99 protein-coding genes, 1 tRNA gene, 2 pseudogenes and 1 riboswitch (1 of these 103 cut by a window edge) are annotated in these 115343 nt (G+C 66.1%); of the genes and pseudogenes, 65 read left to right on the forward strand and 37 right to left on the reverse strand.

What is annotated here, in order from left to right; all coding sequences use genetic code 11:
• Window positions 1-164: 164 nt before the first annotated feature.
• From gltB to pyk, 8 genes are all read left to right on the forward strand, one after another.
• A complete protein-coding gene (gltB, locus tag MUK71_RS07745; RefSeq protein WP_227927911.1) occupies window positions 165-4754 on the forward strand; it encodes a glutamate synthase large subunit in 4590 nt (1529 codons plus the stop codon).
• Window positions 4747-6204 carry a glutamate synthase subunit beta gene (locus tag MUK71_RS07750; RefSeq protein WP_227927910.1) on the forward strand — a complete coding sequence of 486 codons (1458 nt, stop codon included), beginning with the start codon at window positions 4747-4749 and terminating at the stop codon, window positions 6202-6204. The genes gltB and MUK71_RS07750 overlap by 8 nt, the downstream gene beginning before the upstream one ends.
• Before the next feature lie 281 nt (window positions 6205-6485).
• Window positions 6486-6857 carry a PadR family transcriptional regulator gene (locus MUK71_RS07755; RefSeq protein ID WP_227927909.1) on the forward strand — a complete coding sequence of 124 codons (372 nt, stop codon included), beginning with the start codon at window positions 6486-6488 and terminating at the stop codon, window positions 6855-6857.
• Window positions 6838-7200 carry a DUF1048 domain-containing protein gene (locus MUK71_RS07760; protein ID WP_227927908.1) on the forward strand — a complete coding sequence of 121 codons (363 nt, stop codon included), beginning with the start codon at window positions 6838-6840 and terminating at the stop codon, window positions 7198-7200. The genes MUK71_RS07755 and MUK71_RS07760 overlap by 20 nt, the downstream gene beginning before the upstream one ends.
• Window positions 7201-7222: 22 nt before the next feature.
• On the forward strand, window positions 7223-8026 hold the full coding sequence (locus tag MUK71_RS07765) for an ABC transporter ATP-binding protein (RefSeq protein ID WP_227927907.1): 804 nt from the start codon (window positions 7223-7225) through the stop codon (window positions 8024-8026).
• Window positions 8023-8781, forward strand: coding sequence for an ABC transporter permease (locus MUK71_RS07770; protein ID WP_227927906.1), 759 nt, complete (start codon window positions 8023-8025; stop codon window positions 8779-8781). The genes MUK71_RS07765 and MUK71_RS07770 overlap by 4 nt, the downstream gene beginning before the upstream one ends.
• A gap of 85 nt (window positions 8782-8866) precedes the next feature.
• Entirely contained in the window at window positions 8867-9676 is an 810-nt protein-coding gene (locus MUK71_RS07775) for a hypothetical protein (protein ID WP_227927905.1), read from the forward strand.
• A gap of 218 nt (window positions 9677-9894) precedes the next feature.
• On the forward strand, window positions 9895-11406 hold the full coding sequence (gene pyk / locus MUK71_RS07780) for a pyruvate kinase (RefSeq protein ID WP_227902074.1): 1512 nt from the start codon (window positions 9895-9897) through the stop codon (window positions 11404-11406).
• 94 nt (window positions 11407-11500) lie between these two features.
• Here the strand turns inward: pyk and MUK71_RS07785 are convergent, their stop codons facing one another.
• Complete coding sequence (locus MUK71_RS07785) at window positions 11501-12094, reverse strand: ANTAR domain-containing response regulator (protein ID WP_227902269.1); 594 nt, start codon at window positions 12092-12094, stop codon at window positions 11501-11503.
• A 178-nt stretch (window positions 12095-12272) separates the two neighbouring features.
• Between MUK71_RS07785 and MUK71_RS07790 the strand changes: the two genes are divergently transcribed.
• Window positions 12273-12357 (forward strand) — tRNA-Leu (locus MUK71_RS07790).
• Window positions 12358-12431: 74 nt separating this feature from the next.
• Here the strand turns inward: MUK71_RS07790 and MUK71_RS07795 are convergent.
• Together MUK71_RS07795 and MUK71_RS07800 are read right to left on the reverse strand one after the other, a co-directional pair.
• The gene (locus tag MUK71_RS07795; RefSeq protein WP_227927904.1) at window positions 12432-13169 is read right to left on the reverse strand and encodes an aspartate/glutamate racemase family protein; all 738 of its coding nucleotides are present in this window, start codon (window positions 13167-13169) and stop codon (window positions 12432-12434) included.
• An 86-nt stretch (window positions 13170-13255) separates the two neighbouring features.
• Window positions 13256-14833, reverse strand: a complete 1578-nt coding sequence (locus MUK71_RS07800) for an NCS1 family nucleobase:cation symporter-1 (protein ID WP_227927903.1) — start codon at window positions 14831-14833, stop codon at window positions 13256-13258.
• Between the two features lie 134 nt (window positions 14834-14967).
• Here MUK71_RS07800 and MUK71_RS07805 point away from each other — a divergent pair, with 134 nt between their 5' ends.
• Both MUK71_RS07805 and MUK71_RS07810 read left to right on the forward strand, forming a co-directional pair.
• Window positions 14968-15429, forward strand: coding sequence for an NUDIX domain-containing protein (locus MUK71_RS07805; RefSeq protein WP_227927902.1), 462 nt, complete (start codon window positions 14968-14970; stop codon window positions 15427-15429).
• Window positions 15426-15896 (forward strand): NUDIX hydrolase, encoded by a 471-nt coding sequence (locus MUK71_RS07810; protein WP_227927901.1) that lies wholly within the window; start codon window positions 15426-15428, stop codon window positions 15894-15896. The genes MUK71_RS07805 and MUK71_RS07810 overlap by 4 nt, the downstream gene beginning before the upstream one ends.
• Window positions 15897-15911: 15 nt before the next feature.
• On the opposite strand, the gene MUK71_RS07815 is transcribed toward MUK71_RS07810, so the two are convergent.
• Window positions 15912-16679, reverse strand: coding sequence for a MerR family transcriptional regulator (locus tag MUK71_RS07815; protein ID WP_227902069.1), 768 nt, complete (start codon window positions 16677-16679; stop codon window positions 15912-15914).
• 121 nt (window positions 16680-16800) lie between these two features.
• On the opposite strand from MUK71_RS07815, the gene MUK71_RS07820 reads away from it, so the two are divergent.
• Together MUK71_RS07820 and MUK71_RS07825 are read left to right on the forward strand one after the other, a co-directional pair.
• Window positions 16801-17751 carry a zinc-binding dehydrogenase gene (locus tag MUK71_RS07820; RefSeq protein WP_227927899.1) on the forward strand — a complete coding sequence of 317 codons (951 nt, stop codon included), beginning with the start codon at window positions 16801-16803 and terminating at the stop codon, window positions 17749-17751.
• A 156-nt stretch (window positions 17752-17907) separates the two neighbouring features.
• A complete protein-coding gene (locus MUK71_RS07825; protein ID WP_227927898.1) occupies window positions 17908-19329 on the forward strand; it encodes a YhgE/Pip domain-containing protein in 1422 nt (473 codons plus the stop codon).
• A gap of 102 nt (window positions 19330-19431) precedes the next feature.
• Here MUK71_RS07825 and MUK71_RS07830 read toward each other — a convergent pair whose 3' ends face one another.
• On the reverse strand, window positions 19432-20094 hold the full coding sequence (locus tag MUK71_RS07830; protein ID WP_227927897.1) for a TetR/AcrR family transcriptional regulator: 663 nt from the start codon (window positions 20092-20094) through the stop codon (window positions 19432-19434).
• A gap of 153 nt (window positions 20095-20247) precedes the next feature.
• Here MUK71_RS07830 and MUK71_RS07835 point away from each other — a divergent pair, with 153 nt between their 5' ends.
• The 7 genes from MUK71_RS07835 (at window position 20248) to MUK71_RS07865 (ending at window position 27080) form a co-directional block, all read left to right on the forward strand.
• Window positions 20248-22416, forward strand: a complete 2169-nt coding sequence (locus MUK71_RS07835; RefSeq protein WP_227927896.1) for an ABC transporter permease — start codon at window positions 20248-20250, stop codon at window positions 22414-22416.
• Window positions 22417-22577: 161 nt separating this feature from the next.
• A complete protein-coding gene (locus tag MUK71_RS07840; RefSeq protein WP_244802841.1) occupies window positions 22578-23189 on the forward strand; it encodes a M15 family metallopeptidase in 612 nt (203 codons plus the stop codon).
• Between the two features lie 104 nt (window positions 23190-23293).
• On the forward strand, window positions 23294-24454 hold the full coding sequence (locus MUK71_RS07845) for an NAD(P)/FAD-dependent oxidoreductase (protein WP_227902063.1): 1161 nt from the start codon (window positions 23294-23296) through the stop codon (window positions 24452-24454).
• Window positions 24388-25359 (forward strand): RNA polymerase sigma factor SigJ, encoded by a 972-nt coding sequence (gene sigJ / locus MUK71_RS07850; RefSeq protein ID WP_227927895.1) that lies wholly within the window; start codon window positions 24388-24390, stop codon window positions 25357-25359. Before MUK71_RS07845 ends, sigJ begins: the two co-directional genes overlap by 67 nt.
• Window positions 25360-25386: 27 nt before the next feature.
• Window positions 25387-25848: a hypothetical protein gene (locus MUK71_RS07855; RefSeq protein ID WP_227902061.1), complete on the forward strand. Its 462-nt coding sequence runs from the start codon at window positions 25387-25389 to the stop codon at window positions 25846-25848.
• Window positions 25841-26140: a transcriptional regulator gene (locus MUK71_RS07860; RefSeq protein ID WP_227927894.1), complete on the forward strand. Its 300-nt coding sequence runs from the start codon at window positions 25841-25843 to the stop codon at window positions 26138-26140. Before MUK71_RS07855 ends, MUK71_RS07860 begins: the two co-directional genes overlap by 8 nt.
• 112 nt (window positions 26141-26252) lie before the next feature.
• Window positions 26253-27080: an SDR family NAD(P)-dependent oxidoreductase gene (locus MUK71_RS07865; RefSeq protein ID WP_227927893.1), complete on the forward strand. Its 828-nt coding sequence runs from the start codon at window positions 26253-26255 to the stop codon at window positions 27078-27080.
• Window positions 27081-27084: 4 nt separating this feature from the next.
• Here the strand turns inward: MUK71_RS07865 and MUK71_RS07870 are convergent, their stop codons facing one another.
• Together MUK71_RS07870 and MUK71_RS07875 are read right to left on the reverse strand one after the other, a co-directional pair.
• Window positions 27085-27630 carry a DUF4334 domain-containing protein gene (locus MUK71_RS07870; RefSeq protein WP_227902058.1) on the reverse strand — a complete coding sequence of 182 codons (546 nt, stop codon included), beginning with the start codon at window positions 27628-27630 and terminating at the stop codon, window positions 27085-27087.
• A gap of 35 nt (window positions 27631-27665) precedes the next feature.
• A complete protein-coding gene (locus MUK71_RS07875; protein WP_231709776.1) occupies window positions 27666-28574 on the reverse strand; it encodes a sugar-binding transcriptional regulator in 909 nt (302 codons plus the stop codon).
• Window positions 28575-28815: 241 nt separating this feature from the next.
• On the opposite strand from MUK71_RS07875, the gene MUK71_RS07880 reads away from it, so the two are divergent.
• Window positions 28816-30567 carry a glycerol-3-phosphate dehydrogenase/oxidase gene (locus MUK71_RS07880; RefSeq protein ID WP_423723414.1) on the forward strand — a complete coding sequence of 584 codons (1752 nt, stop codon included), beginning with the start codon at window positions 28816-28818 and terminating at the stop codon, window positions 30565-30567.
• A gap of 70 nt (window positions 30568-30637) precedes the next feature.
• Here MUK71_RS07880 and MUK71_RS07885 read toward each other — a convergent pair whose 3' ends face one another.
• Window positions 30638-32371 (reverse strand): CocE/NonD family hydrolase, encoded by a 1734-nt coding sequence (locus MUK71_RS07885; protein WP_227902056.1) that lies wholly within the window; start codon window positions 32369-32371, stop codon window positions 30638-30640.
• A 184-nt stretch (window positions 32372-32555) separates the two neighbouring features.
• Between MUK71_RS07885 and MUK71_RS07890 the strand changes: the two genes are divergently transcribed.
• Complete coding sequence (locus MUK71_RS07890) at window positions 32556-33494, forward strand: MBL fold metallo-hydrolase (RefSeq protein ID WP_227902055.1); 939 nt, start codon at window positions 32556-32558, stop codon at window positions 33492-33494.
• 110 nt (window positions 33495-33604) lie between these two features.
• On the opposite strand, the gene MUK71_RS07895 is transcribed toward MUK71_RS07890, so the two are convergent.
• From MUK71_RS07895 to MUK71_RS07915, 5 genes are all read right to left on the reverse strand, one after another.
• Window positions 33605-34963: an MFS transporter gene (locus tag MUK71_RS07895; RefSeq protein ID WP_227927892.1), complete on the reverse strand. Its 1359-nt coding sequence runs from the start codon at window positions 34961-34963 to the stop codon at window positions 33605-33607.
• The gene (locus tag MUK71_RS07900) at window positions 34960-35892 is read right to left on the reverse strand and encodes an alpha/beta hydrolase (RefSeq protein WP_227927891.1); all 933 of its coding nucleotides are present in this window, start codon (window positions 35890-35892) and stop codon (window positions 34960-34962) included. The genes MUK71_RS07895 and MUK71_RS07900 overlap by 4 nt, the downstream gene beginning before the upstream one ends.
• A gap of 41 nt (window positions 35893-35933) precedes the next feature.
• Window positions 35934-37052, reverse strand: coding sequence for an FAD-dependent oxidoreductase (locus tag MUK71_RS07905; RefSeq protein ID WP_227902052.1), 1119 nt, complete (start codon window positions 37050-37052; stop codon window positions 35934-35936).
• A 65-nt stretch (window positions 37053-37117) separates the two neighbouring features.
• Complete coding sequence (locus MUK71_RS07910; RefSeq protein ID WP_489884321.1) at window positions 37118-38080, reverse strand: phosphotriesterase family protein; 963 nt, start codon at window positions 38078-38080, stop codon at window positions 37118-37120.
• Window positions 38081-38108: 28 nt separating this feature from the next.
• The gene (locus MUK71_RS07915) at window positions 38109-39173 is read right to left on the reverse strand and encodes a phosphotriesterase family protein (protein WP_227902050.1); all 1065 of its coding nucleotides are present in this window, start codon (window positions 39171-39173) and stop codon (window positions 38109-38111) included.
• 226 nt (window positions 39174-39399) lie between these two features.
• On the opposite strand from MUK71_RS07915, the gene MUK71_RS07920 reads away from it, so the two are divergent.
• Genes MUK71_RS07920 through MUK71_RS07935 form a run of 4 tightly spaced genes read left to right on the forward strand, consistent with a single transcriptional unit; the run spans window position 39400 to window position 42601 of the window.
• Complete coding sequence (locus MUK71_RS07920; protein ID WP_227927890.1) at window positions 39400-40593, forward strand: cytochrome P450; 1194 nt, start codon at window positions 39400-39402, stop codon at window positions 40591-40593.
• On the forward strand, window positions 40590-40781 hold the full coding sequence (locus MUK71_RS07925) for a ferredoxin (protein ID WP_227902048.1): 192 nt from the start codon (window positions 40590-40592) through the stop codon (window positions 40779-40781). Before MUK71_RS07920 ends, MUK71_RS07925 begins: the two co-directional genes overlap by 4 nt.
• Window positions 40778-41965, forward strand: a complete 1188-nt coding sequence (locus tag MUK71_RS07930) for an NAD(P)/FAD-dependent oxidoreductase (protein ID WP_227927889.1) — start codon at window positions 40778-40780, stop codon at window positions 41963-41965. The genes MUK71_RS07925 and MUK71_RS07930 overlap by 4 nt, the downstream gene beginning before the upstream one ends.
• Window positions 41966-41986: 21 nt before the next feature.
• Window positions 41987-42601 carry a TetR/AcrR family transcriptional regulator gene (locus tag MUK71_RS07935; protein ID WP_227927888.1) on the forward strand — a complete coding sequence of 205 codons (615 nt, stop codon included), beginning with the start codon at window positions 41987-41989 and terminating at the stop codon, window positions 42599-42601.
• 90 nt (window positions 42602-42691) lie between these two features.
• Here the strand turns inward: MUK71_RS07935 and MUK71_RS07940 are convergent, their stop codons facing one another.
• From MUK71_RS07940 to MUK71_RS07950, 3 genes are all read right to left on the reverse strand, one after another.
• Window positions 42692-43309 (reverse strand): malonic semialdehyde reductase, encoded by a 618-nt coding sequence (locus tag MUK71_RS07940; protein ID WP_244802843.1) that lies wholly within the window; start codon window positions 43307-43309, stop codon window positions 42692-42694.
• A gap of 78 nt (window positions 43310-43387) precedes the next feature.
• On the reverse strand, window positions 43388-44131 hold the full coding sequence (locus MUK71_RS07945) for a GntR family transcriptional regulator (RefSeq protein ID WP_227902044.1): 744 nt from the start codon (window positions 44129-44131) through the stop codon (window positions 43388-43390).
• 100 nt (window positions 44132-44231) lie between these two features.
• Window positions 44232-44723, reverse strand: a complete 492-nt coding sequence (locus tag MUK71_RS07950; protein WP_227902043.1) for a CarD family transcriptional regulator — start codon at window positions 44721-44723, stop codon at window positions 44232-44234.
• 300 nt (window positions 44724-45023) lie between these two features.
• Here MUK71_RS07950 and hrpB point away from each other — a divergent pair, with 300 nt between their 5' ends.
• Window positions 45024-47648 carry an ATP-dependent helicase HrpB gene (gene hrpB, locus MUK71_RS07955; protein WP_227927886.1) on the forward strand — a complete coding sequence of 875 codons (2625 nt, stop codon included), beginning with the start codon at window positions 45024-45026 and terminating at the stop codon, window positions 47646-47648.
• Window positions 47649-47775: 127 nt separating this feature from the next.
• Window positions 47776-48807, forward strand: a complete 1032-nt coding sequence (locus tag MUK71_RS07960) for an FUSC family protein (protein WP_227927885.1) — start codon at window positions 47776-47778, stop codon at window positions 48805-48807.
• On the opposite strand, the gene MUK71_RS07965 is transcribed toward MUK71_RS07960, so the two are convergent.
• Complete coding sequence (locus MUK71_RS07965; protein WP_227927884.1) at window positions 48804-49916, reverse strand: cupin domain-containing protein; 1113 nt, start codon at window positions 49914-49916, stop codon at window positions 48804-48806. The two genes, MUK71_RS07960 and MUK71_RS07965, sit on opposite strands and share 4 nt — an antisense overlap.
• Window positions 49917-50237: 321 nt before the next feature.
• Between MUK71_RS07965 and MUK71_RS07970 the strand changes: the two genes are divergently transcribed.
• From MUK71_RS07970 to MUK71_RS07990, 5 genes are all read left to right on the forward strand, one after another.
• The gene (locus tag MUK71_RS07970) at window positions 50238-51818 is read left to right on the forward strand and encodes a cation:proton antiporter (RefSeq protein WP_227927883.1); all 1581 of its coding nucleotides are present in this window, start codon (window positions 50238-50240) and stop codon (window positions 51816-51818) included.
• A 27-nt stretch (window positions 51819-51845) separates the two neighbouring features.
• On the forward strand, window positions 51846-52175 hold the full coding sequence (locus MUK71_RS07975) for a hypothetical protein (RefSeq protein ID WP_227927882.1): 330 nt from the start codon (window positions 51846-51848) through the stop codon (window positions 52173-52175).
• 97 nt (window positions 52176-52272) lie between these two features.
• Window positions 52273-53781 carry an MDR family MFS transporter gene (locus MUK71_RS07980; RefSeq protein ID WP_423724592.1) on the forward strand — a complete coding sequence of 503 codons (1509 nt, stop codon included), beginning with the start codon at window positions 52273-52275 and terminating at the stop codon, window positions 53779-53781.
• 97 nt (window positions 53782-53878) lie between these two features.
• Window positions 53879-55150, forward strand: a complete 1272-nt coding sequence (locus MUK71_RS07985) for an ion channel protein (RefSeq protein WP_227927881.1) — start codon at window positions 53879-53881, stop codon at window positions 55148-55150.
• A 63-nt stretch (window positions 55151-55213) separates the two neighbouring features.
• Window positions 55214-56440, forward strand: a complete 1227-nt coding sequence (locus MUK71_RS07990) for an acyl-CoA dehydrogenase family protein (RefSeq protein ID WP_227927880.1) — start codon at window positions 55214-55216, stop codon at window positions 56438-56440.
• A 39-nt stretch (window positions 56441-56479) separates the two neighbouring features.
• On the opposite strand, the gene MUK71_RS07995 is transcribed toward MUK71_RS07990, so the two are convergent.
• The 3 genes from MUK71_RS07995 to MUK71_RS08005 all read right to left on the reverse strand — a co-directional run bounded on the left by MUK71_RS07995 (window position 56480) and on the right by MUK71_RS08005 (window position 58519).
• Complete coding sequence (locus MUK71_RS07995; RefSeq protein WP_227902035.1) at window positions 56480-57316, reverse strand: SMP-30/gluconolactonase/LRE family protein; 837 nt, start codon at window positions 57314-57316, stop codon at window positions 56480-56482.
• Between the two features lie 81 nt (window positions 57317-57397).
• Window positions 57398-57979: a TetR/AcrR family transcriptional regulator gene (locus tag MUK71_RS08000; RefSeq protein WP_227927879.1), complete on the reverse strand. Its 582-nt coding sequence runs from the start codon at window positions 57977-57979 to the stop codon at window positions 57398-57400.
• Between the two features lie 75 nt (window positions 57980-58054).
• Entirely contained in the window at window positions 58055-58519 is a 465-nt protein-coding gene (locus MUK71_RS08005) for a GatB/YqeY domain-containing protein (protein WP_227902033.1), read from the reverse strand.
• Between the two features lie 140 nt (window positions 58520-58659).
• Here MUK71_RS08005 and MUK71_RS08010 point away from each other — a divergent pair, with 140 nt between their 5' ends.
• The 4 genes and pseudogenes from MUK71_RS08010 (at window position 58660) to MUK71_RS16320 (ending at window position 62069) form a co-directional block, all read left to right on the forward strand.
• On the forward strand, window positions 58660-59109 hold the full coding sequence (locus tag MUK71_RS08010) for a Fur family transcriptional regulator (RefSeq protein WP_227902032.1): 450 nt from the start codon (window positions 58660-58662) through the stop codon (window positions 59107-59109).
• 165 nt (window positions 59110-59274) lie between these two features.
• Window positions 59275-59565 (forward strand): hypothetical protein, encoded by a 291-nt coding sequence (locus MUK71_RS08015; RefSeq protein ID WP_227927878.1) that lies wholly within the window; start codon window positions 59275-59277, stop codon window positions 59563-59565.
• Window positions 59566-59700: 135 nt separating this feature from the next.
• Entirely contained in the window at window positions 59701-61290 is a 1590-nt protein-coding gene (locus MUK71_RS08020; protein ID WP_227927877.1) for an ABC-F family ATP-binding cassette domain-containing protein, read from the forward strand.
• A gap of 156 nt (window positions 61291-61446) precedes the next feature.
• Window positions 61447-62069: pseudogene (locus MUK71_RS16320) on the forward strand (YqjF family protein).
• Here the strand turns inward: MUK71_RS16320 and MUK71_RS08030 are convergent.
• The 5 genes from MUK71_RS08030 to MUK71_RS08050 all read right to left on the reverse strand — a co-directional run bounded on the left by MUK71_RS08030 (window position 62018) and on the right by MUK71_RS08050 (window position 67755).
• Complete coding sequence (locus MUK71_RS08030; protein WP_227927876.1) at window positions 62018-62608, reverse strand: SRPBCC family protein; 591 nt, start codon at window positions 62606-62608, stop codon at window positions 62018-62020. The pseudogene MUK71_RS16320 and the gene MUK71_RS08030 overlap by 52 nt on opposite strands.
• A 62-nt stretch (window positions 62609-62670) precedes the next feature.
• A complete protein-coding gene (locus MUK71_RS08035; protein ID WP_227927875.1) occupies window positions 62671-64716 on the reverse strand; it encodes an alkaline phosphatase in 2046 nt (681 codons plus the stop codon).
• Between the two features lie 459 nt (window positions 64717-65175).
• Window positions 65176-65796 (reverse strand): L-threonylcarbamoyladenylate synthase, encoded by a 621-nt coding sequence (locus MUK71_RS08040; protein WP_227902026.1) that lies wholly within the window; start codon window positions 65794-65796, stop codon window positions 65176-65178.
• Window positions 65780-66724 carry an alpha/beta fold hydrolase gene (locus MUK71_RS08045; RefSeq protein WP_244802845.1) on the reverse strand — a complete coding sequence of 315 codons (945 nt, stop codon included), beginning with the start codon at window positions 66722-66724 and terminating at the stop codon, window positions 65780-65782. The genes MUK71_RS08040 and MUK71_RS08045 overlap by 17 nt, the downstream gene beginning before the upstream one ends.
• 44 nt (window positions 66725-66768) lie before the next feature.
• Window positions 66769-67755: a glycosyltransferase family 2 protein gene (locus MUK71_RS08050; protein WP_227927873.1), complete on the reverse strand. Its 987-nt coding sequence runs from the start codon at window positions 67753-67755 to the stop codon at window positions 66769-66771.
• 115 nt (window positions 67756-67870) lie between these two features.
• On the opposite strand from MUK71_RS08050, the gene MUK71_RS08055 reads away from it, so the two are divergent.
• The 5 genes and pseudogenes from MUK71_RS08055 to MUK71_RS08075 all read left to right on the forward strand — a co-directional run bounded on the left by MUK71_RS08055 (window position 67871) and on the right by MUK71_RS08075 (window position 73929).
• A complete protein-coding gene (locus MUK71_RS08055) occupies window positions 67871-68026 on the forward strand; it encodes a maltose acetyltransferase domain-containing protein (protein ID WP_231709770.1) in 156 nt (51 codons plus the stop codon).
• A pseudogene (locus tag MUK71_RS16325) lies at window positions 68017-68133 on the forward strand (sugar O-acetyltransferase); the annotation flags it as partial. The gene MUK71_RS08055 and the pseudogene MUK71_RS16325, both read left to right, overlap by 10 nt.
• Window positions 68134-68457: 324 nt before the next feature.
• Window positions 68458-70095, forward strand: coding sequence for a ribonuclease J (locus tag MUK71_RS08065; protein WP_227902022.1), 1638 nt, complete (start codon window positions 68458-68460; stop codon window positions 70093-70095).
• 282 nt (window positions 70096-70377) lie between these two features.
• Window positions 70378-72468 (forward strand): transglycosylase domain-containing protein, encoded by a 2091-nt coding sequence (locus tag MUK71_RS08070; protein ID WP_227927872.1) that lies wholly within the window; start codon window positions 70378-70380, stop codon window positions 72466-72468.
• A gap of 96 nt (window positions 72469-72564) precedes the next feature.
• Window positions 72565-73929 (forward strand): alpha-amylase family glycosyl hydrolase, encoded by a 1365-nt coding sequence (locus MUK71_RS08075; protein ID WP_227927871.1) that lies wholly within the window; start codon window positions 72565-72567, stop codon window positions 73927-73929.
• On the opposite strand, the gene MUK71_RS08080 is transcribed toward MUK71_RS08075, so the two are convergent.
• On the reverse strand, window positions 73926-74675 hold the full coding sequence (locus MUK71_RS08080) for an SDR family NAD(P)-dependent oxidoreductase (protein ID WP_227927870.1): 750 nt from the start codon (window positions 74673-74675) through the stop codon (window positions 73926-73928). The two genes, MUK71_RS08075 and MUK71_RS08080, sit on opposite strands and share 4 nt — an antisense overlap.
• 2 nt (window positions 74676-74677) lie before the next feature.
• Window positions 74678-75379 carry a TetR/AcrR family transcriptional regulator gene (locus tag MUK71_RS08085; protein ID WP_227927869.1) on the reverse strand — a complete coding sequence of 234 codons (702 nt, stop codon included), beginning with the start codon at window positions 75377-75379 and terminating at the stop codon, window positions 74678-74680.
• A gap of 326 nt (window positions 75380-75705) precedes the next feature.
• Here MUK71_RS08085 and kdpF point away from each other — a divergent pair, with 326 nt between their 5' ends.
• The 6 genes from kdpF to MUK71_RS08110 are packed head-to-tail and all read left to right on the forward strand — an operon-like array spanning window position 75706 to window position 83478.
• On the forward strand, window positions 75706-75795 hold the full coding sequence (gene kdpF, locus MUK71_RS16330; RefSeq protein WP_227902017.1) for a K(+)-transporting ATPase subunit F: 90 nt from the start codon (window positions 75706-75708) through the stop codon (window positions 75793-75795).
• On the forward strand, window positions 75795-77456 hold the full coding sequence (gene kdpA / locus MUK71_RS08090; RefSeq protein WP_227927868.1) for a potassium-transporting ATPase subunit KdpA: 1662 nt from the start codon (window positions 75795-75797) through the stop codon (window positions 77454-77456). The genes kdpF and kdpA overlap by 1 nt, the downstream gene beginning before the upstream one ends.
• 2 nt (window positions 77457-77458) lie before the next feature.
• Window positions 77459-79609, forward strand: coding sequence for a potassium-transporting ATPase subunit KdpB (gene kdpB / locus MUK71_RS08095; protein ID WP_227927867.1), 2151 nt, complete (start codon window positions 77459-77461; stop codon window positions 79607-79609).
• Between the two features lie 54 nt (window positions 79610-79663).
• On the forward strand, window positions 79664-80272 hold the full coding sequence (gene kdpC / locus MUK71_RS08100) for a potassium-transporting ATPase subunit KdpC (protein ID WP_227927866.1): 609 nt from the start codon (window positions 79664-79666) through the stop codon (window positions 80270-80272).
• 3 nt (window positions 80273-80275) lie between these two features.
• Entirely contained in the window at window positions 80276-82807 is a 2532-nt protein-coding gene (locus MUK71_RS08105) for an ATP-binding protein (RefSeq protein ID WP_227927865.1), read from the forward strand.
• Window positions 82804-83478 (forward strand): response regulator, encoded by a 675-nt coding sequence (locus tag MUK71_RS08110; RefSeq protein WP_227927864.1) that lies wholly within the window; start codon window positions 82804-82806, stop codon window positions 83476-83478. Before MUK71_RS08105 ends, MUK71_RS08110 begins: the two co-directional genes overlap by 4 nt.
• A gap of 97 nt (window positions 83479-83575) precedes the next feature.
• On the opposite strand, the gene MUK71_RS08115 is transcribed toward MUK71_RS08110, so the two are convergent.
• A complete protein-coding gene (locus MUK71_RS08115; protein ID WP_227902011.1) occupies window positions 83576-84475 on the reverse strand; it encodes a LysM peptidoglycan-binding domain-containing protein in 900 nt (299 codons plus the stop codon).
• A gap of 5 nt (window positions 84476-84480) precedes the next feature.
• Window positions 84481-84627, reverse strand: a riboswitch (cyclic di-AMP (ydaO/yuaA leader).
• 421 nt (window positions 84628-85048) lie between these two features.
• On the opposite strand from MUK71_RS08115, the gene MUK71_RS08120 reads away from it, so the two are divergent.
• Window positions 85049-86269, forward strand: a complete 1221-nt coding sequence (locus MUK71_RS08120; protein WP_227902010.1) for an MFS transporter — start codon at window positions 85049-85051, stop codon at window positions 86267-86269.
• Between the two features lie 38 nt (window positions 86270-86307).
• The gene (ligD, locus tag MUK71_RS08125) at window positions 86308-87330 is read left to right on the forward strand and encodes a non-homologous end-joining DNA ligase (protein WP_227927863.1); all 1023 of its coding nucleotides are present in this window, start codon (window positions 86308-86310) and stop codon (window positions 87328-87330) included.
• Between the two features lie 94 nt (window positions 87331-87424).
• Here ligD and MUK71_RS08130 read toward each other — a convergent pair whose 3' ends face one another.
• Together MUK71_RS08130 and MUK71_RS08135 are read right to left on the reverse strand one after the other, a co-directional pair.
• Window positions 87425-87652 carry a sulfurtransferase TusA family protein gene (locus MUK71_RS08130; protein WP_146362107.1) on the reverse strand — a complete coding sequence of 76 codons (228 nt, stop codon included), beginning with the start codon at window positions 87650-87652 and terminating at the stop codon, window positions 87425-87427.
• A gap of 67 nt (window positions 87653-87719) precedes the next feature.
• Window positions 87720-88772, reverse strand: coding sequence for a YeeE/YedE family protein (locus tag MUK71_RS08135; RefSeq protein ID WP_227927862.1), 1053 nt, complete (start codon window positions 88770-88772; stop codon window positions 87720-87722).
• A 226-nt stretch (window positions 88773-88998) separates the two neighbouring features.
• Here MUK71_RS08135 and MUK71_RS08140 point away from each other — a divergent pair, with 226 nt between their 5' ends.
• Window positions 88999-89769, forward strand: coding sequence for a glycosyltransferase family 2 protein (locus MUK71_RS08140; RefSeq protein WP_227927861.1), 771 nt, complete (start codon window positions 88999-89001; stop codon window positions 89767-89769).
• Here MUK71_RS08140 and MUK71_RS08145 read toward each other — a convergent pair.
• A complete protein-coding gene (locus MUK71_RS08145; protein ID WP_227927860.1) occupies window positions 89749-90723 on the reverse strand; it encodes an alpha/beta fold hydrolase in 975 nt (324 codons plus the stop codon). The genes MUK71_RS08140 and MUK71_RS08145 overlap by 21 nt on opposite strands.
• Before the next feature lie 153 nt (window positions 90724-90876).
• Here MUK71_RS08145 and MUK71_RS08150 point away from each other — a divergent pair, with 153 nt between their 5' ends.
• Complete coding sequence (locus MUK71_RS08150) at window positions 90877-91722, forward strand: lysophospholipid acyltransferase family protein (protein WP_227902005.1); 846 nt, start codon at window positions 90877-90879, stop codon at window positions 91720-91722.
• Here the strand turns inward: MUK71_RS08150 and MUK71_RS08155 are convergent.
• Together MUK71_RS08155 and MUK71_RS08160 are read right to left on the reverse strand one after the other, a co-directional pair.
• Entirely contained in the window at window positions 91719-92558 is an 840-nt protein-coding gene (locus tag MUK71_RS08155) for an SDR family oxidoreductase (protein WP_227902004.1), read from the reverse strand. The genes MUK71_RS08150 and MUK71_RS08155 overlap by 4 nt on opposite strands.
• Before the next feature lie 131 nt (window positions 92559-92689).
• Window positions 92690-93349: an SDR family oxidoreductase gene (locus MUK71_RS08160; protein WP_227927859.1), complete on the reverse strand. Its 660-nt coding sequence runs from the start codon at window positions 93347-93349 to the stop codon at window positions 92690-92692.
• A gap of 187 nt (window positions 93350-93536) precedes the next feature.
• On the opposite strand from MUK71_RS08160, the gene MUK71_RS08165 reads away from it, so the two are divergent.
• Entirely contained in the window at window positions 93537-95057 is a 1521-nt protein-coding gene (locus tag MUK71_RS08165; RefSeq protein WP_227902002.1) for a carboxylesterase/lipase family protein, read from the forward strand.
• A 42-nt stretch (window positions 95058-95099) separates the two neighbouring features.
• On the opposite strand, the gene MUK71_RS08170 is transcribed toward MUK71_RS08165, so the two are convergent.
• Complete coding sequence (locus MUK71_RS08170; protein ID WP_227902001.1) at window positions 95100-95993, reverse strand: arginase family protein; 894 nt, start codon at window positions 95991-95993, stop codon at window positions 95100-95102.
• Between the two features lie 85 nt (window positions 95994-96078).
• On the opposite strand from MUK71_RS08170, the gene abc-f reads away from it, so the two are divergent.
• The 8 genes from abc-f (at window position 96079) to MUK71_RS08210 (ending at window position 105381) form a co-directional block, all read left to right on the forward strand.
• A complete protein-coding gene (gene abc-f, locus MUK71_RS08175; RefSeq protein WP_227927858.1) occupies window positions 96079-97716 on the forward strand; it encodes a ribosomal protection-like ABC-F family protein in 1638 nt (545 codons plus the stop codon).
• A gap of 296 nt (window positions 97717-98012) precedes the next feature.
• A complete protein-coding gene (locus MUK71_RS08180; RefSeq protein WP_227901999.1) occupies window positions 98013-98234 on the forward strand; it encodes a hypothetical protein in 222 nt (73 codons plus the stop codon).
• 150 nt (window positions 98235-98384) lie between these two features.
• A complete protein-coding gene (locus MUK71_RS08185) occupies window positions 98385-99902 on the forward strand; it encodes a carboxylesterase/lipase family protein (protein ID WP_227927857.1) in 1518 nt (505 codons plus the stop codon).
• Between the two features lie 157 nt (window positions 99903-100059).
• Entirely contained in the window at window positions 100060-101460 is a 1401-nt protein-coding gene (gene lpdA, locus MUK71_RS08190) for a dihydrolipoyl dehydrogenase (protein WP_227927856.1), read from the forward strand.
• A 128-nt stretch (window positions 101461-101588) separates the two neighbouring features.
• Window positions 101589-102425: a hypothetical protein gene (locus MUK71_RS08195; RefSeq protein WP_227927855.1), complete on the forward strand. Its 837-nt coding sequence runs from the start codon at window positions 101589-101591 to the stop codon at window positions 102423-102425.
• Between the two features lie 121 nt (window positions 102426-102546).
• The gene (locus tag MUK71_RS08200) at window positions 102547-102981 is read left to right on the forward strand and encodes an acyl-CoA thioesterase (RefSeq protein WP_227901995.1); all 435 of its coding nucleotides are present in this window, start codon (window positions 102547-102549) and stop codon (window positions 102979-102981) included.
• A gap of 109 nt (window positions 102982-103090) precedes the next feature.
• Window positions 103091-104275 (forward strand): glycosyltransferase, encoded by a 1185-nt coding sequence (locus MUK71_RS08205; protein WP_227927854.1) that lies wholly within the window; start codon window positions 103091-103093, stop codon window positions 104273-104275.
• Between the two features lie 35 nt (window positions 104276-104310).
• A complete protein-coding gene (locus MUK71_RS08210; RefSeq protein WP_227927853.1) occupies window positions 104311-105381 on the forward strand; it encodes a glycosyltransferase in 1071 nt (356 codons plus the stop codon).
• On the opposite strand, the gene MUK71_RS08215 is transcribed toward MUK71_RS08210, so the two are convergent.
• Window positions 105365-106264: a glycosyltransferase family 2 protein gene (locus MUK71_RS08215; protein ID WP_227927852.1), complete on the reverse strand. Its 900-nt coding sequence runs from the start codon at window positions 106262-106264 to the stop codon at window positions 105365-105367. The two genes, MUK71_RS08210 and MUK71_RS08215, sit on opposite strands and share 17 nt — an antisense overlap.
• A 106-nt stretch (window positions 106265-106370) precedes the next feature.
• Between MUK71_RS08215 and MUK71_RS08220 the strand changes: the two genes are divergently transcribed.
• Window positions 106371-107534 carry a glycosyltransferase family protein gene (locus MUK71_RS08220; RefSeq protein WP_227927851.1) on the forward strand — a complete coding sequence of 388 codons (1164 nt, stop codon included), beginning with the start codon at window positions 106371-106373 and terminating at the stop codon, window positions 107532-107534.
• Here MUK71_RS08220 and MUK71_RS08225 read toward each other — a convergent pair.
• Window positions 107510-109849 carry a glycoside hydrolase family 3 C-terminal domain-containing protein gene (locus MUK71_RS08225; RefSeq protein ID WP_227927850.1) on the reverse strand — a complete coding sequence of 780 codons (2340 nt, stop codon included), beginning with the start codon at window positions 109847-109849 and terminating at the stop codon, window positions 107510-107512. The genes MUK71_RS08220 and MUK71_RS08225 overlap by 25 nt on opposite strands.
• Before the next feature lie 166 nt (window positions 109850-110015).
• On the opposite strand from MUK71_RS08225, the gene MUK71_RS08230 reads away from it, so the two are divergent.
• Window positions 110016-111674, forward strand: a complete 1659-nt coding sequence (locus MUK71_RS08230) for an ABC1 kinase family protein (protein WP_227927849.1) — start codon at window positions 110016-110018, stop codon at window positions 111672-111674.
• A gap of 69 nt (window positions 111675-111743) precedes the next feature.
• Here MUK71_RS08230 and MUK71_RS08235 read toward each other — a convergent pair whose 3' ends face one another.
• Entirely contained in the window at window positions 111744-113096 is a 1353-nt protein-coding gene (locus MUK71_RS08235) for an MFS transporter (RefSeq protein ID WP_227901964.1), read from the reverse strand.
• A 378-nt stretch (window positions 113097-113474) separates the two neighbouring features.
• Here MUK71_RS08235 and MUK71_RS08240 point away from each other — a divergent pair, with 378 nt between their 5' ends.
• A complete protein-coding gene (locus MUK71_RS08240; RefSeq protein ID WP_227927848.1) occupies window positions 113475-114347 on the forward strand; it encodes a shikimate dehydrogenase in 873 nt (290 codons plus the stop codon).
• Window positions 114347-115343 carry the 5' portion of a bifunctional sugar phosphate isomerase/epimerase/4-hydroxyphenylpyruvate dioxygenase family protein gene (locus MUK71_RS08245; protein ID WP_227927847.1) on the forward strand. 908 nt of this gene lie beyond the right edge of the window, so 997 of the gene's 1905 nt are visible here — the first part of the coding sequence; it begins with the start codon at window positions 114347-114349; its stop codon lies beyond the right edge, outside the window. The genes MUK71_RS08240 and MUK71_RS08245 overlap by 1 nt, the downstream gene beginning before the upstream one ends.

Genomic DNA, 115343 nt, shown 5'->3' on the forward strand with positions numbered 1-115343 from the left:
CACGGCAGGCAGGATTCCCAGTGGAACCGGATTTTCCGGTTTTCCGGGACGAAGTGAGCCGTAGAATCAATAAACGCCGCGGAGGATCCCCCTGAGGATTTCCCGCCGTGGGGCCAGCGTTGTCCCCTCCCGACGCTCTAATAAGGGGGAAGGACTCACTTCTTATGACTGATTCCCTGTCTGCTTTTTCCGACACCGTCGTGTCACCTTTCACCCGCTTTGCCGCGCTCCCGGAGGACTCCGGTCTGTACCGGGCCGAAAACGAGAAGGACGCCTGCGGCCTGGCGGTCATCGCCACCCTGCGAGGCGAGCCCACCCACGGGATTGTCGACGCCGCCCTCACCGCCCTGCGCAACCTCGAGCACCGCGGTGCCGTGGGCGCCGATGAAGGAACCGGCGACGGCGCGGGCCTGCTCACCCAGGTACCGGACGAATTCCTGCGGGCCGTGGTGGATTTTGAACTCCCCGCAGCCGGCGGCTACGCCGTGGGAACCGCGTTCCTGCCTACCGAAGACCGCGAACAGCACACCGCCCGGGCCGGGGTGGAAGCCATTGCCGCCTCCGAAGGCCTGCAGGTACTGGGCTGGCGTGAAGTCCCCGTGGTCGCCGATCTGGTCGGCGCCATGTCCCGGGCGTGCATGCCCTACTTCGTCCAGGTATTCCTGGCCCCCGAAGAAGGCCTCGGCACCGAAGACCTGGATGCCCGGGCCTTCCGCGTCCGGAAGCGGTCGCAGAACAAGTTCGGTGTCTACTTCCCCTCGCTGTCCTCCAAGACCATGGTCTACAAGGGCATGGTCACCACCGCGCAGCTGGAACCGTTCTTCCCGGACCTGTCCGACCCGCGGTTCAAGACCAAGCTGGGCATTGTCCACTCACGTTTTTCCACCAACACCTTCCCGTCCTGGCCGCTGGCCCAGCCGTTCCGCACCATTGCCCACAACGGTGAGATCAACACGGTCAAGGGCAACCGCAACTGGATGCGCGCCCGGCAGTCCCAGATGAAGAACCCGCTGCTGGGGCAGACGCCGGAGGAACTGTTCCCCATCTGTACCCCCGGGGCCTCCGATTCAGCGTCCTTTGACGAGGTGGCGGAGCTGCTGATGCTCTCCGGGCGGCCCATTACCCACGCGATCATGATGATGATCCCGGAGGCGTGGGAAAACCATGCCACCATGGACCCGGCCCGCCGGGCGTTTTACCAGTACCACTCCATGCTGATGGAGCCGTGGGACGGTCCCGCTGCCGTCTCCTTCACCGACGGCACCCAGGTGGGTGCGGTGCTGGACCGCAACGGCCTGCGCCCGGCCCGGTACTGGGTCACCGATGACGGCCTGGTGGTCCTGGCCTCCGAAGTCGGCGTGGTGGATATTGACCCGGCCACGGTGGTCCGCAAGGGCCGTGTCTCGCCCGGCAAGATGTTCCTGGTGGACACCGCCGAGGGCCGGCTGATTGAAGACGAGGAAATCAAGTCCGAAATAGCCGCCGCCAACCCTTGGGCGGATTGGGTGAAGGAGAACCAGGTCCGGTTGGAGGAACTGCCCGAACGCGAGCACGTCCTGCACACCAAGGCCTCCATCAACCGCCGCCAGCGGACCTTCGGTTACACGCAGGAGGAACTGCGCATCCTGCTGGGCCCGATGGCCCGCACCGGTGCCGAGCCGCTCGGCGCCATGGGGTCGGATACCCCCATTGCGGTGCTCTCCAAGCGGCCGCGGCTGCTCTTTGACTACTTTGTGCAGTCCTTCGCCCAGGTGACCAACCCGCCGCTGGACGCTATCCGCGAGGAACTGGTCACCTCCATGCAGGCCTCCATTGGGCCCAACGGCAACCTGCTCTCGCTGAAACAGGTGAAAACCAGCCAGGTGGCGCTGAAGTTCCCGGTCATCAACAATGACGAGCTGGCGAAGATCGCCAACCTCACCGATGAGGACGGCGAACGGATCGCGCTGAAGGTCCGCGGCCTGTACCGCCCCCAGGGCGGCGAAGCGGAACTGCGGGCCCGGATCAGCGAAATCTGTGAAAAGGTCTCCGGCGCCGTGAACCGCGGTGTGCAGTACATTGTCCTCTCGGACCGGGATTCCAACGCCCAGTGGGCGCCGATCCCGTCCCTGCTGCTGCTCTCCGCCGTGCACCACCACCTGCTCAAGAGCGCCAACCGCACCAAGATCTCCCTCCTCGTGGAGGCCGGAGACGTGCGCGAGGTGCATCACGTGGCCGTGCTCATCGGCTACGGTGCGTCAGCTGTGAACCCGTACCTGGCCATGGAAAGCTGCGAGGAACTGGTCCGCAACGGAGACATCACCGGTGTCACCCGTGAAGAGGCCGTCACCAACCTGATCAAGGGCCTGGGCAAGGGCGTCCTGAAGATCATGTCCAAAATGGGCATCTCCACCGTGGCCTCCTACTGCGGCGCCCAGACCTTCGAGGCGATCGGCCTCGGCCAGGAACTGGTGGACGAGTTCTTCCACGGCACGCAGACCCAGCTCGGCGGCGTCGGACTGGACGTCATTGCCGCCGAAGCCGGCGCCCGGCACGCCGAGGCGTACCCCGGCGACGGCGTGGAGGAGCCGCACCGTGCGCTGGACAACGGCGGTGAATACCAGTGGCGGCGCGAAGGCCCGCCGCACCTGTTCAACCCCGAGACGGTGTTCCGGCTGCAGCACGCCACGCGTGAGCGCCGGTACGACGTGTTCAAGGCCTACACCAACGGTGTTAATGACCAGTCGAAGAACCTGATGACCCTGCGCGGCCTGCTGGACTTCCGCAGGGGGGAGCGTCCGCCCGTGCCGCTGGACGAGGTGGAGCCGGTCTCCAGCATCGTCAAGCGCTTCTCCACCGGTGCCATGAGCTACGGCTCCATCTCCAAGGAAGCCCACGAAACCCTGGCCATTGCCATGAACCGGCTGGGCGCGAAGTCCAACACCGGTGAGGGCGGGGAAGACGTGGAGCGGCTGCTGGATCCCGAGCGCCGTTCGGCCATCAAGCAGATTGCCTCCGGCCGGTTCGGCGTCACCAGCCTGTATCTGACCAACGCCGAAGACCTGCAGATCAAAATGGCACAGGGCGCCAAGCCCGGCGAGGGCGGCCAGCTGATGGCCCAGAAGGTCTACCCCTGGGTGGCCCGCACCCGGCACTCCACCCCGGGCGTGGGGCTCATTTCCCCGCCGCCGCACCATGACATCTACTCCATCGAAGACCTGGCGCAGCTGATCTATGACCTGAAGCGCTCCAACCCGTCAGCCCGCGTGCACGTCAAGCTCGTGTCCGAAGCCGGAATCGGCACCGTGGCGGCCGGCGTGACCAAGGCCAAGGCCGACGTCGTACTGGTGTCCGGGCACGACGGAGGCACGGGCGCCTCGCCGTTGAACTCGCTCAAGCACGCCGGTGCGCCCTGGGAGCTCGGCCTGGCCGAAACCCAGCAGACGCTGATGCTCAACGGACTCCGGGACCGCGTAGTGGTCCAGGTGGACGGCCAGCTGAAGACCGGGCGGGACGTAGTGATTGCCGCGCTGCTGGGCGGGGAGGAATTCGGCTTCGCCACCGCGCCGCTGGTGGTGTCGGGCTGCATCATGATGCGGGTCTGCCACCTGGATACCTGCCCGGTGGGCGTGGCTACGCAGAACCCCGAACTGCGCAGCCGCTTCACCGGCAAGCCGGAGTTCGTGGTGAACTTCTTCGAATTCATTGCCGAGGAAATCCGCGAAATCCTGGCCGAGCTCGGGTTCCGCACCCTGGAAGAAGCGATCGGACACACCGAACTGCTGGACACCCGGGCAGCGATTGACCACTGGAAGGCCGACGGGCTGGACCTGGAGCCGATCCTGCGCGGCGCCGAGGTGGACCCCGGTGCTCCGCTGCGGAACATGGTGTCGCAGAACCACGAACTGGATCTGCACTTCGACAACAAGCTGATCGAGATGAGCGCAGATGCGCTGCAGAACCGTGCACCGGTGCGGATTGCCCTGGATGTGGTGAACACCGACAGGTCGGTGGGCACCATGCTCGGTCACACGGTCACCAAAACCTTCGGTACCGATGTCCTGGCACCGGACACCATCGACATCACCCTTACCGGCCAGGCCGGCCAGTCGCTCGGGGCATTCCTCCCGGCAGGCATCACCCTGCGCCTGTTCGGCGATTCGAATGACTACGTGGGCAAGGGCCTCTCCGGGGGCCGGATCATCGTCCGCCCGGACCGCGGGAACGTGTTTGCCGCCGACCGCAACGTCATTGCCGGCAACGTGATCGGCTACGGCGCGACCAGCGGGGAGATGTTCCTCAGCGGCCAGGTGGGCGAACGCTTCCTGGTCCGCAACTCCGGGGCCACCGCCGTGGTTGAAGGCATCGGCGACCACGGCTGCGAATACATGACCGGGGGACAGACCCTGATCCTGGGCCCGACCGGACGCAACTTCGGCGCCGGCATGTCCGGCGGCACCGCGTTTGTCATCGACCTGGTGCAGGCGAAGGTCAATAAGGAAAGCCTGGAGCGCGGGGAACTGCGCCTGGAGGCTCCGGATGCGGAGGACATCGACATTGTCCGCGGCCTGCTGGTCCGGCACGTCGAGGAAACCGAATCCGATCTGGCACGCAAACTGCTGGAGAACTTCGAGGACACCGTGTCCCGGATTACCAAGGTGCTGCCGCGGGACTATGCGGCAGTGCTCGGCGCCCGCGCCTCGGCTGTGGAAGCGGGACTCGATCCCGACGGCGCTGAAGCATGGACTCAGATTTTGGAGGTTACCGGTGGCTGACCCACGCGGATTCTTGAAGGTACGCGAACGCGAAACCCAGCCCCGGCGCCCCGTGCCGGTGCGCATCATGGACTGGAAGGAAGTCTACGAAGCGCAGGAGAAGGGTGTGCTGAAGGCACAGGCCGGGCGCTGCATGGACTGCGGCATTCCGTTCTGCCACCAGGGCTGCCCGCTGGGCAACCTCATTCCGGAATGGAATGACCTGACCTGGCGGGGCAAGGGCGCGGAGGCCATTGAACGGCTGCACGCCACGAACAACTTCCCGGAGTTCACCGGACGGCTCTGCCCGGCACCCTGCGAGGCGTCCTGCGTGCTGGGCATCAACCAGCCGCCGGTCACCATCAAGCAGGTGGAGGTATCCATCATTGATGAAGCCTGGGGTGAAGGCTGGGTAACCCCGCACCCGCCGGAGCGGCTCACGGACCGCACCATCGCCGTCGTCGGCTCTGGGCCCGCCGGACTGGCAGCCGCCCAGCAGCTCACCCGGGCCGGCCACACCGTGGCCGTCTACGAACGTGACGACCGCATTGGCGGGCTGCTGCGCTACGGCATCCCGGACTTCAAGATGGAAAAAATCCAGGTGGACCGCCGCTTGGAGCAGATGCGCACCGAAGGCACGCGGTTCCGCACCGGTGTGGAAGTGGGCAAGGACATCAGTTGGGAGCAGTTGCGCCGCCGCTATGACGCCGTGGTAATTGCCACCGGCGCCACCGTGCCCCGCGACCTGCCCATCCCCGGACGGGACCTGACCGGCGTGCACTTCGCCATGGACTACCTGGTCCAGTCCAACAAGGCCGTGGCCGGGGACAGGGTGAAGAACCAGATCAGCGCCGAGGGCAAGCATGTGGTGATCCTGGGTGGCGGCGACACGGGTGCCGACTGCCTGGGTACCGCCCACCGGCAGCAGGCAGCGTCCGTCACAACCCTGGCGATTGGCCAGCAGCCGCCCGCCGAGCGTGCCGCGCACCAGCCGTGGCCGATGTACCCGACGCTGTTCGAGGTGGCCAGTGCCCATGAAGAGGGCGGGGAACGGACCTACCTTGCCTCCACCGTCGAGTTTGTGGGGGAGGACGGGAAGCTGACCGGCGTCAAGGTGGCCGAAACGGAGTTTGTGGACGGAAAGCGCCTGCCGAAGGCCGGCACCGAGCGGGTCATCCCCGCCGACCTGGTCTTCCTGTCCCTGGGCTTCACGGGTCCGGAACCGGCAGGCCTGGCCGAACAGGTTTCCGCGGAGTTCGATGACCGCGGCAACGTGATCCGGGACGGTTACTACATGACCGGCACTCCCGGTGTGTTCGCGGCGGGCGACGCCGGACGCGGGCAGTCCCTCATTGTCTGGGCCATTGCGGAGGGCCGGGCAGCGGCTGCAGCCGTGGACCAGTGGCTGATGGGCTCCACCCGGCTGCCGGCGCCGGTGGCTCCGACGGACCGGGCCATCACTCCGCTGTAGGCCCGCTGCCGGTCCCCGAAGTGCAGACCGGCTGCTCGAGGTACGACAACACACAGTTACGACAGAACACACAGTCACGACAGAAAACACAGCTACGACCGAACAGGCCCGAAGGCCCAGCCCAGGCGCTGGGCCTTCGGGCCTTTTTGGTGCTCCGGAATGCCGTGCGGATCCCATGCCCCGGAATCTTCTGCCTGGCCCACTTCCCGCCGCCGCTACCTGGTGTTACTGTCTAGTGGTAGTCAGTAACACTAGGTAGTTGACGTGAGCAGGGGCGGTCCATGGGCAAACAGATGACGGAGATGCTCAAGGGCACCCTCGAAGGCATTGTCCTGGCCCTCATTGCCGCGAATCCGGCCTACGGTTACGACATCACGGCACGGCTCCGGGATCAGGGCTTCAGCGATATTGCCGAGGGCACCGTATACGCCCTCCTGCTCCGGATCGAAAAACGCGGTCTCGTCGACGTCGAGAAGGTGCCCTCGGAAAAGGGGCCGGCGCGCAAGGTTTACACCCTGAACGCACAAGGTGCGGATTACCTCCGTGAGTTCTGGGGCAGCTGGAGCTTTCTGACGGCACGGATAGAACACCTGCAGTGGGACGTCCAACAGCCGCACAACACGGGAGGCAATGATGGCCGCGAAATGGATTGAGCTTGTGACCGGACCGTTTGAGGATAAAAGGCGCTGGCGCCGCTTCAAGCAGCGCAAGGCCCAGCTGCCTGCGGGATACCGGACCGCCATGGACGGCCTCGAGCGCTACTTTATGTACGCGGGACCAATCGCCAAGGGCGACGTCTATATCCAGATGCTCGAAGACCTCGCTGACCTGATTGAGCGCGCCGCCGTCGACGGGACGCCTATCCGCGGCGTCGTCGGTGAGGATCCGGTGGAGTTTGCAGAGGCCTTCATCGCGAATTATGCGGACGGCCAGTGGATCGACAAGGAGCGCAGGCGCCTGGTCGACACCATCGACCGGTCCGAGGGAGAGGCATAACCACCGGGATTGGAGACCGGCTATGCGTACCAACCACACCCTTGACCCCGCCATCCGGGTAGAGGGCATTGAAAAATCGTTCCGGGATCTGCAGGTGCTGCGCGGAGTCGACTTTGACGTAAGTGCAGGCAGTATCTTCGCACTGTTGGGCTCCAATGGTGCGGGAAAAACAACGCTCGTGCGGATTCTCTCTACTTTGTTGGCCGCCGACGCCGGGACCGCCGCGGTCTCCGGCTTCGACGTCGGAACCCAGCCCGCCGATGTGCGCCGCTCCATCAGCCTGACCGGCCAGTTCACGGCGGTTGATGACGTGCTGACGGGCCGGGAGAACCTGGTCCTCATCGCCAAACTGCGCCACCGGAAGAATCCGGGTGCGGTTGCGGACGAGATGCTCGCCCGGTTTGCGCTCACCGACTCGGGGACCCGCAGGGCGGGCACCTATTCCGGCGGAATGCGGCGACGCCTCGATATCGCGATGAGCCTGATCGGGGAGCCGGGAGTGATTTTCCTGGACGAGCCGACCGCCGGCCTGGACCCCCAGGCACGCAACGAGGTGTGGCACGCCGTCCGGGAACTGGCCGCGGCCGGAACCACTGTCCTGCTCACCACGCAGTACCTGGACGAGGCGGAGCAGCTCGCCGACCGCATCGGGATCCTGCACCAGGGCGTCATCATCCGGAACGGCACCCTGTCCGAGCTGCAGCAGCTCCTTCCGCCGGCCAAGACTGAGTACGTCACCAAGCAGGCGTCCCTCGAGGACGTCTTCCTCGCCCTGGTCGGCGACACCGGCCGGACTCCGACCGCGGAAGAAAGGGAAAGCCGATGACTGCCCTCAGCGATACCGCCGCCCTGACCGGCCGCTCCCTGCGGCATGTGCTCCGCAGCCCGGATACCGTGATCACCACTGCCGTCACCCCGGTCGCCCTGATGCTGATGTTTGTCTACGTCTTCGGCGGCGCCATCAGCACCGGATCGGGTGAGGCCTACATCAACTACATGCTCCCCGGCATCCTGCTGATCACCGTTGCCTCCGGTGTCGCCTATACGGCCTACCGGTTGTTCCTCGACAAGCGGGACGGCATGTTCGAACGCTTCCAGTCGATGCCCATTGCCCGCTCGGGGGTGCTCTGGGCGCATGTACTCACCTCGGTGAGCGCAAACCTTGCCGCGGTTGCCCTGGTTATCGGTGTGGCCGTGATGATCGGGTTCCGCAGCGGTGCATCGCCGGTGGCCTGGTTCGCCGTCGCCGGGATCCTGGTCCTGTTTACTCTGGCGCTCACCTGGCTGGCGGTGATCGCGGGCCTGGTGGCCAAAACCGTCGACGGCGCCAGCGCCTTCAGTTACCCGCTGATCTTCCTGCCGTTCATCAGCTCGGCATTTGTCCCCACCGGGACGATGCCCGGACCAGTTGCGTGGTTTGCGGAGAACCAGCCGGTCACGGCAATTGTGGACACCATGCGGGCGTTGTTTGCCCAGCAACCTGTCGGCGCGGACTTCGGGATAGCGCTGGCCTGGCTGGCGGGTATCCTCGGTGCTGCCTACGCCGGCGCCATTGCCATCTACCGCCGCAAGGTCGGCTGACCGTTTCGGGTAGAGTGTGGCGTCCGTACCGGATCCGGTATTGGACAGGCGTACTTTCGGACACGCATATTTGGGGGAGCGCAGGATGGTGGCAGGGGTTATCGGGACCGTTTTCGGGATCGGCGTCACGGTGGGGCTGGTGACGCTGGTTGTTTTCCTCCCTGCACGCCGCAGGGCCAAAAAAGCCGGTCCGGGTGCGCGGGTGGAGTTTAATCCCCGGGGATTAAAGGGCGTGCTGCTGTTTGTAGGCGCCATTGCAGTGCTGGTATGGCTGGCGGTGCTGATGGCCATCAACTCCGACCGGCCCTCGTGGGTGTTCAGTGTTGGAATAGTGTTCCTCCTCGGAATGCTTCGGCCGGTTATCCAGAAGCAGGCCGGGAGCATGTTTGTGGTCAGCGGGGAGGGCAAAGGCGCGGTCGGCACTCCGGCTACGCCGGACGGGTATTACAGCCCGGCACAGTTCCCTGCGGCCCAGTACCCGGCGGCGCAGTTCCCGGCGGCGCAGTATCCTCCGGCGCAGGCCGGCCCGGCCCAGTACCCGGCGGCGCAGTACCCGCCGACGCACTTTACGAGCGGCGAAGCGGTTTCTGCACAGTACGGGGCGCCGGCCGAGCCCGCCGGTGGAACGCCCGAACCGGACCCGCGCCCCGCGGGAACGAAGAAACCGCTCACCCGCAGGCAGGCCGACTTTCGGCTGCTGTACCTTCCGGCGGCGGCGAGCGTAGCGGTCGCCCTGGTACTGGGCTTCGGCGGCAACTGGACCGCGGCCGGCTTCCTTATGGGACTGGCAGTCATCAGCGCGCTCAGCTACGTGATGTTCCGGAGATCAGTGTCCGGCCCGGCGGGCGCCAAGGCAGCCGCGGCGGCGCAAAGAGGAGAAGGTACGCCCGGATAGTGCTGATGGCGGCTGCACAGATTCCCACGGCTTGCCTTCCGCACTGCCGGATGCGGGCCCGCACGGCGCCATTTGCGCCCGTCTGTGGGAATTTGTGCAGGCTTCCGGACTAGCGGTACGGAATTTGACCTGCTTCGGAGCCGTCAAGCGCGCGGCACAGCGGCCCCGGCAGCCCCGGTCCCATGCGGAAACCGTCAAGGAAGACTAGGCTGGGAAATATGAGACGCGCAAAGATTGTTGCCACTTTTGGACCAGCGATCGCCAGCTATGAAAATACCGTAGCGGTTCTTCGCGCGGGCGTGAACGTCGCCCGTATGAACATGAGCCACGGCGACCACTCCGTACACAACGCCACGTATGAGAACGTGCGCAAGGCTTCCGCTGAGCTCGGCATGCCCGTAGGCATCTTCGCCGACCTGCAGGGACCCAAAATCCGGCTCGGCCGGTTCACCGAGGAACCCCACTTCCTGAATGTGGGCGATACGTTCACCATCACCACCGAGGACATTCCCGGTACCCGGGAAATCTGCTCCACCACCTACAAGGGCCTGCCCGGCGACGTCAAGATCGGCGACTTCCTGCTGATCGATGACGGCAAGGTCAAGCTGCGGGCAGTAGACGTTACCTCCACCACCGTGGTTACCCAGGTTGTTGTGCCCGGCAACGTGTCCAACAACAAGGGCATTAACCTGCCCGGCGTTGCCGTGAATGTGCCTGCACTGTCCGAAAAGGATGAGGATGATCTCCGCTGGGCACTGAACCGCGGCGTGGATATGGTTGCCCTCTCCTTCGTGCGCGACGCCGGCGACATTGCCCGCGTGCACGAAATCATGGACGAGGAAGGCCGCCGCGTCCCGGTGATTGCCAAGATCGAGAAGCCGCAGGCCGTGGCAAACCTCGAGGAAATCATCGACGCGTTCGACTCCATCATGGTTGCCCGCGGCGACCTCGGCGTCGAGCTGCCGCTCGAAGAGGTTCCCCTGGTACAGAAGAACGCCATTGAACTGGCCCGCCGCTGGGCCAAGCCGGTGATTGTGGCCACCCAGGTGCTCGAATCGATGATCGACAACCCCCGCCCGACCCGCGCCGAGGCCTCCGACTGCGCCAACGCCGTGCTGGACGGTGCCGACGCCGTAATGCTCTCCGGCGAAACCTCCGTGGGCAAGTACGCCATCGAGACGGTGGAGACCATGGCCCGGATCATCGAGTCCACCGAGGAGCACGGCCTGAACCGTGTTCCGCCGCTGGGTTCCAAGCCGCGCACCCGCGGTGGTGCCATCACGCGTGCCGCCGTCGAAATCTCGGACCAGCTGGACGCCAAGTACATCTGTACCTTCACCCAGTCCGGAGACTCCGCCCGCCGGCTTTCCCGCCTGCGCCCCTCCAAGCCGGTGTTCGCCTTCACCCCCGTGGAGGAAACCTACCGCTACATGACCCTGTTCTGGGGTGTCGCACCCATGCTCGTTGAGTTCGCCGAGCACACCGACCAGATGACCGCCCAGGTGGACCGGACGCTGCTCGAAGAGGGCCTGGTGGAGGACAATGACCTGGTGGTCATCGCCGCCGGTTCGCCTCCCGGACAGGCCGGTTCCACCAACAGCCTCAAGGTGCACCGCGTAGGCGACATCGCCGACGCCGGCCAGCGCTACGAAGGCCAGGAACGGATCAAGGAAAAGGTCGGCCCGTGGCCGGTCAAGGACAGCAAGAAGGGCAAGGCCAAGGCCATCTAGCCTTCCGGCCTTGCCGCAGAAACAGCCCTGCCGCACCAACAGTAAAGGCCCCGTCCGATTGGACGGGGCCTTTGCTTTTGGTGCTACGTGAAGATCAGTTGACCTGGTTGATGATGGTCTCGGCAACCTCGCGCATGCTCAGGCGGCGGTCCATGGAGGTCTTCTGGATCCAGCGGAAGGCCTCGGGCTCGGTCAGTCCCATCTTGGTGGTCAGCAGCGACTTGGCACGCTCCACCAGCTTGCGGGTGGCGAACTGCTCCTTCAGGTCCGTGACCTCTTCCTCGAGGGCCTTGATCTCCTCGTGGCGGGACAGGGCAATCTCAATGGCGGGGATCAGGTCCGCCGGGGTGAAGGGCTTGACCACGTAGGCCATGGCACCGGCCTCGCGTGCCCGCTCCACCAGTTCCTTCTGGCTGAAGGCAGTCAGCAGCACTACCGGGGCAATACGGGCCTTGACGATCTGCTCGGCTGCGGTAATCCCGTCCATCAGGGGCATCTTTACGTCCATCAGGACCAGGTCCGGCTTCAGCTCCTTGGCCAGCTGCACGGCCTTCTCGCCGTTGTCTGCCTCGCCAACGACGTCGTACCCCTCGCCGGTCAGGATTTCGACAATGTCGAGGCGGATCAGGGTCTCATCTTCAGCGACGAGGACGCGGCGGGCCGGTGCGTTGGAGGACGCGGCATTCACGGCCTCGGCGGGCGCCTCAGTGGTAGACGGTGCGGGCTCGGTGGACTCAGACACAGGTGGCTCCTCAGATACGGTCTCTCCTGCCGGCGCACCGGCAGTTCACGTATTCAGCCTATCCGCATGTAGAGTTGTTTTGCGTCCAACACGGCAACTACCCGTTGTTCGTGACAGACGGCACGCCCGAATGGCGGAATTGGCAGACGCGCTGCACTCAAAATGCAGTATCGAAAGGTGTGTGGGTTCGAGTCCCACTTCGGGCACCACTATGCAAAAGCACCCCGGTCCTCGGACCGGGGTGCTTCTGTTTGGCCTTTTGGGAACGGCAGCCGAACCCTGATCAGTGCTGCAGGGAACCGGCGGCAAACGGCCAGTTGCGGAACAGCTTCGGGCGGCCCGGGGCATAGGTCCGGACCTTGGAGGTGCTCAGCCCCATCCGGACCAGGGACTCTGCAACGGTCACCGCGGCTGCCACGCCGTCAACCACCGGTGCACCCGTACGTTCCGCAATACTGTCCTTCAGTCCGGCCATGCCGCCGCAGCCCAGGCAGATGACCTCCGCCCGGTCCTCCTGAACCGCGAGCATGGCCTGCTCCGTGATGGCACGCACTGCGGCCTCGGAATTCTCCTCGAGACCAAGGACCGACATTCCGCTGGCCCGCACCGAGGCGCACCGGTCCAGGAGTCCGGCCAGTTTCAGGCGGTCCTCAATCAGCGGAACAGTGCGGTCAAGGGTGGTCACCACCGAGTATTTGTGGCCCAGGTACATGGCCGTGGCCGCGGCGGCTTCGGTGATGTCCACCACGGGGACATCGAGCAGTTCCTGCAGCCCCTCCCTGCCATGCTCGCCGTAGCCCGCCTGGATCACGGCGTCGAAGGGTTCGGGATAGGCCTTTACGGTTTCCATTACCGCTATGGCGGCCAGATAGCTCTCATAGTTTCCTTCCACGGATTCCGCCCCGAAGAGCGGTGTCAGCGGAATGATTTCGGTCCCGGGTGACGCAGCCGCGGCTGCCTCGGCGCCAATGGACTCGGTCATGGTTTCCGTGGTGTTGACGTTCAGCACAAGAATGCGCATTCTGTCTTCCTTTCGCTTTGCGTCGGTGTTGGCGTCTTTCAGTGCCGACGTCGTTTAGTGCCTGCGTCGTTTAGTGTCTGCGTCGTTTAGTGTCTGGGGGCGACGGCGATAGTCTCGCCGTCGACAGCCCGGAAGGTCCCGTGCCGATTGGTGATGATGAGGTAGATGACCGCTGCCAGGATGGCTCCGACAAACCAGGAGAACCCGGCCACCAGGCTGAACGCGGGAACCAGCGCCAGGACCAGTGCGACGACGGCGGCCGGCGTGCCCGCGATGATCGCCTTGCGGTTTACCCCGCGGGTGTAGGCATAGTCGCCGTCGGGGGACTCCGAATAGAGATCGGGCATGTTTACCCTGCCCTTACGCACCAGCCAGTAGTCGGCCATAATGACACCGAACAGGGGGCCCAGCAGCGCGCCCAGTCCGCCCAGGAAGTACACAATCACCACGGGGGAGTTGTACAGGTTCCACGGCAGGATGATCAGCCCGATGACTGCCGACACCAGGGCGGCCCGGCGGAAGTTCAGCCGGCGCGGGAAGAGGTTGGCCAGGGTATAGATGGGGGCGACGAAGTTGGCCATCAGGTTCACCGCGATGGTCAGGATGATCAGTGCAAGGGCCGCAAGCACCAGCAGGAACGTGTTGGGGATGGTGTTCACAATGTCGGTGGGGGATTCGATGATGGTCCCGTCGATCCGGTATTGGGCACCGGCCAGGACAATTACGATGACGGCAAAAAAGAGCATGTTGATCGGGATGCCGAAGAAGTTGCCGCGCACCACCGAGCGTTCGGAAGGGGCGCCGCGGGTGAAGTCGCAGAAGTTCAGGACAAAGGTTCCGTAAATAACCACCCACAAAGCTGCCGACTGGAAAATCCGGACCCACATTTCGCCGCCGGTCAGGGACTCGGTGGTGGACCAGGCGATGGACCCGCCGGCTTCCACGAACATCCAGATGGCCAGGGCCAGCATGGTGACCAGGATGATCGGCCCGGCAAATGCTTCATACTTGCGGATCATTTCCATCCCGAAACTGACAATGATCACCTGCACCACCCACAGGGCCACAAAGGAGATCCAGCCCAGCGTGGAGAGTCCCAGGAAGGAATTGGTGTCCAGCGGCGCCAGGTTCGGGGCCAGCGCGAGGATCAGCACGCGCAGCACCACGGACGCCAGGTAGGTCTGGATGCCGAACCAGGCAATGGCGACGGCGCCGCGGATAACTGCGGGAATCTGGGCTCCCTTCACCCCGAAGGCAATCCGGCTGATGACCGGGAAGGGGGCGCCGGTGCGCTCACCCATAAAACCGGAGAGGTTCAGCAGCAGGAACAACAGCACTGCCCCAAGCGCAAAGGCCAGCAGGATCTGCCAGGCGCCCAGGCCCAGGGCGAACAGCCCGATGGCGAACGCGTAGTTGCCCAGCGAGTGCACGTCATTGGCCCAGAGGGTAAAGATGCTGTAGGCGTGCCAGGTCCGTCCCTTTCTGGTGGTGGGTGCCAGATCCGCGTTGTAGAGCTTCGGGCTGACCCCCGGCGGCAACGGGACCGGCTCCGGTTTTGTTCCCGTCAGGGAAGCCACGGCCGGGTCCCCCACGCCTCCCGGCTCGGGGTCCACCAGATGCGGGGGCACGCGCTTTGCGCGTTCGCTGCGGGCATTGTGAGACATTTTCGGGCCTTCCTGCGGGCGGTAATCCGGAACAGTCCAGCCAGCATAGTGTGATGCCCGTCATATTTAGTTTTGTGTAACGGCACGCCGTTAGGCTGATGCCGTCCGCCCCTTTAAAAGGAGACTGATCCGCCGTGACCGACCGGTTCCGTGTAGTGCCAGCCAGCTATCTGATTCTTCCGCGGGGGGATCGGATCCTGCTGCAGCTCCGGCAGGGCACCGGATACATGGACGGCTATTGGGCAACCGCCGCTGCCGGGCATGTGGAAGCGGGGGAGTCCGCGGCAGCCGCCGCAGCCCGGGAGGCGCGCGAGGAGTTGGGCATCTCCGTAGCGCCCGACGACGTCGTGCCACTCACTGCCATGCACCGCACCAACGGAGGCGGTCAGGCTGTGGACGAACGGGTGGACTTCTTCTTCACCTGCACCCGCTGGAGCGGTGAACCGCGCATCATGGAGCCCGGCAAGGCGGCGAAGCTGGAGTGGTTTGCCCTCGACGACCTGCCCGCCGCCGTCGTTCCCCACGAACGTTTTGTCCTGGAGCGGCTGCGCGCGGACGTGCCGCCGGTTGTCACCTTCGGGTTCGAGCCCGCATGATCACCAGTGCCGGCATCCTGCTGTACCGGCGGCGGCAGGATGGCCTGCAGGTCTGGATAGGTCACATGGGCGGACCGTTCTGGGCCCGGAAGGATACGCATGCCTGGTCTATCCCCAAGGGTGAATACCTGCCGGAGGAGGATCCCCTGACCGCAGCGCTTAGGGAATTCAGTGAGGAAATGGGCACGCCCGCTCCCGCCGCGGAGTATGAACTGCTGGGCAGTTTCCGCCAGTCCGCGAAAAAGGCCATCACGGTTTTCACTGCTGAATCGGACTTTGATCCGGAGCGGATAGCGAGCAATACCTTCGCCCTGGAATGGCCGAAAGGCTCGGGCCGGATCCGTGAGTACCCCGAGATTGACGACGCCAGCTGGTTTTCCCCTGCGGTGGCGCGCACCAAACTGGTCAAAGGCCAGATCCAGGTGCTCGAGGCCCTTCTGCAGCGGCTGGTGGAGCAGGAACCGTAGAGGGCGTGACGCGCGTTAGCCGGCGAGTCCCCGCGCATAGGTACGCAGGGCGTCCCGGACATACCGGGCGCCGTCTGCAAATTCGCGGGTGTAGTGGACCGCGAACCGCTCGTCAGCGGCGTACATGTCCGCCAGCCCTTCGAGCATTCGCGGGTCGGCCTGCCGCTTGCCGGAGCCAGCGGCAATCCAGGCCGCGTGCCGCTGCGCTAGCTCCTGCACCTGGGGGCTGTCCGGTGCCAGTCCCTGGCGCTGGGCTGTGTCCCAGGCGTCCTGGAGCGCGGCGTGCTCGGCCTGGAAGCCTTGTTTCCGCGCCTCATCGAGCGAAGCCCACCAGCGATCCGATGCGGCATAGGCATCCGGGCCCCAGCGTTCCTCCACCTCCTCCCGATACTGCGTGTGGTCAAAACCTTCAAACATCTTCTCTGCCATGATGTCCTCTCCTTTTTGGAGTGCTGCCAGCGTGGAGCGGACAGCGTTGATTTGTGTCTGCAGCCGGTCCCGTTCAGCCTGCAGATGGCGCAGGTGCCGGGTCAGGGCCGCTGAGTCGTCCTGTTCACCGTCAAGGATCTTCCTGATCTGCGGCAATGACAGGCCGAGGTCGCGTAGCAGCAGAATGCGCTGCAACCGCACCAGGGCGTCCCGGCCATACCGGCGGTACCCGTTGCTTCCCACACGCGTGGGTGGCAGCAGCCCGATGCTGTCGTAATGGCGCAGCGTGCGGGACGTAGTCCCGACCAGCTTCGCCACCTCCTTGATGGACCAGTCCATGCGTTTCCTTTCCATGCCCCTCCAGCCTAGAACTTGACGCAACGTCAAGGTCAAACGACCGCCGGCAGGCGCCCCGATCGAGCCGGGGATAGGCTGGATAGGTAAGCAGAAGCGCACCCATGGAGGGAGTATTTCCATGAAGGCATGGCAGTTTACCGGGACCAACAAGCCGCTGGAACTCAACGAGGTTCCTGAGCCGCACGCCGGGCCAGGGCAGGTTGTGGTGGAGGTAAAAGCGGCAGGAGTCTGCCACTCAGATGTGACTGCACTGGATGATCCGGGCTGGATGCCGTTGTTCTTCCAGCTGCCCCGCACCATGGGCCATGAGAATGCCGGCGTGATTGTCGAAGTCGGCGAGGGCATGGAGCACTGGAAGGTCGGGGACCGGGTAGGCCTGGCACCGGTGATGAGCGACGGAGATGCCCTCGGCTACGGAAAGTGGGACGGCGGCTTCGGTCCGAAGCTGCTCGCCACGGACGACAACCTGGTCAAACTCCCGGATGAAGTCCCCTTTGACCTGGCCGCCATGGCCACCGACGCCGGACTTACCGCCTACCACGCCATCATGGCCGTAGGCGGAGCGAAGGCCGGAATGAAGGTGGGCGTGATTGGCCTGGGCGGTCTGGGATACATCGGCGCCCGGGTGGCAGTGCTGGCCGGTGCCGAGGTCTACGGCGCCGACATCAACCCGCAAACCCGCGACCTGGCCGAGGAGATTGGGCTGGCCGGCGTTGCCGAATCGATTACCGAGTTCAAGGACAAAAACCTGGACCTGATCGTGGATTATGCCGGTTTTGGCAGCACGACGGCTGGGGCGGTGGAGACGCTGGCGGAGTACGGCACCCTGGTGCAGGTGGGAATGGGCAGGCTGGAAGCGAACATCAGCACCTATCCGCTCATCATCAACCAGCTCACCATCAAGGGCTCCAAGTCCGGCACCAAGGAGGACCTCGAAGCGCTGTACGAGCTGATGAAGTCCGGGAAACTGAACCCGCCGATGAACATCATTGAGCAGAAGGACATTCCCGACGCGATCGACAAGCTGCGGGCCGGCGGAGTAGTCGGCCGCTTCATCGCCAAGTACTAGGGCTGTCCGCTCCGGGCCGCCCGGCAGGAATTCGGCCTCCCGCCGGGCCGGGCGGCCCCGGACCGTATCCGCGGAACAGGGCAGCGGGCTAGCCTCGAACGGTAAGGGCGAGAAGGTGCGTCCACAGTACAGCCCGGCTGCTTCGGAGGTATCCGCATGCCCGCACATTCAGCGCAACCGGATCAGTCCGGAACCCCTTCGCCGCAGACCCGCCGGGGTGCGGCGCCGTCCACGGCAGGGGTGTACCTCTCACCGCGTATGTGGCTGCTGCCGCTGCTGGTCCTCCTGCTGCTCGGCGGGGCGGGCACCGCCCTGTATATCGGCGGCCTGGGCAGCCCGGGAAACCACCTCAAACACTTCCCCGTTGCCGTCGTGAACCAGGACAGCGGGACGCAGACGCCTGCCGGCAGCGAGAACCTGGGGCAGAACATTACCGACGAAATGGTGAAGGGGTTCAGCAGCAACGACGAGATTGACCTGCGGGTCCTGTCCTGGGAAGAGGCGCAGGAGCAAATGGGCAAGGGGCAGATCCACGGTGCGGTGGTAATCCCGGAATCCTTCTCCGCAAATGCCACCGCACTGGTCAGCGGCTCACTCAGCGACACGCAGGTCACGCGGCCGGACATCACCGTCTACACCAACCCCCTGGCAGGACCGCTGGCAAGCAGCCTCGCCACCTCTGCCCTGGACCCGGCCGTGGAACAGGCCAACAAGGCCCTGGGCGAACAGCTGACCGCTTCGGCACGCGAAGCCCAGGGACAGGCACAGGCAGAACTCCAGGGCGAGCTGGCACGGCTGGGAGCGGACCTGCCGCCCCAGCTGCAGCAGCAGGTGGCGCCGAAGGTTGACGGTACGTCCTCCGACCTGCTGGCGGAGCCCATTTCCGTTACCCGGGACGTTTACAACCCGCCGCCGGAAGGGGCGGCCCTGGGCATGGGCGCCTTCTTCTACTCCGTGCTCCTGATGGTCGTGGGACTGAGCGGTACCGTGGCCATCCACTTCCTGGTGGACGCCCGGCTGGGGGTGGCGCCGGTGGAACTTGGGCCCCGCTTCTCCCTGGGCCCGCCACTGCAGCCCGCCCGCTGGAAGACCTATCTGCTCAAATGGGGCCTGGTGGTCCTGGGCGGGCTGCCCACCGCCGGCCTGATGATGTGGGTGGCCTCCGCCGTCGGCATGCCGATACCGAACGGCGGCTGGTTCTTCCTCACCACGTGGCTGTCCATTGTCACCGTGTCGGCGGTAACCATGGCCCTGATTACGCTCTTTGGCAGCGCCGGGATGATCCTGTCCCTGATCTACGTGGTGTTTATGGGCCTGCCTGCGGCCAGCGGCGTGGTGCCGCTGGAGGCGCTGCCCGGATTCTTCACGTTCATTGCCCGCGGCGAACCGCTGTACCAGATGACCATGGCCAACCGGGCGGTGCTCTATTTCAACGCCGACGCCGACGCCGGGGTGCAGAGCGGGGTGATCGGCATGCTCGTCATCATGGTGATTGCCGTGGCCCTGGCGATGATCTTCGCCGCTGTCTATGACCGGATGTTCGGATACAGGGCACTGCGGGCAGCTGCCCCCGCCTAGGGGCAGGGCGCATTACTGACGGCGTGCCGCCGGCCGCGCCCGCAGGTGGGCCCGCTCGCCCTGTGGTCCGAACTGGAGGCGACGCTCTAAGCGGGCAGCTGCTCAGAGCAGGTAGACCGAGGACGGCTGGGCCAGGAAGTCCCCGGGGTGGGTGACCGGGGCGGCCAGCATCCCGGCGCAGGCGTCAATCAGGAAATAGCCGACGCCGGTCCAGTTGGGCTCTTCGACGCCGTCCTGGACGCGCGCTTCATAATCCGCGCAGACACTGAGGACCATGCCGCCGAGGATGGAGGAACGGCCGTACAGCACCGAGGGAGTGACGTTGCCCGCGGCAGCGTGGGTGCGGCGGACGAGTTCCTCCATGGCGGGGCTGGCCGCCGCGGCGTCGGTACTGACCGCGTGCACCGAAGGGACGTTTCTGATCTGGGATACAAAGCGTGCCCGCCAGCTCGGCACGGGCAGCGATGCCAGGTGCTCCACCCACGGAAGGATCATGGCCGCCAGCAGGTCCGGGAGGGCGGCATCCGCCGGCAGGGAACGAAGCAATTCGGTTCGACGGCGGTTGGTTTCCTGCAGATGGCGCGTCGAAAGGATCCGCAGCAACTCGTCGCGGCTGCCGAAGTGGTAGGCGACAGCGGAGTGGTTGGCGGTGCCCGCATGCTCGGCGACCCGGCGGTTGGAGACGGCATCGATCCCGTTGACGGCGAACAGTTCCTCGGCGGCATCCAGCAGTGCCCCGCGCGCCTTTTCCCCATGCTGTCCCATGGCTGAACACTCTCCTTTGAACGTCATTGCGGGCTTCGATTATCCAATTTACGCCACATGGCGTAATTTTGACGAGTCGGTCCCACTGGCCGGCCCGGGCCGCACCGGCCTGCGCCCTCGCACCGCCGTCCTTGATTCAACAGGAGCACGTTCTTGACCAATTTGTCCCCCACATCCACCGATTCACCGCCGGAGACTGAGCCGGCAACTGAACCGGAACCAACGGACCGGGATTCCGCCGCCGCCGTGAAACGGGCCAAGGCGGAAAAGATCGGGCGCTATGTCGCCATGTTCCTAATGCCGCTGCTGATGGTTTCCATGCTGGTGGGCGGATACCTGGCCGCCATGCATTCTCCGGAGCCGAACAACATGCCCGTTGCCGTCAGCGGCTCGGCGCAGCAGGCGGATTCCTTCGCCGGGGCACTGACCTCCGCCAATCCCGACGCCGTTGATGTCAGGAGGGTGGACTCCGCGGAGGAGGCCCGACAGCTGGTGCTGGACCGCGAGGTTTCCGGTGCCGTTGACCTGGCCGGTGAAACTGCCACTGTCTACACCGCCGGGGCGGCCGGCGCCTCCCAAAGTGGGACCGTCACTGCACTGCTGGCTCCCCAGGTGCTTGCACAGGGACTGTCCCTGGCGACGGAGGACCTGGCACCCCTGCCGGAGAATGACATGGCCGGACTGGGTGCGATGTTTATGACCACCGCCCTGATGCTGGCGGGGTACATGCCTCTGAGCCTGGTGCTGTCCAACTCGCCCGAGTTGCTGCGTTTCCGCCGGTTCGTCCCGCTGCTGGCGGGCTGGTCCGCACTGATTGCGGCACTGGTGTGGACCGTCGTCGGACCCATCATGGGCGTGGTGGAAGGCCATACGGCTGCTGTCCTGGGCATTTGCTGGCTCTCAGTGTTCGCCGTGGGCAGCGTCCAGCTGTTCCTCACCCGCATCCTGGGACCCATGGCGGTGCTTGCCGGCATGCTGTTCCTGATGGTGCTGGGTGTGCCCGCCTCGAATATGAGCATGTCGGTGCACACCATGCCCGCGCTCTACCCCTTCCTGCACAGCTTCCTGCCGGCGGCCGCGACCGGCGAATCGCTGCGCTCGGTGCTCTACTTCGACGGGGACGGCGCAGGCCGGCACCTGCTGGTGCTGGCCATCGGCACTGCGGTCTCACTGCTGCTGACCCTGGCACTGGATGCCCTGAAGCGCCGGCGAACACCGGACGCCAAGCCGCTGCCCGTCAACGTTGCCTCGCTGCACGGCGGACCGCGGCCGAAAAACCGCGTCTGGCGCTACCTCACCCTGGCCTTCTTCCCGCTGGCCATGGTCTCCATGATGCTGACCATGATGCTGGGCGCAATGTACCAGCCCGCACCGCGGGATATGCCGGTTGCCGTCGTGGGGGCAACCACGCAGCAGGCCGAACAGGCCGTAGCCGGACTGGAAGAGAACATGTCCGGACTCTTTGATCTGCGGGCACTTGATTCCGCCGATGAAGCACGGGAGCAGGTGCGGGACCGGGAGATCACCGCAGCGTACGTACTGCCGTCCGCGGAGAACCCCGCGGCCACTCTCTATACAAACCAGGCTGCGGGCGTCAGTGCCCAGCAGGTGGTCAGCCAGATCTTCGCCCAGGTTTCCGCGGGTCAGCAGATGCAGCTGGCCACGGAGGAGATTGCTCCGCTGCCGGGTCAAGACTCCATGGGCATGGCCACCATGTACCTGGCCATGGGCTGGATCATGGCCGGCTTCATGATCATTGTGGTGGGGGCAACCGCGCAGCCCGCGAGCCGGCCGCTTCGCCGGCTCCTGCCTGTCGTGGCCGGCTGGTCCGTAGGTTTCTCGGCGTTCCTCTGGGTCATTGTGGACGTTTTTGTGGGCGCCATCGATGGCCATTTCCTCGCACTTTGGGGCGTGGGCGCCGTCGCCATCTTCTGCGTGGCCATGTTCACCACGGTCTTTGAACGCCTGATCGGGATGCTGGCCATCCTGCCGGTCATCGGCATCCTGATGTTCCTGGGCGTCCCGGCCTCGGGTGCGGCCATGTCCATTTACATGGAACCGGAGATCTTCCGCTTCCTGCACGGCATCCTGCCGATGCCGGCCGCAGTGGAGTCCATCCGCTCCATCCTGTACTTCGGCGGAGACACCGTGGGCTCACACCTGCTGACCCTGGGCATCTGGGGCGCCGCCTCCCTCGTGGTGGTGATGATCATTGACCGGATCAAGCCGCCGAAGGATGAAGCCTGGCCGGTGGATGAGGCACCTGTTCCGGAGCCAGCGCCCGCCGAAGCCGCGCCGGACCGCGAGCCCGCCACCGTCTAGGGAAACCGCGCCGTCGGATAGGACCCGCTGCACCTGCAGCGGGTCCTATCCGATTAATTGCACGCTGCTGTGGGAAAGTTGCTGGGGGAGGAATTGTCATGCCGCGCCAGTACGTCACTACGCACATAGCCTTGATTGGCTGCGTATGTCTCGCCCTCCTGATGTTCCTGCCGCCGGCCGGCACGGAACCGGGAGCACCGGCCACCGGACCGGGCCTGGACTTCGACTCGCCCGCCAGCATCAGCGTTCTCGTCAACAAGGACCGTCAGCTCAGCGACCCAGGTTTCCGGCCTCCGGACCTTGCCGACGTCCACGGAGTGCAGCTGCGCCGCGACGCCGCGGAAGCGTACAGCCGAATGTCCGCCGACGCCGCGGCAGGCGGCTCCCCGCTAAGGGCGGTCAGCGGATTCCGGTCCGCTGAGGCACAGGCGGAGCTGCATGCCGCCTACATCCGCAACCAGGGCCGGCATGCGGCCGAAGCAATCTCCGCCCGGCCCGGCCACAGCGAACACCAGACCGGACTCGCCGTGGACATCGGCAACCCGGACGCCGCCTGTTCCCTGCAGGCCTGCTTCAAGCACACGCCCGCCGGGGCCTGGACGGCAGCCAATGCGCACCGGTACGGCTTCATCATCCGCTATCCGGAAGGCAAGGAGCTGACCACCGGGTACAGCTACGAGCCCTGGCACCTGCGCTATGTGGGGGCAGACCTTGCCGCCAGGCTCCACCGCGAGGGAATCACGCTCGAGGAATACGCCGGGCTGACGCAATAACCCGCCCGGGACCCTGTCACAAATCGGTTCCCCGCGGTGTCTTATGTTCACGACCGGTGCTCCAGCGACGCACCGGGCCCGGACAGACAGACAAGGAGCACCCCATGGACACCACGGCAGTTATCCTGGGCGGCGGATATGCAGGAGTCATGGCGGCCAACCGGCTGGCGGCCAGTGGACGGAGCGGACTGGAGGTAGTCCTCGTGACTCCCGGTCCCCGGTTCGTGGAAAGGATCCGGCTGCACGAATACACTGCCGGTACACGCGCGGATGCCACCGTGGATTATGGCTCCGTCCTGCACCCGGGGGTGCACCTGGTCCGGGATGCGGCAGCCGGGATCCTGCCGGACATGCGCACCGTCCGGCTCGCCGCCGGCGGTGACCTTGCCTATGACTATCTGGTGTACGCCGTGGGATCAGCGGCAGCCGCAGCCCCTGGCGGTGCCCTGCGGATTGAACATCTGGAGGGGGCCGCCGGCGCCCGCCGCGAACTGTCGGCACTGCCCGCCGGCGGCCGGGTGGCAGTGGTGGGCGGAGGCTTCACCGCCGTCGAAACCGCGGCGGAGACTGCGGGGGCCTTCCCGCACCTGAGCGTGGCTCTGCACAGCGCCTCGGACGTGGCCCGGACCCTGGGAATACCGGCCCGCAGGGCCCTGGTGAAGCGCCTCGGAAAAGCCGGGGTGCAGCTGCACACCGGGAGTTCCGTTGCCACCGACGGCGACGTCCGGCGGAACCTGGCCGCCGACGTCGTGCTGTGGTGTGCCGGTTTTGCCGTTCCGCAGCTCGCCGCCAAGGCCGGGCTGGCCGTGGACGGCAGCGGCAGGCTGTGCCTGGAACCCACCCTGCAGGCGCAGGGGCGCGAACGCATCTACGGTGCCGGTGACGCAGCCGTGATTGCCGGCCCGGACTATGCGTACCTGCGGATGTGCTGTGCCGCCGCTTTGCCGATGGGTGCTGACGCGGCAGGGAACATTCTGCGCGCCGTGGACGGAATGCCGGGGGTGCGGCATAACAGCGGATTCCGAGGGGTGTGCATTAGTCTGGGCCGCAGCGACGCGGTGGTCCAGTTCCTTGCTGCCGACGATTCGCCTGCCCGGCTGCACCTGCACGGCAGGACGGCGGCAGTGCAGAAGGAAATCATCTGCCGCATGACGCTGCGGTGGATCCGCGGCGAAGCCAAACGAAGTGGGGCATATACATGGCCGACGGGACCGAAGGTGCCAACGACGACGCCGGCGGCGCGGTCCGTTCACCTCATGGAGTGAGCGCCAGCCCGGACCGTGATGCCCAGTTCCTGGCACACCGCAGGCTGGTGTTCACCATTGCCTATGACGTACTGGGAAGCGTGGCAGACGCCGAGGACGTGGTGCAGGAAACCTACCTTCGCTGGCGGGAAGTGCAGGCTCCCGTGGCCGATCCGCGCGCCTACCTGGCACGGATCGCGTCCCGGCAGGCACTGAATGTTCTCCGGGCTTCCGGCCGGCGGCGTGAGGACTATCCCGGCGAATGGCTGCCGGAGCCGCTGCCCACCGGTGAGGACGCGCACCCTGCGGACCCCGAGGCGGCTGTGCTGACGGCGGGGGAAGTGTCCACTGCGATGCTGGTGCTGCTGCAGACCCTCACGGGGCCGGAACGGGTTGCCTTTCTGCTGCATGAGGTATTCGACTTCGGCTATGCGGAGATTGCCGCCGTCCTTGATGCCGGTCAACCCGCGGTGCGGCAGATGCTGCACCGCGCACGTTCCCGGGTGCGGTCCGGCACACCACGGGCCGGTGCGGATACCGGTGAACACCGTGCAGCGGTGGAACGTTTCCTTCGGGCCGCCATGACCGGGCAGGTCCAGTCGCTGGTTGATCTGCTGGCGCCGGGAGTGGTGCTGGTATCCGACGGCGGCGGCAAGGCGAGTGCTGCACTGCGCCCCGTCCACGGCCCGGAGAAGGTGGCACGGCTGATGCTGGGGCTGGCGGACAAGTACGGCGACGGGGCGGTGCCCTTCTTCATGGAACTTAACGGCCTGCCCGCCGTCGCGTTCTGTGAGGAGGGCGCCGTGACCACGGTGTTCCAGCTGGAATTTTCGGCGGGCGGAAAAGTGCAGTCGGTATTCGCCGTCCGCAACCCGGAAAAGCTCCGGCGGATGCAGAAGGGCCCCGGAAAAAGTCACTTGCCATAATGGAAAATAAGATAGACACTTGCCGTTATGGAAAATGACTTTGATAAGCGCGCCGAAGAGGCCGCGGCCGGACTCCGGATGCTGAACGCTGACCGCAGCACCCTGGCCGGTGCCGTCCGGGTGCCGAGGGTGTTGCTTGCAGGGTACGGCGGCGTGGCTGCGTGGTACGTGGCCGCTGCGGCGGCGGCCAGTCCGGGAGCGGACTATGAGCCGTCCGGTTCCGCCTGGCTGGCGCTGGTGGCGGTGCTGATCATCACTTACCTGATCCAGCGCGAGACCGGAGTGAAGTTCCGCCGGATGGGGCGCCGGGCCATGGTGGCCGTAGCCGGCATCCTGGCGGGAAGCCTGGTGCTGTTCTCCATCTCGCTGGCCTTGGTTTCCCTCGGCATCGTGTGGGCAGTGGGGCTCACAAGCCTGGCGGCGTTCGTGCTGGCAACGTGGCTTTCCGGCGTCGCCTACCGAAGCGGCCTGGACGAGCTCCGTGCCTGACGCGCAGTTCAATGACCTGATCCATGCGCCCGTCCGGCTCCGGATCTGCGGACTGCTCAGGCCGGTTGAGCAGCTGGACTTCGCCGTCCTGCGCGACACCCTGGGGGTGGCGGATGCGGCGTTGTCCAAGCACCTGAAACTCTTGGCCGATGCAGGGTATGTCCGGCTGGTCAAACAGGCATCCGCGAACCGTGGGGACTCCCGGCGCCTGACCTGGGTGCGCCTTACCCCCACAGGTGCGGATGCCTTTGACGGCCACGTCCGCGCGCTGCGGGAGATAGCCGGGCAATAGCGGGCAGCCGGTGCGGCGCACAGGGCGCAGCCCAGGGCGGAGCCGGACCACGGGGGGCTATGGTGGAACCAACATCCAGGATCCCGGCAGGGCCCACCGAAAGCAGGCGTGCGTGAGTCGAAAAACCATTGTGATCACCGGCGCAAGCGACGGCATCGGTGCTGCCGCCGCCAAAGCGCTGGCCAGGGAACAGCAGCACGTAGTGGTGGTCGGCCGGTCAAGGGAAAAGACGGCGGCCGTGGCGGAGCAGACCGGAGGGGAGTACTTCCTTGCCGACTTCGCGGACCTGGACAGCGTGCGGAACCTGGCCTCGGAACTGCTGCAGCGGTACGAGCAGATAGATGTCCTGGCCAACAACGCAGGTGCGATCTTCGGCAAGGAACGCCAGGTCACGGATGACGGGCACGAAATGACGTTCCAGGTGAATTACCTGGCCCCGTTCCTGCTCACCCGGCTCCTGACTGACCGGCTGATCCGGTCCAAGGGCACGGTCATCAATACCTCCAGCGTCGCCAACCGCTACTTCGGCCACGTGGACCTTGACGACCTGGAGGAAGAGAAGGACTACAACCCCCGTAAGGCCTACGGCGACAGCAAGCTGGAGCAGATCCTTTTCACCGAGGAATTCGACCGGCGCTACCGTTCCCACGGGGCTACCTCCACCGCCTTCCACCCCGGCGTCATCGGCTCCAGCTTCTCCAGCGCGGAAGGGTCGGCCATGCGCTCCCTCTACCAGGCGCCGCTGGTGCGCCGGCTGCTGCCGACCCCGGAAAAGGGTGCGCGCACCCTGCTGTTCCTGGCACGCGGTACACCGGGGGAGGATTACCCCACCGGAAAGTACTTTGAGCGATGCAAGGTGGCCCGGCCCAACAAACAGGCCGGTGACGCAGCACTGGCTCTGGGGCTGTGGAACCGTTCCGTTGCCATGCTGGATTCCTGAGTCCCTACCCGCGCCGCAGCACGAAAAAGTACGGCGCCCGGGTGCCGCGCAGGTCCATGCACCCCAGGACAGTGTTTGCGTCCACCCGTCGGAAGACGTCATTGGCCGGCAGGGAATCATAAATCATGGTGGCCGACGACACGCCGCGGTACTCGGTCATTCGTAGGCGGGCCCGGGCGTGCCGGGTCCGGAGCAGCCGCAGCAGCGGCCGGATGCGGTGTAACAGGCCGGAGCGGCGCAGGGCAGGTGCCAGCCTCAGGACGGCCCGGAGCGGAACCGGGGCTGGATTCACGGCAAAGAGGCCGACGGCGGAGGAGAAGACCAGCGGGAAAACGTCCTCCGGCCCGTCAAAGCGTTTTCCGTGCCAGCCCAGCGGTTCCAGCAGGCCGTCGAGGGGGTGGCCCGTGGGAATACCGGCACCCCTCCACGATCCGGACATTTCGGATACCGTCACCGGTGGCAGGGCATCGAAGAAGGCGAGGATCGCGCCGGGGTCCGCCCCGGTCTGCAGCTCCCGCAGCCGCCGGGCGGTCTGGGGATCTCTTTCCATGGGTCCTGCCTTTCCTTCTCCGACCACCGCCGGACCTAGGAGGATGCCAGCCGCCGCGCGGAGTTTTCATCCAGGATCAGGTCCGTCACCAGCCCTGCATGCAACGCGCCCAGCAGGCTGGTGGTTTTGGTTTCGCCGGCCACCACGCAGATCCGCCGCGGCACCTGGCGGAGGGTCGAAAGATCGGGGCCGGTGCTGCGGCTGTTGAGCCGGATGCCGTCCCAGGTGCCGTCCGCCCGGTAGAACATGGTGGCAACGTCACCCACCACGCCTTCGGCCATCAGGTCATTGAGGTCCTCGTCATCCAGGTAGGACCCGTTGTACACGTGGCTGGGCACGCCTGCTTCCATGGAACCGACACCGAAGATGGCCGTATTCATCCGGGCCTGCAGGTCCAGCACACGTTTCACCGGCCGCTCACGCCACATGGCGTCCTTCGTTTCGGCATGATCGAAAAACGCGGGGACAGGGAACTGCACCACCCGCGCACCATATGCGTGGCCGAAGCGCTGCAGGATTTCACTGGCGTAGGTGATGCCCGAGGTGCGGAAGTTCCCCGCACCGTTCATCTGCACAATAGTGCTGTCATGCGTGCTCTTGACCGGCAGATGCTGGCTCACGGCCGTGAGGGTTGAGCCCCAGGCCACGCCCACAATCGCATCCGAATCGATGAGCGGGCTGATCAGGTGCGCTGCCTGCACGGCTACCCGCTGCAATGCCTGCGCCGCGGAAACGGTCTCGGCCACCGGAACCACGTGCGCCTGGACGCCGAAGCGGGAGCTGATCTGCCGTTCGAGCGCCGGCGCCCGGTCCGAGGGGCTGCGGATCTCAATCCGCACCAGCCCCGTGCTCCTGGCGTGGGCCAGCAGACGGGACACCGTGGAGCGCGAAACCCGCAGTTCGCGGGCGATCGCCTCCATGGTCAGGTTCTGCAGGTAATACATTTGGGCGGCCCGCAGGGCGTCCCGGTCCCTGCCCTCCTTCTCCGTGGCGGGAACACCGCCATTAGCCTCCCGTGGAGGGATGGTGAGACCAACGTTCACTTGCTGACCACCGACACCGCTAGGTTTTCCATAAATCCATTATCGCAGGGTGCACGTTTGTGCATTGGTTCGATGCGGCGGGCCGCGGACTCTGAACATTGTGGGATATGGCAAAGCCGCCACAGAAGCGTTTGGAGATATCGTGGACAATTCCGTGAACCCCAGTAGTACAGACAAGACCGCCGCAGTCCGGACCCGTCCGGTTGTACAGCAGCTGAAGGACCGTCCCCGGGCCTCGGTGCTTATTGTCGGCGGCGGCATTAACGGTGTAGGCACCTTCCGCGATCTCTCGCTGCAGGGTGTGGACGTTGCCCTCGTTGAGCGCGGCGACTACTGCCAGGGTGCCTCCGGCGCCTCCTCGCACATGATCCACGGCGGCATCCGCTACCTGGAGAACGGCGAGTTCCGCCTGGTGCACGAGTCCGTCGTCGAGCGCAACGCGCTGCTGCGCCTGGCCCCGCACTATGTCAAGCCGCTGCAGACCACCATCCCCATCACCACCACATTCTCGGGTATCACCGCCGCGCCGCTGCGTTTCCTGACGCACAAGCAGGGCAAGCACACCGAGCGCGGTGCCGTGCTGATCAAGGCCGGCCTGCTGATGTACGACTTCTTCTCCCGCGGCGGCCGCGTGGCCCCCAAGCACAACTTCGTGGGCAAAAAGAAGTCCCTGCAGGAACTTCCCCTGCTGCGCCCGGACGTCAAGTACACGGCCACCTACTTTGACGCCTCGGTACACAACCCCGAGCGCCTGACCCTGGACGTGCTGCGTGACGGCCTCGAGGCCAACCCGCAGTCCCGTGCCAGCAACTACGTCAGCGCCGTGGGCACCACCGACGCCGGCACGCTGCTGCGCGATGAACTCACCGGCGAGGAATTCACCTTCGACGCCGATGTGGTCATCAACGCCACGGGCGCCTGGGTCGACGAGACCAACGACTCCTTCGGCAAGCGCACCTCCTTCATGGGCGGCACCAAGGGTTCGCACATTGTTCTGGACCACCCGGAACTGCTGGAAGCATGCAACGGCCGGGAAATGTTCTTTGAGCACACCGACGGCCGCATTGTCCTGATCTACCCGATGGGTGACCGCGTCCTGGTGGGCACTACGGACATTGACGCCGACATCCGCGAGGACTCGGTCTGCACCGACGAGGAAGTCGAGTACTTCTTCGAGCTCATTGCCCACGTCTTCCCGAGTGTTGACGTGCGCCGCGACCACATTGTCTACACCTTCTCCGGCGTCCGCCCGCTGCCCAAGCATGACGACACGCAGCCGGGCTTCGTGTCCCGCGACTACCGCATCGAAAAGCGCATGGACAACCGCGGCGGCCGGAACGTCACCACGCTGTCCCTGGTGGGCGGCAAGTGGACCACGTTCCGTGCGCTGTCCGAAAACCTCGCCACGGCGGCCATGACGGCCCTCGGCATGCCGCGCAAGACAGCTACCGCCGAACTCCAGATTGGCGGCGGCAAGGACTTCCCGCGCACCGAGGCCGAAGAGCGCCTGTGGGTGAACCGGACCGCCAACGAGGTAGCCGACCGTGACCGTGTCCGCGTCCTGCTGACCCGCTACGGCACCCGTGCCACTGACGTGATGGAGTTCCTGGCCCAGGGCGGAGACCAGCTGCTGGCGTCCACCCCCGAGCTGAGCACCCGCGAGCTCGAGTACATGGTGGAGCACGAGCAGATCACCCGCCTGTCCGACGTCCTGATCCGCCGCACCTCGCTGGCCTTCCGTGGCCTGGTGTCCGAGGAAATGCTCACCGAGATGGCGGACCTGCTGGCTCCGCAGCTCGGCTGGGACGATGCCGAAGCCAAGCAGCAGGTGAAGGCCACCCGTGAGCTGCTGGTCACCAAGCACGGGATGAAGATTCCGGCCATGGCTTCCTAGCCGGCAACAGTACAAATAGCAGAGGGCGGGCGCCGGATCCGGTGCCCGCCCTCTGCTGTTGTGTAGGCGGTTAGCCCTGAGACGCCTCGCCGGTGGTGAACGGCAGTACCAGCCGGGACGGGTGCGCGGCGTCGCGATAGATCTTGTGCGTCACCGGGCGGCCTACCGGAAGATGGAACGCGTCCGGCGGCAGCAGGGCATTATGCTCGTCCGCCAGCGGTTCGTCATTGGACAGTTCCACGACCAGCCGGTGGCCCGGCCGGAAGGTGGCGGCAAACGGATAGAGGCGGATCACGTACTCCTCGACCACGCCCGGTTCCACCGGCACTGCACGGGTATGCGGGTGGTAGGGGTTGCCCTCGGTGGTCCGGTCCGCGTCGAGTTCCCGGTGCGATGCCTTCAGGTAGCCGGTGGTGATCAGCTGGCGTGTGCCGTTCGGGGCGCTGTCCCACAGCCGCAGGATGAAGTTGGTGTCCGGCTGGTCAATCTCTGCAAAGATGTGCGCTGCGCCGGATCCCATCAGTTCCGTATCCTGCTCAAACGCGTCAGTGCTCCAGCTGAGGATTTCCACCTTGTCAGTCACCGTCAACGGGGCCTGGTAGAAGCCGTCCGGGGCTGCGTACTCCGTGCCCATGGGTTCGGGCTCCGGCGACAGTTTGCGGCGCGGGCGCAGGTAGAGGGGGCGGTAGTCCACCGGCTTGGGCGGCCAGGCGCTGCCGGTGACCTGTTTCCTGCTGCCCTCCACAAACACACTGACCGCGGGTTCGTCCATGACCCCGTTCTCGATGCCCTTGATCCAGTAGTCATACCAGCGGAACATCTTCTCGTGTTCCTCGATGAAGGGGCGTGACTGCATGGGCGGGTAGGAACCGATATCGAGTTTCTTCGGTCCCTTGAGCGCGTCGAAAAGCTCAATGGTGCCGTCCATGGTCCAGCCACGGCCCTGGTCGATCTGCAGGTACACCGGAATATCGATGTTCGGGGCCAGCGTGATGGGGTTGCGCTCCTCGTACCACTCGCCGTCGAGCTCGTTCATCACGATGTCGAACCAGGCCTCGTGGTGCTTGGGATAGTTCAGGGTGTGCACCAGGTTGGGCCAGGCCGCGACATCCGGATCCCGGAGCCGCTCGGCCACCAGCTTTTTCAGTTCCTCGGGGGAGTAGCGCTCCAGCATGCGGGACTTTGTCCGGTCCGTGAACGCCCAGCCGGAGTCTCCGCCGCGGCCTTCGCGTGCGGCCCTCGGCATAAACCACATCACGCCGCCGTGGTACGTGGTCTCATAGAAGTCATAGTGGCCGCCGGAAACGAAGATGGCCTTCAGATGCGGAGGGCGTTCGGCCGCGGCCAGGACCTGCATGGAACCGAAGTAGGAAATGCCCACCATTCCGACGTTGCCGTCGCACCAGGGCTGCTCGGCGACCCATTCAATAAAGTCGTACGCGTCCTGGCCCAGGGAAACGCCGCCGGCGTTGTAATTGCCGATGTGCTCACCCCCGGAGTCCCCGGAGCCGCGCAGGTCTCCGATGACATGGGCATAGTCCTCGCGGACTATGCGGGCTATGTCGCCGGCCTCGATGCAGCCGTCCCACATGGGGCTTGGGCGGCGCTGCGGCGGCATGGTGAGCGCGAGGGCCTGCAGTTCCTTGCCGTAGGGGCTCAGCGCAACCAGGGCCGGCCGCGGTTTGTCTTCGGTGCCGTGGTACACGTCCAGCGCCAGTTCAACGCCGTCGCGCATGGGGGCGCGGAGATCCTTGCGAATGGAGATGGTCTCGCCACCGGCATTCCACGTCGAGAATTCAGCCATGCAGATGTAGCTCCTTAGGGACGGCTGATGGCCAGTAGAGCCGGCAATCAGCGGGTGACAACAACATATTATTATAATAAACTTTGTGTGTGCAAGACCACAGTGGTCCCTGCCGCCCCGTGCCGCCCCGCGCGGTGCCACAATCATCCAGTAGCCGGTGTCCGGTGCAGCTGAGGAGCAGAGAATGACGCAGGACGTGAAGATCCATCCTTTGGAGTCGCCGTGGGGCCGGTTTGGCCTCTACAGCTTCTTCATCGATGCCCCCGAACCAGCCATCGTGGACACGGGCATCTCCTCGTCACCCGCAGACGGCATGGTGCCGGCACTGGAGGCACTGGGCAGGAGCATCAGGGATGTGCGCTGGATCCTGCTGACCCACGGACATATTGACCATTTGGGCGGGGCACGCGCGCTCTGGGAGCTGACGGGCCGGCGTGCCCAGGTGGTGATTCATGAGGCGGATGCACCCCTGCTCCGCTCGCGGGACCGCCACCTCGACCAGTATGTCGACGTCCGCCAGCAGTACCTGAAGGATCCCGAAGGTGTGGCCGAACAGACGAAGACCGCCCGGGCCGTTATATCGGGGGAGCTGGAGCCGACCATGCTGGTGCGTGGCGGCGAGCGGCTTTCGCTGGGCGGCGGCGTCTCCGTTTCGGTGCATTCCGTGCCGGGGCATACCGCAGGCTCGGTCGCCTACGTGGTGGATGGTCAGAACGACGTTTTTGTCGGCGACGCCGTTCAGGTCCATGGCGCAGCCAACGGTTTTCCGGGGTACGAGGACCCGGCGGCTTACCGCGCCAGCCTCCGGTACCTTCTTGATCAGGTCCGGCCCGGCCACCTGTACCTGGGCCATCCGTACCGGCGTTCCGACGGTGAGCCCTACGGGGTGGAACTCGACGCCGGACAGGCACGGGAGGCACTGCAGGAGAGCCTGGACATCGAGGCACGGATTGCAGGCGCAGCGGCCCGATGCCTGCAGGACGGGCTGCGGGAGACGGACTCCGTTTACTCGCCGTTTGAGCCGGTGGCGCGGGAGCTTGGCTACACGGGGAACCCCACCTTGGAACCCTCGCCCTTCTTCACCACCCTGGACGGCTACCGGCGGCTGCATTCCGGTTCGTAGCCGCGGGCTGTCTGCGGGGCGGGAGGCAGACAGCGCGCAGACGACGACGGCGGCCCGTCTCCGAAAGGAGGCGGGCCGCCGTCGTTGTTGCCTGCAGGGATGCTCCGTGCTCAGCGGGGTTCGGCCACGGGGGATCCGGCATCCGCGCCCTGGAGTGCGTCCTTTGGCGTCCCCTTCCTGCCCAGCGGGACGAAGAAGAACGCCAGTGCGGCGATCAGTCCCGGGATGGCGAAGAAGAGGAAGTTCATTTCCACCGGCAGGCTCAGGGTCAGGAGCACACCGCCGAAGGTCGGACCCAGGATGGCGCCCATGCGTCCCACTCCGGACGCCAGACCGATGGCCGTTGAACGGATGGAGGAGGGATAGTACTGCGCCACGAAGGAGTAGGAGATGTTCTGCGCCCCCATGGTGCAGGCCCCGGTCACTGCCACCAGGAGCAGCAGGACGGCCATGTTGCTGCCGAAACCGAGCAGTGTCAGGGAGACCGCGGAGACCACAAACATGGGTACCAGTACGCGTTTGACGCCCCACTTGTCCGAGAGCTTGCCCAGAACCAGCGTGCCGATGATGGCACCCACGTTCAGGACAACCATAAACGTCAGGCTCGAGTTCAGGGCGTAGCCGGCTTCCACCATCAGTTTCGGCAGCCAGGTGGTCAGCCCGTTGATCATCAGCAGGCACATAAAGAAGGCCACCCAGATCATCAGCGTCCCCAGCGCCCGGCGGTTCCTGAACAGTGCCGTCACCGGACTGCCCGGTTCCTTTGCCTGGCTGACCGTGAACGTGGCGTCCAGGGCCGGAACGGCCGTCGGGTTCACCTTACCGAGGGCGGATCGCAGTTCAGCCGTTTTCCCCTGTTCCAGCAGGCTTGCCGGGGAGTCCAGGAAGTACCTGGTCATCAGCGGCAGGAAGAGCAGGGGCAGCGCAGCCACCCAGTAAACGCTCTGCCAGCCGAACACCGGAAGCGCCAGCATGGACACGAAGGCTGCCAGGATGCCGCCCACCGAGAAGAAGCACATCACCACGGCCACCAGGGTGTTCGCCCGGTTCCGGGGCGCATAATCGGTCAGCATGGCAATAAGGCAGGGCAGGATGCCGCCGATGCCCAGGCCGCCGATGAAGCGCAGCACGGAGAAAACCTCCGGGTTCGGCGCGAAGCCGCACAGGGCGCTGGCCACGGAGAAGAGGACAACGCTGAGCGTGAGGACCCTCGTCCGGCCCAGCCGGTCAGCCAGTATCCCGAAGAGGATGGCACCCACCATCATGCCGAAGATGCCGTAGCTGCCAATCGCGCCGGCTGCCACCGGTCCCAGCGACCATTCCTCCATCAGGACCGGCAGCACCGACCCGTAGACCACCAGGTCATACATGTCGAAGGTGATGATGAAGCAGGACCAGAACAGCATGCCGGCGTGGAACCGGTTGAAGGGTGTCCCGGCGATGAACTCCCGGACGTTGATCGGATTCACGGCTGCTCGTTACCGGTGAGGAACTGCGCCGTCTCCCTGAAAGCCGCATAAAACTCCGGCAGCCAGGAGAAGTTGGCCACGAAACCGTGGTTCGCGCCGGCGTAGCGGTGCAGCTGCACGGGGACCCCGGCCTCCGCCAGGCGCTTTGCATAGAGTTCACCCTCGTCGCGCAGGGGATCATGCTCGGCAGTGATGATCAGGGCCGGCGGAAGGCCGGAGAGGTCACCGCGCTTGATGGGGGAGACGAGGGGATCCGCCGGGTCCGCACCGTTCTCGAGGTAGAAGGCGTTGAAGGGCGCCAGGCCCGCAGTCTCCAACCCGTAGCCTTCGGCGTTTTCCCGCATCGAGGCGTAGCGGTCCACATCGAAGTCCAAATCCAGGGACGGGTAAAACAGGACCTGATGGGTGATGCCCTGCCAGCCGTCGTCCTTCGCCATGGCCGTGAGGGCAGCGGCGAAGTTGCCGCCGGAACTGTCCCCGGCCACCGCGAGGCTCCGTCCGTCCCAGCCCAGCTCGGCACCGTTGTCCGCCGCCCAGCGGAGGACGGCGTAGCTGTCCCGGAGTCCGGCGGGGAACGCTGCCTCGGGTGCCAGCCGGTATCCGACGGAGATCACCTTAAAGCCCGTTTCCTTGGCCAGGGAACGCGCGACGTGATCGTGGGTGTCCAGGCTGCCGAGGAAGAACGCGCCACCGTGCATGTACACCAGCAGGCCGTAGCTGTCAGAGTCCACGGGTGTGTAGATCCGTACCGGCACGTCCCCGGAGGGCGTTGCTGCGGTGCGATCCTCAACGGCGTGCAGGGGCAGCCGGTCCGCCGGAGGGGGAACCTGCGCCGCCTCGCCGGCACGCATGGCAGCCGGATCCAGCGGCGAGCCGTCGGGGGCGGGGATAGTGGCCAGGATTTTGGCGATTTCCGGATGTATCGTCATGTTGTTTCCTTGGTGCTTGAAAGTGCGGGGGACAGGCTGGCTCAGCGCGCCGGTGTCTGTTCCGGGAAAGCCGTTTCCGCGGACTCCGGGGTCCAGCCCAGCCGGGACAGCCGCTGCAGTTCATCCGTGACGGGCTTGCGTACGGCCTGGAACTGTTCGAGGGCGGCGGGGATCGAGTCCGCAGCCAGCAGGGCGTCCGCGAGGGCGCCGGCGTCCTGGATGGCTGAGTTCGCGCCCTGGCCCTGGTGGTGCAGCATGGCGTGTGCCGAATCCCCGAGCAGGGTGACCGACTCGCTGTGCCAGACGTCCACCGGGTCGATGTCGTAGACCGAACGGCTGGTCACCTTGGTGATGTCCAGGGTGCGTGCAACGTCGATGACGCGCTGGTCGAAGCCTTCCAGGACGGCGACGAGCGATTCGTTGGTGATCACCGGTGCCCAGGAATCGTCGTCGGAGCGTGTGGTGATGTCGTAGGACACCTCGTTGCGGTGCCGCAGCGGCAGGGTGTACGCCACGGTGCCGTTCCGGGCCACGTAGAAGCGGGGGTTGTCGTCCGTGACCAGGCCAAACGCGTCGTCGATGGAAATAACGGTGCGGTAGGCATGCTCGCCGGCGAAGACCGGCGGCTTCGCACTGAACAGCTGCTGGCGGACCAGGGAGCGAATGCCGTCCGCCGCGATCACCAGATCGGCGGTTACCGTGCGGCCGTTTTCGAACGTGAGGGTGGACTGCGCGCCGTTGTCCGTGATGGATGTGAGCTTGTGATCGGTGTGGACCATCTGCTCCGGCAGCGCACCGAAGAGAGCCTCGATGAAGTCGCCGCGGTGGATGATGCGGGTGTGGTTGGTCTGGGCGTAGCCGTGCAGCATCGGCCATTCCTCGCGTGCCAGGAGGTGGGCGCCGTCGTCGGACAGGATCCGTAGGTGGTCGCTGGGTGCGCTGACCGCCGCAATCCGGTCGAAAATGCCCCACTGGCGGAACAGTTCCACCGTGGTCGGGCGCAGGCCGATGCCTGCGCCCACCTGTCCGAAGGCCGGAGCCTGCTCATAAACGTGGACGTTTTCGGCGCCAATGCTCTTCAGCGCGATGGCCGCCGCGGCGCCGCCGTATCCTCCGCCGACAATGGCGATGTGCAGATCTTTGAATTCAGAGATTTCCATGGGTATCGCTTTCCCTGTCCGGAGCGTCGCTGCGCCGGGCAGTGTGTAGGGCGTTTCGGGAATGGTCAGGCGGAGATGGAGAGGAATTCTGCGGGGTTATCGACAAAGAGGGTCTTGATGTCTGCCTCGTCGACACCGGCATTGCGCAGGTCCGGCATCAGGTCCTCGAAGATGTAGTTGACCGTGTGTCCCTTGACCCCGGGCCAGCCAAGCGGGCTGCAGTTGGCGTCCGCGGACGCCAGCAGCCGGTTCAGGTGTCCCTTTGCGATCAGGTCAAGGAAATGGTCCAGGCGTTCCTTGCGCGGCCGGGCCCAGAACGGCGGATCGGGCAGTTCGGTCTCGTAGCCGAAGGTATCGAAGCCAATGCGGCCACCCTGGCTCATGATCCATTCGCTCGGAGTGTTTTCGGCGTTCAGGCCGTCATCTGCATGGCCGAACAGCACCCGGTCCAGCGGCAGGCCTTCCTCATTGAAGATCCGGATGGCGGGTGCCGGATCGATGGCGAGGTGGGTCAGGATCGGAACGCCGGTGGCTACGGAGGCCCGGGCTGCGGCACGGTAGATGCGCTTGTCGAGCTCGGTCATCCGGCCGCCGCGGCTCACCCCGACCTTGATGACGCCGGCCCTGCTTCCGGTGTCCCCGATGCCCACCGTGATTTCGTGGACAAAGACCGAGGCCAGGTAGGCCACGCTTGCGCGGGCAAAGTGCGGCAGAGCGGTGTCTCCGCCCACAAATCCGGTGCACGCCACAATGTGCACGCCGGTCTTTTTGGACAGGGACTTGTAATAGTCCACATCGCGGCCGTTGCAGATGCCCGTGGCGTCCACGATGGTTCCGCCCCCGTACTCATGGAACTGCCGCAGCTTCGGCACCGTTTCGGCGTACCGCTCTTCCGGCGTCTTCCACCACTTTTCGTCCAGTTCGCTGCCGGGCATGCCGTAGCCGATATGTTCGTGCACGGCTACGATGCCGAGCTCTTCGGCCGGAATGGTACCCAATACAGTGTTTACTTTTGCCAACACCAACACCTCAGAAAATAGATAAGTTTTTGATTGTTCAGACGCCGGCCGCTGCCGGGGCAGGCACGGCGCCGCGCACGGAAAGCAGGGCGCGGGGGTTATCGACCAGGAATTGCCGGGTGACTTCCTCTCCGAGTCCCTGTGAGTGCAGGAACGGAACGAAGGTGGACAGGACGTAGCTGAACGGCAGGTCATAGCCGGGGTGGCCCTTGGCCACGCCCACGGAACCGCCGGAGAGCAGGATCTGTGCGGCGTACCCGGCGTTCACCAGCTCCTGAACCAGGCCGGCCCGCCGGCTGTCGTCCACATATGCGTCCTCCCCGTTCGTGCCCACCCGGTCAAGGACCACGTAGGCTCCGCGGCGGGCCACCTCCAAGGGTGCTCCTGCCTCCACGGCGTCACGGCGGTCCAGTCCGCCAACAAGCACCCTGTCCGCCGCCAGTCCCTCCTCGAGGACAACATCAAGGTCATGCAGTGCGTCGGCGCCGAAGCGGATGGATACCGGAATGCCTGCTGCCTGCGCGGTGCGGGCCGCGCCGCGGAACAGGCTCTCCTCCGTTGGCGTCATGCCGGCGCGGTCCGCAGCCGTTGCCACCAGGCCGGCAGCTGCCCGGCGTTCGAGGCGGGGGATCACCATGCCGTCGATGGCTTCCCTGGTGAAAAGGTCGGCAAACTTGTCGGCCGGCCACGGGGTAGGCGGGTTGGTCTGCGGGGTCAGGAAGTAGCCGCCCAGCATCTCTTCGGGCCCCATGCCCGTGGAGGCGACAATGTGCACGCCGGTGGAGCGGGAAAGGGCTTCATACAGGGGAAGGTCCCGGCCGTGGAACATGCCGGTGCTGTCCACGACGGTGCGTCCGCCGTGCCGGTGGAACTCGGTCAGCTTAGCTGCCAGGGTCTCGAAGATCTCTGCCCGGTCCATGGAGATGTCGGGGGCATACTCCGCACCGGGAAGCACTGAAAGGAGGGCCTCATGCACTGCCACTGGGCCCAGCTGATCGGCGGGAACAGGGCCCAGCACGGTATTGACGGTGGCGCTGCGGCTCTGCTGTCCGACGGCGCCCGGGGAAGTACTTGCGGCGTCGCCGCCGGCGAAGTGGCTCACTTGCCTCTCCTTTGAAGCTCGGGTGGGTGCGAGGCGCATATGGCGCTGCTCACACCCGTTGTTGATGTGTGGGTAGCATCACAGATTCCTTTACACCGTGTCAAGTAAGACATCAGAACGTCAGGTTTATATGTGATGCTTGACACACTGTAAACCTTCCGTCCAGACTGTTTGCAGTTGTCTTCGCAGCCCTTGCCCCTGTCCCTCGAAACAAAGGAGTTTCACCATGAGCAGCACAAAGGTGCCCATGAACGCACCCGCCGTTTCCGACGTTGACCTCTGGGACGACGCCGTCCTGGCCGATCCGTATCCCGTGTACGCCGAACTGCGTGAGCTCGCCCCGGCGGTGTACCTTCCGCGGAACGATGTGTATGTGCTGACCCGGTACGAAACCATCCGGGATGCGCTGGGTGATCCCGAAACCTTCTCCTCCACCTCCATCGGGTTCAACCCGATGGTCAACGAGGCACTGGCGGGCACCTCCCTGGCGTCGGACGCACCGCTGCATACCCAGCTGAGGGCCACGCTCTCCGCGAACCTGACGCCGCGGGCGCTGCGCGGGCTCAAGGTGGTCATTGAGGAGAAAGCAGACAAACTGGTTGCCGGGTTGGCAGCCGGCGGCGGTTTCGACGCCATTGATTCGCTGGCCCGTGCCTTTCCCCTGGAAATTGTGGCGGACCTGATCGGCTTCGACGGTGCGGTGAAGGAGAACATGCTGCGCTGGGGACAGGCGGCCATGCAGGTGATCGGACCGCTGAACCAGCGCACCCGGGAAAGCTTCCCGATTGCCGGGGAACTGTACGAGTGGTGCTCATCCGTCACTGCCGGGGATCTGCTTCCCGGCTCGATTGGGCGCGGGATCTTCGACGCCGAAGCCCGGGGCGAGATTCCGGCGGGCTACGCCGGAAACATCATCCACCAGTACCTCGGGGCCGGCGTGGACACCACCATCGCCTCGATTGGCAATGCGGTGGCGCTCTTTGGCCGGCATCCCGGGCAGCTGGACCTCATCCGGGAGGACCCCTCGCTGGTGCCGTCCGCCTTCGCCGAGGTGCTGCGGTACTGGGCACCCATCCATGTGTGGGGGCGCCGCGTCACCGCGGACGTGGAGATAGGCTCCGCGACCGTTCCGGCCGGGTCGCAGGTGGGCATCCTCTTCGGCGCGGGAAACCGCGACCCCCGGCAGTACGCGGACGCGGACCTGTTCGATGTCACCCGCAATCCCGTGGACCACCTCTCCTTCGGCTACGGCCCCCACGGCTGCGCCGGACAGGGGCTGGCGAAGCTGGAAGGCCACGCCATTGTCGGTGCTCTGGCACGGCACATGAAGTCCTGGACAGCAGGGGAGGAAATCCGCGTCCCCGGCAACATCACGCGGAGCATTGATGAACTGCAGGTAACGAAGGTGGAGGCAGCATGAGGATAGAACTGGACCGGCCGCGGTGCGAGGGCCACGGGTTGTGCGAGGAGGCGGCCCCGGAACTGATGCACCTCGATGACGACGGCGAGCTGGTGATCGATGTTGCGGAAGTGGATCCGGCGGACGCTTCGGCGGCGAACGCCGCCGTGCGGATCTGCCCCGTGGCAGCTCTGCGGCTGAGCGCATGACACAGCGGCGCATAGTGGTGGTGGGTAACGGGATTGCGGGCCTGACGGCCTGCGATGCCCTGCGTGCCGGCGGGTTTGACGGGGAACTGACCGTAGTAGGGGCCGAAACCCACCGGCCCTACAGCCGCCCGGCGCTCTCGAAGGCACTGCTGCACGGCGGGGAAGACCTCGCCGCGCATGAACTGCCCGCGCCGACGCACGGTGCCACCGAGATGCTTGGGGAATCCGCTGCCGGGCTCGATCCCCGGGCGCGGGTGGTCCGGCTGGATTCGGGAGGGGAGCTGCCGTACGACGGACTGGTGATCGCCTCCGGTTCCCGGGCGCGCCGGCTTGGCCCGGCAGCGGACGACGGCGGCGCGGGGCACGAAGTCACACTGCGGACCTTTGAGGACGCTCTCCGCCTGAAGCGGCTGGCCGCTGCCGGGCCTTCGGTGGTTGTCGTGGGTGGCGGCCCGCTGGGAATGGAAGTCGCTTCAGGATGTCTGAAATCCGGCTGCCGGGTGACCCTGGTTTCCGACGGCCCGCCGCTGTCCCGGCAGCTGGGCGGTTACCTGGCGGACATTTTCGCCACGGCGGCCACCCGGCAGGGGCTGAGGATCATCAGCGGCGGCGGCAGGGCGCAGCTCGAGCGCTCCGACGCCGGTACCACGGTGCTGCTGGCGGACGGAAGCCGCCTGGAAGCAGATCTGGTGGTGACGGCTGCCGGCGATATCCCCAACACGGAGTGGCTGGCCGGGTCCGGGCTGCTGACCGGCGGGACACTGCAGGTGGACTCCCGCGGCCGGGTGCGGCCGGACATTGTCGCTGCCGGGGACGTAGCCAGTTTCCCCACCGGCAGGGGAGTGGCCCGGGTGCCGCTGTGGACCAGCGCCATTGACCAGGCCAAGGTTGCCGCCGCCGGACTGCTGCACGGGCAGGAGGCACCCGAACTGGCTTTCCAGCCGTACTTTTGGACCGAAGCATTCGGCCTGTCGCTCAAGGCAGTCGGATTTACGCCCGTTCAGGGTGCGCCCGGCTCCTCGTCGGACGGGCCAAACGAGGACTCGCGGCTGATGTGGTGGGGCAGCCCGGACGGGGCAGGGACCGCAGTGTCGGTGAACTACCGCATTCCGGTTCCCAAGCTGCGCCGTCTGGCCAGCCAGGGACCCGGCGTGCTCAGCCCGCCGGTGCCTGTCCGCACCTGACTGACTGCTACTGTAAACAGCATGTCGTCGCTGCGTGAGGCCCAAAAACAACTGACGCGGGACAGGATTGTCGAGTGCGCCCTGGAGCTTTTCACCGCCAAGGGATACGCCGCCACCACCATCGATGAAATTGCTGTGGCGGCCGGTACTACCCGGGTCACTTTCTACGCTTACTATCCGTCACGGACCGAGCTGATGAAGGATTTCATGGGCCGGGTGAACTCTGTCCTGGAACGGGCAGCCGGTGCCGGGCAGCCGTCCACGGCCCGGGAACTCGTGGAGGTGGTCCGGGCGGGCCGGATGGCGGGTGTCCTGGACTGGCTGGAATCGCGTGCTGCGCTCTGGCCGGTGTTCCGACCCTATCTGGACGTGCTTGAGGAGGCTGCCGCCCTTGATCCCGAGGTGCGTGCACTTATGGACGGGTGGCATGAGGAAGTCATTTCCGACATTGTCCGCGGCCTGCGGCTGGCCGGACGCTTCCCTGCCGAAACCCACCACATCCGGGGCACCCTGGCCTACACGCAGTTGGATTACGTGGCCACCCTGTGGACCCGGCGGAAACTGGAGCCGAACCGGGAGCACGCGCTGGAGGTGCTCGCGGACAGCTGGTACCACCTGCTGTGCGACGATGCCTGACAGGTGAATGTGAGCAGAAGGCCCGCCGGAGTCCGGCGGGCCTTCTGCTTTGTTCTTAGTGCTCAGTGTTTCCCCAAGGACCCGTGCTTCCTAGAGCTCCGTGACCGCCGTGGCGTAGTCGAGGCGGGGCAGGCGGGGGTGACGCGGTTCCGTTGCGCCGGGAACGCCGATGTTCACCACCAGGAAGGACTGGCGGTCCAGGCCGGCATGCAGATCGGCGTCCAGCCCTGCGGCGTCAAAGCCGCCCATGGGACCGGCGGACAGGCCAACGGCACGCACCGCAAGCAGGAAGTACCCGGCCTGCAGGTGGGCGTTGTTGTTGCCCATCATGGCGCTGAGCTCGGCGTTGGCGGCAAAGACGGCGCCCTGGGCGGGAGCCGGCGGGAAAACCGTGGCGAAATGCCGGTGCCAGCTGCGGTCAAAGCTGAGGACGGCCGTCAGCGGAGCCGCTTCGGTCTTTGCTTTGTTGCCCTCAGCCATGTGGGCCGCCAGACGCCCGCGGGCCTCAGGCGAGCGTACCCAGGTGATCCGCAGCGGCTGGATGTTCATTGCCGTGGGGCCCATTTTGGTCAGCTCATAGATGTCCCGGAGCTGTTCATCCGTGACCGGCTGGTCCGTGAACTCGGCAACGGTCCGTGCGTCGCGGAACAGCAGGTCCAGGGCTGCTGAGTCGAGCGCCGAGGTTGATTCGAGAGTGCCGTCGCTCATGCCCAGCAGTCCTCCTTCAAAGTAGATGGTTGAAGGTTTAACCATACGGCTGCGTGGGTGTATGTCCAAAACGAAGTCCTAGCGCCCGGTTACGAATCTGTACCTGAACTGGTCGGCGCGGTGTACCGCGGAACGCCAGCCGGCCGGCTGCCCGTCGGTGGTATAGAAAACCGTTTCGATAACCAGCAGCGGACTGCCTTCGCGCACCCCCAGTGCGGCAGACTGCTCCGCCGTTGCGGCGGTAGCCCAGGATTCATGCTCGGCCCGGCCAAGGGCAATGCCCAGCTCCCGTTCCAGCAGCTCGAAGCCCGAGCCGGACTCCTCCAGTTCGAGGACGGTCGGAGCAAAGCCCTCCGGTGCACGGATGTAAATGCGCGCTTCGAGCAGGGGTTCACCCTCCACGGAAATCACCCGGGTAAAGTGAAGCACCCGTTCCGCGGGGTCAATGCCGAGGACTTCTGACATCTTCTCCGGAGGTTCCACCCGTGCGATGTCGGAAACGATCGATGCCGGATGCAGGCCGCTTTCGGTCAGGTAATGGTAAAGATCGCCGGTACGCACGTGGGCCGGGCGGAGAATGCGCGGGCCGGTGACCGGAAAGGTGCCCCTGCCCTGCTTCCGGTAGACATACCCTTCCGAGGAGAGCTCCTTCAGGGCCTGCCGGATCGGCGCCCGGCTCACGCCGAAGCGCTCCAGCAGCCGGTCCTCGGTCATGGGCGTGCCCGGATCCGCCGTCCCGTCGGAAATCTCCGTGCGGAGGATGTCCTTGATCTGCCGATACAGGGGGACCCCGGACGAGGGATCAAGTTCGCCAGCGGCCATGGTGTTCGTACTCCAAGTGATAAACAGCGGGGATCACAGTCAACCACGATTCGGAGCCGATACCCGGACATTACGGGCGTCCGGGGCCCGCAAGCCCGCCCTAGGCGGCCGCGCCTGAACTTGACCAGACGGCGTCCAGCCGGCCGCCGGCGTCGTCCTCCGAAATACCCAGGGAAAGGGAAATCTCGGTCAGCAGCGGCCGGCGGGCATGCCGGAGCATTTCCCGTTCCGCCTGCGAGAGCCCGCGGTCCGCATCGCGCAGCATGAGGTTGCGGACGACGGCGGCAATCACCATCGGATCGCCGGTTGCGATCTTTTCGCTGTTGTCCTTGTAGCGGCGGGACCACTGCGGATCCTCAGTATCCGCGGGAGCCTTCAGGACGGCGAACAGGGCAGACAGCCCGGCGGAATCAAGTACCGGCCGGAGGCCCACATGTTCAACCTGGTCAACAGGAACCCAGACCAGCAGTCGGGAGGACCGGACCTCCAGGACAATGCAGTCCTTCTGCATCCGGGGGTGGGTCTGATAGGACATCACGACGGCGGGGCCGTGGTGGGGGTGGACCAAAACCTGTCCCTCTGAAAATGGCAAGTAATTACCTCCTGGCGGAAGTCCGGGGCCACGCTCGATGCCCTTCCGGCAGGTCGCCGGCGGTAACCATCGTTTCAGCTGCGGACAGAACTGCCCGGCGTGCCAAAAGCACGGATGCACCCGGCCACCTATGGATGGAAGCAGCTGCACCTGCGAGCCCGGCCACTGGATCTATTTTACGCCGGAAACCCCGGCAAAATCCGGTGCCCGCGGCCGGATGCGGGTCCGCGATGCGCGAAAAAGACTGCAGCGGCGCTCCTTTGGGCCGGGAGGAACCCGGCCGGAGGGCAGAATGGAAAAGTGAATGCTCCATCCTCCCCGTTTCCGCCGGACCTGCAACGGCCTTTTGACCTGTCCCGCATAGGTGCCGGCCTGGCCTTCGCAGAGTCACTCCCGGAGCTGGCGGCCCTGCTTGCCGCCGGAGCCGGGAGCGCAGTGGTCCAGGCACCGCCGGGCACGGGCAAAACAACGCTGGTGCCGCCGGCGGTAGCCAACGCCGCTGCGAAGGCAGCCGGCACCCGGGGCCGGGTTCTGGTCACCCAGCCACGCAGGGTTGCCGCCCGGTCAGCGGCCCGCCGGCTGGCCCAGCTTGACGGGTCAGCACTCGGACAGCGCATTGGCTACACGGTCCGGGGAGAGGCCCGCACCTCCGCGGAGACCATCATCGAGTTCGTGACGCCGGGAATCCTGCTGCGCAGGCTCCTGGCTGATCCAGGGTTGGAAACGGCTGCGGCCGTCATCCTGGACGAGGTCCACGAACGCGGACTGGAAACGGACCTGCTGCTGGGCATGCTCGCCGAAGTCCGGCAGCTGCGCGGTGACCTGACACTTATTGCCATGTCCGCAACCCTGGATGCGGAACGGTTTGCCGCCCTGCTCGGTGACGGCGACGGCGGCGGGCCGGCGCCGCTGGTCGGCTGCCCCTCGGCCCTGTACCCGCTTACCGTCCAATGGCACCCGCCGTCCGTGCCACGGTTGGATGAACACGGTGTAACGCGCGGGTTCCTGGATCATGTGGCAGATACCGCTGCCCTGGCGCACTCCGACGCGCAGGCTGGCGACCCCGCGGTCGACACGCTGGTGTTTGTCCCCGGTGCCCGGGAAGTGGCCCACGTGGCCAGCCGCCTGCGTTCCCGGACTCCGAAGGGAACGGAAGTGCTCGAGTTGCACGGCCAGGTCCCGGCGCGGGAACAGGACCGGGCGGTTTCCGGCCGGGGGGCGGGAGAACCGGCACGGATTATCGTGTCCACAGCGCTGGCGGAATCCTCGCTGACCGTCCCGGGCGTGCGCCTGGTAGTAGATTCGGGCCTGGCGCGTGAGCCCCGGCGGGATGCTGCGCGCGGCATGTCCGGCCTCGTGACGGTCTCCTGTTCCCGGGCATCAGCCGAGCAGCGGGCCGGGCGGGCCGCCCGCCAGGGGCCGGGCCGGGTGGTGCGCTGCTACGACGACAGGGCCTACGGTGCGGCACCGGCCCACCCGACTCCGGAAATCGCCGTCGCGGACCTGACCGGCGCGGCCCTGATGCTCGCCTGCTGGGGAGCGCCGGGAGGCACCGGCCTGGCGCTCCCGGATGCACCTCCGCCCGCTGCCCTGCAGGAGGCCGTCTCCGTGCTGCGGGGACTTGGGGCTGTTGATGCCCAAGGTATGGCTACCGCGACCGGTAAGGCGCTCGCCGCTGTTCCTGCCGACCCCCGTCTGGCCCGGGCCCTCCTGGACGGGGCGGCGTCCGTGGGGGCCCGCCCGGCCGCGGAGGCGGTGGCCCTGGCAGCCGGGGAGGCGCGCGCCCCGGGCGCGGACCTTACCCGCCTGCTGTCCGACCTGCGTTCCGGCCGGGACCCGGGACATCGGCGCTGGGCTGAAGACGTCCGGCGGATGGAGACGGTGGCCCGGAAACAGCATCCACCGGCGTCCGTGGCCGGGCAGCACCCCTGGGTCCCCGATCCGGAGGAAGGTTTGGGGTACGTGCTTGCCTTGGCGTTCCCGGACCGGATTGCCCGGCGGGTGCCGGGCACCGGGCCGGAGCGCTATCTGCTCGCCTCCGGCACCCGGGCGGGCCTTCCGGCGGGCAGTAGCCTTGGCGGCCAGGAGTGGCTGGCCGTGGCAGAGGTGGCGCGTGCTGCCGGCCGGGATGCCGCGGGCACGGGCGCCGTGATTCGGGCTGCCGCACCCTTGTCAGCAGCGTCCGCCGAAGCCGCTGCTGCGCATCTGCTCACGGATACAGTGGAGGCCCGGTTTGCCGGCGGGCGGGTCAGCGCCCGTCAGGAACGCCGGCTGGGCGCCATTGTGCTCTCCTCTACACCGGTCCGGGCTTCCGTTGAGGCCGGCCGGGATGCCGTTGGCCGTGCGTTGTTGAAGGAGGGACTGGACATTATCGGCTTTTCACCGGCTGCCGGCACGCTGCGCCGGCGGATGGCACTGCTGCACCGGGAACTGGGGGAACCGTGGCCCGATGTTGCCGAGCAGGCGCTGCTGGCCAGGCTCCAGGACTGGCTTGCACCGGAGCTCGACGCACTGGCGGCCGGCAGCCCGGTGCGCGGCATCGACCTCACCGAACCGCTCCGGCGTCTGCTTCCGTGGCCCGAGGCCGCGCACATGGGGGAGCTGGTTCCCGAACGGCTTGAGGTGCCCAGCGGCTCGCACGTGCGGATCGACTATGCAGGGGAGCGGCCCGTGGTAGCCGTGAAGCTGCAGGAGTGTTTCGGGTGGGCACAGACTCCCCGGCTGGTCCAGGGCAGGGTTCCGGTCCTCTTTCATCTGCTCTCGCCGGCGGGCCGGCCGCTGGCGGTGACGGATGACCTGGCGTCCTTTTGGTCCGGACCGTATGCACAGGTGCGGGCTGAGATGCGGGGCCGGTATCCCAAGCACCCCTGGCCCGAAGATCCCTGGCAGGCCAAGGCAACGGCACGCACCAAGGCCCGGATGTAGGGGCGGGGTTCCGGGGCGGTGCTGAGTGCAGAGTCACAGCCGCCCTGCCCCGCCGCGAAGCACGGCGGGTTTTAGGCTGGAAGGGCAGCGCTCCGTCCTGTGCTGCCGTGAAAGGCCGTCTGCACCCGTGAAGTACTCCGTCCGTGAATTCCTGAGTATCCCCTCCGGCCGCGGACACCGCTTCCCGGCCGTGCGTGTTGGCCTGGGGATGCTGCTGCCGCTTTTGATACTGATTCCTGCCGGACGTACCGATCTGACCATGTGTGCCATCTTTGGTTCCCTGACCGGCGTGTTCGGGCGCAGCGAACCGCACTGGCGGCGGCTGAAGCAGCAAACCGCTTCCGGCGTGCTGATGGTCCTGACGGTGATGGCCGGGGTGGCCTTGTCCCAGGCCGGCCGGGGACCCTGGACAGTGGTATTCACCGGAACCCTGATTGCTGCGGGCATCTCTGTGGCTGCGGATTCCCTGCGGGTGCGCCCGGCCGGCCCGTTCACTTACATTTTTGCCTTTACAGCGACGTCGGCCGCGCCGTTTGCCGGTTCGCTGGTCGAAGCATTTCTCACCGTCACGGCAAGTACGCTGCTGGCGGTGCTGTTGGGAGTGGCCGGCCGGCTGCACGCCCGCCGGCATAGCCCGGGCCGTCTCCGGGAGCCGGCGGCACGGCTGGGCAGCCCGAGGCGTGCCCGCCGGTTGCTGGTCCACGCAAGCCGTTACGCCGCAGCAGTAGGCATTGCCGGCACGGTATCCGCAGGGCTCGGCCTCGGACACGGATACTGGGCAATGCTGGCTGCCTGCGCCCCGCTGGCCGCCGTCGAACTGTCCCGGGGACCAGCCAGGGCAGTGCACTTCATTGCCGGCACCTATGCCGGCGTACTGTTTTCCGCCCTGCTGATGCAGGTGCCCTGGTCAGCCGTGCAGCTGGCATTGCTGCTGGCCATGCTGCAGTTCAGCGGTGAACTCTATGTGGTCAGGCATTACGGCGCCGCCATGGTGTTCCTGACGCCCGTGGCGCTGATGATGACGGGATTTACGCACGGCGGAGACGTGTGGGCGCTAACCATGGACCGGTCACTGCAAACTACTATTGGTGCGCTGGTGGCGCTGGCAGTGGTCGCCGTCACCACTCCGCGGCATGCGGGATCCAGGGTGCGGGGCTAGCGCCGGGTAGCAATGAAAAGCTGCGCGGGTCCGCGGACCCGGGCCTGAGCCGGGTCCCCAAGATAAAGGACGCGGCAGCCCTCTGATACGGGTGTGGTGGTGCCACCCACGGTGATTTCCGCGCGCCCCTTCGCTGAGAGCACTATGGCAAAACGGCCCAGCTGGACGGTCTCTTCGGTGTCATCCAACACCGCACGCCCCAGATGCAGATCCTCGCTCCACAGCGGAATCCTGTCCTGGAAGCCGTCAACTGGGATAACCGGCAGGGGGGCCGGCGTTGGCTGGTCCTCACGCAGGACCTGCTGGAGTTCACCGGTATCCACGTAGTCCCTGGTCAGGCCCACCCGTAGCGAGTTCTCGGAGATGCTCATCAGCACCACTGCCTGACCGGACACGTAAGTATGCAGGCAGCCCGCCGGTGTGACCATGGCCTGGCCTGGTTCCAGATGGATGTGATTCATGCAGACGGCGTAAAGGATGCCGCGGTCCCCGGGAAACAGTTCGCGGAGACGGCGAACCGTGGCCACGGTATCGGCCACCGCCCCGGTGGGGTTCGTGGCCCTGTCCACTGCAAAATTTGTCTCCCGCAGCGCCCGCTGCTGCTCGTCACGCGTCATCCGCAGCACGGCGTGGCTGGGCGATTCATGCTGAAAGGTGACGAAAGACCGGAGCCAGGGCAGATCCAACCCCTCGGCGACCTCCCGGAGGGTCGCAGGGTTACGCTCGCCGGACAATACGCTGACGGGGCTTACCGCAACGGCTACTTCCACCTTGGCATGGCAATCTTTGTAATTGCGGTTGCCTGCACCCATGGGTACGCCCCGGGCCTGCTCGCGGATAAAGCCCGCCTGGGCCTGCTCCACGGAGGGGTGGATCAGGATCGGGGGTGGAGCCCCCGCATCCAGCAAACGCATCCGGAAGGGGACAGGGTGTTGGGGCAGGGCATCCGGGCCGGTGAAGTGCTCCGGATGCTGTTCGGCGAGACGGTCCAGGGCATCCGGTATGTCGGCAGGGTCCCAGTCGATCAGCAGACCGGGGCCGCGGGCAGCGGTCAGCGTGCCCCGCTGTGAAACGGTAGGGACGGTGTCATACAGATGTGGAGTCAACATCTTAGAACTCAAATCACCTTGATTTGTGCACTCAAAATGCCTGTTGAATAATCTTAACGCTGTCCACATCCGGGCTTGACACCGCGGGCGGGGTTCCCGCTGTGAGGATGCGTATGCACGCCTGTGATGTTCGCCCGTGAAGTCTGCCGGGTTCCACCCGCCCCGGGGCAAGCCTGCACTCGATGCATTCATTCACTCTCCCGGACCGGGTGCAATAATTGTCCGCAGACCAATAGGCAGTGACCCAGACCCGGAAGAGGTTGCGGACAGACATGGCATGCATAACAGCTCCGGACTCCAGGCGCGGAAGGTGCTGAGACCATGGAATTCCTGATACTGCTGATCGGACTGCTGTTCGGAACCGTACTGGCTGCCGGCGTCGGTGAACGTATCCGCCTTCCGTACCCGGTGCTGATGCTGATCTTCTCCGCCCTGATCGCTTTTCTGCCGATCATTCCCGAGGTGCACATCAACCCGGAACTGATCCTGCCGCTCTTCCTGCCGCCGCTGCTGTACGCCGCGGCGCAACGAAGCTCCTGGTCCGTCTTCCGCCTGCGGTGGCGGTCACTGGTGCTCCTGGCCGTAGCCCTGGTCGCAGTCACAGTTGCGGTGGTTGCCGGGGTTTCCTGGGCCATGATCCCGGCCCTCGGACTGCCGGCCGCAATTGCCCTGGGTGCCATTGTCGCCCCGCCGGACCCGGTGGCGGTGGAAGCGGTGGCAGGCAAGGTAAAAATGCCGCGCCGCCTGATCACCGTGCTCCAGACAGAGGGCCTGTTTAACGACGCCATCGCCATCGTGATCTTCCAGGCCGCCGTGGCGGCCAGCACCAGCGGAGGTGAAGTCGGATGGGATGTGGTTCCGAGGTTCCTTATCGGTGCAGCGGGAGCCGTCCTCCTGGGCCTGGCCATGGCGTGGCTTGTCGGCAGCCTGAACCGTTTTGTCCCGAACATGGTGGCCCGTTCGGCAGCTACTCTGGTGGCGCCCTATGCCGTGTACCTGATTGCTGAAGAAGCGCACTTTTCGGGGGTGGTGGCAGTGGTGGTCACCGCACTGGAACTTGGACGCCGGGCCCGCCCGCAGGATTCCGAGGAACGGCTCACCCGTACCGCTTTCTGGGACGTGGTGGAGATGCTGACCACTGGTGTTGCGTTTGGCCTGGTGGGCATCGAGATGCGGTACATCATCGAGGACGAGGGGGCGGAACTGCTCGGCTTCGTTCCCGGAATTGCCGCAGTATGCGTGGCCGTCCTGGTGGTGCGGTTCCTGTGGATGCTGGGTATCTACCGGCTGGGCGGAACCGAGATGAACCGGGTTCCCGGCTCGCTGAAGGAAGTCCTCGTGCTGACCTGGTGCGGCATGCGCGGGCTCGCCACCCTGGCGCTGGCCCTGGCGCTGCCCGGCACCACCATGGCCGGGGAGGCCCTGCCCGGCCGGAACTTCGTGGTCGCGTGCGCCGCGGCCGTACTCGTGGTCACGCTCGTTATACCCGGCCTGACCCTGCCCTGGCTGATGCGGGTCCTCAGGCTGCCCGATAACCACCGGGACGCGGACCGCAAGGAACGCGAACTGGCGCTTCGCGCGGAACGGGCAGCCATAGAAAGCATGAAACGCTCCACGGCAATTGCGCAGCTTCCGCCGGAACGCCGGGCCGTGCTGGCCAAGCGGATGTCCTCGCTGCACTCAATGCTGCAGGGCGATGACGAGCCGGATCCGCAGAAGCTGCTGGACCGCAAAGCCACCCTGGAACTCATGGATGTGGTCCAACGTGAAGCCATGGACGCGGCACGGCGCGAGGTGCTCGCAGCCCGACGCCGCCCCGGCACGGATCCCGAGGCCGTGGACCGAGTGCTGCGGCGGCTGGATCTGAGGACCGTCACCATGGACCACCGGGAACGGCACTAGGCTCCTTCGCGGCTAGACTGCGGGTTTATGAGCGAAAACGATCAGTCCTGGCCGCTTTTGGGGCTGGCATGGGTGGTGCAGGCGGCTGCCGCCATCACCCTGGCGGTGGCAGTGGTGATATTGCAGCTGTGGATTCTGCCGGAGCCGGTGCTGCTCACTCTGCTGCTGGCACTGATCCTTGGGTCCGTGGTGATGCTCCTGCTGGCCGCCCCGCTGATCTTCACCTGGCTGCGCAGCCGCGTCCGGCGGACCTGGGTGATGGTGCTGGCCATGGCTGCCGTGGCCGTGGTGTTTGGCTGGTGGCTGGTGGTTGCCTGCGTCCTTGGGTTCGGGCTGCTGGTCATTGGCTTCGGATAGCCCGGATTAATCCCCGGGTGTTCCAAACGCATAGGATGGCAGGCCGGGCATCGATCGCCGCGTGCCCAGCAACTATGCGTGATTGGATTTCACCCCTTTGAGTCTTGACCCCCACACCAACTCTTCACCGCTGCCCGCAGCGGGCACCACAAAACGCGCCGGACGGAAACCGGCACCGGACGCCCTGGATCCGCGGACGAAAACCGTTATCGGGCTGCTGCTCGTTTCCTCATTTGTCGTCATCCTGAACGAAACCATCATGAGCGTGGCTCTGCCCCGGCTGATGGTGGACCTGAACATCACTGCGGGAACCGCCCAGTGGCTTACCACCGGGTTTATGCTCACCATGGCCGTGGTAATCCCCGCGACCGGGTTCCTGCTCCAGCGCTTCTCCATGCGCGGCCTGTTTATGACCGCCATGTCCCTGTTCAGTGCCGGCACCCTCCTCGCTGCCCTGGCTCCCGGATTCGGTGCCCTGCTGGGCGGGCGGATCATCCAGGCCGGCGGTACGGCCATCATGATCCCGCTGCTGATGACCACGGTGCTGAATGCGGTGCCTGCGCACAGGCGCGGCCGCATGATGGGAACCATTTCGATTGTGATCGCCGTGGCTCCGGCCATCGGGCCGACCGTTTCCGGCATCATCCTCAATGCGCTGGACTGGCGCTGGATGTTCTGGCTGGTGCTGCCCATTGCCCTGCTCTCGCTGGTCCTGGGGACAGTCTTCATCCGCAACCTGACCGAACCGAAACGGGTTCCCTTCGATGCCCTGTCCATAGTGCTCTCCACCTTTGCCTTCGGCGGAATCATCTTCGGCCTGAGCAGCATCGGAGACGCGGCCCAGGGCAAGGAACTGATGCCGCTGTGGATCCCCCTGACCGTCGGTGCACTGGCCATGGCCGGGTTTGTGTACCGCCAGCTGGTGCTCCAGCGCTCTGACCGGGCACTGATGGACCTGCGCACTTTCACCAGCAAGCCGTTTGTCATAGCTGTGGTTATGGTGCTGGTGAGCATGATGGCCCTGTTCGGCTGCCTGATTGTGCTCCCGCTCTACCTGCAGAACGTGCTGGGCCTGTCCACTCTGGAAACCGGTCTGCTGCTGCTGCCCGGCGGTGCGGTCATGGCAATCCTGTCCCCGATTGTCGGCGGTCTCTTTGACCGTTTCGGACCCCGGCCGCTGGTGATTCCCGGCGCCCTGGTGCTGAGTGCTTCGCTCTGGGGCATGACCATGCTGACGGAGGATTCTCCGGTGCCACTGGTAATCCTGCTGCACTGCTTCCTGAACGCCGGCCTCGGCTTTATCTTCACCCCGCTGTTCACCTCTGCACTCGGTTCCCTGGACCGCACGCTGTACTCGCACGGCAGCGCCATCATCAACACGCTCCAGCAACTGGCAGGAGCGGCAGGTACGGCAGTCTTCATCACGCTGATGACAGCCGGCACCACCGCTGCAGTTAATGACGGCTTGGCGGCCATCCCGGCAGCAGCGGCCGGAATCCATACGGCCTTCTTCTGGGGCGCCGTGATCTCCCTGGTGGCACTGGCGGCGTCATTCTTTGTCCGCCGTCCCGTGAACGAACTGCCTGACGGGGTGGGCGTCCACTAACCCGGTGTGCCTGTTGTTCGGCAGCGGCGGCCACTATCCTCGGTAACGCAGGTGCAATCCGCCCCATCACAGGCACTGCACTCCGGGAAGTGGCACCATGTCCGAGCACAGGCAAGCCCCCGGCGGAAACCGCGTCCGGATGCTGCTGGCCCTCGCGGGCCCGGCGGTCCTGTTCGGCGTGGTGTCCGCCCTGGTCCTTTTTGGTCTCGACAGGCTTAGCCTGCTGCTCGAACACTGGGTCTGGGCGGACCTGCCGGCCGCCGTCGGCGCGGATCCCGCGGGCGGCTGGTGGATTCTGGGCACCTTGACGGTTACCGGGCTCGCCGTGGGACTCACTGTACGGTTTGTGCCAGGCCATGCCGGCCCGGATTCAGCAGCTGCCGAACTGGGCGGTCCGCCGCTGCCGCCCGGCGTGGTGCCGGGGCTCGCCCTGGCTGCAGTCCTTGGCCTGGCCGGGGGCGTCAGCCTGGGACCGGAGAATCCGATTATTGCCATCAATACCGCCCTGCTGACCGCGCTGGCAGGGCGGTTTTTCGTCCGCATACCCGCCCGGGTGATCGCCGGCCTCGCGGTGGCAGGAACCGTGGGTGCCCTGTTCGGCACACCCGTGGCGGCCGCCCTGCTTTTTACCGGGCTGGCCGGCGCAATGCGCACCGGGGGAGCCCTCTTTGACAGGCTTTTCCTGCCGCTCGTCTCCGCCGGTGCCGGAGCAGTAACCATGACCCTGCTCGGTGGCACGCTGCTGCAGGTCCGGCTCCCGCCCATGGGCGCCCCGGACGGCTGGGACGCACTGGGGGCGCTGGTGATTGCTCCGCTGGCGGCCGCATTCGGCCTGCTCGGGGTAGCGGTCTTCGCCCGGGTGCACAGCGGATTCCGGCGGCTGGGAAGCCCTGTCCTCTACACCACGCTCGGGGGAGTGCTGCTTGGCCTGCTGGGTGTGATCGGCGGGCCGGTGACCCTGTTCAAAGGGGCGGCCGAATCCGCGCGCCTGCTCCAAAACCCGGGCGGCGAGGAACCCTGGGCCCTGCTCGGTGACGCACTGGTGAAACTCGCCGCCCTGGTCATAGCGGCGGCAGCAGGCTTCCGTGGCGGGAGGATTTTTCCTGCCGTTTTTATCGGCGTTGCCGCCGGCCTGGCGGTCGCCGGGTTTGTGCCGGGCATACCGGTAGCGCTGGCCGTGTCCGCGGCCGTGCTCGGGCTGGTACTTGCCGTGGCCCGGGACGGCTGGATGGCCCTCTTTATCGCCGTGGTGATCACCGGCGACGTCACCGTGACCGGCGTCCTTTGCCTGGCTGTGCTGCCGGCCTGGCTGGTGGTCACCAACGCGCCGCACATGCTCGCCGAACAGGGCGTCCCGGAAAATCCTTGACCACGGGTGTGACGGACTCCATACTAAATGAACGATTAGTTAGTGCTTACGTCAGGAGCCCCGATGACCGTCCTCCAGTCCGCCCGTCCCACCTTCGATCCCAACGACGTCGCCGACGTTGATGCCGACCTGTACCTGCTCGACGAGCAGCTGGATGAGGAGGCAAAAGACGTGCAGGCGAGGGTACGCGCCTTCGTGGACCAGGACCTGCTGCCGGTCATCAACGGATACTGGGAGCGGGCCGAGGTGCCGTACGAGCTGATTCCCAAGCTGGCAGCCCTCAACATCGCCGGCGGCACCATCAAGGGATACGGGTGCCCCGGCATGAGCCGGATGTCTGCCTCCATCGCAGCCGCTGAGCTGGCCCGCGGCGACGGCTCCATCAACACCTTTTTCGGGGTCCACTCCGGCCTGGCCATGGGCAGCATCGACATGCTCGGCAGTGAGGAACAGAAACAGCGCTGGCTGCCGGCCATGGCCCGGTTTGAAAAGATCGGCGCCTTTGCCCTGACCGAGCCGGCGCACGGATCCGACTCGGTCTCGCTGGAGACCAGTGCCCGGCGCGAGGGCGATTTCTACGTCCTGAACGGCAGCAAGCGATGGATCGGCAATGCCAGCTTTGCCGACATCGTGATCATTTACGCCCGGGATGAAGCCGACGGCGCGGTTAAGGCGTTTGTCATGGAGAAGGGCGCCGAGGGCCACCCGACCGGGTATAACGCCGAAGTCATCACCGGAAAGATGGGCAAGCGTGCCGTGCTGCAGCCCAACATTGTCATTGAGGACCTGCGCATTCCGGCCGCGAACCGGCTGGAAAACTGCAACTCCTTCAAGGACGTAAACAAGGTCCTTGCCGCCACCCGCGGGGGAGTGGCCTGGGAGGCGCTGGGACATGCCGTGGCTGCTTATGAGATTGCCGTCGCGTACGCCAAGCAGCGCGTACAGTTCGGCAAGCCGATTGCCGGGTTCCAGCTGGTGCAGAACAAGCTGGCCAACATGCTTGCCCAGCTGACCGCCATCAAGCTGACCTGCTTCCGGCTCAACGAGCTGGGCGAATCCGGCCAGATGACCAGCCCCATGGCATCCATGGCGAAAATGTTCGCAGCGCGGCAGGGACGCTGGATCTGCCAGGAGGCACGGGACATCATGGGCGGCAACGGACTGCTGCTCGAAAACCATGTGGCAAGGCACCTGACCGACATGGAGGTGGTCTTCACCTATGAGGGCACCGACACCATGCAGTCCCTGATTTTGGGCCGGCACATCACCGGCCTGTCCGCCTTCGCCTAGAGCATCAGAGGCCAGCCGGAGAACAGTCGACGGACACCTCTATGGGTGTTGGGGCCCGCCAACCCGCAGCCCCAGCACCCTGCCGGTGTTCCCCGCCATCGGGTCCATGGCCTCCGGCCACTGTGCGGTCATCATAAAAAGCAGTCCGCCGTCGTCTCCTCCCACAGCACAGGAGAAACAGCCCTGCTCCAGCTGTACGGACTCCACAACGTCCCCGCCGGGCCGGATTCGCACACACCGCTCACCGGGCACTTCGGCAAACCAAATGCCGCCGGCACCGTCCCAGCAGATGCCGTCCGGGGCACTGCCGGGCACCCCGGCCCACTCGCCCGCGGGGGTGAGCGTGCCATCGGCATTGATAGTGAAGGATGCCAGGCGGCCGGCGTTGGATTCGGCCACCACCAGGGTGCTGCCGTCCTCGGAGACCAGCATTCCGTTGGGGAAGGACAGTCCGCGGGCGACTGTCTCGGCGGAGCCGTCCGGCCGGACCAGGGCTATGATGCCGTCGCTGCCCGCCCCGGCGGCGTAGTCGGCCCCGATGCCGTTGACGTAGGCGTTGCCGCCGGGGTGGACGGCAATCTCGTTCCAGGGGTGCTCGGAGAGCCGCCGCAGATCGGCCAGCGGGACCAGTCCGGCGTGGGGTACCTCCACCAGCACGGTGCCGTCACTGCCCGAGACCACCACCATCCTGCCGTCAGGCAGCCAGTCAAAGCTGATGGGGAAGGACGGCACCGCTGCGGCACGGCGAATGTTTCCCTGCCGGTCCAGCGCCGAGATGGTGCCCGCTGTCCAGTCCGCAAACCAGAATTCATTGCCGTGCCAGCGTGCGGATTCGCCCATTCCAATGCCGGATGCCAGGGTTGCCGGTTCCGCCATGCTGCACCTCGCTTCATCCGGGTGTTCCAGTGTGCAGGTACAGTATGCCGCCCGCACGGCTCCGGGAACAGACGGTGCGGGTCAGGAGCCGGCGGCGCCAAGCATCCGCAGCGCCAGCATGCTATGGTTCGCCGCGACGTCGGCCGCGGTGAGCCTTCCGTCCGCGCGGAACCAGCGGGCCACATCGATGCACAGGGACAGAAGAGCGAAAACAGCCAGCCGGGTGTCCGGCACCGAGAACACACCCAGTTCGCGCCCGCGGTCGACGACGGTCCGGAACTCGGCGTCCACCGCACGGCGGATCTCAAGCACCTCGGCCCGGTGCTCATCGCTGAGGGCGGGCAATTCGAAGTTGACCACGCTGGATTTGGTCCGGTTGCTGCTCTGCCATTCCACAAAGTCCCGCACCACGTTGCGGATCTGCTCCACCGGATCCGTGCTCGAGGCCATTCCGGCGCGGACCAGCTCCAGGGTCCGCTCATGGCCCACCTTCGAGATGCTGTACAGCAGCTCTTCCTTGGACCTGTGGTGGACGTACACGGCCCCGGGCGTCACCCCTGCTGCTGCAGCAATGTCCCGCGTAGTGGTGCCGTGAAAACCCTTGGCCGCGAAGGCCTCGGTGGCGGATTCCAGCAGGCGCTGGCCCGTGTCGGTTGCGGGCACCTGATCCTCCGGATTCTGAACAAAATGAGCGTTTAGCAACCAGAGTAACAGGGGAGTGCATCCGGTACGGGGCGGTTAGGCCAGGCGCGAGCGGACAATCTCGCTGACCGTTTTGCCGTCAAACCGGCCGGCCACCCTGGCCGTCACCGGTTTCATGACCTGCCCCATCTGCCGCATGGACGGTTCCGTGCCGCCGGCGCGCAGCCCGGCAATCTCCTCGTCCACGATGGCCTCAACCTCTGTCCGGCTCAGCGCAGCCGGCAGGTACGCCTCGATAATCTCCGCTTCTGCGATCTCCGCCGTGGCGCGGTCCGCTTCCCCTGCCTCGGTGTAGATCCGTGCGGTGTCTCGCCGCTTGGCTGCCTCCTTCTGCAGCAGGGAGATGGTCTGCGCGTCATCCAGCTCCACGGGTGTCTTCCCGGACTTTTCCCGCGTGCCGATTTCACCAAGCACATTGCGGACCGTGGCCAGCGCCGTGCGGTTGCCGGCTTTCATATGCGCTTTCATATCCTGCTGCAGCCGGTCTTTGAGCGTTCCCATACCCTGTTCCTCTTTCCTTGACACAAGTTCCTACCCTCATCCTCCCCTACACGGGAGGTGCCGGTCACAGCGTCCGGAATCACAGTCCGAAAGGGCGGAAGTTGTCTTGAGTCGCTCAAAACAACTGATAGGGTTTTGATATGCAGACGGACGAAGACACGGAACGGCTGGCCGGGAACATCCGGACCGCCGGACTGAAGGTCACCGCGCAGCGCCTGGCCGTACTGCAGGTGCTGCAGCAGACCCCGCACTCCAGTGCGGAGCAGGTTCTTGCTGCCGTCCGCGAGGAATTGCCGAACATCTCCGCCCAAGCGGTTTACGGCATCCTGGCCGCCTTTACCGAGGCCGGCCTGGCGCGACGGCTTGAGCCCGCCGGTTCACCGGCCCTGTACGAGTCCCGAGTGGGAGATAACCACCATCATCTGGTGTGCATTCACTGCGGGAAAATCAGGGACGTTGACTGCGTGATTGGCCAGGCACCCTGCCTGGAGCCGTCGGATGATTCCGATTTCACCGTGCTGGCCGCCGAAGTGACATTCAGCGGCATCTGCAGCAGCTGCCGGCAGCTGGCGGAATCCTCCGCCCCGTAGGCAGCACCAACCGTCGAACCACCGGCGGGCCCCTTTCAATGGCGATTACCCCTTTCCGGGCTTCACGCTGCCCGGAAACCGCCCCTGCCCCGGCCTGCACTTGTGCAAACCGGCGGTAGGAACCGGCCCGAGTCTCACCACAACGCGTTATCCGAGGAGAGAACCATGACCATTTTGATCACCCCTACCGCCACCGCCCGTGACGATAACCGCCAGGACTCCGCTCCGCGCCCTGCCGTTGCCGAACGCACGGAACAGGCAGCAGCTCCGATCCGTCCCGAAGGCAGCTACACCAGCCGCTATGACTCCGCTGCGGAAACCCGCCGCACCCCGCGCTCCCGGGGAAGCTACGTCACCGCCGCCAGCCAGCGGACCCGCCCCGCGGGCAGCTACACCTGCACCGACGGAGCATCTGCTCCCCGCCGTGCCCGCGGCAGCTACACCTTTCAGGCGTAGGCAGCGGCAGCATTCCCCGGCGCAGGCTGCGGTGCAGACCGTGCGGCCGCGCCGGGCGGGACGTGCGCAGCCGATAAGCTGAATGCTCGTTGTCCCGCGGGGGCGAGGAAGACCAACCCCCTATGAGAGGACACCATGAGCCTGATCCGGCTGCAGGACGTCAACACATCGTTCGAGAACAAGCAGGTGCTGCGCGAAGCGTTCCTTCGCCTTGAACCCAAGGACCGGATCGGGCTGATTGGACGCAACGGATCCGGCAAGTCCACCATCCTGAAACTCGTGCTGGGCCGGCTCGAACCGGATTCCGGCACAGTCACGGTGGAGCCGGGCCTGCGGATCGGCTACTTCTCCCAGTTCTCCGAACTGGACGGAGAAGCCAGCATCACCGAGGTGCTGGACACCGTCTTTACCGGGATCAAGGACGTCGAAGCGGAGCTCGCCCGCATGGACACGGCCATTGCCGGGGCTCCCGCCGAGAAGGAAATGAACCGGCTCATCACCCGCCAGGCCGAACTGTTTGAGACCATGGACCGGCTGGACGGCTGGGACTACCCCCGCCGCATCGATGCCGTGCTCACCACCCTCGGTTTCACCGAGGCACACCGCACCTGCGCCATTGACGCCCTCTCCGGCGGCTGGCGGAACCGGGCGGCGCTGGCGAAAATCCTTCTTGAACAGCCAGACGTGCTGCTGCTGGATGAACCAACCAATTACCTTGATGTGGACGGCGTGGAATGGCTTGAGGGCTGGTTCCGCGACTTCCGCGGTGCGGCGGTCATCGTCTCGCATGACCGGAAGTTCCTGGACGCCGTGGTTACCCGCATCGTGGAGGTGGAGAACTTCCACCTGCACGAATATCCCGGCAATTTTGCGGAATACGTTGTGCAGAAGCAGTTCCGGCTGAAAACCCTGCAGGCCCAGTTTGTGCATGAAGCCGAACTGCTGGCCTTTGAAGCCGAGGGCATCGCGGACCGCCGTGAGGCGGCCAAGGCCGGCGGCCGGCTGAGCAGCCAGCTGGCCCGGATCAAGAAGTCCCGGGCACCCCGTCCGGTGGATGAAATCATCACCGGCATTTATGCCGGCCTGCACGTCAAGGACGTGCTCGGCCGTTTCCGCTCACTGTCCAAGTCCTACGGCGACAAAGTGCTCTTCAGCGACCTGAGCTTTGAAGTGAACAAAGGCGACCGGATTGCCGTCACTGGCACCAACGGCAGCGGCAAGACCACCCTGCTGCGTGTCCTCACGGGGGAGGAAACCCCCGACTCCGGCGAGGTCAGCTGGCCCAAGGGCCCGTCCATGGTCTCCTACAACAAAATGCTCGAGGCGCTCGACGACGGCGACACGGTCACCCACGCGGTCAACGCCCTGCCGGGATCCCTTGCCTTCAGTGCCACGAAAAAGTCCGTGAACCGCTTCCTGACCATGTTCCAGTTCTCCGAAGCGGACCTGACCCAGAAGATCGGCAATCTGTCCGGCGGCCAGCGTGCCCGGGTGGCCATGGCCCAGTGCCTGCTTTCCGGCGCACCCGTGCTGCTGCTGGACGAGCCCACCAACCACCTGGACATGTCCAGCACCCAGGTGATGGAACGGGCCCTGATGCATTTTCCCGGTGCCGTGATTGTGGTCAGCCATGACCGGTTCTTCACCGAGAAGATCGCCACCCGCCGTCTCATCTTCGGCGCCGAAGGATCCGCCCCGGGCCAGGTGGACATCCGCGAAGCCTAGGAAAAGCCCTGGCAGGGGATTAGCACCCGCTGTTACGTTGGCGGAATGGGTGTGTACGGGCACGGTTCGCAGGAGCCCTGGCCTGCCGGGCCACGCGCGGCACCGCCGGTGCTGATGGCCCAGACCTGGGCAGACGTGGTGTTCCTGCACTGGCGCATGGACCCCGCAGCGGCCGTCCCGTTTATGCCGCCGGGCGTGGAACCGGACGTTCTTCATGGTGCCACCTGGGTGGGGCTGATCGGGTTCCACGCGCCAAAGACGCGGTTTTTGGGACGGATCGGCATGCCCTACGTCGGCTCCTTCACGGAAATCAACGTGCGGCTGTATTCCCGCGGCGCAGACGGCAGCGCGGGGGTTCTGTTCCTGTCCCTGGACGCATCCCGGCTCGCTCCCGTGCTCGTGGCACGCTCGCTGCGGATTCCCTATGTCTGGTCGCGGTGCAGGCCGGTCCGCGCCGGCACGGCCCGGGGTACGACGTCGAGCGGTTCGGCAGGCAGGCACGTTCCTCCTTCGCTGCGGTTCCGGACTGTGCCCGGCAGGCCGATGATGAGCTCTCGCTGTGGCTGACGGCCCGCTTCGGATTGCATACCGCTTTCGGCGGCAGCACGGTTTTTATCCCCAATTCCCACCGGCCCTGGCCGCTGCACCCGGCGCGGCTGGCACACTGCGACGATGAACTGCTCTCCGCCGCCGGGCTGGATGTCTCCGGCCCGCCGGACACCGTGCACTACTCCACGGGGGTGGACACCCTGTTCGGCCGGCCCCGGCGGGTTGCCTGAAGCGCCTGCGCAGGTGCACTCTGCCGGGTACCGCCCGCCGCCCGGCGAAGCAGGCGCTGCAGTCCCTTTTCGCCGCGGTGCATAAGCAGCGCGTGGGCGGCCGTGAGAACCGGCCGGGCAACCGGGGTGAGCAGGCGCATCCACGGCCGGGTCGGCCGGACCCGCCACGATATGTCTATCCGCGTCTGCACCGGCTCCGTCCCGCCGTCAGCGGCCAGGGGAGTCAGGCGGATCTGCCCGCTGCCGGCCAGATCACCGGCGGCGTCGAAATCGATCGAGACCGGGTGGTCCACCGCGGTTGGACGCAGGGTAATGGAAAGACGGTAGCCCAGTGCGGCGCGGAACTGCAGCCGGACGGTGGAGGAGAGCAGCACCGCGGCCCGGTCGCCGGAGGGGGGAGCAGCCGGGGAGACGTCCTGCCGGGTGCAGCCGGACCACCACCGGGGCCAGTCCATCTCCGGGCCGGCCACCGCCTCCCATACGTCTTCGGGGGAGGCATCAAGCAGCCAGCTGGAGGGAAGGACATAGAGACCGGGCATTGCACCAGCATGCCATCGGCGCCGGGGCGGCGGAAAATACGGTCCCGCCGCCCCGGCCCGGCTCAGCCGGCGTAGGCCGGGGGCAGGGGAAGCCCGCGCTCAGCCATAACCGTCCGCAGCCGGGTGGGGTAATCGGTGATGATGCCGTCCACTCCCAGGTCGATCAGCGCGTTCATGTCCGCCGCCTCATTGACGGTCCAGGGAATAACGCTGAGTCCCAGGCCGTGTGCCTCGGTGATCATCGCCGGAGTGACGCTGGTGGCGATGGGGGAGACGACGTCGTACCCCAGAGACGCGGCCGCCCGGGGAACCGAACCGCCGAAGTCATCAATGTCGATGCCGCCCAGTTCCGGTGCAGCCCCCGGCTGCCCCACGCCCAGATCCTCCGGAGTCCCGGCCAGCGCCACCAGCACCAGTTCCGGGGCCATCCCGGCTACCAGGTTCAGCGTGGACCAGTCGAAGGACTGGATAGTGGTGCGTCCGGCCTTGCCTGCCGCGCGGACCTCACTGACAACCGCCTCGGTCAGCGCCGCGCTGCCCGGACCGCCGGCCAGCCCCTCTTCGACCTTGGTCTCCACATTGAACCGGACCGTGTCCGCCCCGTAGCGATCGGCGAGCGCGTACACATCACGCAGTTCCGCAATGGTGTTCCCCTGCGACACCACCTGTTCCGGGTAGCCCGGCAGCTGGGCATAACCGCAATCCAGCATCCGGATCTGCGCCAGGCTAAGCTCCGCCACCCGGTCACCCACGTAGGGAAACTCCGGATCCACGTACGTGGCCGGACCGGTGTCGGCGCACTTCTCCGGCTGGATGGTGTCGTCATGCCAGACAATCACCTTGCCGTCCTCGGTCAGGTGCGTGTCCAGCTCCAAAGTGGTTACCCCCAGTTCCAGGGAATGGGCAAACGCCGCGAGGGACTCCTCGGTGTTTTCCCCGCGCCCGCCGCGGTGGGACTGCAGATCGAAGGCCCGTTCGGTGCCGGACCGCATAACGTCCACCATCACGTCGAAGATGCGGGTGTTCTCGTACACCCCGGTGAGCATTTCGGCGCCCGGCCCCATGGCCGTCAGGGGCACGTCGTCGCCGGTGTGGCCGTTGGTGGTCCAGTCAATCCGGAACTGCTGCTCCGAACCGGCAACGTCAAAGGGTTCCTCCTGCGCCGGGCTGTCAGGATTCGTCGGGTCTGCGCCGCCCAGCGGTTCGATAACCATCCCGCCGGTCTGGTGGTCGCCGACCGTGACCAGGAGCGTATTGCCGTCCTGCTCGGCGAACTCTTTGGCCAAAGCCACCGACCGGTCAAACTCAATGCCGGACCCGATGGTGAGCGCACCGTTGTTGACGTGACTGAAGGCGTCAATGCCTTCTTCCTCCACCATCAGGAAGAAGCCGTTGCCGGACTGGTTGCCGTCCAGCACGGAGAGGGCCTTTCGCGTCATTTCCGTGAGCGGAACCGAGGGGTTGTAGGTTTCCTCGACGTCGTCGCCGTACTGGAACATTTCCTCATTGGCGAAGAGTCCCAGAATCCGGTCCCCCTGTGCTGCCTGCAGGCCCGGCAGGTCCCAGACGTATTCGTAGCCCTGGTCCATGGCTTCTTCGACCAGATTGCCTTCGGTGCCGGCGCTCTCCTCAGAGGGATCCTCGTCAGGATTGTCCGGGTACCTGCCCGGGCTGCCCTCCGGATACCAGTGGTCTTCGCCGCCGCCCAGGATGACTTCCGGGTGCGAGCTGCGCAGGAACTGTGCGGCAATGGCGCTCTGCTCGTCCCGGTCCAGGACATGTGAGCCGAACGCGGCCGGCGTGGCGTCGGTGACCTGGCTGGTGGTGACCAGCCCGGTGGACTTGCCCAGTTCCTCGGCTATTTCCAGTGCCGTGGTGACCGGCTGCCGGTCCACATCCATCCCGATGGCGCCGTTGTAGGTTTTGACACCGGTGGCCATGGAGGTGGCTGCTGCGGCGGAATCGGTGACGAACGTTTCCTCGTCCGCGGAGTTGGTGTGCACCCTGCCCACCTCGGGAAGGGTGTCCATGGCCAGTTCCCCGCTCAGGCCCACCGAAGCGAGCCGGATGGCGTCGCGCTGGCTGGTGCCCATACCGTCGCCGACCATCAGGATGACGTTGACCGACTCGTCGGTTCCGCTGTCTCCGCCACCATCCGTGGGACTGGGTGAAGGGGACGGGCTTTCCGTCGGAGAGGGGCTCCCGGTAGCTGTGGGACTTGGTGTGGAGGTAGCGGAGGGTGTCGGTGTACCGGTATGTCCCGGCCGGGTTGGATGTCCGGTGGCCGAGGGGCTGCCGGTACCACCCCCGTGTCCCGGCAGTCCCACGCCGGTTCCGCATCCTGCCAGGACGCAAATGCCCAATATCGCCGTTGATACTGCCTTAGCCGTCTTATTCATGTGGATTCCCCTGCGAGTGCCTAGCGGTGAAGGTCCCCCTGACGCGTGCAACACTCTGTACCGGCTTCCGGGGAGTCAACCGAAGTGAGGCAAACCGGTTCCTCCGGCAGCCTGTTTAGGCTGCGGCAGGGGAGGCCGCGGGCAGGGAAGCGTGTACCGGCGGGCAGGTTATTCGAAGGGAGACGGGTCTCCGGTTCCGCGTCGGACCACTTCCGGGGCGCCGCTGGAGAAATCAATGACGGTGGTGGGATCAGGGCCGCAGAAACCGGAGTCGATGACGGCATCCACCTGGTGGTCCAGGCGCTCCTTGATTTCCCAGCCCTCGGTCATCGGTTCCTCGTCTCCGGGCAGCAGCAGCGTGCTGGAGAGCAGGGGCTCGCCCAGGCCGGCGAGGATGGACTGGACCACGGCGTTATCCGGGATGCGTACTCCCACCGTCCGCTTCTTGGGATGCGAGAGCCAGCGGGGAACGTCCTTCACGGCCGGCAGGATAAAGGTGTAGCTGCCCGGGGTGGCGGCCTTAACGCTGCGGAACACCGAGTTATCCAGCTGCACAAACTGGCCCAGCTGTGCGAAGTCCCGGCAGACAAGGGTGAAGTGGTGCTTCTCATCCAGCCTGCGGAGCTGGCGGATGCGTTCCACTCCCTCCCGGTTGCCCAGCTGGACGCCCAGCGCGTAACAGGAGTCTGTGGGATAGGCGATGAGGCCCCCGGAGCGGATGGTATCCACTATCTGGTTGATGGACCGCGGCTGCGGATTGTCGGGGTGGACGTCATAGTATCTGGCCATGGTCAAAGCCTACCGGCGGAGCAGGCTCTGCACCCCGTAGCTGTTCCACAGCGGCACCCAGCGCAGCGAGTGCCTTCGGTCCCACGTGTCCCTCGTCCTCGATGACCGTGAGGCGGCTGGAGGGCCAGTGCCGGTGCAACTCCCAGGCCGTACCTACGGGACTGCCGACATCCCGCCGCCCGTGGATCAGCCGGGCCGGGATGCCGTCCAGCTCCCGCACCCGGGCCAGGATCGCCGCCTCTCCGGGCAGGAAGCCGTCCTGCGCCCAGTAGCGGGTAGTCAACAGCGCGAACGTCACCAGGCTGCGCTCGCCGTCGAACCGGGGACCGGCCGGCGCACCGGGTTCCAAAGCGGCAACTGCGGATTCCCACTGCAGCCAGGCTCCGGCGGCGGCAAGGGCATCCGTCCGGTCCTCTCCTGCCAGGCGGCGGGCGTACGCTTCAACGGTTCTCTCGCCGGCGACGGCGAGGGCATCCCGGCTGAAGCGGGCCAGGGATTCGGGGCAGAACCGCCCGACGCCGCCGGTGATCCAGTCCACCTCGGCGCGGCTGGTGGTGGTGACGGCGGCCATGGCCAGCCCAATGACGCGGTCCGGGTGCCGGAGGGTATAGGCCATCGCCAGGGTGCTGCCCCAGGATATTCCGGTGACTATCCACCGGCTGATCCCCAGGCTGGTCCGCACCGCTTCGATGTCGGCGATCAGCGTCTGGGTGGTGTTCAGGTGCAGGTGCCCGGGATCATCCTGTGCGGCCGGAGTGCTGCGGCCGCAGCCTCGCTGGTCGATCCCGATGGTGTAAAAAAGCCGTGGATTGTGCAGGCTGCGGTAGCCGCCGGAACCGAGCGAACTGCCAGGGCCGCCGTGCAGGTACAGGACCGCGGTGCCGGCCGGGTTGCCGCTGCCCTCCCAGTAAATGCGGGCATGGGGCACCTGTACCCATCCGTGGCTCCCGCTGTCCGGAATACTCCCCATCGCTACGCCACCGGGTCTGTTCCCCGGTGCAGCTCCCGGCGAAGGGTGACAACAGAATGCGCGGCGGTCCTTATCCGGGTGCCGGAGTGCGGGATGCCCCCGCCCATCCGCCGGACTGCTGCCAGCCAGATGCAGACCGCCCGCTCAGAAAGCCAGACGGGTGCCCAGAGGGCCGCCGTCGGTGGAAACACCCGGCTTCCGCCGCCGCGCCGGCGGCCGTATTCTGCCGCCGCAACGGCAATGCCGGCGAAACCGGCCAACCGGCGCGGCCGGCGAAGGCACCAGGTCAGCAGGGGGAGGAGGGATAGCTCGGCCGACAGGCGCAAGGGCTGGGCAAAACCGTCGTAGGCCTGGCGGACCCGCTGGCTGAAGAACCGGCGGGCCGAGCAGGGGAGCCGGGCGATATGCAGGTCACCGGCGCGTGCCTCGCGGCCCCCTGCCGCCTTGACCGTGCGCAGCAGTTCCAGATTCTCGAACAGTACGTCTCCGCTGTAGCCGCCGGTGCGTCGCAGGAGCTCCGCACGCACGCCCAGCGTTCCGGGGTAGTCCGAACCGAAGGCGCGATTCAGCAGGATGCGGCCGGTGTCCCATTTGGCATGCCACGGCAGCGGGGCGGGGAAATAGTTCTGCGGACGGACGACGTCGGCGTCCGCGAGCAGCGCAAGCACGCGGCTGAGCGCGGACGGCGTGTAGCGGACGTCGTCGTCGGCAATAATCAGGTACTCCGCCCGGGTCAGGTCCAGGCCGGTCAGGACTCCGTCAACTTTGCCGTTGAGGCATTCGGGGTGGGCGGTGCGGCAATGCCGCACCGCCGGCGGGAACGCCCGGCCATGCACCGCGAAGCGTTCCTCGTCGGAGCCGTCCACCACCAGCACCGGCAGATGGGTGCACAGCACTTCGAGGTATCCACACAGCTCTTCCAGGCCGCTGTCCTCAGTCCATTTAAGCGGCAGGATGTATTCGGCGTTTGTCCGGGGACGGGCGTCCATGCCAGAGAAGATAACCGGACCGGCAGGTGCTAAGCAAGCTTAGTAATACCGTAGGCTGGGACACATGGAGAAGCGCGACTTTTTCCCCGGAGATACCCGCAGCATGCGCGAGCGGATGCTTGCCGGCGATCCCTACCTTGCCGGCGATCCCTACGTTGCCGACGAGCCGGAGCTGGCCGCAGACAGCCGGCGTGCCATGGAGCTGGCCGACCGCTACGCCCGCACCTGGCCCACGGACCAAAGCGCAGCACAGCACATCCTGGCGGAGTGAGTGTGGGGGAGAACAGCGTGGTGGGGGCCGGCGCCGTCGTCACACGCGATGTGCCGCCCAATACCGTTGTGGCAGGCAACCCGGCCAAACCCCTGCGGACGCTCTAGGCCTGTCCAAAGTGCGGGTACGGCACGGTAATCGGCCGCAGCCCGAAGCACGCCCCCAAGCCGGCCTGACCGCGCAAAAACGCGGTGTCCGGCGCCGTCGTGACGCTCCCGGGAACCCCGTGGTCCGCGGCGCGCCGGAAAAGTCAATAGAATAGATGTAAGCACCGCAGCCGACGGCCCTGCTCTGGCCGCACCACAGACTTCCGGAATGCCGCCGTACGGCTGCCATTCCACTTTGCAATCCCGATCCCCAACGAAAGAAAATCATCCGTGAATAGAACACCTGCCGTCCTAAAAGCCCCCCGGGAACTCGCCAAGGGAACCATGCGAGTCATGAATCTTGGCGGCCTCGGCGAAATCGGCAGGAACATGACCGTTTTCGAATTCGACGGCAAGCTGCTGATTGTTGACTGCGGCGTCCTCTTCCCCGAAGAGGAACACCCCGGCGTCAACCTCATCCTGCCCGACTTCACCGCCATCCGTGACCGCCTGCAGGACGTTGTTGCCGTTGTCCTGACCCACGGCCACGAAGACCACATCGGCGGTGTCCCGTACCTGCTGCGCGAGCGTTCGGACATCCCCATCGTGGGCTCCAAGCTGACCCTGGCGTTCATCGAGGCCAAGCTGAAGGAACACCGGATCAAGCCCAAGCTGATCCAGGTCAAGGAAGGCGACCGCCGCACCATCGGCGGCTTCGACCTGGAGTTCCTGGCCGTGAACCACTCCATCCCGGACGGCCTGGCCATTGCCATCCGCACCGCCGCCGGCATGGCACTGCACACCGGTGACTTCAAGATGGACCAGTTCCCGCTGGACCGCCGCATCACCGACCTCACAGGCTTCGCCCGGCTCGGCGTGGAAGGCGTGGACCTGTTCCTCACCGACTCCACCAACGCCGAGGTTCCCGGCTTTATGGCCTCGGAAAAGGAACTGGCCCCGGCTATCGACACGGTGTTCCGCACCGCACCGCGCCGCATCATTGTTTCCAGCTTCGCCAGCCACATCCACCGCATCCAGCAGGTCATCGACGCGGCATCGCGCTACAACCGCAAGGTCTCCTTCGTGGGCCGCTCGATGATCCGCAACATGACCATCGCCGAGGAACTGGGCTACCTGAACATCCCCAAGGGCATCCTGGTGGACTTCAAGTCCCTGCAGCGCACCGATGACCACAAGGTGGTGCTGATCTGCACCGGTTCGCAGGGCGAGCCTATGGCCGCGCTGTCCCGGATGGCCAACAAGGACCACCAGATCCGTATCCACGAGGGCGACACCGTGCTGATGGCCAGCTCGCTGATCCCGGGTAACGAGAACGCCATCTACGGCATCATCAACAACCTGACCAAGATCGGCGCCAACGTGGTGCACAAGGGCAATGCCAAGGTGCACGTCTCCGGCCACGCCAGCGCCGGCGAACTCGCCTACTGCTACAACATCGTCAAGCCGCGCAACGTGATGCCGGTGCATGGCGAATGGCGTCACCTCAAGGCCAACGGAGCCATCGCAGAGGCAACCGGCATGGATCCCCGAGACGTCGTCATCGCCGAAAACGGCATGACCGTTGACCTGCGCCGCGGCCGGGCCACGATCTCCGGGAAACACCAGGTGGACCTGGTCTTCGTGGACGGCGACAGCGTTGGCCACACCACCGAGGAAACCCTGAAGGAGCGCATGCAGCTGGCCGAGGAGGGCGCCGTGACGGTGCTGGCCCTGGTCGACGCCGATACCGGCACCATTGCCGAGCCTGCCGAGTTCTTCACCAAGGGCTTTACCGTGAAGTCAGAGGACCTGAAGAAGGCCGAGGAAGCCGTGGAGAAGGCCCTGGCCAACGCGGCCTCCGGCAGCCGCCGCGGACCCAAGGGCGAGGACCTCGAAGACGTCATCGAGCGCGCCGTCGCCAACTGGATGCGCCGGTTCTACAACCGCACGCCGGCCATCACGGCGATTGTTGTTGACGCGTAGCTAGCCCCGGGACCCGTCCCGCGCTCCGGCCCGCAGTGATTACGCTGCGGGCCGGACTTCGTTAACCGGGGCTGCAAGCCGCCCTGCCGTGTGATTTTTTTCTCCCTGCGACGCTCGGCAGTCCGGCCCCGGCGGCCCGGCGACACGGCGCGGGGTGCCCGCTGAACCCCGTCAGTACGCGGCAGGACGGCGGACGGCAGGCCGGCGCGCGCGCCCCGCAGCGCGCTTCCGGGCATCCGCCGGTGCCGCAGCGCTCACAGGAAAAACCGATAACTTAGCCGGATGCAAGCCCCCAAACCCTCGTTCCTGGAACGACTCACGCTGCCCGCACGGGTGGCAGCCTTCTTCCTCGTCAGCCTGCTGGCCGGCGTGCTGGCCGCCGCCACCCTGATTCCCGTGGCAGCCGTGGCGGCCACCGGAACGGACATGACCGTGGAGGTACTGGACCAGCTGCCGGACGAGCTTGAAACCGGCCCGTTGGACGAGGGGTCGAAGATTTACAGCGCCGACGGAGTCCTGCTGGCCACGTTCTACGCGCAGAACCGTGTCCCGGTTACCCTGGACCAGATTTCGCAGAGCATGCAGGATGCGATTGTCTCCATCGAGGACGCACGCTTCTTCGATCACAACGGCATTGACTTCAAGGGTGTGGCCCGCGCGGTGGCTTCCAACGCCAGCGGCAGCGACACCCAGGGTGCCTCCACGCTGACCATGCAGTACGTCAACAACGTCCTGATCAACCGCGATATTGCAGCGGGCAAGGGTGGCAGTGACCTGACCCTGAGTGGCACCAAGGACCTGGGCGACAAGCTGCGTGAAGCCAAGCTCGCCGTCGCCGTGGAGAAGCAGTACACCAAGGAGGAAATCCTTGAGGGCTACCTGAACATTGTGCTGTTCAGCGGGCAGACCTACGGTGTGGAAGCCGCGGCCCGCAGCTTCTTCGGTGTGCCGGCGTCCCAGCTGACCCCGGCACAGTCGGCCATGCTGGCCGGAATGGTGCAGTCACCAAGCCACTACAACCCCTTTACCAACCCCGAGGGGACGCAGGCCCGCCGGGACACGGTCCTGGCGGCGATGCTGAAGAACGGCAAAATCAGCCAGGCCGAGTATGAGCAGGCCGTGGCCACGGGCCTGGACCTGAACCCCCAGACCGTTACCTCCGGCTGCACCGGCGCCGAAACCGCCCAGTACTTCTGCAGCTACGTGGAGCAGACCATCCTGCAGTCCGAAGCCTTCGGCGCCGACGTCCAGGACCGCGCCAAGCTTCTGGCGCGCGGCGGACTGACCATCCGCACCACCCTTGACTCCCGGCTGCAGTCGGAGGCGCAGGCACAGATCGAGGCACAGGTTCCAGTCGGGGATGCATCCGGCGCCGGTTCGGCAATGGTGTCCGTTGAGCCGGGCACCGGGAAGATCCTGGCCATGGCGCAGAACACCGTGTACACGCCGGAACCCGGGGCCGGCAGGACCCAGCTGAACTTCAACGTGGATGCGGATATGGGCGGGACCCCCTACGGGTTCCAGCCCGGATCCACCATGAAACCCTTCACCACGGCCCAGTGGCTGAAATCCGGCCGGAGCCTCAGCGACACCATCGACGCGACCCGCACGTCCTATCCCGCCGGGTTCGACTGGCAGGCGAAATGCCTGGGTGCAAACACCGAGTTTGATGAATGGAAGTTCAAAAACGCCAGCGAGGGCTTCGAACGGCCGATGACCGTCAGCCAGGGCCTCACCCAGTCAGTGAACACCGCCACGGTGGCGCAGGCAGCGCTGCTGGACCTGTGCGATATCAGGGATACCGCCACCAGCATGGGTGTGCACCGGGCAGTCGACGGGGAACCCCTGGAGGTCACGAGCCCGTCCTTTGTGCTCGGCGGACAGGAAGTTTCCCCGCTGACCATGGCCGCGGCCTACGCCACGTTCGCCAGCGGCGGGCAATACTGCGAGCCGACGGCGCTGACCGAGGTCACCGACGGCCGCGGCAACTCATATGAGGTTCCGGGTGAAAACTGCAGCCGTGCCATCTCCGAGGACGTGGCCGCCGCGGTTACCCTGCCGCTGCAGAACCTGGTCAACGGATCGCCGGGCAGCATCAGCCCCATCGGTGTGCCTGCAGCCGCCAAGACCGGTACCACCGACCAGTCTGAACAGACCTGGACGGTGGGTTACACCACGGGTATCGCCACGGCGTCCTGGGTGGGCAACTGGAACTCCTACACGTCCCTGAACAACCAGGAAATCAACGGGGTTACCCGTTCCTACGTGGACGGATCAGCCCTCGCCGGCGCCCAGTGGACGCAGTACATGAAGGCCGTGGCAGGTCTTTACGCAGCGGACGCCTTCCCCGCAGTTCCGGCAGAGCTGCGCTAGCCGCCGCAGCTCCCGGCCGGCGGCTTGCACCTGCGGGCCGGCTGATAATGGCAGACTGGACCAGGACGCGAGGACTACTGAAAGGTCACCTGTTACATGAGGACGCCGGACTGGGTGCAGCACGCTGTGTGGTGGCACGTCTACCCGCTGGGCTTTACCGGAGCCGAAAAAACGCCGGGCGATATGGCAGCCGGCGGGGATCCGGCGGTTGCGCAGCCCGTGCAGCACCGGTTGCCGCACCTGGCGGACTGGCTGGACTATCTGGTGGAGATGGGCGCGTCCGGCCTTGCCCTCGGCCCCGTGTTTGCCTCCGAATCCCACGGGTACGACACCACCGACTATTACCGGATTGATCCCCGGCTCGGCGACGACGCCGATTTCGACGAGCTGGTCCGTGCGGCCCGGGCCCGCGGTATCCGCGTTCTGCTGGACGGGGTGTTCAACCACACCGGCCGCAGCTTTGCCCCGTTTATGGAGGCACTGGAGAAGGGGCCTGCCGCGGAGACAGCCGGCTGGTTCCACCTGGACTGGCCGGACGGATGGAAACCCGGAACCGAACCGCAGTATGGCGACTTCGAGGGGCACCACCACCTGGTGGCGCTGAATCACGGCGAACCCGCGGTAGCGGATTTTGTGGCCGATGTGATGAAGCACTGGCTCAGGCGCGGGGCTGACGGCTGGCGGCTGGACGCCGCGTACGCCGTACCCTCAGAGTTCTGGGCACGCGTGCTCACCGAGGTCAGGGCCGAATTCCCGGAGGCCTATTTTGTGGGGGAGTACATCCACGGCGACTACCCGGCCGAGGTTCGCGCGGGAAAACTGGACGCAGTGACCCAGTACGAGCTGTGGAAGGCAGTCTGGAGCTCGCTTAGTGACGCCAACTTCTACGAACTTGCGGCTGCCTTGGAGCGGCACAACACGTTCCTGGACAGCTTCGTGCCGCTGACCTTCGTGGGCAACCATGACGTGACGCGCATTGCCAGCCGGCTGGCGCCGTCGGGCAGGCTGGCGCAGGCGGTGGTGCTGTTGCTGACCCTGCCGGGCACGCCTGCCATTTATTACGGCGACGAGCAGGGCTACCGGGGCATCAAGGAGGAGCGTGCCGGAGGGGACGACGACATCCGGCCGCTGTTCCCTGCCACCCCCGACGGACTTTCCGATGTCGGCGCGCCGCTGTACCGGCTGCACCGCGAACTGATCGGGCTGCGCCGCCGGCATGCCTGGGTCCACGCGGCCCGCACCCGGGTGCATTCGCTGAGCAATGAGCAGATTGTCTACGAGGTGTACGACGCCGGGAACTCACTGTTCGTGGCGCTGAATGCCTCCGCCGCAGCCGGGCATATTCCGGTGCCGGCCGCAGCCCGGGACGTCCTCGCCGGCGAGGGTGGGCTGGACGTCCCGGGTAGGCAGCTGTCCCTGCCCGGCGGCGGATGGGCCGTGCTTGGTACTGCTGCCGGCTAGTACAGCTTGATGGTGCCGCCGTCGGCCATCAGGGTCTGGCCCGTCAGGTACTGCGAATCATCGCTGGCCAGGAACACCACAATTGGTGCAATGTCGGTTTCCGGATCACCCAGCCGGCCCAGCGGTACGCCGTCGACAACCTCCTGATAGGCGTCCGGGAAGGCCTTGGCCCACTGCACAATGCCCGGTGTCAGCGCCACGGGGGAGACCACGTTGACGCGGATACCGTCCGCCGCCCACTCGTTGGCGGCCGTGCGGGAGATGGCGCGGATGGCTTCCTTGGCCGCCGCGTAGGCAACCTGGTTGGGCAGGCCCTTGATACCCGCCCCCGAGCCGAAGTTGATGATGCTGCCGCCGGTCTTTTTCAGCTCGGGATAGGCGGCCCGCATCAGGTGGAAGGTGGCCATGGTGCCCGTGTTGAAGGACAGGTCCCACATTTCCTGCGTGGTTTCCATGATCGGCGCCTGCTTGGAGGCATGGGCGTTGTTCACCAGGATGTCCAGCCCGCCGAAGCGTGCCACCGTTTCGGCCACAATGGCTGCGGCGTTCTCGGCCTTGGAGATGTCCTTCGCGATGAATATGACCTCGCCTTTGCCTTCGAGGTCGGCCAGCAGCTTGTCGCCCTGCGCCTGGTCGATGTCCACTACCGCAACCTTGGCGCCCTCGGCGAGGAACCGCCGGACAATTCCCTGCCCGATCCCGCCGGCCCCGCCGGTAATGATCGCTGTCCGGTTACTGAGTTTCATCCTTATTCCTTCCGTGTCGCAGAACCCGTTGGCAGGTCCTGGGCCTGTGCCAGTGTCTGTTCGACGCCGGCAATAAAGTTGGCAACGAAGAAGTCCAGGGAACGGCGTGACCCGGCATAGGTGATGCCCTGCTGCTGGAAACGGGCCGCCCGCGGGTGCCGGGCCACCGCTGTGCCGTCCTTCCACTCGCCCTGTCCGCCGTCCGCGGGCGCCGGCTGTCCATCGAAGGCCGGGCCGTAGTGGGCTGCCGCCGTAATGGCCGAAGTGCCTATCACGGCGGCGGAAATTCCCAGCAGGCAGTCGAAGCCCTGCTCCTCGCTCAGGCCGGCTGAGGCGAGCGTGGCAAGTATCCGTTCCACGTCCCCGGGGCTGGCCATGTTCACCAGCCTGCGCGGAGTGAGCACAATGCGCAGCAGCCAGCGGTGTGCCGTGAACGCTTCCCACTGCGCCTCTGCCATGTGGGCCAGCACCTGCTGCCAGGTGTGGGTCCCGGGGCCAAGCAGGGAGAATTCGGCGGTGGCCGCCCCGGCCATCATCAGCAGCAGGTCATTGCGGTCTGCCACGTGCCGGTACAGGGCCATGGCCGAGACGCCCAGGTCACCGGCAACGCGCCGCATGCTCACGGCATCGAGGCCTTCGGCGTCGGCTATCGCGACGGCGGCTGCAGCGATACCGTCCGGGGTCAGCGGGTTTTTCCGGGACACGGGCGTGCCTTTCTGCGAATAAGATCGGTGCTTCAAGTTTACGGCGTACACGCCACGGAGATGCGCATCCTGTTCGCCGCTGCGGCGCCGCGTTATGGGTATTTCGTAAGGGTTTGCGGCGGGGCCGTAAGGAAAGCGTTAGGAACGGCGCCGGGGCGCCCTGCGGAGGTTTCTAATCGAATGCGGCACAAGGCGTGCCCGTGCTGCCGTTGCGGCGGCACGCTGATTCGGCTGGGGGCAATTCCTGTGCTTGACGTTTTATTTGTGCTGGGCTTCGCAGGGCTATTCGCTGCGTTTGTCCTGATGGTCGGGGCGGTGGAAAGACTGTGATCGTCTTTAACATCCTGGCGCTTTGCCTCGGGGCGGCCGCAGCCGGCTACCTTCTGGTGGCCCTCATCCGACCGGAGCGGTTCTGATGGGCGGGTGGGCAACGCTTGCCCAGGTGCTCAGCCTGCTTCTCCTGCTGGCCCTGGTCCACCGGCCCCTCGGCGACTACATGGCCCGGCTCTATTCCTCCGATCAACATCTTCGGATAGAACGCGGTTTTTACCGCCTGATCGGCGTGGACGGTTCCTCCGGCCAGGCCTGGCAGAGCTACCTGCGCGGCGTCCTGGCCTTCTCCGGAGCCAGCATGCTCCTGCTCTATGTGCTGCAGCGGGTCCAGCCGCTGCTGCCGGGTTCGCTCGGCCTTCCTGCCGTCCCCGAGGCCCTTTCCTTTAACACGGCTGCCTCCTTCGTGGCCAATACCAACTGGCAGTCCTATTCACCCGAAGCCACCATGGGCTATGCGGTGCAGATGACCGGACTCGCAGTGCAGAACTTCCTCTCGGCGGCCGTCGGGCTGGCCGTGGCCGTGGCCCTGATCCGCGGACTGGCCGGGCGCAACTGCGCCACCATCGGCAACTTCTGGGTGGACCTGACCCGCGGCGTCCTGCGGCTGCTGCTCCCCGGGGCATTCCTGGCCGCCATTGTCCTTATGGTTGGCGGGGTGATCCAGAACTTCAACGGCTTCAGCTCCGTCACCACGCTGCTGGGCGGAACCGCCACCATCCCCGGCGGGCCGGTGGCCTCGCAGGAAGCCATCAAGCTGCTGGGCACCAACGGAGGCGGGTTTTTCAACGCCAACTCCGCGCATCCGTTCGAAAACCCCGGCGGCTGGACCAACCTGGTGGAAATCTTCCTGATGCTTCTCATCCCGTTCAGCCTGCCCCGCACCTTCGGCACCATGGTGGGCGACCGCCGGCAGGGCTACGCCATCCTGACCGCTATGGCCGGGATCTTCACGGTGTCGCTCGCAGCCATGACAGCCTTCGAATTCGGTGCGGCTGACGGCGCCGCCGGGTCCATGGAGGGCAAGGAGCAGCGCTTCGGGATAGCCGCCTCCACGCTCTTCGGTTCCACCAGCACGCTCACGTCCACCGGAGCAGTGAACGCCATGCATGACAGTTTCAGCCCGCTGGGCGGAATGATGGCCATGCTGAACATGATGCTCGGCGAGGTGGCCCCCGGCGGCGTCGGCTCCGGGCTCTACGGCATGCTGATCCTGGCAGTGGTTACGTCCTTCGTGGCCGGCCTCCTGGTAGGCCGCACCCCCGAATACCTCGGCAAGAAAATCGGGCCGAAGGAAATCAAGCTCGCCAGCCTCTACATCCTCACCATGCCCACCCTGGTCCTGGTGGGAACGGCACTGAGTTTCGCCGTACCGGCCATCCGGGCCGACATTGAAGGCACCTCCATCCTGAACACCGGGCTGCACGGCTTCAGTGAGGTCCTGTACGCCTTCACCTCGGCAGCCAACAACAACGGTTCGGCGTTCGCGGGCCTTACTGCCAACACCCCGTGGCTGAACACGGCCCTAGGCGTGGCCATGCTCGTCGGACGCTTCCTGCCGATGATCTTCGTTCTCGCACTGGCCGGGGCCTTCGCGGAGCAGGGCAAGGTCCCTGCCACCTCAGGAACCCTGCCCACCCACCGGCCGCAATCCGTGACGCTGCTGTGCGGCGTCACCGTGATTGTGACTGCCCTGACCTTCTTTCCCGTACTCGCGCTGGGTCCCCTGGCGGAAGGACTGCACTAACCATGTCCACACTTACCAAACCCCGAGAATCCGAACAGGCCGGTACCCCGGCCCCGGTGCGCCGCGGCGTCACCGCGGGATCGCTGGCGGCCGGCCTGCCCGGAGCTTTCCGGAAGCTGGACCCCCGGCTTATGGTCCGCACGCCGGTGATGTTCATTGTCGAAGCCGGAGCCGTCCTGATCACGGCCATCGCCGTGGCCGAACCCTTCCTCGGCGGGCCGGCGGATTCCGGCGGCACCGCCGTCCCCGGAGCCTTCTCCTGGCTGATCGCGGGTTGGCTTTGGGCCACCGTTATCTTCGCCAACCTCGCGGAATCCGTGGCCGAGGGACGGGGCAAGGCGCAGGCAGCCAGCCTGCGCAACAGCCGTGCCACCACCACCGCCTACCGGGTGGACGGGTATGACGCAGCCCGAGATCCGGCCGCTTTGGGGGCACCAGTGGCCGAAGTCCCCTCTGCCGACCTGGCCCTGGACGACGTCGTGGTGGTCGAAGCAGGACAGGTCATCCCGGGCGACGGCGACATCATTGACGGTATTGCCTCCGTGGATGAATCCGCCATTACCGGTGAATCCGCTCCGGTGGTCCGTGAATCCGGCGGGGACCGTTCGGCCGTCACCGGCGGCACCCGCGTCCTGTCGGACCGGATCGTCGTACGGATCACGTCCAGGCACGGTGAAACGTTCGTGGACCGGATGATCCGGCTGGTGGAAGGCGCCGCCCGGCAGAAAACGCCCAACGAGATTGCCCTGGATATCCTGCTGGCCACGCTGTCCCTGGTCTTTATCGTGGTGGTGCTGACCCTCAACCCGCTGGCAGGCTACTCGTCCGCCACGGTCAGCATCCCCGTGCTGGTGGCACTTCTGGTGTGCCTGATCCCCACCACCATCGGCGCGCTGCTCTCCGCCATCGGCATTGCCGGCATGGACCGCCTGGTCCAGCGCAACGTCCTGGCCATGTCCGGCCGCGCAGTGGAGGCAGCCGGCGACGTCACCACCCTGCTGCTCGACAAGACCGGCACCATCACCTACGGCAACCGCCAGGCCGCCGGTTTCATCCCGATCAACGGCACCGAAAGCACCGACCTGATTGACGCCGCCGTGCTGTCCTCCTTCGGCGATCCCACCCCGGAGGGCAAGTCCATCGTGGACCTGGCCGCAGCGAAGGGGTGCCGGCCCGAACCGCCCGCCGGATCCGTCAGCGTTCCCTTCACTGCGCAGACCCGGATGAGCGGCATGGACTTCCCCGACGGGGCGAAGATCCGCAAGGGCGCCTCCTCCGCCATCCTGGACTGGACGGCGGAATCCGGCGGCATCGACGTCGACGTGCTGATTGCCGTTGAAGACCGGGTAAAGAGAATCTCCACGGGCGGCGGCACACCGCTGCTGGTGGCGGTCCGGGACGCCGACGGCGGCACCCGGGTGCTCGGCGTCGTCCACCTGAAGGACGTGGTCAAGGAGGGCCTGAAGGACCGTTTCGCGCAGCTGCGCGCCATGGGCATCCGCACGGTGATGATCACCGGTGACAATCCCTACACCGCCAGGGCCATTGCGGCCGAGGCAGGGGTGGATGACTTCCTCGCGGAAGCGACGCCCGAGGACAAGATGGCCCTGATCCGGCGTGAACAGGAGGGCGGCCACCTGGTCGCCATGACCGGTGACGGCACGAATGACGCCCCGGCCCTGGCCCAGGCCGACGTCGGCGTGGCAATGAATACCGGCACCTCCGCGGCGAAGGAAGCGGGCAATATGGTGGACCTGGACTCCGACCCCACCAAGCTGATCGACATTGTCGGTATCGGTAAACAGCTGCTCATCACGCGCGGTGCGTTGACCACTTTCTCCATCGCGAACGACATTGCCAAGTACTTCGCGATCATCCCGGCGATGTTCGTGGGGGTGTTCCCGGGCCTGTCCGCACTGAACCTGATGCAGCTGCATTCACCCGCCTCGGCAATCCTGTCCGCGGTCATCTTCAACGCGGTGATCATCGTGGCGCTGATCCCGCTGGCACTGCGGGGCGTGAAGTACCGGGCCGCCGGATCCTCCTCGATCCTTAGCCGGAACCTGCTGGTCTACGGTGTGGGCGGCGTGATCGCGCCGTTCATCGGCATCAAGGCCATCGACCTGCTGATCAGCCTTCTCCCGGGCTTCTGACATGGCACCCCTTAACCGCACAGCACGCAGCACACCTCTGACCAGGAGCAGTAAATGAACCCCGTCCGCAGCAGTATGCGCCAACTTGGCGTCTCCCTCCGGGCACTGGCGGTGCTCACTGTTCTCCTCGGCGTGGTGTATCCGCTGACAGTCGCCGGAATCGGACAGGCCGCCCTGCACGGCCGGGCCAACGGCTCGTTGGTCAGCAGCGGCGGCACGGACGTGGGATCGGCGCTGATCGGGCAGTCCTTCACTGACGCCGACGGCGCCGCCCTGCCGCAGTGGTTCCAGTCCCGGCCTTCGGCAGCGGGGGACGGGTATGACGGCGGCGCCTCCAGCGGCTCCAACCTCGGCCCGCTGAATGAGGACCTGGCTGCTGCCGTGGCGGAGCGGCGGGCCGCCGTGGCCGAGCTGGAGGCGGTGGTGCCGGCAGATGTTCCCGCCGAGGCAGTCACCGCGTCGGGGTCCGGGCTGGATCCGCACATCAGCCCCGAGTACGCCCGGATGCAGGTGGACCGGGTGGCCGCCGAACGCGGCCTGGACCCGGCCCGGGTCCAGGCACTCGTGGATGATGCCACGCAGGCTCCGTTCGCAGGGATCCTCGGACTGCGCACCGTTAACGTGTTGCTTTTGAACATTTCACTGGCGGAGCTGGACACTTAGTCCATGACGCGGGGACAACTGAGGGTATTCCTGGGGGCGGCGCCCGGGGTGGGGAAGACCTACGCCATGCTCGAGGAAGGGCGCCGCCTCCGCAGCGAGGGGGCGGACGTCGTCGTCGCGCTGGTGGAGACCCACGGCCGTGCAGCGACAGCTGCCCAGGCCGAGGGCCTGGAGACAGTCCCGCGCGCCGTCCTGCACCACCGCGGGCTGGAGCTCACGGAGCTGGACCTGGACGCCGTGCTGGCCCGCGCCCCGGAGTATGCGCTGGTGGACGAACTGGCCCATACCAATGTCCCCGGACTGAAGCATGAAAAGCGGTGGCAGGACGTGCAGGCCCTGCTCGATGCCGGGATCAACGTCCTGTCCACCGTGAACATCCAGCACGTCGATTCGCTTAATGACGTGATCGAGCAGATCACCGGCACCCTGCAGGCCGAAACCGTGCCGGACGCCGTCCTGCGCGAGGCCGAACAGGTGGAACTGGTGGACCTGGCGCCGCAGTCCCTGCGGGGACGGCTGGCCGACGGGGTGATCTACCCGGCCGAACGCGTGGACGCCGCGCTGTCCAACTACTTCAGGCTGGGCAACCTCACCGCGCTGCGCGAGCTGGCCCTGCTGTGGCTGGCGGACGAGGTGGACTCGGCACTGAACCGGTACCGTGCGGAACAGGGCATTCACCGTAAATGGGAAGCCCGGGAACGGGTTGTCGTAGCCCTGACCGGCGGCCCCGAAGGACGAACGCTGCTGCGCCGGGGTGCGCGGATAGCCGCCCGGTCGGCCGGCGGGAAACTGCTGGCCGTCCACATTGCCGGTGCGGACGGACTGCGCGGAGCAGAGCCCGGGGAGCTGGCGGCGCAGCGGATCCTGGCGGAAAAACTGGGCGGCACCTTCCACCAGGTGGTGGGCCACGACATTCCCAAGGCACTGGTGGACTTTGCCCGCGGCGTCAACGCCACACAGCTGGTAGTCGGCGTGAGCCGCCGCCCGCGGATTGCGGCGCTGCTCTCCGGCCCCGGGATCGGGGCCACCGTGATCCGGGAGTCGGGGGACATTGATGTCCACATCGTGTCCCACTCGGCGGCAGCACGGGCGCTGGTGCTGCCGCACTTCGGCGGTGCACTCTCCAGGCGCCGCCGCCTGCTGGGTTTTGCCCTGGCCCTGGCCGGAGGTCCGCTGCTTACCGCCGGGCTGGTGGCCGTCCGGAGCGCCGAGACCATCACCGGCGACGTCCTGAGCTACCAGCTGCTGGTGATTCTGGTGGCGCTGGTGGGCGGGATCTGGCCGGCACTGTTCGCCGCGCTGCTTTCGGGTCTCACACTGGACTTCTTCTTTATCCAGCCGCTCTACACGGTCACGGTTGCCACGCCCTCCCACATGCTGGCCCTGGGCCTGTATGTGGTGAACGCGCTGCTGGTCAGCTACGTGGTGGATGCGGCGGCGCGCCGTGCCCGCACCGCCCGGCGGTCGGCGTCGGAATCCGAACTGCTGGCTTCGGTCGCGGGCAGCGTGCTGCGGGGTGAGGATGCCCTGGCCGCCCTGGTGGGGCGCACCCGTGAGGCGTTTACCCTGGGCGCGGCGCGGCTGAGGGCGGACGGCATGGACCTGTACGCCGACGGCGACTGGCCGGCAGATCTCCCGCCGGGGGACCCGGCCTTCACCCGGCTGCCGGTGGGGGAACGCGCCTTCCTGGATCTGTGGGGGCGTGAACTGGCGGCTTCGGACCGCCGGCTGCTGGCGGTGATCACCGCCCAGCTGGAAGCGGCACTGGAGCACCGGGAACTGACCGAGACGGCCCGCGGGCTCGGGTCCCTGGCCGAGGCGGACAAGGTACGCACGGCGTTGCTGGCCGCCGTGGGACACGACCTGCGCCGGCCGCTGACGGCGGCCACCGCCGCGGTTACCGGACTGCGGGCCACGGACGTCACCTGGTCCGAGCAGGACCGCAGCGAGCTGCTTGCCACTGCCGAGGAATCACTCGCGTCCCTTTCCACGCTGGTGACCAGCCTGCTGGACGTCAGCCGGCTGCAGGCGGGGGTGGTCGGGGTAAACCTGGAGCCGCTGAATGTTGCCGATGCCGTGCTGCCGGCACTGGAGGAACTGGACCTGGGCCCGGCCGAGGTGGAACTCGGGATTCCTGTGGACGGCCGGAATGTTCTTGCCGATCCGGTGCTGCTGCAGCGGGTGCTGGTCAATCTCCTGGCTAACGCCGTACGGTTCAGCCCGGAGTCGGCCAGAGCCGTGCTGGCCGTGAGCGAGTTTTCCGGACGGGTGGAAATCCGTGTCATAGACTCGGGCCCCGGTGTCCCGGAACCACGGCAACCGGACATCTTCACGCCGTTCCAACGGCTGGGCGACACGGACAATCAAACCGGCCTGGGGCTGGGACTGGCACTGGCGAAGGGATTCACTGAAGGTATGGGCGGCACCTTGGAGGCCGAAGACACACCCGGCGGCGGGCTGACCATGGTCCTTTCGCTGCCTGCCGCGGACCGTGTGTCCGCCGGGGCAGGCGGCCTGCCGGTGGGGGCCCGATGAGGATCCTGCTGGCCGACGACGATACGCAGATACTGCGCGCCCTGCGCATCACGCTCTCCGCGTACGGGTACGAGGTGGTGACCGCCGAGAGCGGCAGTGCAGCCATCCGTAAAACCGTGGATACCCATCCTGACCTGCTGGTCCTGGACCTGGGCATGCCCGGGTTGAGCGGGATGGATGTCATCGAGGCGGTCCGCGGCTGGAGCGCGGTGCCCATCCTGGTGGTATCCGGCCGGATGGATCCTGCGGACAAGGTCCGTGCACTGGACCTCGGCGCTGACGACTATGTGACGAAGCCCTTCTCCACCGAGGAGTTGCTGGCCCGCATCCGTGCCCTGTCCCGCCGGACACCGGCCGCGGCAGGGCCGAGCGAAATATCCTTCGGCTCGGTGCGTGTCGATCTGGCTGCCCGGCGGATTATCCGGCTGCCGGACGGGTCCGACATCCGCCTTACGCCTACTGAATGGCGCCTGCTGGCGGCCCTCCTGGCACACCCGGGCATGTTGGTGACGCGGGATACCCTCCTGCACGACGTCTGGGGGCCGGGCACCACCGATACGGGCTACCTGCGGCTGTACATCGGGCAGCTGCGCCGCAAACTGGAGGTAGACCCCGGGTGTCCCGAGCATCTGCTGACCGAGCACGGCATGGGGTACCGGTTTGTGCCGTAACGGCGCTGGAAACGCAAAAGCGTCCGTCCCCCTTCAGGGAACGGACGCTTTTGCGTAGCAACGGCAGGATTGCCGTGCGCGGACGGGCCGCTAAGCCTTATGCGCGGTAGAACACGGGGCCGGAGCCGACGTTGACGGACTGGACCACGGTCTGGTTGCCGTTCCAGCCGCTGTGGATGGCCTCGCCGTTGCCGATGTAGATGGCAATGTGGGCCAGGCCCATGCCGCCGTCGGCGTAGTAGACCATGTCACCGGGCTCCGGAGTGGAGACCTGGGTGCCGTAGGCAGCCAGCTGTGCGGGGGCAAGGTCGCCCACGGAGTGGCCGGCGGCGCGCAGGGCAACCTCAACCAGGACGGTGCAGTCCTGGGCGGCGCCCAGCTGCGAGTACGCCGATGCCAGCATGGTGGCGTTGCTGCCGGTGGCAGCAGCGGCGGCGGGAGCCGGGGCCGGGGTAACCGAAGTGGCCTGGGTGCTGATGATGCCGTTGTCCGCGGCAGCAGGGGCGACCGGTGCGGCGTAGGCCTCGGTGGTGTAGGTGGCGGCAGCGTAATCCAGGGCAGCCGGTGCGGCTGCTGCCTCGCCGGAGACGGTGATGACGTCGCCGGGGTAGATGATCGATGCCATGGACAGGCCGTTCAGGGCGAAGACACTGTCCAGGCTGACGCCGTAGTTGGCGGCAATGGCGCCCAGGGTGTCACCGGACTGAACGGTGTGGGTGGTGCTGGCGGCTGCCGGAGCGGCAACGGGAGCGGCTTCAGCCACGGGGGCTGCGACCGGTGCGGCCGGAGCTGCAGCCTGGGTCGGCGTGTAGTTGTCGTTCGCTACGACGCCTGCGGAGGCCGGTGCGGCCATTCCGAGCATCAGGCCGGATCCGGCGGCTACAACGGCTGCGGTGCTGCCGATGGTCCGTCCGCGGCTGACGGTGGTCTGTGAGATGGTGGACCAAACGCCGGCGGTCTCGGCACGGTGACGTCCACGGTTCTTATTGAATGACATGTTGATTTACCTCTCCCGATACCTGCGAGGTGAGCTGTCGGATGCGGATGGGAGACACCCGGTCATCGGAGTGAATCCGGCGACTTAACCCCAAGGATTCGTGGAACCCGTTATTGGTTCCCCCGCCCCTGCCGTGATGGTGCGTTCTGTGGACCCCGGATAAGCGGCAGAGCTAGGTAACTAGTCCGGGGGAGCCGCGTTCAGAGCGGCATGGAAATAACCGTACAAGATGGTTACGGTTGGATAACCATTTAGTGATCCGGTTCTCTGCAGCGTGTGAGTGGCGCCTCGATGTGCTAGTCACTCCGGCCCCTGCAATGCCATCCAATGCCATGCCGTCACACTGTTCCCGCCGATTTTTCAGGCCTGGTTGTTATCCGGCGCCGGAGGCGCATAACGGATGTTGTATATGGTGCACGTGATGCCAGGGATACACCGCCGTTCCGCAGACAAAAAATGTGAAGTCGCTCTCCCTGGCGGATCTGGGTTGCCGGTGCGCCAGCTCTCCTGCATAAGATACTTAGGCTACCTTTCAATCGAGGGCAGCCTCAACGATGCACAGGAGTAACGCGAGTGTCAGGCAGCAGCCAGAAACTATGGACCAGGGGATTCGTGCTGGCGATCGTCACGAACCTGTTCATTTCCCTCGTTTTTTACCTGCTGATGACCACCATGGCGCTCTACGCGGTGCAGGAGTTCGCCGCGTCGGACAGCGCCGCCGGCTTTGCCTCCGGTTCGTTTGTGATCGGCGCTCTTGCCGCCCGGGTCTTTGCCGGAAAGTTCCTTGATTTCGTTGGCCGCCGGCGCATGCTGATCGCCAGCCTCGCAGTTTTCGTAGCCGCTTCGGTGCTTTACATCCCGGCCTCGAACCTGGGCCTGCTGCTGGCAGTGAGGCTGCTCCACGGCGCCGCCTTCGGTGCCGCCAGCACCAGCCTCTCAGCCTCGGTGATGGGGCTTATCCCCGCCCACCGGCGCGGGGAAGGCACCGGATACTTCGGCATCTCCACCACCCTGGCCACCGCCGTCGGGCCGTTCCTGGCCGTGCTCCTGGTGGACTCGGCCAGCTACCGTGCGCTTTTCCTGTTTGCTGCCGCCTGCGCCGCCGTCGCCCTGATCCTCTCGCTGGTGCTGCGGCTGCCCGAGCGCACACCGGGCCCGGAGGAACTGAAGAACAAGTGGCGCATGCACCTGAGCGACATCCTCGACGTGTCCGTGCTTCCCATTGCCTCGGTAATGTTCATTGCCGGTGCCGCCTACGCGGGCATCCTTTCCTTCCTGAACTCCTACGCCCAGACGGAGGGCATGGTCCTCGGGGCAAGCCTCTTCTTTGTGGTCTATGCCGGGGTGGTGCTGGTATCGCGGCTCTTCGTTGGCCGGATCCAGGACCGCCACGGAGACAACGCCGTGGTCTACCCCACGCTTCTCTCCTTCGCCGCCGGCCTGGCGCTCCTTGCCTACGCCCCCAATGACACTGTCATGGCCGTGGCCGGCGTCTTCGTCGGGTTCGGCTTCGGTGCCCTGATGCCGTGCGCCCAGGCCATCGCAGTGGGCATGGCCGCACCGGCACGGATTGGCCTGGCCACGTCCACGTTCTTCATCTTTATGGACGCCGGGGTGGGTCTGGGCCCGCTCCTGCTGGGAGTACTGCTGCCGCTGAGCGGGTTCCACGGCATGTACTGGGTCCTTGCTGCGGTGCTGCTGGGCAATACGGTGCTGTACTACTTTGTCCACGGCCGCAAGGACCGGCGGCCGGACCATACCGCCTTCGTGGCTCAGGACACGCCCGCCGCCTGACGGGGTACCCTCGTTCCACAAGCGAGGGGAGCAGGCCCATGGCACGCGAGGCGGAAACACTGACGGTTCCCGGTCCGGACGGGGAACGCGAGATACGGATTTCAAGTCCCGGACGGGTGCTCTGGCCCGTCCCGGGGATCACCAAGCTCGATCTGGCGCGCTACATGGCGGACGTGGGTGAAGCCTTTATTCGGGCCAACGGGGACCGGCCGGTCTCCCTTGAGCGTTTCCCCGAAGGAATCGAGGGGGAAGTGTTCTTCTCGAAGAATCCGCCCCGGGGCATGCCGGAGTGGATGCGCGGGGTTACGGTGACCTATCCCAGTGCCCGGTCCCACCCGCAGGTGGTGCTGGATGAGCCGGCGGCCGCGGTCTGGGCGGTGCAGATGAACACAGTGGTATTCCACCCCTGGCCCTCGCGGGCGGAGAATACGGACAATCCTGATCAGCTGCGCATCGATCTGGACCCCCAGCCGGGCACGGACTTCGACGACGCCGTCCCGGCCGCGCTGGAACTGCGCTCCATCCTCGCCGAGGCGGGTCTGGAGGGGTATATCAAGACCTCCGGCAACCGCGGCATCCACCTCTTTGCCCCGATCCGGCCGGAGCATGAGTTCCAGGATGTCCGCCATGCCGTCATCGCCGCAGCGCGGGAGGTAGAGCGGAGGATGCCGGAGAAGGTGACCACCGCATGGTGGAAGGAAGAGCGCGGCCGGCGTGTATTCGTGGATTTCAACCAGGCCAACCGGGACCGGACCATGGCCGGGGCCTACAGCCCGCGCGCCCTCCCGGATGCCCCCGTCTCCTGCCCGATCAGCTGGGAAGAACTCGAACAGGTGCATCCGGGTGACTTCACCATTGCCACCATTCCCGAGCGGCTGCGTACGGTAGGGGATCCGTGGGCCGACATGTATGCACGGCCCGGCTCCATCGACGTGCTGCTGGGCTGGTGGGAGCGGGACCTGGCCAACGGGCTGGGCGAGCTGCCCTTCCCGCCGGACTATCCCAAGATGCCGGGGGAGCCGCCCCGGGTCCAGCCCAGCCGGGCCCGCCGCAAGGACTGACGGACCCGTACCCGGGCCGGGTTTCCTCCCGGGCCAGGTGCCCCCGGCAGACTCCGGCGGCGCCGGAATCCGCTGCGGGCCTGCGCGGGACTGGCTACGCCTTGGCGACCGTAATGGACCACTCCGCCGGACCGGTCTTGGAGAAGTCCGTGACCGGGTAGCCGCTTTCGGCCGCCCAGCGGGGGATGGCGTCCGTGGCCTGGGTGCAATCGAAGTTGATGACCAGCTCATCGCCCGCAGTCATGGTTTTCATGGCCTCCTTGGCTTCAACCAGAGGGAAGGGGCAGACGGATCCGTTGGTTTCCAGGGTTACTTTTGCCACGGTGTGACTCCTTTGTGGTGGGGTTTCGGATGGATGGATGAAACGGCTGCCGGTGGGGCAGCGGAGGTCATACTCCCGCCGGTACGCGCGCAGCTGCGGGTGCCTGCCGGCGGTTCATGATGGTCAGCTTCGCGGCCAGGCCGGTGCCCAGGATCATAAAGACCAGGGCTGTCCAGCCCTGGAAGCTGAACTGCGCCGTCTGCACCATGGCGTTGCCGATGGTGCACCCGCCGGCCAGTGCGGCGCCAATGCCCATCAGCGCGCCTCCGCCCAGGCTTTTTATGACGGTGGCGGCGTCCGGCACCCTGACCCGGAATTCTCCACTGCCCTTAGCGGCAATGAAGGAGCCAAGGAGGATGCCGACAACCAGGAACACACCCCAGTCCACCAGCTCGGCGTCGCCGGTCACCAAATAGCCAACAAGCTTGGAGGAGGGTGTGGTGATGCCCAGACCGTCTTCGCGGCCCGTGGCCCAGCTGAGCGGCCAGGCGGCAATGGCAATAATGCCGATGACCACCGCGGTGGCGAAGGCATTCCACGGCTTCTCGAACAACAGGTGTGCCAGGCCGGTTTTGGAAGGCGGCAGGGCGGCCATGGCGATGCGGGGCTTGTTCAGGTGATGCCGGACCGCCAGCGCGACGGCGGCAACCAGTACGGCGACAAACAGCCACGGAGAAACACCCAGGACGGTGTAAAAGTTGCTTTGTTCCACGGTCACTGAGCGCATGGCCGTGTTGAATCCGGCCAGCGGTCCGGTCTTCATGATGGCGGCGAAGAGGGCATAGGTAATCAGGGCAAGCCAGCTGCCCACCAGGCCTTCACCTGCCCGGTAGTAGGTGCCGGTGGCGCAGCCGCCGGCCAGGACGATGGCGAAACCAAAGATGAAGCCGCCCACGATAGTGGCGAGCCAGGGAAAGGCATCGCCATGGAGCCTGATGACTCCGGCTGCGTCGAGGGCGAAGACGCCCACACTCTGAACAGCCACCACCACCAGGAAAGCGGTCAGCCACCGCGTATTGCGGGTCACCCAGATGTCACGGAAAGCGCCGGTAACGCAGAAGCGCCCCCGCTGCATAACGAAACCGAGGGCCACCCCCACCAGCAGGCCTGAAATTAGCATGTAAAGCACTCCTGAGAAGACGAACTGCGGCCTATCCCGCCGCAGTTGAGCAACGCTAGTGCGGGCGGCCCCGGCCCTCAATGAGTGTGGCGCCATGTGACCGGGCATGAAGCCGGGTTACGGAACGGGTGGACATCCGTCGGCTTTCTTTGCCGTCCGGGCGGGCAGCCAGGAACGGATGCATGGCCGCCACGGGTGGGCGGTGCGATGATCGGAGGGCAGGACCATGTACATCCAAACCGTGGAACGGGATGCGATGCCGACCATCTCGGTGGTGATTCCTTGCCGAAACGATGCCCCCATGCTCGCCGCGTGCCTGCGGGGCCTGGCAGAGCAGACCCGTGCCCCGGATGAAATCCTGGTGGTGGACAACGCCAGCACCGACCGGACCGCGGAGGTCTGCAGGGCCTTCGGGGTCCGCCGGGTCCGGGAGGACAGTGTCGGTGTTGCCGCAGCAACCTTCCGCGGTTTCGACGAGGCCGCCGGTGAATGGCTGACCCGCATCGACGCAGATTCGGTTCCGCCACCGCACTGGCTTGCCCAGCTGGAGACTGCCCTGCTGGCGGCCGGCAAGGACACCGCGGTGACCGGCCCCGGGGATTTCTACGGAGCCGCTCCGGTGATCCTGTGGATTGCACGGAACCTGTACATCGGCGGCTACCGCTGGTCAATGAACCTGCTGATGGGACATCCGCCGCTCTTCGGCTCCAACTTCGGCTTCCACCGCAGTATGTGGGAACAGGTCCGGGGCCGGGTCCACCGCGGCGTTCCCCGGGTCCATGATGACCTGGACCTTAGTTACCAGCTGCGCCCGTGGATGAACGTTGTGTGGGACGAGACGCTTCGCGTCCGGGTGTCTGCCCGTCCGTTCCATACCTGGGCCGGGCTGGGCAGGCGGTTGGCCATGGCTTATGTGACGTTCCGGGTCGATTTTGCCGCTGAGGGGCCGCTGGCCCGGCGCAGGGAACGCCGGTACCTAGCGGGCGGTGCGGTATAGCCGCAGCAGGTCGTGGGTCAGCTGATAGGGGGATTCCTCGCTGGGGCTGTGTCCGCTGGCGTACACGGCAAAGGACGCGCCAATGCTCGCGGCGAACTCCCGGTGCAGCCGGACCGGCCACACATCATGCGCACCGACACCGACGAATTTGGGCACGGTGGTGGCGCCCAGGGCGGCGCGCAGGTCCGGGGCGTGGCGCATCAGCCGGACCATGTCCCGGATCGAATCCCGCCGGGTGACGGTGAAGCGGAGGTTGACCAGTTTCATCCGGCCTGCCGGCGCCCTGATGAAGTTGCGCCTGACCCCCCAGACAATCAGGTCCGCACTGATCCGGTCGCCGATCAGCGGAGCGAGCCACCCGATCCGGCTTACGCCGCGGAAACTCTGTCCGCCCCGGGGCGGACAGCCAAGCAGGGTCATGCTTCGAAACAGGTCCGGCCGCCGCAGTGCCGTGAGCTGGACGACGACGCCGGCAAACGAGTACCCGACCACATGGGCGGGGCCGTGAACGGCCAGCACCGAGATCAGGTCATCAACAAACAGGTCGTAGTCATAATGGGCCCGCGGAGGGTGCAGTTGCTCCGGGCCGGCCCCGGCGGACTCATACTGGCCGGCCAGGTCATAGCTGAAGGCGAAGTAGCCGGCGGCGGCAAGTTCGGGGAGCATAAGGGAGAAATCCTCCTTGGAGCCCATGGCGCCAGGCACAAGGATGACCGGCGTATCGGCAGGACTGCCCATACTGACGGCGGCCAGGGCCCCGCTGGGTGCCGGGAAAAAGGATCGCCCGGTTCCCGGTGGCAGGACCGTCCAGTCAATGTCGCCCAGTGCGGCGTCCCGCGCAGCAGCCGGGTCCGCGGCGGCAGCTGCACCTGGAACCGCGGCCGGTCCCGCAGCCGGTTCCGGGTGCAGTCTGCGGGGAAGCCTCCGCCCGGGAAAGATTCCCCTAAGTGCCATGGCTAAAAGATAGCGGCCGCGGACTGCCGCCGTCTGCGGGGTGGAGGCTGCTGACCTGTTCCGGCGGCAAGAAAACCCGGAAGATGCGTGCCGCGTGCTACCTGCCCGGGCAGGCCGGCCGTCACACGTTAGAATCTTTATGCCTGCCCCTAAATGTCCGAACCATCCCATTCCCAGGAGCTGACGTTGCCCGCAAAGCGTTCCCCCAACAAATACGTTTACCGAGGTATTGTCTTCACGGGCCTCGCCGCACGCGGCCTCTTCCGGGTCCCGGTGATTCCCTCGGGCCTGGAGAATCTTCCCACCGGCGAACAGATCCGCGGACTGGACCGCAAGGTGGTTCCCGGCAAAGGCGCCGTGGTAGCCATTACGCACTTCGGGTATCTCGATTTTGCCTTCGCTGAGCTGCTCATCTGGCGGAAGCTGAAGGTGCATATGCGCTTCCTGGTCACGAAGAAGGCGGCTAAAAAGCCTTTCGTCAAGGCCGTCTGCGACTGGTGTGAGCATGTGGTGGTGGACCGGGCCGACGGTGCTGCTGCGTATGCGGAGTCCGTGGAAAAGCTGCGGGGCGGAGACTATCTTGCGGTTCTCCCCGAAGCCGGGGTCAGCCGCAGCTTCTCGGTCCGCGAATTGAAGACCGGCGCTGTGCGCATGGCCGCCGAGGCAGGTGTGCCGATCATTCCGATTTCTATCTGGGGCGCCCACCGGATGAAGACCCGCGGACACGGGCTGAGCCTGTCCTCGGTGTGGAAGACACCGGTCCGCATGCACGTGGGCGAAATGATCCGCGTTGACGAAAATCCCGACGTCGCGGCGGAAACCCTGCGGCTGCAGGAGGAACTGCAGGCCGGAATCGACCATTGCATTGACACGTATCCGGTCACTCCCGCCCCCGGTGCGTGGTGGATGCCACGCAGCCGGGGCGGCAGCGCCATGGGAGTGGAGGAACAGCGTGTACTGGATGCAGCTGACCGGGAGAAGTACAAGATCACCGGCTAGAGGATGGGGTTGCCTCCGGTGACGGCAATCCGGGCTCCGGAGATGTAGCTGCCGTCCTCAGAGGCCAGCAGGACGTAGGTCGGTGCCAGTTCAGCCGGCTGGCCCGGCCGCCCCAGGGGTGTGTCGGCTCCGAAGGACTCAACCTTGTCTTCGGGCATGGTGGCCGGGATCAGCGGTGTCCAGATGGGTCCGGGCGCCACGCTGTTGACCCTGATGCCGCGTTCGCCAAGCAGCTGTGACAGGCTGGCGGAGAAGTTGGCAATGGCTGCCTTGGTTGCTGAATACGGTGCCAGCGTGGGCACCGGCATGTCGGAGTTCACCGAGGAAGTGCCGATCACCGAGGAGCCCGGGGACATGTGCGGCAGGGCTGCCTTCACCAGATAGAACATCGCATTGATGTTCACCTTGAACGTGTACTCCCACTCCTCGTCCGGAATCTCCTCAATGGATTCGCGGTCCATCTGGAACGCCGCGTTGTGGACAAGGATGTCCACCTTGCCGAACTGGTCAACAGCGGTATCGATGACGCGGCGGCACTGAGCTGCCGTATCCAGGTCTCCGCGCACCAGTACCGCCCTGCGGCCGGCCTCTTCCACAAGCCGGGCGGTATCCCGCGCGTCCGCATCCTCGTTCAGGTAGGAGATCACGACGTCGGCCCCCTCGCGTGCGTACGCGATGGCCACTGCCCGGCCGATACCGCTGTCGCCACCGGTAATCACGGCGGCTTTGCCCTCGAGCTTCCCGCTGCCGCGGTAGGTTTCCTCGCCGCAATCCGGAATCGGCGTCATCGCCTCCTGCGTTCCGGGCACTTCCTGTTGCTGCTTTGGCTGGTTCATGGTGGTCCTTTCCTGGCTTCGCTCCTGGTCCCTGGCCTGCTCCGTGCAGGCGTCCGTCACCGGAAGGCCGGGGCAGGTACCGGGGCGCACCCCGGTACCTGCCCCGGCACCGACCGCGGACTACGTCACGGCTACTGTGCGGCTACGGCGTCCAGCGCCTCGGCTACCGGCGTTGTGCCGTTGTTGAATTCGATGGTCCGGCCTGCCGTTTCGGGGCGGTCGAGGACCTCGGCTGCCACATGGGCAACATCCTCGCGGGATACCTGGCTGCCGGTAACCCCCGAACCGGTTTCGATTCGTCCCGTACCCGGATCCAGCGTCAGGGCGCTGGGGCCGAGAATGGTCCAGTCCAGCCCGCTGGCACGCAGGTGCTCGTCGGCGTCGGCCTTGGCCTCGGCGTACGCGTAGAACCCGTCGTCCTCCGGCACACCGTGATCCTTGCCTGCCCCGAAGTAGGAGACCATAACGTACCGCTTCGCGCCGGCAGCTTCGGCTGCGTCCATCGACCGGATGGCTGCGTCCCGGTCCACGGCAAAGGTGCGCTCGGGGCTGCCGCCGCCGGCTCCGGCAGTCCAGACCACTGCATCATGACCGCGCAGCAGCTCGGCCATCTCCTCCGTGGACAGGGCCTGGACGTCGGCTACCTTGGCAGCGGCCCCGGTGTCCTCGACATCCGCGGTGTGGTCCGGATTGCGGAACACTGACGTAACGGAGTGGTTTGCGGCGGTGAGCCTGCGGGCGAGGTGGAGTGCAACTTTTCCGTGTCCCCCGATGATGGCGATGCGTGACATGCGGCATTCCTTTCGTTGACTTACGTGCCTCCACCATAAGCATGCTTCGCATATTTTTGCGGCGAGGGAACGCGTCCTACGCCAATGGCTTAGTTTCGGGGACCGGGAATAGCGGCCCGGGGGATAGCGGGCGGTTCCCTGCGGCCGCTATGATCGCGCCACACCCTGGAACCCCGGAAGGAACACTGTGTCCCTTACTGCAGTTCGGCCGGATCTCACAGTTGAAACGATGGAAGGGCCGGTGCGCGGCGCCGTGAACAGCGGCCTGCGGACCTGGCGGGGGATCCCCTATGCGGCCCCGCCGGTTGGTGAGCTGCGGCTTCGCCTCCCGCAGCCGGTACGCCCATGGGCGGAGGTGTTCGACGCCACGGCTTATGGCCCGGTGCCGCCGCAGCCGCGCGGCCGGGGTCTCCTGGGTGCCGGCCGGCGGACGCCGATGGATGAGGATTGCCTGACGGTGAACGTCACTGCGCCGCTGGCACCCGCAGCGCCGCTGCCGGTCCTCGTTTACCTTTACGGGGGCGGCTTCACCACGGGAGCCGCTTCCGCCGAGGCGTATGACGCCACCAGGCTGGTGGAACGCGGGGACGTTGTGTACGTCTGCATGAACTACCGGCTCGGCGCACTGGGCTTTATGGATTTCCGCCGGTACTCCACGCCGCAGCGTCCCTTCGACGCGAACTGCGGCCTGGCAGACCAGGTTGCAGCCCTGCGCTGGGTCCAGCGGAACATTGCCCGGTTCGGGGGAGACCCGGGCAATGTGACCATCTTCGGTCAGTCCGCCGGCGCCATGTCCGTGACCGCCCTGATGTGCGCACCCTCGGCAAAGGGCCTGTTCCACCGGGCCATTGCCCTGAGCTCGGCACCGTCCACGGCCTACGGACCGGGACTGCCCGAAAAATGGGCCGCCAACCTGCTGGACCTCCTCGGCGTCCCCGAAGCCGACGCCGGACAGGCCCTGGCCAGCCTCCCGGCGTCGCGCCTGGTGGAGGCGGCGGTGCGCCTGACCCGGGACGTGGCCCCGGAATCCGAACCGGGCACGCGCGCCGTCGCACCGGTAGTGGACGGTGACTTCCTGCCACTGCACCCCATCGACGCCTTCCGGGCCGGGACGGCGCACCGCGTGCCGCTGGTCATGGGCAACATGGGCCGCGAAGGTGCCCTCTTCGACCAGTTCGAGGATGTGCTGCCAACAAAGCCGGAGCGGATCGACACCATGTTTGCCCTGACCGGGCCTGACCTCAAGGACCGGGTGCTGGGCGCCTACCCCGGTTATCCCGGGAAACGGGAAGCAGTGGATGTTGGCGGCGATGCGGTTTTCTGGCATCCGGGGATACAGGTGGCGGAGGCCCACTCAGCGTTTGCCCCAACCTGGTCCTACCGCTTCGATTACGCTCCCCGCATGGCCCATCTTTTGGGACTGGGTGCCACCCACGGCCTGGATATCCCGGCTGTGTTCGGCAACTATGCCTCCGGGCTCGGCCGGTTCCTGACGCTCGCCGGCGGCGGACGCACTGCCGTTTCGGTCAGCAACCGTTTCCAGGGGGCGCTGCTGCGGTTTGCGCGGACGGGGAATCCCGGGCCGATGTGGCCCGCGTATGAGACACAGTCACGCAAGACCAAAATCTTTGACCGGACGGATCAGATAGTGCCAGACCCGCACCACATCCGGCGCGTTGCGTGGGACGGCTACCTGGGCTATCGGTGAACCGTAAACCCGCGCGGGGGAAGCGGACCGGGGGGCGGGGGGCTAAACGGGGAGCTCGCGCAGCAGGCCGCCCAACCGGAGCAGTTCCAGGGGCGCATGCTGAGCCAGCGATATGCCAACAATATCCCCGGCGTCACTGACCGCATCGATGATGCGCAGCAGGTCAGGAACGCGGACGCCGCGGCTGCCGCCGCCGGTGGTGTCGGCAAAATCGCGCCGGTCCAGTACATCCAGGTCCACGTGCACCGCCAGTTTCGTGGCACCGGTCAGTGCCAGCCATTCCAGGATCCGGCGGGTGTCCTCAGGGGTGTCCGTGATGCCCACGCTGCGGATACCCAGGCGCTGTTTGGTGCCGATGCCGGGATCCTGCCAGTCCCGCAGGCCGATTTGGAGAATATTGGACGGCGGCACCACGGCGGGCAGCGCCGCGAGGAACTCTTCGTCACCCTCTCCGGCCAGGGTTGCCAGCGACATTGACCGGAACCCGGTGTAACCGTCGCCCGGCGTGCCGGTATCCGGGTGGGCATCCACCCACAGCACCGCCAGATCCCCGCCGTACAGTGCGGCAAGATGGCTGAACGGAGCTACACTCACCGAGCATTCCCCGCCAAAGGTCACCACGGTCTCCGGGGCAGCGTCCTGTATCACCTCCAGTGCCTGCCGGAGCTGCTGGAGAACAGCAGCACGCGCATAAATGCCGTCCACCGTTTCCACTGCCGCGTCCGATGTATCCGTACTTACCGGCACAAAGGCCGTGGGCCCGTCATGCAGCGGGGAAAGCAGCTCCAACAGGGGCGGGCCCAGGTGGTAGGAGAGCAGGGTCTGGTGCGGCTGGCCTGCCGGCAGCGACCCTACGGTTCCCGCTCCTGCGGCGCCCTGCCACTGCGGGAAAATCAGGCGGAGGGCCCCGGGGCCGGTGGGATGCATGGAATTCATGGCAGTCCTTAGGTGCGGAGGGGATAACCAGCCTACCGCCGGGGCACCGCGCAGAAACAGGCCGCACGCAAAATAGACTGGTGGTATGACTGCAACACTTGTCGCCCGGGATCTTTCCGGCGGCCACGCCCACCGCACCCTGTTCGAGCACCTGTCGCTGACCGTCGCCCCCGGCGACGTGGTCGGCGTGGTGGGTGCCAACGGTGCCGGCAAATCCACGCTGCTGAGCCTGCTGGCCGGCGCCGCGGAACCACTGGCCGGAACGGTCAGCACCAATCCTGCTGACGCCTTTGTGGGCTGGCTGCCGCAGGAGCACGAGCGGGTACAGGGTGAAACAGTGGGTGCTTACCTGGCCCGCCGGACCGGTGCGGCTGCGGCCACCGAGGCCATGGAAAAGGCTGCCGAGGCGCTGGGAACGGATACCCCCGGTGTGGACGATGTGTACGCCGCTGCCCTGGATCGCTGGCTGGCCTCCGGAGCTGCGGATCTTGAGGACCGTGCCCCGTCGGTGCTCGCGGACCTCGGGCTGGAGGTGGAAATGGACGCACCGATGACCGGCCTGTCCGGCGGGCAGGCTGCCAGGACGGCCCTTGCTGCGCTGCTGCTGAGCAGGTTCGACATAGTCCTGCTTGATGAGCCCACCAATGACCTGGACCTGGACGGGCTGGCCCGGCTGGAGCAGTTTGTCCGCGGCCTGCGCGGCGGGGTGGTGCTGGTCTCCCACGACCGGGAGTTCCTGGCCCGCTGCGTGACCACCGTGGTGGAACTGGACCTGGCACAGAACAGTGTGGGTGTGTACGACGGCGGATACGAGGCGTTCCTGGAAGAACGCGCCGTCGCCCGCCGGCACGCCCGCGAGGCCTATGACGAGTTCGCAGACAAGAAGGCCGACCTTGTTTCCCGGGCCCGGACCACGCGGGAGTGGAGTTCCCAGGGCGTGCGCAACGCGATGAAGAAGAATCCGGATAATGACAAGATCCGCCGCAAAGCCAGCACCGAGTCCTCCGAAAAGCAGGCACGCAAGGTCCGCCAGATGGAATCGCGGATTGCCCGGCTGGACGAGGTGGAGGAACCGCGCAAGGAATGGCAGCTGCAGCTGCGCATCGGGGCGGCACCGCGGTCCAGTTCCGTGGTCGCCACCCTGAACGCAGCGGTGCTAAACCGCGGCAGTTTTACCCTGGGACCGGTTTCCCTGCAGGTTAATGCGGGGGAGCGGATCGGCATCACCGGCCCCAACGGTGCGGGAAAGTCCACCCTCCTCGCGCTCCTGCTGGGGCGGGAAACCCCGGACGCCGGCACAGCGTCCCTGGGAGCCTCCGTGGCCGTGGGCGAAATTGATCAGGGGCGCGGGCAGCTGCCGGCCGGCGCCAGGCTGGGCGACGCATTTGAGGCCGCCGTCCCTGAACTTTCCGCGGCGGAAGTGAGGACCCTGCTGGCCAAGTTCGGGCTCAAGACGGACCAGGTCGGCAGCAGGGTCGGGGACCTGTCTCCCGGTGAGCGGACGCGTGCGTCCCTGGCACTGCTGCAGGCACGGGGGGTGAACCTGCTGGTTCTCGATGAGCCCACCAACCATCTGGACCTGCCCGCGATCGAGCAGCTGGAAGAAGCGTTGGAGAGCTACGAGGGCGCGTTGCTGCTGGTATCCCATGACCGGCGGCTGCTGGAAAATGTGCGCCTGGATGTGCGGTGGGAAGTTGAGGGCGGGACCGTCCGCATCCGGTGAGCCGGCGTCCTCCCGTGCCGCGGCAGCAGGGGAGGACATATTGCTTGACCGAATGTGATAGAAATTATGCAGGCTGCATCCCCGCGGATGCGGCGCTTAGCTCACGGATTGGTCTCGCTAAGTTATCGGACGATTTCACGGAAGAAGTGTCCAATGGATCCATGGAGTGGAAAACGCGGCTGCCCGGCAGCCAACCTGCACTGCGGCTGGGGAAGCGGCAGTGCAGCCGGGACGCCTCAGCGGTGTCTGCCCGGTGACGCCCCCGGAGTGGGCGGCTGGCAGTACGGCCTTTGGCTGTGAAGGCGCTGAAGCGGGCTGATCTGCCCGTCCTGATTGTTGTCTGGATGCTGTGCGTGGCCACTGACTGGTCCACGGGCACCAAGATTGCATTGAACGTCTTTGCCGTTGCCCTGCTTTGCGCCAAGGAATTCAGCGTCCACCGCTATCTGGTCAAAAACGCCGGTTCGAGGGTCTCGGGACGCCGCAGCGCAGCAGGACGGCTCGTTTCCGCCGCGTAGTCCGCCGTCCGAAAGAGCGCGGGCCGCGGCACAATCCCGCATGGCGTGCAGCCGTGAGCGGCTCCGTCTCTGGTTAGCTCTTGGGCGCCCGGCTATCGTTGATAGTCGCAGGGAGCAGGCTCAGCTTTCCCCGGCCGAAAAGAGTTCGTCGTGGATATTGGCGTTGAATCACTGGTGGTTGAAACCCGTAACGGTCGGGTTCAGGGCGTTGTTGACCAGGGTGTACGTACCTGGCGTGGCATTCCCTATGCGGCAGCGCCCGTGGGGGAGCTGCGGTTGCGCGCACCCCGGCCGCCGGAGAGCTGGACCGGGATCCGAGATGCACGCTTATTCGGTGCGGTGCCGCCGCAGTCCAAGGCACCCAGCCTTACCGGCACGCACCGCCGGGTGGCCATGGACGAAGACTGCCTGAGCGTGAATGTGTCCGCCCCGCTGGACCCCTCGGATACCCTGCGCCCGGTTCTCGTCTACCTTTACGGCGGTGCGTTCAGTTCCGGGTCCTCGGCCGAACCTACCTATCGCGGCGCAAAGCTGGTCAGGGACGGGGACGTTGTCTACGTTTGCCTCAACTACCGCATCGGGGCACTCGGTTTTATGGACTTCCGTGCCTACTCGACCCCGGAACACCGGTTCGACGCCAATGTGGGACTGCGGGACCAGGTAGCGGCACTGGAGTGGATTCAGCAGAACATCGAGGCCTTCGGCGGGGATCCCCGGAACGTCACCCTCTTCGGCGAATCGGCCGGCGGCCTGGCGGTAACTTCCCTGATGTGCATCCCCAGCGCCCGGGGGCTCTTCCATCAGGCCTATGCCCAAAGCCCGGCACCGTCGGGGGCATATTACCCCCACACTCATGCAGCCTGGGCCGCGGACCTGCTGGAAATACTTGGCATCAGCCCGTGCGATGCAGCGGAGGGGCTGACCACCATCAGCGCATCCAAGCTTGTCGAGGCGACCCGGAAGATGACCACGAAAATAGGTCCGGCCAAACAGCCAGGCTCGCTGAGCGTTTCGCCGGTGATCGACGGTGACTTTCTGCCGCGGCATCCAATCGACATGTTCCATGAGGGAGAATCACACCAGGTGCCGCTGGTGCTGGGCACCATGGCCCGCGAAGGGGCACTCTTCGCGAAGGTCTCCAACATCCTTCCGTCGACGCCTGAACGGATCGAGAAGATGTTCGCGGGGACCGATCCGCTCGCCCGGGACCGCGTGGTGGCAGCGTACCCGGGCTATCCCTCCCGCCAACGGTCCGTGGACATCAGCGGCGACCTGGTCTTCTGGTATCCCAGCCAGATGGTGGCCGAAGGGCACTCGCGGGTGGCCCCAACCTGGGCATACCGCTACGACTACGCCACGCCGATGATGAATCTCCTGGGCTTCGGCGCCACCCATTCCTTTGACGTACCCGTAATGTTCGGCGACACCGATAGCGGGCTGGCCAAAGCCCTCACGCTCCTGGGCGGCAGGGATGAGCTGAAAGCACTCTCCCGGAGGTTCCAGGGTTCACTGCTGAGCCTGGCCAGGCACTCCCACCCCGGCGCTGATTGGCCCGGATATGACGAGTTCCACCGGCACACACGCGTGTTTGATAAGGCCGACCGGATTGAATCCGATCCGTTCCCGGAACGGCGCAGGGCCTGGGCGGGCTACCGCGGCTACATCTGACGCGCTGCCCGGCCGGAGCGGGGCCCCCCGGGATTCGGCGGCCGGTGCGGGCGCCTCTCGCGGCACCGGCGCGGGCGTCGTAAGCTGGCTTATGATTTCCAGCACCACAGTTTTCAGCACCAGTTTTCAGCACCGCAGCTAAGGAGAGTCAGAGCGCATGAGCGAACATTACGACGTCGTTGTTCTCGGAGCCGGACCGGGCGGGTATGTGGCCGCCATCCGTGCTGCCCAGCTGGGACTGAAGACTGCCATTGTGGAGGAAAAATACTGGGGCGGGGTGTGCCTTAACGTCGGATGCATCCCCTCCAAAGCCCTGCTCCGCAACGCCGAGCTGGCGCAGATTTTTACCAATCAGTCCAAGACCTTCGGCATGAACGGTGATGTCACGTTCGATTACGGGGCGGCCTTCGACCGGAGCCGCCAGGTGGCCGACGGCCGGGTCAAGGGCGTGCACTTCCTGATGAAGAAAAACAAGATCACCGAATACGACGGCCACGGGATCTTCTCCGATGACCACACCCTTGAGGTCAGCCTGTCAAAGGGCGGCAGTGAAACCGTCACCTTCGAAAACGCCATCATCGCCACAGGCACCTATGTCCGGCTTCTTCCCGGTGTGGAACTGAGCGACAACGTGGTCACTTATGAGGCCCAGATCATGGACCGGGACCTGCCCAAAAAGATGGTCATTGTGGGCGCAGGGGCCATCGGCATGGAATTCGGCTATGTGCTGCGCAGCTACGGTGTGGACGTCACCATCATTGAGTTCCTGGACCGGGCGCTGCCCAACGAGGATGTTGACGTGTCCAAGGAGATCACAAAGCAGTACAAGAAACTGGGCATTCCCATCCTGACTTCCACCAAGGTGGAGACCGTGAAGGATAACGGCTCCTCCGTAACGGTGGCCTACACGGACAAGGACGGGAAGGCCGGCAGCATCGAAGCGGACCGGGTCATGATGTCCATCGGCTTTGCGCCGCGTACCGAGGGCTACGGCCTGGAGAAGACCGGGGTGCAGCTGACGGACCGGGGTGCCATTGGCATCGATGACTTCATGCGTACCAATGTGCCCCATATCTATGCCATCGGTGATGTCACCGCCAAGCTCCAGCTCGCCCACGTAGCGGAGGCCATGGGGGTGGTTGCCGCCGAAACCATCGGCAAGGCCGAAACGATGCCGCTGGGTGACTACCGGATGATGCCGCGCGCCACGTTCTGCCAGCCGCAGGTGGCAAGCTTCGGGCTTACCGAGCAGCAGGCCCGGGACGAGGGCCACGATGTGCTGGTGAGCACCTTCCCGTTTACGGCCAACGGCAAGGCGCACGGGCTGGGGGAGCCGGTGGGCTTTGTGAAGCTGGTGGCGGATGCGAGGTATGGGGAACTGCTGGGCGGGCACCTGATCGGCCCGGACGTCTCCGAGCTGCTGCCGGAACTGACGCTGGCCCAGAAGTGGGACCTTACGGCCGCTGAACTGGCCCGTAATGTCCACACCCACCCGACGCTGAGTGAGGCGCTGCAGGAGGCCTTCCACGGATTGACGGGCCACATGATTAATTTCTAGCGCTGCACGCGGCGGGCAGAACCGATCGGCAGGGCCGCACCACGGCCACGGTGGCGATTCCTGCGGGCCGACGGTCCAACACTGCCCCGATACGCCGCATCCGGCAGCGACTAAGGCATACTGGCCGCATGACGACGCCGCTGGAGGGTCCCCTTGCCGATTCCGAGTCCGGTCTTTGGATTCCCGGGAGCCTTGCCCGCCCGGGCACAGTGACCGGAACCGTACCGGCCGGATTCGAGGCCTACGCACGGATCTTCCATCCCGTCCACGCGCGGCTAATGGAATGGGACCGGGACTATCCGGTGCCGGTACAGTCCCGGACCATGCAGTGGCGGGACCTTGCCGAGACCCGCGGAACGCTGGCCCACCCGCTGATGCAGTGGAACTCCATCCTGGCGGGCTACCGCAACCCGGTCTGGAATGAACCGGGCTGGCAGTACGAAGATCCCCTCGTAGGCGCGTTGGCGGCCGGATGCCTGGCTGAGGTGGTGCGCATTCTGTCCAGCCATACGGATTCGCCCTCAGCCTGTATCGCCGGCCTCTGGGAGGGGTGGGGGTGGGTGAGCGGCGCGGCCGTGAACGTCACCGTGGACAGTGAAGGCCATACGTACGAAGAACCCCTGCCCCCGCCCTTCCATCAGGACACCGTGGCCGGTGCGGCCAGGCTGGAACTGCCGGGACGGAAGTACCTGCTGTTTAACGCCGACCTTGCAGTCTTCACCGAGCCCGGCTGGCACGAGGCCAGCGGATGGGACGTGCTGCAGAGCCCAAACCTGCTCTGGCCCGAAGACCGTGCGTGGTTCCTGGCCTCGGAAATAGATATGGACTCAACCATCGTGGGCGGCTCAGCCGCCCTCATCGGGCAGCTGGTTCACTCCGGGTCTGTGGAAGCACTGCCCGTGCCCGCAGACGGCGACATTACACATCAGGGGGACGTACTCAACGAAAGGCCGGATTGGCAATGACCGCTTTCACAGCCGTGCGGGGATGGCTGTCACAGAGAGGTCAGAGAGCTAACAGGGGTGTGTGAGCAAGGCATCCGCGGATCGGTCAGGACGGTGGCCGGGCTGTGGATAAGCTGAATATATGCCCCTCCAAAACATTAACTTCCATACCCGCAAGTGGGTCCGGCCCGAAGACCTGAACGCAAACGGCACCCTGTTCGGCGGCAGCCTGCTGCGATGGATTGACGAGGAAGCTACCGTCTACGCGATCCTGCAGATGGGGAACGGCCGGGTTGTCACCAAGTTCATGTCCGAGATCAACTTCGTCAGTTCCGCCGTGCAGGGCGACCTGATCGAAATGGGGCTTACCGCAACCAAGTTCGGCCGGACCTCGCTGACAATGCAGGCCGAAGTGCGGAACATGATCACCCGCGACAGCATCCTGACCATCGACAAGATCGTGTTCGTGAACCTGGATGAGCACGGCAAGCCCGCACCCCACGGCTACACCACCATCAGTTACGACCGTGACCGCCTGCCCACGCACCACTTTCCACCCATTCCCTTTACAGCCTAGTTAGCGCCCCGGCGGATACCTGCACCGCCCAAACCCCAAGCACGTGGACCGAAGCTCCGGGAGCCCGGCTTAGGCGGGGAGCGGGATAATACAAGGCATACTTACTAATATGAGTCTCGAGTTCCCCCTCCCGCAGGGGCACACGGCGGGCGGGGGTCCGCTCCGGATTGCGGTGCTGTCCCATCTGCATCACCCGATTGCCAGTCCGTTCCTGGGCGGGCTCGAAATGCACACCTCCCTGATGGCAGACGAACTCGCCGCACGCGGTCATGACGTGACACTTTTTGCCAAAGCGGGATCCGTGTCCGCAGCCCGGGTGGTGGATGTCCTTCCCGCCGCTTTTGAGTTCCGCCGCGGAATGCCCGATGACGCCATGCAGGTGCAGCAGGGGACGCTGGACAGGGCATTGGGCCTGGCACTGGACGCGGTCCGGGACGGCTCCTTCGACGTCGTCGTGAACAATTCGCTGAGCCTGCAGCCCTATCTGAAGTTGGCGGACCACCCCACCCTGACCATCCTGCACACCCCGCCCCTGCCGTGGATTGTGGACGCGGTTGAACAGGGGCGCGCGGCCATCTCCCCGCTGCACCGGTTTGTCAGTGTCTCCGCCCGGAACGCCACGGGCTGGGCACCTCATCTGCCGGACCTCCACGTCATCCACAACGGCATCCGTCTCTCAGACTGGCCCGCGGGTACCTCCCGCCGCCCTGGTACCGCGGTCTGGGCGGGGCGGGTGACTCCGGAGAAGGGCCTGCACATTGCGATCGACGCCGCCCGGAAAGCCGGCATGGACCTGCACTTTGCGGGCCCTGTCAGTGACGGTAAGTACTTTGACCGCGTTATAACTCCCCGGCTGGGTCCGGGCGTCAGACATGCGGGGCACCTCGATCACCGCGAACTGGCGGCCTTCCTGGGCTCGGGTGAAGTCTTTATCGCCTCACCCGTGTGGTCCGAGCCCTTTGGCCTTACAGCCCTGGAAGCCATGGCCTGCGGCACCCCCGTAGCGGCACTGCCGCTGGGCGCCATGCCGGAGATTATCGACGCCGACGCCGGCCGGGTGGCCGCCGGGCTCGGTGCCGAGGAACTGGCCGATGCCATGACGGCTGCGCGGGGCCTGGACCGCAGCCAGGTCCGCCGGTCCGCCGCCCGCTTCAGTGCAGGTGCCATGGTGGACTCCTATGAGGTGCACCTCCGCTCCCTGCTCCAGCCCGAGGGCCTGCCGTCACTTGCACAGCCGGCCGGGTTCTCCCGCCCCCAGTCCGGCAGCGCCGAAGCTGCCCTGCCCCTGAGCTGAGCCGATCTGTCATGACCTCCCGGAGAAAACCCCGTGTGGCGTACTACGCCCACCATCACGGCACAGGGCACCTGCGTCACGCAGCGAACATTGCCCGGCTTGACGCCGTGGACCTGCTGGTAACCGGCACCATGCCTGCCGCCGGCGTCCCGGACCTGCCGGGCGGGGCACGGTTTGCCCCGCTGCCGCCCGACGTCGCGCGGCAGGGCCCGTTCCCGCCGGGACCCGGTACGTCCCTGCACTATGCGCCCACCGTTCCGGCGGTCCGGGAACGCTTCGCACGGCTGCACGCGTACTGGGAGGAGTTCATGCCGGACGTTGTGGTGGTGGATGTCTCGGTGGAAACCGCCGTGTTCGCCCGGCTGGCCGGATATCCGGTCATCCACCGGCGTATGCACGGGGACCGGACGGATGCCCCGCACCGGCTCGCCTATGATTCCGTCAACGGACTGATTGCGTATTTCCCCCAAACCCTCGAAACCCCTGAACATCTGGCGGCCTACGGCACAAAAAGCACCTATCTCGGCATGCTCGCGCCGCGGTCAGCGGGGCGGCAGGCTGTTCAGCCGCGCACGGTTGCTGTCCAGACATCCCTCGGCGGGACCGGGGTCCGGCTGCCGGCCGTACTTGAGGCCGCCCGCGCAACCCCGGACTGGACGTGGCGGATCATGGGCCGTACTTCGGGTGCTGTCCGGGACGTGCCCTCCAATGTTGAACTGCTTGGCGTTGTAGCGGAGCCGGCACCGCTGCTGGCAGCCGCAGAGGTCCTGGTGACCTCGGCAGGGCACAACGCGGTGGCCGCGGCCGCCGCAGCCGGCCGGCCGGCCCTGATCATTCCCGAACAGCGGCCCTTCCGAGAGCAGGAACGGTTTGCGCAGGCGCTGGCCGGTGCCGGCGCCACTGCTGCCCCGGACTTCTCGGCACCTACGGACTGGCAGCGCACACTGGCGGCGCTCAGCGCCTCCGATCCGGAACTGCTGGCGCGGACACTGCTGGTTCCGGAGGCAGAATTCCGGAGCCGCTTCCTGACGGCAGTGGAGCGTGCCACCGCCGAATCCGGGGCAGGGGAGCGGCCGCCGGTCCCTGCATTCAGTAGGGAGCGCTGACCCGCACCGCAGCCAGCTCCGCCGGGCCGGGCGTGGCAAGCAGCCGAAGTTCCCCGCCGTCCGGGTCCCACGCCACGTAGCCGGCCCGGGCAAAGGCCTCCAGCCATCCCGTCATGGGCCAGGTTCCCCACTTTCTCCGGAACGCCCGGGCATTGACCACAATGGATTCCAGATGCTGCAGGGGCGGCCGGTGCACACCATGGTGCTGGTGGAACATCGTGGCCCCGGAGAATGCCAGGGGGATCCCCATCCCGCGGGCAGTGAACGCGAAATCGGTGTCCTCACCCCCATAGCCGGCAAAGGTCTCGTCGAAACCGCCGATTAGGTCAAAGGTTGACCGCCGGACGGCGAAGCCCAGGGACCAGAAAAGGGCGTACTCGGTGGACGGGGCCGCGGGTTCTCCGCGACCCGGGGAAAGCGCTGCCCGGGCGTGATGGGGAATGGACCCCTGCATCAGCACGTCCATGCTGCCTCCCGTCTCCCAGGCCGCCAGGTCCGCATCCGGGTACAGGTAGCGCGGCGTCGCCATCACCAGCCCTCCTGCCTGCTGCAGATCAGCCAGCAGCTGCTCGAACATCTCCGGGGCGGGGATGCAGTCCACGTCCAGGAAAACCAGCGTTCGGGTCTGCGCAGCAGCGGCGGCGGCGTTGCGGGCGGCACCAAGCGGCAGCGGCACACCGGACGGTGTGTCCACATGGACCACACTGAGGGGCAGTGTGCCCTGGGGCGGAACAGCGTCGGGCTGGTTCATGTAGCAGACCACTATGTCAGCCGGCAGGCGGGTGGAGCGCTGGATGCCCTGGACAGTCCGGGCCAGGTGCCGGTCCCTCCCGGAGCTGATGATCAGCACTGAAAACGGTTCGTCGCCGCCGGTCTGCTCCATGGGTTCCCCTCCGCCGCAGGCGCTCCCTGCCGGCGCCCAAAACAGTAAGTATACTGAAGGCAATTTGCTGACAGGGCCGGATTCGGCCCGGGAAAGGTGCAGTGACGTGGCAGAGTCAGGCGCGATGGCGGATTCCGGGGCAGTGGGCGCGGCGGTGTCGGATCCGGTGGGGGAGTCAACCGTCAGGGTGGCAAGCGTGCCGCACAGCCAGGTCTATATCCGCCACACGGGGCGTGTCCCCGGTGATTCGCGGCCAGGCGGTGTGCTGCGCCTGCCGGACCCGGATCCGCGCAATCCCGGCCAGTCAACGGAATCCACCTGGTGGCCGCCCGTCATGCTGGACCCGCACTGGATCCGGGAGAACGCCTCCACCTTTGACCTGATGCACATCCACTTCGGGTTTGATGCCATTTCCCCCCGGGACCTGCGGGCTGTGACGGCCGAGTTGAAGGCCCGGGGCAAGCCGTTGGTCTACACCGTGCATGACCTGCGCAATCCGCACCACCTCACCCCGGAAGCCCATGATGCCCAGCTGGATGTGCTTATTCCGGCGGCGGACCGGCTGATTACGCTGACGCCCGGGGCAGCTGCAGCCGTCGAGGCCCGCTGGGGGCGGCGGCCGGTGGTCCTGCCCCATCCGCACGTGGTGGAGCTCGGTGAACTCGAACGGCGGCAGCGCCTGCGGCTTTCCCGGCCGCCGCAGGGCCGGTTCCGCGTGGGGGTGCACCTGAAGAGCCTGCGGCCCAACATGCTTGACGGCGTCATCCTGCCGGCGTTGACGGCAGCGGTGGAACAGCTGCCGGGGGCCGTGCTGCAGGTTAACGGGCACCCGGACATCCTCACGCCGGGCGGGGACAAATACCGTCCGGAGCTGCACAAATGGCTCACCGAAGCTGAAACGGCTGGGCGTTTGGAACTGCAGGTGCGGGACTATTTCGATGAGACGGCGCTCTGGGATTACCTCGGCTCCCTGGATGTGTCAGTACTGCCCTACCGGTTCGGAACCCACTCCGGCTGGCTGGAGGCCTGTACGGATCTGGGCACCAGCGTGCTGGCCCCGTCCTGCGGTTTTTATGCCCAGCAACGCTCCACCGTGGCGGAGTTTGTGCACACCGAGGACGGTTTGGACGAGCAGTCACTGGCCACCGCACTCAAGGGTCTCTATGCCGAGCGTCCCTGGCCGGGGCTTTCACGCGCGGAGCGGACAGCCGAACGGCGGGCCGTGGCGGCGGCCCATGAGGAGATCTACGCGTCCGTGCTGGCGCCCTGACCGGTTTCCGGGCCGCGGACGGCCTGTTCCAGCCCGGCCAGGATCGAGGGTGTCAGCGGACTGCCGGGAAAGCGTGCCAACCGGCGAAGGGGAAGGCTGCCCATCAGCGACAGCGCTCCGGCGAGCCCGCCGGCTTCCCCGGCTCCGGTTTCCGCCGCTCCGGTTTCCGCCGCTCCGGTTTCCCCCGCGCCGCCGGCCGCTTCTGCTGCCAGTGCGCCAAGTACACGCTGCCCCCGCGGATTCGCCAGCCATTCTGCGATGGTCGAATCGAGGCTGAGCTGTCCTGTCGGTTCGGCGCCGGTGCCGGGCAGCTCCAGGCTGCCGCTGAGCCGGATGTCCCGCGAGGAGGACCCGACATCGATCCGGTAGCCGCCGGGATCGGCGGTCCACCGGTGCGCTGCCGGATCGAACCGGGCCAGCGCCGCCAGCGGCAGGTCAAAGGCCACATCGGCGGTGGCATCCGGTTCCAAATAGACCTTGCGGAAGGCCCGGAGTTCGCGGGGCGCAGCGGGGGCCGTGCCGCCCGGGGCGCCCACATAGAGCTGGATGACTTCAGCTCCGGCGCAGCTGCCGGTGTTCCGCACGGTCAGCCGTACCGAGACCATTTGACCCTCGTCTGACTCTGCGGTCTTCAGAGCCAGTCCGCTGTAGCCGAAGCTGGTGTAGGAGAGCCCGTGGCCAAAGGGGAAGGCCGGTTCCATCCGCCGGGCGTCGTACCAGCGGTAGCCCACAAAGATGCCTTCGCCGTACCGGACCGTCCCGGATTCACCCGGATAATTACCGAAGGCCGGTGTGTCCTCGATCCGGTGCGGGAAGGTTTCGGCGAGTTTTCCGGACGGGTTCACGGCGCCGGTCAGCACATCGGCGAGCGCCTCCCCACAGGCCTGTCCCGGAAGCCACGCTTCGAGGACCGCAGGCACATCCGATGCCCACGACGTTTCAACTGCGCCGCCGTTGAAGAGCACCACCACCGTCCAGGGGTTCGCTGCCAGGACGGCAGCGAGTGACTGCAGCTGGTCTGCCGGCAGCGTGAGGTCCGGACGGTCAAAACCCTCGGATTCCTTCTCCTCCGGCAGGCCCAGGAAAAACAGGACTGCGTCTGCGGCGGCAGCAGCGGTTTCCGCCTCGCTTACCAGCGCCTCCTCGGACTCCCCGTCCAGCCGGTACCCCGCGGCAAAGGAAACGGCGGTGAACCCTTCTGCCAGGACATCCAGCGGCACGCTGATCCGCGTAGGGTTCACCTGGGAGGAGCCCGCTCCCTGGAAGCGCGGTGTGCGGGCCAGTTCACCCACGACCGCCAGCCGGAGCTTTGGGGACAGGGGCAGGATGCCGCCCTGGTTCTTCAGCAGCACCATGGAGCGTGCTGCCGCGTCACGTGCCAGCCGGTGGTGTGCTTCCGGGTCCACCGGTTCCCGGGCCGGTGATGCGGTCCGCGCGGCCAGCTGCAGCAGCCTGGCAACGGAGGCGTCTACCATGTCCCGGTTGATGGTGCCGGCATCCAGCCCTGCCTCGAGTTCGGCCAGGCCCAGGCCGTTGCTTGCCGGCATTTCCAGGTCCAGGCCCGCGTCCAGTGCAGCCGCGCGGTCCGTGACAGCGCCCCAGTCGGAGACCACAACGCCGTCGAACCCCCAGTCGCCGCGCAGTACCGTATCCAGCAGCCAGGGGTTCTCCGCTGCGTGGATTCCGTTGATTTTGTTGTAGGCGGCCATCAATGACCACGGCCGGGCGGAGCGGACCACGGTTTCAAAGGCCTTCAGATAGATCTCGCGCAGCGTCCGGTCATCCACCGAGGCATCAATGCGCATCCGGTCCGCCTCCTGGTTGTTTGCGGCGAAGTGTTTGGGGCAGGCGGCCACCCCCTGTGCCTGGACGGCGCGTACCCACGCAGCACCCAGTTCGCCGGCAAGCAGCGGATCCTCGGAAAAGTATTCGAAGTTGCGTCCGCACAGGGGCGTGCGCTTGATGTTCAATCCGGGGCCCAGCACGACGTCGACGCCGGCCGCGGCCGCCTCCCGCGCCGTCGCGGCGCCCAGCTGCGCCAGCAGCTCCGGATCCCAGGAGCAGGCGGTGAGGCACTCGGCGGGAAAGCAGGTGGCCTCGATGGAGTTCCCGAGTCCCGGCTCATCCTCATTGTGTGGCCGGCGGATGCCGTGGGGCCCGTCGGAGAGGACAAGCGGCCGGATACCCGCAGGGGCAATGGCCGCCGTGCGCCAGAAGGATGCGCCGGACAGCAGGGAGAGCTTATGGGGCAGCGTCAGGGACCCGGCATCCCGGGGCATGGAAGCGGACGGGTTGTCGGATGCAGGCATTGGCATGTGCCGGAGTCTAGGGGCCGCCGGTGCCTGCCGGAAGAGCAAACCATCCGATGCCGCCCGGCCGGCTGCCGCATCGCTGCAGGGCCTGTCGGCGGCCGTGGGCTGCGGTTAGTGTTTTCGCTAAGCACCTGCGGCGGTGAACCGTGCCGCATGACGGGAGCAGACCATGATTACCCACCTGGACCGTTACCGGCAGATAGCCGAAATCCTCTCCCGTAACGGCCTAGGCTTTCTCGTCTCGGCCCTCGGGCTGGAGGGGCGGCTGCCGTTCCGGCGCCAGGAGCACGCTGAAGATGCCGTACGCCGGCCGAGCAGGCCCGAATACCTGCGGATTGCACTCGAGGAACTGGGACCCACCTACATCAAAATGGGCCAGCTGCTCTCCACCCGGCCGGACCTGCTGCCACCGGATTACCAGCGGGAACTGGCCAAACTGCAGGACAGGGCCGATCCTGTGCCCTGGCCGGCGATTCGGGAAGAGCTGCGCCAGGAACTGGGCGCCGAACCGGAATCGGTTTTCGGTTTCTTCGACACCGCGGTGATGGCCAGTGCCTCCATCGGGCAGGTGTATTCGGCGGCCCTGAAGGACGGCACCGCCGTCGTCGTCAAAGTGCGCCGGCCCGGCATCACCACGGAGGTGGACCAGGACCTGGAGATCCTGCAGAACCTCGCCAGCACGGCCAGCAAGCACTGGGAGGCCGCCAGGGACTACGATCTCACCGGCCTGATGGACGAGTTTGCCCGGACCCTGCGTTCTGAGCTGGATTACCTGCAGGAAGGACGCAACGCAGACCGGTTCCGGCTCAACTTCGAAGACAGTACGGCCGTGCAGATTCCCCGGGTCTATTGGGACCACACCACCTCACGGGTCCTGACAATGGACCGCATCACGGGAATGAAGGTCACGGATACCAAGGCGCTGGATGCGGCAGGAATCGACCGTCCGGCACTGGCTGTCGCGGCGGCCGGGGTGGAAATGCAGATGGTCTTTGACGACGGGTTTTTCCATGCCGACCCGCATCCCGGGAACCTGTTCGTGGAGCCCGGTGGCCGGGTGGGGCTGATTGACTTCGGCATGGTCGGAGAAGTGGATGAGAAGCTGCGGGGGCAGCTCTCCGCACTTTTTGTCGGCATTGTGCGCAAGGACCCGGAGCGGATGACCAACGCCATTGTCCGGCTGAACGCTTCAGGTGTGCGGGTGGACCGGGTGAAGCTGCGCATGGACCTTGGCCCGCTGATCCGTATGTACTCGGGCAGGAGCCTGGCCGATGCGCCTGTGGGCAGCCTGATCACCACCGGCCTGGGGATCCTCCGCACCCATCACATCCAGCTCCCGCGGGAGATGGCCCTGCTGTTGCGGATGCTGATTATGACCGAAGGCATGGGGGAGGTGCTGGACCCGGACTTCAGGATGGGCCCGACTCTGGCACCCTATGCACGCCGGATGACCGCCAGGCAGCTGAACCCGGTCAATTACGCCCGCCGGCTGGGGCGGGCAGGGGCAGAGGCCCTGGAACTGGGCACCGAACTGCCGGACCAGGTGCGCCGGCTCATCGAAACGCTGGACTTCGAAGGCATGGAGGTCCACCTCAGGGCGGAAGAACTGCTCCCGCTGGTTATCCGGTTGGAGCGGGTGGGGAACCGTTTGGTGGCAGCTATATTCGCCTCTGCCTTCATCCGTGGCGTGGGGGAGCTGACCCTCGGGGACGCTTCACGCTGGAAGTCGTGGCAGGCGCCCCTGATGAGTGCCGGCCTGGCATCCACCGGGGCGCTGGGCGGGTACATTGCCTGGACATCGCGGCGCGCCCGGCTGCGCGGTATGTAAACGGATGCTTAACCGGAACCGGGCGGCCCCGCAAAGGGGCCGCCCGGGCGGTTTACCGCGCTATGCGGTTCAGCTGTACGGGTTCGCCGGCGCAGCGCCGGACGGAACAGCCTTGGGGCGCAGACCCAGTTCGGCCGTGGGAACGTGGACGGTTTCCTTTGCCGTCAGTGCCGATACGGCGGCGATGGCGCAGATCGCTGCGGTGAAGTAGCTGGTGACCAGCCAGCCGCCGGGCTCCAGGCCACCGATGGCGGCAACGATGGAGGGCGCGAAACCGGCCATCAGGAAGCCGAGCTGAGTGCCGATGGCCAGACCGGAGAAGCGAACCTTGGCGCTGAACATCTCGGCGTAGAAGGACGGCCAGACAGCGTTGGCAGCCGCGTAGCCGCAGGAGAATACAGCAATGGACAGGGCAAACTGCAGCAGGGTGTTTCCGGATTCCATGGACAGCAGGTAGAAGGGCATGATCACCGCACTGGACACTGCACCGTAGACGAAGACCGGCCGCCGGCCGATGCGGTCTGCCAGACGTCCGAACAGCGGCTGGGTGAACAGTGCCACGAAGTTGCCCGCCACTACGAGCCAAAGCGTGATGTCCGCGTTGACGCTGCCGACTTCCGTGCCGTACTTGATCGCAAGTGTTCCGTACACGGTGGAGACAGCGGCGATGAAGGCGCAGCACACTACGCGCAGCACATCGCGCCAGTGGTCCTTCAGCAGCACACCCACCGGAAGCTTGACGATTTCATTGCGTTCCTTGGCTTCGGTGAAGGTGGGGGTTTCGTGCAGGGAACGGCGGATGAAGTAGGTGACTACCACTACCACGGCGCTCAGCCAGAACGGGATACGCCAGCCAATGCCGTACTTGATCTCGTCCGGCAGCGCGACGACGGGAATGAAGACCAGGGCTGCGAGGATCTGGCCGCCCTGCGTTCCGGTCAGCGTCCAGGACGTGAAGAAGGACCGGCGGTTGTCCGGTGCGTGTTCCAGGGTCATGGAACTGGCCCCGGCCTGCTCGCCGGCAGCGGAAAGGCCCTGCATCAGCCGGCAGAAAACCAGCAGTGCGGGAGCCCACCAGCCGATGGTATTGAAGTCCGGGAGGCAGCCGATGAGGAACGTGGAGCCGCCCATCAGAAGCAGGGTGAACATCAGCACGCGCTGGCGGCCAACCTTGTCACCGAAGTGTCCCAGGATCACTGCACCCACGGGGCGGGCAATGTACGCGAAACCGAAGGTCGCCAGGGACATGATGCTGGCCTGGGCATCCGCATCGGGGAAGAAGACGCGCGGGAAAATCAACGCGGCGGCGGAGCCGAAAATGAAGAAGTCGTAATACTCAACGGCACTGCCCATAAAACTGGCAGTGGCGGCCTTGCGCGGGGACTTGCCCGGCGCTTTTCCGGCGGGGGCGGATGCGTCCATTGCATCTCTCCTGACGTGGGGGCGTGGCGGTGGGGGGGACGGCGGATGGCGACGGGATGCCTTGGCCGGCATACCGTGCGGTTACCAGGTTCCGGGGTGTTTCCCCGTGGTGCGGGGTGTGCGGTACCTGATGTGCTGCAGGGTGTACTGCTTCCGCACCAAATGCGGTGGGGTGCGCCGTACCTGATGCAGTGTTGATGGTGTCCGGGTATGCCTAGCAGCAGCCATTGTGCGCTATGCGTACACATGTGCATACTCCGTACACTTGCAGTAATGTAACTCACAGCCGGATACCCCGGCAACTGTGACCTGCCGTCCGGGCCGTTCCGGTTCGGAATGAGCACACGGCAGCACCAAGTAGACCGGAAGGACAGTCCCATGAGTGGCACGGAGGAATCGTTCGTCGTCGGATTGATCGGAGAAGGCATTACTGCCTCCCTCACTCCTCCCATGCACGAGCGTGAAGCCGACCGGCAGGGCCTGCGCTATGTCTACCGTCCGGTGGACCTCACCCGGCTGGGTCGCCCCGGCTCGGATGTGGGTGACCTGCTGCGCTGGGGCAGGGACCTGGGCTTCAACGCCTTCAACGTCACCCACCCCTGCAAGCAGCTGGTCCTGGCCGAACTGGACGAGGTGTCTGAGGACGCCGCACGCCTCGGGGCGGTAAATACTGTCCTGATCCGGGATGGAAAGCTCATTGGCCACAACACCGACTTCTCCGGTTTTAGCGGTGCACTGGCCGCCGGCCTGCCGGACGCAGCGCTGGGGTCCGTGGTCCAGCTGGGTGTGGGCGGGGCAGGAGCCGCTGTCGCGTACGCCCTCCTGAAGGCCGGCACCGCGGAACTGACGCTGCTGGACCTGGACCCGGACCGCGCAGCCGAGCGCGCGGCGGCACTTGCACAGCTTTTCCCTGACCGGCGAGTGACCTCCGGAACGCCGGCGGACCTGCCCGCCGTGCTGCCCGGTGCCGACGGACTGGTCCATGCGACGCCGGTGGGCATGCATTCCCACCCCGGACTCGCCGTGGACCTGGACCTGCTGGACCCGTCCCAATGGGTGGCCGACGTCGTCTACCGCCCGGTCGACACGGAACTGATCATTGGCGCCCGCGCCAAGGGCTGCCGGGTCCTGGACGGCGGACGGATGGCCGTGGGCCAGGCGGTGGACGCCTTTGAGCTGATCACCGGCATCCGGCCGGATGCCGCGCGGATGCTTGACCACTTCCACGAGCTGATTGCCCAGGGACGCTGATGCGCACCTCCATAGCCACCGTCTGCCTTAGCGGAACGCTCGAAGAGAAAATGCGTGCCTGCTCCGACGCGGGTTTTGACGGCATCGAAATCTTCGAACCGGACCTGCTGGTCTCACCCTCCAGCCCGGAGGAAATCCGGGACCTCGCCGCCACGCTTGGCCTTACCCTTGACCTCTACCAGCCCTTCCGCGACTTCGAAGGCGTGGAGGAGGAGCAGCTGGAGGAGAACCTGCGCCGGGCGCAGGCCAAGTTTGCCCTGATGAACCGGCTGGGCATCGACACCCTGCTGCTGTGCAGCAACGTGGGTACGGCCACCATCAACGACGACGCCGTGGCAGCCCGGCAGCTGCGCCGGCTCGGGGACACCGCGGCCCGGTATGGCATAAAAGTGGCCTACGAGGCCCTGGCCTGGGGACGCTACGTCAACGACTTTGAGCACGCCCAGCGCATAGTGGACCTGGCCGACCATCCCAACATAGGTACCTGCCTGGACAGCTTCCACATTCTCTCCCGCGGATGGGACCCCGCCGCGATCGAGAAGATCCCGGCCGGGAAGATCTTCTTTGTCCAGCTCGCCGATGCCCCGGAACTCTCCCTGGATGTCCTGTCCTGGAGCCGGCACTACCGGGTGTTTCCCGGCGAGGGCGCCTTCGACCTCGTTGGGTTTATGGCCCATCTGGTCCGCAGCGGCTATGACGGCCCCGTGTCACTGGAAATCTTTAACGACGTGTTCCGCCAGACCGCCGAGGAGCGGACGGCAGTGGACGCCATGCGGTCCCTGATCTGGCTGGAGGAACGCACCTCGGCATACCTCGCTGAGCACGACGGCGGTGCCTCGTACCCAATGTCGCTGGCCACGCTGCCGCGGGTGGCGGAACCCAGCGGGTTCAACTTTGCCGAGGTCAAGGCGGAAAACCCGGAAACGGTATCCACCCTGCTCTATCAGCTGGGTTTCACCTTCGCCGGCCGGCACCGGACCAAGCCGGTGCAGCTGT

Source organism: Arthrobacter zhangbolii (assembly GCF_022869865.1).
Lineage (GTDB): Bacteria > Actinomycetota > Actinomycetes > Actinomycetales > Micrococcaceae > Arthrobacter_B > Arthrobacter_B zhangbolii.

What these genes read in the sequence shown, in the direction of transcription:
- gltB (WP_227927911.1), top strand. Translation starts at nt 165, where the DNA reads ATGACTGATTCCCTGTCTGCTTTTTCCGACACCGTCGTGTCACCTTTC.
- MUK71_RS07755 (WP_227927909.1), top strand. Translation starts at nt 6,486, where the DNA reads ATGGGCAAACAGATGACGGAGATGCTCAAGGGCACCCTCGAAGGCATT.
- MUK71_RS07760 (WP_227927908.1), top strand. Translation starts at nt 6,838, where the DNA reads ATGGCCGCGAAATGGATTGAGCTTGTGACCGGACCGTTTGAGGATAAA.
- MUK71_RS07765 (WP_227927907.1), top strand. Translation starts at nt 7,223, where the DNA reads ATGCGTACCAACCACACCCTTGACCCCGCCATCCGGGTAGAGGGCATT.
- MUK71_RS07770 (WP_227927906.1), top strand. Translation starts at nt 8,023, where the DNA reads ATGACTGCCCTCAGCGATACCGCCGCCCTGACCGGCCGCTCCCTGCGG.
- MUK71_RS07775 (WP_227927905.1), top strand. Translation starts at nt 8,867, where the DNA reads ATGGTGGCAGGGGTTATCGGGACCGTTTTCGGGATCGGCGTCACGGTG.
- pyk (WP_227902074.1), top strand. Translation starts at nt 9,895, where the DNA reads ATGAGACGCGCAAAGATTGTTGCCACTTTTGGACCAGCGATCGCCAGC.
- MUK71_RS07795 (WP_227927904.1), bottom strand. Translation starts at nt 13,169, where the DNA reads ATGCGCATTCTTGTGCTGAACGTCAACACCACGGAAACCATGACCGAG.
- MUK71_RS07800 (WP_227927903.1), bottom strand. Translation starts at nt 14,833, where the DNA reads ATGTCTCACAATGCCCGCAGCGAACGCGCAAAGCGCGTGCCCCCGCAT.
- MUK71_RS07810 (WP_227927901.1), top strand. Translation starts at nt 15,426, where the DNA reads ATGATCACCAGTGCCGGCATCCTGCTGTACCGGCGGCGGCAGGATGGC.
- MUK71_RS07815 (WP_227902069.1), bottom strand. Translation starts at nt 16,679, where the DNA reads ATGGAAAGGAAACGCATGGACTGGTCCATCAAGGAGGTGGCGAAGCTG.
- MUK71_RS07820 (WP_227927899.1), top strand. Translation starts at nt 16,801, where the DNA reads ATGAAGGCATGGCAGTTTACCGGGACCAACAAGCCGCTGGAACTCAAC.
- MUK71_RS07825 (WP_227927898.1), top strand. Translation starts at nt 17,908, where the DNA reads ATGCCCGCACATTCAGCGCAACCGGATCAGTCCGGAACCCCTTCGCCG.
- MUK71_RS07830 (WP_227927897.1), bottom strand. Translation starts at nt 20,094, where the DNA reads ATGGGACAGCATGGGGAAAAGGCGCGCGGGGCACTGCTGGATGCCGCC.
- MUK71_RS07840 (WP_244802841.1), top strand. Translation starts at nt 22,578, where the DNA reads ATGTTCCTGCCGCCGGCCGGCACGGAACCGGGAGCACCGGCCACCGGA.
- MUK71_RS07845 (WP_227902063.1), top strand. Translation starts at nt 23,294, where the DNA reads ATGGACACCACGGCAGTTATCCTGGGCGGCGGATATGCAGGAGTCATG.
- sigJ (WP_227927895.1), top strand. Translation starts at nt 24,388, where the DNA reads ATGGCCGACGGGACCGAAGGTGCCAACGACGACGCCGGCGGCGCGGTC.
- MUK71_RS07855 (WP_227902061.1), top strand. Translation starts at nt 25,387, where the DNA reads ATGGAAAATGACTTTGATAAGCGCGCCGAAGAGGCCGCGGCCGGACTC.
- MUK71_RS07870 (WP_227902058.1), bottom strand. Translation starts at nt 27,630, where the DNA reads ATGGAAAGAGATCCCCAGACCGCCCGGCGGCTGCGGGAGCTGCAGACC.
- MUK71_RS07875 (WP_231709776.1), bottom strand. Translation starts at nt 28,574, where the DNA reads ATGTATTACCTGCAGAACCTGACCATGGAGGCGATCGCCCGCGAACTG.
- MUK71_RS07885 (WP_227902056.1), bottom strand. Translation starts at nt 32,371, where the DNA reads ATGGCTGAATTCTCGACGTGGAATGCCGGTGGCGAGACCATCTCCATT.
- MUK71_RS07890 (WP_227902055.1), top strand. Translation starts at nt 32,556, where the DNA reads ATGACGCAGGACGTGAAGATCCATCCTTTGGAGTCGCCGTGGGGCCGG.
- MUK71_RS07900 (WP_227927891.1), bottom strand. Translation starts at nt 35,892, where the DNA reads ATGACGATACATCCGGAAATCGCCAAAATCCTGGCCACTATCCCCGCC.
- MUK71_RS07905 (WP_227902052.1), bottom strand. Translation starts at nt 37,052, where the DNA reads ATGGAAATCTCTGAATTCAAAGATCTGCACATCGCCATTGTCGGCGGA.
- MUK71_RS07920 (WP_227927890.1), top strand. Translation starts at nt 39,400, where the DNA reads ATGAGCAGCACAAAGGTGCCCATGAACGCACCCGCCGTTTCCGACGTT.
- MUK71_RS07925 (WP_227902048.1), top strand. Translation starts at nt 40,590, where the DNA reads ATGAGGATAGAACTGGACCGGCCGCGGTGCGAGGGCCACGGGTTGTGC.
- MUK71_RS07930 (WP_227927889.1), top strand. Translation starts at nt 40,778, where the DNA reads ATGACACAGCGGCGCATAGTGGTGGTGGGTAACGGGATTGCGGGCCTG.
- MUK71_RS07935 (WP_227927888.1), top strand. Translation starts at nt 41,987, where the DNA reads ATGTCGTCGCTGCGTGAGGCCCAAAAACAACTGACGCGGGACAGGATT.
- MUK71_RS07940 (WP_244802843.1), bottom strand. Translation starts at nt 43,309, where the DNA reads ATGAGCGACGGCACTCTCGAATCAACCTCGGCGCTCGACTCAGCAGCC.
- MUK71_RS07945 (WP_227902044.1), bottom strand. Translation starts at nt 44,131, where the DNA reads ATGGCCGCTGGCGAACTTGATCCCTCGTCCGGGGTCCCCCTGTATCGG.
- MUK71_RS07965 (WP_227927884.1), bottom strand. Translation starts at nt 49,916, where the DNA reads ATGTTGACTCCACATCTGTATGACACCGTCCCTACCGTTTCACAGCGG.
- MUK71_RS07970 (WP_227927883.1), top strand. Translation starts at nt 50,238, where the DNA reads ATGGAATTCCTGATACTGCTGATCGGACTGCTGTTCGGAACCGTACTG.
- MUK71_RS07975 (WP_227927882.1), top strand. Translation starts at nt 51,846, where the DNA reads ATGAGCGAAAACGATCAGTCCTGGCCGCTTTTGGGGCTGGCATGGGTG.
- MUK71_RS07985 (WP_227927881.1), top strand. Translation starts at nt 53,879, where the DNA reads ATGTCCGAGCACAGGCAAGCCCCCGGCGGAAACCGCGTCCGGATGCTG.
- MUK71_RS07990 (WP_227927880.1), top strand. Translation starts at nt 55,214, where the DNA reads ATGACCGTCCTCCAGTCCGCCCGTCCCACCTTCGATCCCAACGACGTC.
- MUK71_RS07995 (WP_227902035.1), bottom strand. Translation starts at nt 57,316, where the DNA reads ATGGCGGAACCGGCAACCCTGGCATCCGGCATTGGAATGGGCGAATCC.
- MUK71_RS08005 (WP_227902033.1), bottom strand. Translation starts at nt 58,519, where the DNA reads ATGGGAACGCTCAAAGACCGGCTGCAGCAGGATATGAAAGCGCATATG.
- MUK71_RS08010 (WP_227902032.1), top strand. Translation starts at nt 58,660, where the DNA reads ATGCAGACGGACGAAGACACGGAACGGCTGGCCGGGAACATCCGGACC.
- MUK71_RS08015 (WP_227927878.1), top strand. Translation starts at nt 59,275, where the DNA reads ATGACCATTTTGATCACCCCTACCGCCACCGCCCGTGACGATAACCGC.
- MUK71_RS08020 (WP_227927877.1), top strand. Translation starts at nt 59,701, where the DNA reads ATGAGCCTGATCCGGCTGCAGGACGTCAACACATCGTTCGAGAACAAG.
- MUK71_RS08030 (WP_227927876.1), bottom strand. Translation starts at nt 62,608, where the DNA reads ATGCCCGGTCTCTATGTCCTTCCCTCCAGCTGGCTGCTTGATGCCTCC.
- MUK71_RS08035 (WP_227927875.1), bottom strand. Translation starts at nt 64,716, where the DNA reads ATGGTCGGCGACGGTATGGGCACCAGCCAGCGCGACGCCATCCGGCTC.
- MUK71_RS08040 (WP_227902026.1), bottom strand. Translation starts at nt 65,796, where the DNA reads ATGGCCAGATACTATGACGTCCACCCCGACAATCCGCAGCCGCGGTCC.
- MUK71_RS08050 (WP_227927873.1), bottom strand. Translation starts at nt 67,755, where the DNA reads ATGGACGCCCGTCCCCGGACAAACGCCGAATACATCCTGCCGCTTAAA.
- MUK71_RS08055 (WP_231709770.1), top strand. Translation starts at nt 67,871, where the DNA reads ATGCTTGCCGGCGATCCCTACCTTGCCGGCGATCCCTACGTTGCCGAC.
- MUK71_RS08065 (WP_227902022.1), top strand. Translation starts at nt 68,458, where the DNA reads ATGCGAGTCATGAATCTTGGCGGCCTCGGCGAAATCGGCAGGAACATG.
- MUK71_RS08070 (WP_227927872.1), top strand. Translation starts at nt 70,378, where the DNA reads ATGCAAGCCCCCAAACCCTCGTTCCTGGAACGACTCACGCTGCCCGCA.
- MUK71_RS08075 (WP_227927871.1), top strand. Translation starts at nt 72,565, where the DNA reads ATGAGGACGCCGGACTGGGTGCAGCACGCTGTGTGGTGGCACGTCTAC.
- MUK71_RS08080 (WP_227927870.1), bottom strand. Translation starts at nt 74,675, where the DNA reads ATGAAACTCAGTAACCGGACAGCGATCATTACCGGCGGGGCCGGCGGG.
- kdpA (WP_227927868.1), top strand. Translation starts at nt 75,795, where the DNA reads ATGGGCGGGTGGGCAACGCTTGCCCAGGTGCTCAGCCTGCTTCTCCTG.
- kdpB (WP_227927867.1), top strand. Translation starts at nt 77,459, where the DNA reads ATGTCCACACTTACCAAACCCCGAGAATCCGAACAGGCCGGTACCCCG.
- kdpC (WP_227927866.1), top strand. Translation starts at nt 79,664, where the DNA reads ATGAACCCCGTCCGCAGCAGTATGCGCCAACTTGGCGTCTCCCTCCGG.
- MUK71_RS08105 (WP_227927865.1), top strand. Translation starts at nt 80,276, where the DNA reads ATGACGCGGGGACAACTGAGGGTATTCCTGGGGGCGGCGCCCGGGGTG.
- MUK71_RS08110 (WP_227927864.1), top strand. Translation starts at nt 82,804, where the DNA reads ATGAGGATCCTGCTGGCCGACGACGATACGCAGATACTGCGCGCCCTG.
- MUK71_RS08115 (WP_227902011.1), bottom strand. Translation starts at nt 84,475, where the DNA reads ATGTCATTCAATAAGAACCGTGGACGTCACCGTGCCGAGACCGCCGGC.
- ligD (WP_227927863.1), top strand. Translation starts at nt 86,308, where the DNA reads ATGGCACGCGAGGCGGAAACACTGACGGTTCCCGGTCCGGACGGGGAA.
- MUK71_RS08135 (WP_227927862.1), bottom strand. Translation starts at nt 88,772, where the DNA reads ATGCTAATTTCAGGCCTGCTGGTGGGGGTGGCCCTCGGTTTCGTTATG.
- MUK71_RS08140 (WP_227927861.1), top strand. Translation starts at nt 88,999, where the DNA reads ATGTACATCCAAACCGTGGAACGGGATGCGATGCCGACCATCTCGGTG.
- MUK71_RS08145 (WP_227927860.1), bottom strand. Translation starts at nt 90,723, where the DNA reads ATGGCACTTAGGGGAATCTTTCCCGGGCGGAGGCTTCCCCGCAGACTG.
- MUK71_RS08150 (WP_227902005.1), top strand. Translation starts at nt 90,877, where the DNA reads ATGTCCGAACCATCCCATTCCCAGGAGCTGACGTTGCCCGCAAAGCGT.
- MUK71_RS08155 (WP_227902004.1), bottom strand. Translation starts at nt 92,558, where the DNA reads ATGAACCAGCCAAAGCAGCAACAGGAAGTGCCCGGAACGCAGGAGGCG.
- MUK71_RS08160 (WP_227927859.1), bottom strand. Translation starts at nt 93,349, where the DNA reads ATGTCACGCATCGCCATCATCGGGGGACACGGAAAAGTTGCACTCCAC.
- MUK71_RS08170 (WP_227902001.1), bottom strand. Translation starts at nt 95,993, where the DNA reads ATGAATTCCATGCATCCCACCGGCCCCGGGGCCCTCCGCCTGATTTTC.
- abc-f (WP_227927858.1), top strand. Translation starts at nt 96,079, where the DNA reads ATGACTGCAACACTTGTCGCCCGGGATCTTTCCGGCGGCCACGCCCAC.
- lpdA (WP_227927856.1), top strand. Translation starts at nt 100,060, where the DNA reads ATGAGCGAACATTACGACGTCGTTGTTCTCGGAGCCGGACCGGGCGGG.
- MUK71_RS08195 (WP_227927855.1), top strand. Translation starts at nt 101,589, where the DNA reads ATGACGACGCCGCTGGAGGGTCCCCTTGCCGATTCCGAGTCCGGTCTT.
- MUK71_RS08200 (WP_227901995.1), top strand. Translation starts at nt 102,547, where the DNA reads ATGCCCCTCCAAAACATTAACTTCCATACCCGCAAGTGGGTCCGGCCC.
- MUK71_RS08205 (WP_227927854.1), top strand. Translation starts at nt 103,091, where the DNA reads ATGAGTCTCGAGTTCCCCCTCCCGCAGGGGCACACGGCGGGCGGGGGT.
- MUK71_RS08215 (WP_227927852.1), bottom strand. Translation starts at nt 106,264, where the DNA reads ATGGAGCAGACCGGCGGCGACGAACCGTTTTCAGTGCTGATCATCAGC.
- MUK71_RS08225 (WP_227927850.1), bottom strand. Translation starts at nt 109,849, where the DNA reads ATGCCAATGCCTGCATCCGACAACCCGTCCGCTTCCATGCCCCGGGAT.
- MUK71_RS08230 (WP_227927849.1), top strand. Translation starts at nt 110,016, where the DNA reads ATGATTACCCACCTGGACCGTTACCGGCAGATAGCCGAAATCCTCTCC.
- MUK71_RS08235 (WP_227901964.1), bottom strand. Translation starts at nt 113,096, where the DNA reads ATGGACGCATCCGCCCCCGCCGGAAAAGCGCCGGGCAAGTCCCCGCGC.
- MUK71_RS08240 (WP_227927848.1), top strand. Translation starts at nt 113,475, where the DNA reads ATGAGTGGCACGGAGGAATCGTTCGTCGTCGGATTGATCGGAGAAGGC.